The organism is Candidatus Thiodictyon syntrophicum, from assembly GCF_002813775.1.
GTDB lineage: Bacteria > Pseudomonadota > Gammaproteobacteria > Chromatiales > Chromatiaceae > Thiodictyon > Thiodictyon syntrophicum.
The window spans coordinates 4,295,641-4,410,983 of sequence record NZ_CP020370.1; the positions used below are offsets into that span (position 1 = coordinate 4,295,641).

The following is a 115,343-nucleotide window of genomic DNA, read 5'->3' on the forward strand; positions in this document are numbered from 1 at the left end:
AGCTTGCCGGCCTGCGCCTCCTCCACCAGCCGCACGATCTGGGCCAGCACCATGTCCGCGCCCACGCGGGTGGCACGGTAGCGGAAGGCCCCGGTCTGGTTCACCGTCGCACCCAGCACCACGTCCCCGGGGCCCTTGCGCACCGGCAACGGCTCGCCGCTGATCATGGATTCATCGACATAGCTCCCGCCCTCGGTCAAGGTCCCGTCCACCGGGATACGCTCGCCGGGCCGCACCGCCAACAGGTCCCCGGGGACCACCGCCGCGGCCGGGATCTCCGCCTCCCCGTCCGGGCGTACCACGCGGGCGGTCTGGGGTTGCAGGCGCACCAGACGGCGGATGGCCTCGGAGGTGCGACCCTTGGCAAGGGCCTCCAGGGTCCGCCCCAGCAGGATCAGGGTGACGATGACCGCCGCCGCCTCGAAATAGAGGTTGGCGGTACCGGCAGGGAAGGACCCGGGCAGCGTCAGCGCGGCGACCGAGTAGAGATAGGCGGCCAGGCTGCCGATCATCACCAGGGCGTTCATGCCGGGGGCCAGGTGCCGCAGTTCGGTCCAGCCGGCGCGCAGGAAGCGCCGCCCCGCCCACAGCAGGACCGGGGTCGCCAGGGCGAATTGCACCCAATCCCAGAGGGGCGCGGGCTGCGGCGCGTGCGGGGCCCAGCCGAGCCAAGGCCCAAGCCCATGCAGCAGCATGGGGCCCATGCTAAGGAGCAGCAGCGGGAGCGTGAAGACGGCGGCCACGCCGAGGTCGCGTTGCAACCCGGCGAGCGCCGCCGCCTGCCGCGACTGTAGGTTAGGGGCCGCGTCCCCATCCGACTCCGGGGCGGGGGCGATCGGCGCATAGCCCGCCGCGCGGATGGCCGCGACGATGCCCGCTGAACTCAGCGTGTCCGGGAGATACCGGACCGTCGCGGCCTCGGTGCTCAGATTGACGGTGGCGTCGATCACCCCCGGCAGGGCCCGGACGGCGCGCTCCACCCGCCCCACACAGGCCGCACAGGTCATGTCGGAGACCCCGATCGTGGCGGTTGCCGACACCGGTTCGTAACCGGCACCCCGGATGGCCTCAAGCAACCGCGGGACATCCACCCGGTCGCCCTGCACCACGGCCGTCTCCGCCGCCAGGTTGACCGCGGCGGCCGTGACCCCGGGCTCTCGGGCCAGCACCCGCTCCACCCGCGCTACGCAGGAGGCGCAGGTCATACCGTTGACGCCGAAACGGATTTCCTGGCTCATGTCAAACTCCTCGCGAGCTGCCGACGACCCGCGCCAGGTCGCCGTTGCGCCGCATTCGCGGCAAGACTGTTTTCCTAGTAAATCACTTTTCTCGGCTCAGTGGAGCGCCTAAAGTAGAGGCACCCTGATGACGACCCGGCCCCCCGAGGCCGGAACACCCCCGGGCGCAACCCAATGACCCCGATGACACGCTACACCTGGCCCGCGATGACGGCCCACTGGACGATCGCCGCCCTGATCCTGGTCGCCCTGCCGCTCGGCTGGTACATGCACGACCTGCCGCTCTCCCCCACCAAGCTGCGGCTCTTTTCCTATCACAAGTGGATCGGCGTGACCGTACTCCTGCTGTTCGTGCCGCGCCTGCTGATCCGGCTGCGGTATCCGCCGCCCGCGCCCTTGCCGGCCCCCGCCTGGCAGCGGCGCATGGCCGCCCTGACCCACGGCATACTCTATCTGCTGATGGCGGCCGTACCGCTGTCCGGCTGGCTGATGAGTTCGGCCAAGGGCTTCCCGGTGGTCTATCTGGGCGTGCTGCCCTTGCCGGACCTGGTGTCAAAGGACTCCGCGCTCGGCGATTGGTTGAAAGCGGCGCACGAGACCCTGAGCTTTGCCCTGCTGGGGCTGATCCTGCTGCATGTCGCCGCCGCCCTCAAGCACCAATTGATCGAGCGCGACGGGACCCTGTGGCGGATGTTGCCGTTGGGCAAGTTGAGGAGGGCGCAAGCCGGGAAGGCGCAGTTTCGCCGCAAGTGAACGCCAACAGACGCAAATGATCCATCACTCGCCGGGGCGGGACGCCCCGGCTCCCACTGCTGAGGACCACCAGATGCTTGCCTTACCACGAAACCGCCGCGCCGGCCTGGCATCCGCCCTGCCCGGCCTGCTGCTCGCCCTGGGCCTGGGCAGCGCCCAGGCCCTGGAGTTCAACCAGGTCCAGGCCGATCAGAGCAAGGTCAGCTTCGTCTCCCGGCAGATGGGCGTGCCGGTCGCGGGGACCTTCGCCAAGTTCAGCGGCACCCTCGCCTTCGACCCCGCCCAACCGACCCAGGCCCGCGCCCGCGTCGAGATCGATCTGGCCGGCATCGACGCCGGTTCACAGGAGGCAAACGACGAGGTCGTCGGCAAGCAATGGCTCAATGTAAAGGCCTTCCCGCGCGCCCAGTTCGTTGCGACCAGCGTCGAGGCACGCGGCGATAAAGGCTATACGGCCGCCGGCAAGCTCACGATCAAGGGCCAGACCCGGGAGGTCAGGGCCCCGTTCAGCTTCCGACAGGAGGGCAACACCGGCGTCTTTGACGGCGGCTTCGTCCTCAAGCGTCTGGACTTCGGGATCGGCGAGGGTCCGTGGTCCGATGTGAGCACGGTTGCCGACGAGATCGAGATAAAGTTCCACGTCGTCGCTACCGCGGCCAAGCAGTAAATCAAAAAAGAATATTCAGCCGCAAATGAACGCAAATAAGCGCAAATAAATCTGCTGGTTAGAATCGTCGCGGGCGTCACCCGCACGATGAACATGCAGTAAAGGCCAAGTCTCTGATTATTTGCGTCCATTTGCGTTCATTTGCGGCTAAACTGCATTTTCTGGGTATGCCCCGCCGCCGGGCGATTGACCCGATTATTCACAGATCCGCAAGCCCATCCAGAGCGCAACCACCATGAAAAAGATCGCCGCCGCCGTTGTCCTTGCCACCCTCTCGGCCGGCACCCTGGCCGCACCGGAGACCTATGTCATCGAGGGCAGCCACACCCTGCCGCGGTTCGAGTACAACCACCTGGGCTTCTCCACCCAGGTCAGCCGCTTTGACAAGACCAGCGGCAAGATCGTCATCGACTTCGCCGCCAAGACCGGTTCCGCCGATGTCGTCATCGACGCCACCTCCGTCAACACCGGCAGCGCGAAATTCGACGAACACATCCAGAACGAGGACTTCCTGGATACCGCGAAATACCCCACCATCACCTTCAAGGCCGATCGCTTCAAATTCCAGGGCGACCGGCCGGCGAAGGTCGAAGGCCAACTCACCATCAAGGGCGTGACCAAACCGGCCACCCTCACCGTCACCACCTTCCACTGCGGGCTCCACCCCATGGTCAAGAAGCAGGCCTGCGGCGCCAATGCCTTCACGAGCATCAAGCGCTCCGACTTCAACGCCGGCAAATATGCCCCCATGGTCAGCGATCAGGTGACCCTGACCATCCCCGTCGAGGCGATCAGGGAGTAGCCGCTCGCGACAGCGGCGCGCCGGCCCCGACCATCATTGCGGCCACCTCGTCGGGCGCTATCCGTCGCGGCCGGGGGGCCGCTCCTACGACGTAGGAGCGGCCCCCCGGCCGCGACGGGTTGCCTCCAAGGGTCCATCTCGGCGGTCTTTCAGCGCCAAGACAAGGTGTTTAACCGATCTTTGTTGACTTTTATCTGCTAAGCATCGGATAACAGGGCGATTGCCTGACTAAGGATGCAGTGGTAAAGTCTGGTTGTTCAAACTCTCGGAGGTTGACGACCGGGTAGGTTCAGGTGGTGCCGTCGACCAGGCGTCCGAAGAGTCCAGCGGGGAGGATCGTACGTGACGCAGACCTTATCCCACATCGATTTCGAGCGGCTGCTCAAACTCCGGCTGGCGGTCGCTCGCCACGGGGAGATGGACGCGGCCGGCTGGTGGAACACCAAGGGCATCCTCGGCCGCCATGGCGCGCTGGCGCTCAAGCGCGGCTTCCCGTCGACTCACCATTTTGCGCAGGCCCGGATCGCCTTCGCGGTCGCGCGCAGCCGTTGCCGGGAGATCTTTGATCCGCCGGGGTGCATGACGCTCTGGCATCTCCCGGCGGAGGTTGAAGATCAGTTTGAAGCGCACTGGCAGGACTGGTTGGACCAGGGAGAGCGCTGGGGCGCCTTCTTCGAGACGCTGGCGGCGGCGGGCGGGAAAGACCTTCTTGCGGAACTCGTCGAGTTTGGTCTCATCGATCAAAACCACCTCGACGCGGTCGCTAAGCTGCGCCGGTCGGCCGAGGGCAGGTCGGTCCCCTTATCCGGAACCTACCGGCCGAGCGACGAAGTCATCACGCTACTGGCGGCCGGCTTCGCCAGAGGCGAGCGCGGTAACCCGGCGATCCCCTATGCGCGGCTCGAGGACTGAGCATGGAGGCTCGCTCCAAGGTCTCTTCCTGCCTGGCCATCAAAGGATCCCTGATCGATGAGACCTATGCGGTGTTTCGCGGCTGGGACTACGCCGCCTCGAAAACCGACAATCTCAAACGCGCTCGCGACGAAAACACCATCGGCGCCAAGAGTGCCAATTGGGCGCAAAATGTGTCCTGGGCGGTCAGCCGCCGCTTCGATCCTGCGGGTCGCGACCGCCCGCTCGTGGAGCTTGCCAAATCGGGGTGTGACCGGGAGGTCTGGCAACCGCTGCTCCTCTACCACCTGACCCGCGACGAGGTGCTCGTCCGCGATTTCCTCGTCAACTGGCTCTACCCCCAGTTGCGCGCCGGTGCCTACCGTCTGCGTGCCGAGGACGTGCTCCCGTACCTGCACGCGCTGATTAAGCGTTCGGAGTTCGGGGTTCGGGGTTCGGGGTTCGGGGTTCAGCAGACCGAACTCCAAACTCCTGACGCCGAACTCCGAACCCTGAACCCCGACCCCCGACCCCCGAACCCCGAACCCGCCAACTGGAGCGAGTCTACGACACAACGCGTTGCCTCCGGCCTGTTGCGGCTCGCCGTCGACTTCGGGCTCCTCACGGGCACGCAGTCGAGGGAGTTTGCCTCCTACCACCTGCCGGAACAGAGCTTCCTCTACCTCCTGCACGCCATGACGGACCGCGAGGCGAACGCCCGGCGCGTCATCGACGCCGAGGACTGGCGCATGTACCTGATGGACGCCGCCGACGTGGAGCGCGAGCTGCTGCGCTTGCACCAGTTCCGCAAGCTGTACTACGAGGTCGCCGGAAGCCTCGCCCAAATCAAGCTGCCGGCGGCATCCGCGGCCGATTACGTGAGGGAGATCGGCTGATGCCCGACTGGCAGGAGCGCCTGACCCAGCAGCTCGAACCGGTGCTGAGGCAGCCGGACCCCCGGCAGCAGCTCAGTGCCTACCACGACATGCCCTATGCCATCTTCCACTATCCGCCGGGGGAAGAGTTTGGCGTCCGCCAGCAGATCTCGCTGTTGCGCACGCGGCTGGAACAGTTGGGCAAACGGGTCACGGTCATCTCGCTGGCCGAATGCCTCGACGCGGCCCTGGAAGCGGAAGGCATGGGGCCCGCGGCACTCATCGACGCCGAAAAATCGGTGGGCCTGGAGGTCACGGTCGACACCATCTTCCAGATCCTGAGCGAGTACCAACCCCTGGACGAGCTGGTCGCTCGCCGCATCCCCAGTGACGCCGACCCCCTGCGCGACCTAGTGTTCATCGTGCGCGCCGGTGCGCTCTTCCCCATGTACCGCACGTCCGCGCTGCTGGAACAGCTCAAGGGCAAGGTCCAGGTCCCCGCCGTCCTGTTCTACCCGGGCGAACTGGACGGCGCCGCGGGTCTGCGGTTCATGGGTGTGTTGGATGCCGAGCACAACTACCGGCCGAAGATTTTTTAGGGTTCGGGGTTCGGGGTTCGGGGTGCGGGGTTCGGTCTGCTGCCCCCTGAACCCTGAACCCTGAACCCTGAACCCTGAACCCTGAACCCTGAACCCTGAACCCTGAACCCTGAACCCTGAACCCTGAACCCTGAACCCTGAACCCTGAACCTGAACCCCGTTCACCGCGCCGATCAGTGATAACCTTTGGGTTGGTTGAATCTTGGGGGCATCTTGCCGTGACTGATCGTGGCCATCGGGGTCTGCGGGTTTGGCATCTGGCGATGGATTTGGCGGGCGCGGTATATCAGACCACGACCTCGTTTCCACGCGACGAGGTTTATGGCCTCGTTTCCCAGATGCGGCGTGCGGCGGTATCAATTCCCTCGAACATCGCCGAGGGCTATGGACGTGGCGGCAAGGATTATGCGCGCTTTGTGGCAATTGCCTACGGCTCGCTCCTGGAATTGGAGACCCAGACAGAGCTTGCCCGGCGCTTCGGTTTTCTGAACATCGATCAGGAAGGGCATATCCTGTCCGCGACGGCCGAAATCGGTCGGATGCTGAACGCCCTCCGAGCATCCTTGAGAAAGACCAACCCGGCACCTTGAACAGGGTGCGGGGTGCAGGGTGCAGGGTGCAGGGTGCGGGGTGCAGGGTGCAGGGTGCAGGGTGCAGGGTGCAGGGTTCAGCAGACCGGACCCTGAACCCGCACCCCGACCCCTGAACCCTGAACCCCGACCCCCGAACCCCGACCCCCGACCCCCGACCCCCGAACCCCGACCCCCGAACCCTGAACCCCGAACCCCGACCCCCGAACCCCGAACCCCGACCCCCGAACCCTGAACCCTGAACCCTGAACCCAGATGACCATCAAAGACCTCTTCGCCAACAACATCGACCGTCGTATCGAGGAGGTCATCAAGGTCGATCAGGCCGACGAGACGATCATCCGCGACGAGCTGGCCGAATACATCGTCACCGACTCGATCCGCGCGCATTTTCTGAAGATCTTCGACCACTACCTGACCACCTGGCAGAAGCCCAACGAAGGGATCGCCATCTGGACCTCCGGCTTCTTCGGCTCGGGCAAGTCCGGCTTCGCCAAGTACCTCGGTCTTGCGCTGGCCAACCGCGACATCCTCGGACAGGGCGCCGGGGACTTGCTCGCCCAGCGCTGCAAGGACACCAAGGCCCAGGTCCTGCTGACCAGCATCGCCGAGAAGATCCCCACCGAGGCGGTGATCTTCGACGTCTCCACCGACCGCGGTATCCGCACCGGCAACCAGAGCATCACCGAGATCATGTACCGGCTCTTCCTGCAGAGCCTGGGCTATGCACGGGATCTGGATTTGTCCGAGTTGGAGATCACCCTGGAGGACGAAGGCCGCCTCGACGCCTTCAAGGCCAACTACCGGGAGGTCTTCGACAAGGACTGGGACTACGAGAAGGGCAAGATCGCCACCGCCGTCCAACAGGCGAGCCGCGTCATGCACGTCATGGACCCGGCCACCTACACGACGGCCGACAGTTGGCGCGAATCGGCCATGAAACGCGCCGACATCACCCCCGGGGACCTGGCCGCGCGCTGCCTGGAACTGATGTCCCGCCGCCGGCCCGGCAAGAACCTCCTGTTCGTCATCGACGAGGTCGGCCAGTTCGTCGCCCGCGACGTGCAGAAGATGCTCGATCTCCAGGCGGTCGTGCAAAGCCTCGGGCGGGTCGGGCGCGGCAAACTATGGATACTCGTCACCTCCCAGGAAAAGCTGACCGAATTGGTGGGCGGCCTGGACGACCGCCGTGTCGAGCTGGCGCGCTTGATGGACCGCTTTCCGTCCGAGCTTCAGGTCCACCTGGAGCCTTCAGACATCTCGGAAGTCACCAGCAAGCGCGTACTCTCGAAGAACGCCGAGGCCGAAAAGACCCTGCGGGAGCGCTTCACCGACCACCGCGGCCGGCTGACTGACAATACCCGCCTCACCGCGGACATCACGCTGCCGGAACTGACGGCCGACGCCTTCATCGACCTCTACCCGCTGCTGCCCTACCAGATTGACCTCATCATCCAGATCGTCTCCGGCCTGCGGACCCAGGGTGGGGCGAGCAAGCACGTCGGCGGCGCCAATCGCACCATCATCAAGCTCGCCCAGCAATTGCTCATCCACCCGGACGTGGATCTGGCCAGCCAACCCATCGGCGCACTGGCACGCGTGGATCAGATCTACGACCTCGTCTCCGGCAACATCGGCAGCGAGATTCGCGCCAAGATCGCGGACATCGGCACCAAGATCGCCCACCCGTCCGCCCAACCGGTTGCCAAGGTGATCTGCCTGTTGCAGTACGTGCGTAGCGTTCACCGCACGGCCGAGAACATCGCCGCCGCGCTGCACCCGGCCATCGATGCCGATTCACGCCTGGCCGAGGTCCGACAGGCCCTGGATGCCCTGGAGAAGGGCCTGATGGTCCGCCGCGGCGACGATGGCTACCGGATTCCCTCGCCGGCCGAGGATGACTGGGAACGGCAACGCGCCGCGCTGGTCCCCAAGCCCGGCGACACCGCCCGCCTGCACGCCGAGGCCGTCACCGCCCTCTGGCAGCCGCAACCGTCCCACAACCTGCTGGACGTGAAGCCCTTCAAGGCGGGGCTCTACCTGGGTGAGCGCCTGGCGGTAGAAGGGGACATCCCGTTCCACTTGGCCCTGGCCGAGACCGGGGCTGAGTTCGACCAACAGGTAGAGGACTTCCGCCGTCGCAGCCAGACCGAGACCCAGGCCGTCTTCTGGGTCGCTGCCATCCATGAGGCCATCGACCGCGAGACCGTCGAACTCCATCGCTCCAAGGAGATCCTGTCCCGCAAGGAGCGGGGCGCCCAGACCAAGGACGAGTCCGCCCTGGTGGCGGAGGAGAAGATCCGCCAGCGTCGCCATCAGGACGAACTCCGGCGCCTCATCAAACAGTCCCTGCTCACCGGCACCATCTTCTTCCGCGGCAACGACCGCAGCCCGGACGAGAATGCCGGCGAGGTCTCCCGAACCGCCGCCAAGGTTCTCTCCCAGGCCCTGCCGGAGGTCTTCGACCGCTTCACGGAGGCCGCTGCACGGGTCACCAAGAATGACCTGGATTCCCTGCTGACCACCGAAAACCTGCGAGGACTGACACCCGTCTACTCGGACCTCGGACTGGTCCGGGACCAGGGCGGCAAGCCTGTCTTCGACGTGGAGACCGGGGTACTCGCGGAGGTCCTGGCCCGCATCGAGAACCGCACCAGCTACGGCGAGACCGCCAGCGGGCGCTGGCTGACCGACGAGTTTGCCAAGGAACCCTTCGGCTGGGAGTTCGACACCGTTCGGCTCCTGGTCATCGCGCTGTTGCGTGCCGGCAAGATCGAGTCGACCAGCAAGGGGCAGGTCATCGATTCCGCCCTGTCACTCGACGCGCGCACCACCTTCACCAACAACAACCTGTTCCGCCAGGCATCCTTTCGCCCGCGCACCACCGACTGCGAGTTCACGGACTACATCGAGGCCGGGGAGGCCTACAAGACCTGCTTCGGGAAAGAGATCCAGGAGTACGAGGAAAACCTCATCGCGGCGGCCATCCGCGAGACCACGGAGGGCTTCGAGGAAACGCTGCGGGAGGTCCTCGCCCAACTCGACAAGCATGAACTCCCCGGGGGCGAGGTGATTGCCGGGGCACTGAACAACAGCGTGGGCTTTCGCCGCCAGCGCGACTGCCAGACGCTCAAGGCCTTCACCGCCTGCCACCAGGCGCTGAAAGAGGCCATCAAGCGGGGGGCCGAACTCGCCAAGGCCCTGACGGAGCCCGCGCTTCACGACCTGGGCCGGGCGCGCAAGGCGCTCGATAGTCTCTGGCCCTTCCTGGAGCACGAGCCGGACTTGAGCGACGGCGACCGGGACCATGCCGAGCAGCTCAAAGACCTGCTGGCGCGGGAGTCCTTCTTCCGCGAGCTACCGGCCATCGATCAGCACGCCAAGGCCCTGGAGAACGCCCACCAGGCCCGCCTGCAACAGGCGCTCAACGCCCGGACTCAGGCTTACGCGGACGCCCTCCAACAACTGCGCGGCACCCCCGGCTGGGAGGAGGTCGGCGACGAGCAGCGCGACCGCATCGCTGAGCCGCTGGCGACATACACTGTCGCGAAGTCAGCCGCCGCGTCGATACCCCAGCTCCGAGCGGACCTCGACGCCTGCCCCGTCCGGCGCGACAAGGCCGTCGAAGACCTGATGCGTCTGCTCGACGGCAACCGGGTCGTCAAGATCAGCGCCGCCGGCTTCTTCTCCGGGGGAATCGAGAACGAGGAACAGCTTGATCAGGCGCTCGACGGTCTCAAGGAACAGTGCCTGGAGCTCATCGGCGCCGGCAAAAAGGTCTTAGTCCAATAGGCTTCGCCATGCTCGACTCGGACATCCCCACCGCCGAAGCGCTGACCGTCGAGTTCAAGAGCGACCAGAAGCGGCTGCCCGACAAGGATCTGGTGCTCGCGGCGGTCTGTCTGGCCAATACCGACGGCGGCGCCATCTACCTTGGCGTCGAGGATGACGGACAACCGACCGGGCTGCACCAGGACCACCATGATCTGAACGGGTTGGCCGCCTTGATCGCCAACCGCACGATTCCACCGCTGAGCGTTCGCACCGTCATGATGGAGTCCGCGGGACTGAAGATCGCGCGGATCGAGATTCCCCGCTCGACCCGATTGGTCGCCACCAGTGACGGCACGCTCCAGCGCCGGCGACTGTTGGCCGACGGTAAACCGCAGTGCGTGCCGTTTCTTCCGCACGAGTTCGCCTCGCGCGAATCCGATCTGCGGCTTTCGGATTACTCCGCGCTACCGGTCGCCGGCGCCGACCTCGACACGCTCGACCCCGCGGAGCGCCATCGGCTGCGCCAGGCCATCGAGCGTTACCGGGGTGACCGGTCCCTGCTCGGTCTCGACGATGCTGAACTCGACGGTGCGCTTGGGTTGACCCGAACCGAGTCCGGGCAGCGCGTCCCAACGGTCGCAGGTCTGCTGCTGATCGGCCGCGAATCGGCCATTCGGGCGCACCTACCCACCCACGAGGCGGCATTCCAGGTCCTGGACGGAACCGAGGTGCGCGTCAATGACTTCTACCGCTGGCCTTTGGTGCGGCTGTTCGAGCGCGTCGAGGAACAGTTTCTGGCGCGGGTCAGCGAGCGCGAACTCCAGGTCGGCCTGTTCCGGGTGCCGGTGCCGAACGTGGAACCGCGCGCCTTCCGCGAAGCCCTCGTCAATGCCCTGACGCATCGTGACTACAGTCGTCTGGGCGCGGTGCAGACCCGCTGGCAAACCGAGACCCTGTCGATCAGCAGCCCCGGCGGCTTTGTCGAGGGCGTCTCCCTGGACAATCTACTGGTGGTCGAACCCCGCCCCCGCAATCCGCTGCTGGCCGATGCCTTCAAGCGCATCGGGCTGGCCGAACGTACCGGCCGCGGCGTCGACCTGATTTACCAGGGCCTCCTGCGCTACGGACGCCCGCCGCCAAGTTACCTGCGTAGCGACCCATCGAGCGTCAGCGTCGACCTCAACTGCGCCGAGGCGGACCTCAACTTCCTGAAGCTCGTCTTGGAGCAGGAAAACCAGCTCGGTACAGGGCTCCCAATCGAGAGCTTGCTGGTTCTAGCGGAACTGCGCCATGCGCGCCGTCTCGATACACCTGAGACCGCCAAGCTGCTGCAACGCGACAGCGCTTATGGGCGCGCGGTCTTGGAGCGACTCGTCGAAGCGGGCCTCCTGCAGGCCCATGGGGTACGCAAAGGGCGGACCTACACCCTGAGCGCAGCCGTCTACCGTCAACTGGGTAGCCCCCTTGACTACGTTCGCCAAGCGGGGTTCGATCCCCTCCAGCAGGAGGAGATGGTCAAACGCTACGTCCGCGAACACGGCAACATCCGACGCAGTGATGTGATACGACTGTGTGGCCTCAGTCCTCAGCAGGCGACGCGCCTACTTAAGAGATTAAATAATAATGGTTTTTTGGAGCCGCATGGCGAGGGCAAAGGCACCCTCTACGCCCGTGGTCGGAATTTATGATCGCGAGCGAAAAATTTACGCTCGCGAGCGTATTTTTGCGCATCACGATTCACGTATTTGTTTTTACTAGCGTATTTACGATTCAGCCTGGAGCCGGAAAGTTCGGAGTTCGGAGTTTGGGGTGCGGGACTCCAGGTGGGGCCTTTGTCTTGAGGGTGATGACCGCTCGGAGCACACTGGGGCACCGGGAGCAAACCGGAATTTGGAGCGAAGTTTTCTGGCATGACAACGCGTGTTGAAGGCATTTGTGAACACGGTCAGGTGCGCCTGCGGGGCTGCTGCCGGGGGTGGCGTGCGGGCGGATCGCGGTGACCGTTCTCCCGGATACCCCGCCCCCATGGTCATCGCGAGCGCTCCCTCCCGCGGTGCATCCGCCGACGGCAACGGCGCCAGACGAAGCGACGACGGCGACGCCAGTCGCACCATTGACCGGTGATGCCGTAGTCGACCAGTACCAGCCGCGCACTGAGCTTGGCCACGAACTCCTCGAATTGCGGCGTGCCTATATCCTGGGCGGAGGCAAACTGCTGAGCTGGGATGAACTCGATGAAGAAATGCGTGCACGTCGTGGCCATGTTTCGCGTCGGCAAGAGCCCGATGCGATCACTGCGGGCGACGACGACATGATCGCCCACCTGGATGGGGTGTCTCACCTGCCGGACCCTGCGCCATGATGCTCTCGTGCGTGGAACGGCATAGGCCGCCGCGAATATGAGCGCGCGTATCTTTTTCACGCGCGCGTTTATTTATACGCATCCTTTAACAAGAACAATGTCTTAGCGAAACTCTACCGCCCAAGTCTCAAGTCACCCGAACCCCGAACCCCGAACCCCGAACCCCGAACTCCGAACTCCCAAAACATGGACAAAGACACCCGCAACCGCATCCAACGCGCCACCCAGGCCGCGCGCGGACTGCTTGAACAGGATTTCGAGGACCAGTTGGCGGGTGTGTTCGACATCCGGCTGGACGGCACTATCGCGGGCGAGCCAGGGAGTCATCTGGACGCGGCGCAACGGATTGTGAGGATCAAGCTGATCGCCGCGGTCGAGCACTGGGTGTCGTCAGTCGTCGGTCGTCAGTCTTCGGCCGACGACCGACGACCGACGACCGACGACTACGCCGAAGCGGTTGCGAGTTACCGGCGGGAGGCGGCGTTCACGACCCTGAACCGGTTCGTGGCGCTCAAGATGCTGGAGGCCCGTGGGCTGGTGCAGGAGTGCATCTCGCGAGGCGAGCAGTCGTCGGGGTTCAAGGAGTTCTGCGGGCTTGCGCCGGGGCTGGTTCAGCTTCCGGACCGCGGCTACCGGCTCTACATCGAGAGTCTGTTCGACGAGATCGGTCGCGAGGTGCGAGTGCTGTTCGACCGGCGCGACCCGGCGAGCTTGCTGTGGCCCGCGCGTGCGACCCTCTTCGGCTCTCAGCAGCCGGGCTTGCTGGAGATCCTCAACGACCCCGAACTGGCCGGCGTCTGGGAGCAGGACGAGACCATCGGCTGGGTCTATCAGTATTTCAACGGCGACGACGAGCGCCGGCAGATGCGCGCTGAGAGTCAGGCGCCGCGCAACAGCCGCGAGCTGGCTGTCCGTAATCAGTTCTTCACCCCGCTCTATGTCGTCCAGTTCCTCACGGATAACAGCCTCGGCCGCATCTGGTACGAAATGCGCGAGGGCGACACCCGCCTCCAGAACCTCGACTATCTGGTGCGAAAGGGGGCGTCGGTCGTCGGTCGTCGGTCATCGGCGAAAGACTCTCCGGCTGACGACCGGCGACTGACGACTGACGACTCTCCGACCGACGACGCAGCCCCTACCCGCACCAAAAAAGACCCGCGGGATCTCAGGATTCTGGACCCCGCGTGCGGCTCCGGGCACTTCCTGCTTTATGCCTTCACCCTGTTGCTAACGATCTACCAGGAGGCCTGGGAGGACCCGGATGCTCCCGCCGCCGAGGTCACTGGCCGCACCCTGCGCGACGACTATCCGGACCGGGACGCCATGCACCGGGCACTGCCCGGCCTCGTCCTGCGCCACAACCTGTACGGCATCGACATTGACCCCCGCGCCGCCCAGATCGCCGCCCTGGCCCTGTGGCTGCGCGCCCAGCGGGGCTATCTGGAGCTAGGTGTCCCACGCGGGGAGCGCCCGCCCATCCAGCGCACCAACATCGTCGTCGCCGAGCCCATGCCAGGCGAGCCCGAGCTGCGGCGGGAGCTGCTGACGACCCTGGACCCGGACCTGGCCCGGCTGATCGAGCAAGTCTTCCAGCGGATGGAACTGGCGGGGGAGGTCGGCTCCCTGCTGCGCATTGAGGAGGACATCCGCACCGCCGTGCGGGAGGTCTACGGCGAGCAGGGACCCCTGTTCCGCGCCCTGGACGAGGCGCGCTGGCAGCAGGCGGAGGCGGCCGTCCTGCACGCCCTGCGACACTATGCCGAGCAGTCGGTCAACGGCCAGGCCTATCGGCGTCGCCTGTTCAGCGAGGACGCCGCCCGCGGTTTCGGATTCATCGACCTCTGCGGGTTGCGCTTCGACGTCACCCTGATGAATCCGCCCTTCGGCGCCCCCTGCGCCCGCGCCGGTCCCTACCTCGCGAGCGCCTATCCCCGTTCCAAGGGCGACCTGCTCGCCGCCTGCGTCGAGCGTGGGGTACAGTGGCTGCACCCCGCCGGTATCCTGGGTGCCATCACCTCCCGCACCCCGCTGTTTCTGACCAGCTACCGGCACTGGCGCCAGGGCGTGCTGCTCGGCGAGGCCAGACCCACGGTGCTGGCGGATCTGGGCCACGGGGTCATGGACGCGGCGATGGTCGAGGCCGCGGCCTATTGTCTGATCAAACAGTGAAACGGATGGGTACGGCCATGCTGACAAGCATCGAAGGTATTTACGAGAACGGCCAGGTGCGGCTGCTGGAGCCGCTGCCCGGCGTGGCGCGGGCGCGGGTGGTGGTGACCCTGCTGCCCGAACCACCGGCACCACTGCCGCCGCCCGCGCCAGACACTAGCGATCAAACCGGGAGCCTGGCCCCGGACGGGGCCGCAGTGGCGCTCAGTGCGTTGGGGCGCGATCTACTGGCCATACGCCAACGCGCCCTGGCATGCGGGTTGGCACTCGCCCCCGTGGACGCCATCCTGGAGGAGGTCAGGCAAGGGCGCGCGGAGGCCGGCGATGACCACGACCTACGTTGACGCCAACGCCCTGATCGTCGCCTATCGCGGCGACCAACCGGCGGCCCAGGTGGCCCTCGCCCTCCTGGGCGATCCGGTCCGGCGCTTCGTCGCCAGCCCCTATCTGCGGCTGGAGACCCTGCGCAAACCGCTGTTCTACCGGCGTGAAGACGAGATCACCTTCATGGAACGGTACTTCGCCACGGTCAGCCTGTGGATCCCCACCAGTGACCAACTGGTCGCGCGGGCGCTGAGCCTTGCGGCCCACTGGGACCTGGGGGCGATGGACGCCTTGCACGCCGCCGCCGCATTGCAGGCCGGGGCCGAGGTCTTCGTGACCATGGAGCGTCCCACCAAGCCCTTGTTCCTGGTTCCGGGACTCAACGCCGTCTCACTTCACCCCCAGGAGTCCCCTCTGTGAGCCTGTTCCTGCGACTGCTGGAGGACGACGACAAGGCCCTGGCCCTGCGGACCGCCCTGCGCGCCGTCGCCGCCGGCGAGCCCGATCCGCGGGTGTTCGAGGCCGATCCCGATGCCTTCGCGCTGGTGCCTGGGGCGCCGTTTGCGTATTGGATTAGCCCGAGTGCCCAAAGCGCATTCAGTCGCCTTCCGAATTTCGAGGGGGAACGACGGACCGCCAAGTGCGGAGCTGGGACGCTGGATGATTTTCGCTTCCTGCGATTGGACTGGGAAGTGCCGGTTTCAGTCGCCGAGTGGGTCTCATTTGCGAAAGGAGGAGCCTTCGGACGTTATTATGCGGACTTGTATCTGCGCCTCGCTTGGGCCAATGCAGGCAGAGAGATCCAATGTTTTGTTGAAGCCAAGGTCGGCAGCGCTACCCGGAAGATCCAAGCCCAACCCTGGTACTTCCGCCCCGGCCTCACCTGGCCGCGGAGAACCAACGGGCTGAGCTTCCGTGCCATGCCGGCAGGCTGCATCTTCGCCGACAAAGGCCCAGCCGCCTTCGTCGACGGCGACGACCCCGAGTCCCTGCTCGCGCTCTGTGCCCTGGTCAACTCGGCGCCCTTCGGCGCCTTGGTCGCGCTTCAATTGGCGAGAACCGAGCTCGCCCAATCCTATGAGGTCGGCCTGATCCAGCAGACCCCGGTCCCCCCGCTGACGACCGACGACGGACGACCGACGACCCACGCCCAAACCCTGTCCACCCTGGCCCACCGCGCCTGGTCCCTAAAACACGCCCTAGACACCGCCACCGAGACCTCCCACGCCTTCCGGCTGCCGGCCCTGCTCCAGGTTCCCGGCGAGGACCTGGCCGCCCGCGCCGCGGCCTGGTCCGCTCGGGTGCAGGCCACGGAGGCGGCGCTTGCCGACATCCAGGCGGACATCGACGACTGCTGCTTCGCGCTCTACGGGATCGACGGTGAGGATCGGCGGCGGATCGAGGTCGGCCCCGGCGGTACGCCCGATGCGGCGCCCACCGACCCAGGCGAGGATGGGGGCGAGGACGACGAGGGTCCCGGCGCGGTCGCCGACCCGGCCCCGCTGACCGCCTTGCTGGTCTCCTGGGCCCTCGGTGTCGCCTGCGGACGCTTCGACCTGCGGCTCGCGACCGGCCAGCGCGCCGCGCCCGCTGCGCCGGGACCCTTCGACCCCCTGCCAGTCTGCCCGCCCGGCCAATTGCAAAACGCCCAGGCTCTGCCGGCAGGAGCCGATGACCTGCCCGCCGCGTATCCCGTCGACATCCCTTGGGATGGCATCCTGGTGGACGATCCGGGGCATGAGCGCGATCTTGCCGCGCGTAGCCGCGCTGTCTTCGATATCGTCTTCGCCGATGGCGCGGACGGCGCCTGGCGCGAGGCCGCCGAGATACTCGCAGGCCGAGGGAATGATCTCCGGGCCTGGTTCGCGCGGTCATTCTTCGCGGACCACATCAAGCGCTGCTCGAAGAGCCGCCGCAAGGCCCCGATCTACTGGCAGCTCGCCACCCCCTCGGCGGGCTACTCGGTCTGGCTCAATTACCATCGCTTCACTCGGGACACCCTGTACAAGGTCCTCAACGACTCTATGACCCCCAAGCTCCAACACGAGGAGCGCAAGCTGATGGGGCTGGTCCAGGGCGCCGGTGGCACCCCGACCGCCAACCAGCGCAAGGAGATCGCCGAGCAGGAACGCTTTGTCGAGGAACTCCGAACCTTCCGAGAAGAGGTCGGTCTGGTTGCCCCATTGTGGAATCCGGACCTCAACGACGGCGTCATTATCAACTTCGCGCCCCTGTGGCGCCTGGTTCCCCAGCACCGAGCCTGGCAGAAGGAGTGCAAGGACTGCTGGGGCAGACTCACGGTCGGCGACTACGACTGGGCGCACCTGGCGATGCATCTCTGGCCCGAGCGGGTCGTCCCTAAGTGCGCCATGGACCGCAGCCTCGCCATCGCCCACGGGCTGGAAGCGGTCTTCTGGGAAGAGTCGTCGGTCGTCAGTCGTCGGTCGTCGGCGCAAGACTCTCTTGCTGACGACCGAAGACTGACGACTGACGACGTACCACCCGGGAAGTGGCTGCCCCTCACGGTTGCGCAGGCAGAGGTCGACCGCCTCATCGCGGAACGCACCTCCGCCGCGGTCAAGGACGCACTGACCAGCCTGCTGGAGGCCCCCGCGCCGGCCACTGGCAGTGGCGGTGGCCGCAAGTCGTCGGGACGGGGCCCGGTTCGGCGCGTTCCTACTGCCCCGAAGACAGATAATGCCGGCGCCGGCTCCGGACCTGCAACGGGTTCCGCTGCCCCTGATCCGGTCATGCTGGACGCCGTCAAGCAGGCCATCGCCGCGGCCCAGGGTGCGACCAGCAAGTCCGAGGTCCTCGCCGCCACCGGCCTCACCGACGCCCAGTGGAATGCCGCCATCAACGCCTTGCTCGCCGCGGGCACAGTCACCAAGACCGGCGCCGGCCGTGGCACACGCTACCAACTCTCAGCCCCCGACTGACGACCCAAACCGGAGCCCCGACCATGACCCATCAGATGATCATCGACTACGACGACGACGTGCTGGCCAATGTCGCGCTCTCGCCTGCCGAGTTTGCCGAGGAGGCGCGTCTCCTGCTTGCGGCCAAGCTCTACGAGCAGGGCAAGTTGTCTTCCGGGCAGGCCGCGAAGCTGTGCGGCAAGGGTCGCGTCGATTTCTTGTTTTCGCTCGCACGGGTTGGCGTGCCGATGAGCAATCTACGGCCGGACGATGCCGAACTGGAAATCGACTTTACCCTCCATGGATAAGCGCATCGTCATCAATACGGGGCCGCTGATCGCGCTGATGCGCATGAAGGCCCTGGAGATCCCGGGCAAGCTGGACCTCACCTTCATTACGCCGGAGGAGGTCCGTCGTGAGCTCGATGATGGGGCTAGCGTGGGCTATCCCCCCGTCCGCCCGGTCTGGCTCTCCTACCAGCGGTTGCAGTCGCCGCTGCCTACCCTGGTGACCTCAGTACTGGATGCAGGTGAGGCGGCAGTCATTCAGCTCGCGATCGACGAAGGCATCGCACAGGTCTGCATCGATGAATTGAAAGGGCGACGCATGGCGCGCGCGGTTGGTCTCAAAGTCACCGGAGCCCTTGGACTCTTGGGCAAAGCAAAACGGGAAGGGATCATTTCAGAGGTGAGGCCGTACCTCGACCGCGCCCTTCAGACGGGTATCCGCTATCACCCGGACCTGGTGCAGCGCTTCCTGGAAGCCTTGGGCGAGTGATCCTTTCCCGAACTCCGAACTCCGAACTCCGAACCCCGAACTCCGAACCCAGAGTCCCCGATGAACCTAGCCTTCGACATCGATCCCAGCGTTCTGGCCAGCGTCCGCCGAGACCCCGAGGAATTCGTTCGCGAGCTGCGCTTGGCGGCGGCGGTGAAGTGGTACGAACTGGAACGTGTCAGTCAGGGCCGTGCCGCGGAGATCGCCGGCGTTTCCCGCGCCGAGTTCATCGATACCCTCGGCAAATACGGCGTGACACCGTTCCAGCAGACCGGGGAGGAGATAGTGGCCGACCTGGATGCGCTGAAACGCGTTTGCGGTCGCGACGTTGCAGGCTGCGCGTGATGGGCGCGTTGAATCGCCGGCGATGCTGGTGCAGGCACTGCGTGATGTTGGTCTGCGCCTTGATGAGCAAGCGGTCGCCCATGCCTTTCACGCCATCTTGGGTGAGCCCTGGTCATGACCCCGAAGCCTAAACTGAAACTCCGAACTCCGAACTCCAAACTCCCCACACTCACGGACGATCCGATGACCGGGGACTATCAGCCGCGCACCGAAATCGGTCGATTGGCGCTAGCTGCCCGCAAGGCGTACATTGCGGGCGGGGGCGAATTGCTAAATGCGGATGAGATTAGCGCCGAGGTCCGCCGCCGTCGCGGTGGTTTGGCTGATGAGTAAACGGCGTACTGCCATATGGGAGCATTCATCGTGATCAGCGATCGGCTCGAACTAGCTGGAGCGGAGTCGGACCTGGTTCCGGTTGGTGACAGCGTGCCACCTAGAACCGCGTTGTGGGCTCGTCTGAACGCCTTGCGCGACCAAGCCGCTCAGGAAGGTGAACGGCCTGCGCCCATGTCCTGGGACCAAATTCTCGGGGAAGTGCAGCAGCGCCGTGGCGAACAGGACCGTTGACTCCGAACTCTGAACCCCGAACTCCTAACTCCGAACCCCAAACTCCGATCTGGCCAACATCGACAACCAGTAGGTTCGATTCTCATGCTCCAATACCTGCAATTTCAGGACGTCGGTCCCGCTCCACACATGGAAATCGCATTCCAGGAGCGCATGAATTTCCTGGTGGGCGATAACGGATTGGGGAAGACATTCCTGCTGGACGCGGCCTGGTGGGCCTTGACCCGGACCTGGGCGCGGCAAAAGCTCATGCCCCATCGCCCCCCCACCAAGCCGCAGATCACCTTCCGCTACACGAAGAAGAGTGGGGGGCCTTACGCGTATACGAGCAGGTTCGATCGAGAATCGGAACACTGGCCCCGTGCCCGGGGGCGCCCGTCGATCCCGGGATTGGTGCTCTACGCCCAAGTCGATGGGGGCTTTTCGGTGTGGGACGAGGCGCGCAACTACTGGAAGGGTGAGAACCCCGACCGGCAGACCGCCTATCTGTTTTCCCCGCAATCGGTTTGGGACGGGTTGCCGCTTAACGAGCCGGTCAAGTACTGCAATGGCCTGATCGCAGACTGGGCAAGCTGGCAGCTTGAAAACGGTAAGGCATTCGAGCAGTTGCAAAGCGTCCTAGGGGCGCTTTCCCCCGGGGACGAGGAGCCGTTAGAGTCCGGCGCCTTGGTCAAGGTCTCTCTGGGCGACGCGCGCAAACACCCCTGCATCAAGATGCCCTATGGCTTGCAGGTCCCGCTGATCCATGCCTCGGCGGGAATACGTCGCATCGTGTCCCTCGGCTATCTGCTGGTTTGGGCCTGGCAGGAACACCTCGCCTCGGCTGAGCTTCAGGGGATTACGCCCGCTCGGGAGATCGTTTTTTTGATCGACGAAGTCGAGGCCCATTTGCATCCCCAGTGGCAGCGCCGCATCGTCCCCGCACTTCTGGATGTCATGGAGGCCCTCACTGGAGAGCACACGATCCCGGTTCAGTTGATCACAGCAACGCATTCGCCTTTGGTGCTGGCATCGTCGGAGCCACGCTTCGACGATCGCAGGGATGCAATCTGGGAGCTTGATCTGACCCACGGCGAGGTGCAGCTCCGAGCCTTCCCATGGAGTCGCCAGGGCGATGCCAATGCGTGGTTGACTTCGTCAGCCTTCGACTTGAAGGAGCCCAGGTCCTTGGAGGCGGAACTGGCAATTACTCAGGCACTGGCGTTGCTGCGACAGGAGTCCCCGTCTCTCGCGGATATCGATAAGGTCGACGCAGCGTTGCGCGAAGTGTTAAGTGACATCGACCGGTTTTGGGTCCGCTGGTCCCGCTATCGGGAATCGCAGAAGGGGCACGCCAGTTGATCAGGGTTACGCCGGCCCCTGAGCCACCCGATTTCGATGCAAAGGTACGTCAACCCGGATTGCGTGCCATTGCCGAGATGACGGGGCAGATGCCAACCTATCCGCGCAAGTCGGGAAAGGCATTCAAGCCACGAACCCGCAAGGAAGTCCAGTCCGACGGCACCAGTATTGCCGTCCGGATCGACCGTCCGGAAGACCTGCCGCCGTCTGAGATCGAACCCTACTGGACCGCGGCGATTGATGATCTGATGCAAGCCTACGACGAAGTCTGTGCCTACTCGTGCTTTCGCATTCACCCGGTGACGGGCGCTGGCTCGGTCGATCACATGGCGCCGAAGTCGCGCGCCTGGAATCGCGTCTATGAGTGGGATAACTATCGCCTAGCCGCTGCGCGATTGAACGCGCGCAAGAACGCTTTCGGGGACGTGCTCGATCCGTTCGAGGTGCAAAACGGCTGGTTCGAGTTAGAACTCGTGGGATTCCAGGTTCTTCCGGCGCATGGGCTGACGCAGGATATTCACGAACAGGTCCAGAACACGATCGATAGGCTCGGGCTGAACGACTTCCGATCTTACCGCGAGGAGGACGCCGTGTGCTATTGGGAGGAACAGGTTTCATTTGCCCGGTTGATTAAGGAGTCGCCATTCGTCGCGCTGGAACTACGCCGTCAAGGACGGTTGCTCGCTGGAGACGTCTGATGCACGCTTTCTACGACTATCTCTGCGAGCACCTGGACGATCTGCTGCGCAAGCACTCGGTGGTCGTCTTCTACGATCCGCGCAGTGAGTTCAGGCCCTTTTTTGACCGGGAGTTGGAGCCGTTTGACGGCGATCCGCTGCCGCGGGTGACGATTGGTTCCAGTTCCGCCTTGCTCGCTCGCTACCAGGGCAGCTTCTTCGGCCTGCGTGCGGCAGTCGAGCCGATCGTGGCGGCCGACCAGCCGGAACCGCTGCTCCTGTATCTGCCGGGCATAGCCAAGGACCGCCTGGGCTCGGTGCTGATGGAACTGGAGCGGGCGGGGACCTGCTACGAGCCGCGCCTCAGGGGGCTTGCGCTGCACATGCTGCGCAGGCGGTTCACCGATGGGCAGATCGACGAGATGCTCCGGCCGGCGACCCTGACCTACGACGACATTGTCGCCTTCATGGGTCAGGGCGGACAGGTGACCTCGGTGCTGCACACCCTGTTCAGCGGTGTCCAAGGCGAGGTGCTGCTGACCCAGTGGCTGGCGTCTGACGCCAAGGATGCAGTGCTGGTCGAGAAGGAGGCGGTTCCCGAGTTGCTCAAGCTGATCAAGGTCCGCTTGGGACTGGATCTCCCGGCGGACACGACCCTCTCCCAGGCGCGGGAGAAGACCTGCCGCTATGTTCTGGTCAATGAGTTCCGTGCCGACCTCTCTTGTGCCCCGCCCCCGTCGGTCGGAATGGTACCGGGTCCATCGACCAAGGAGCACGCCGAGCGTGTTCGCGATGTGGCGGAGGGCCTGCGGCAGCGCTATCCGCACGCGTACCTGGGCCTGGCGGATACCGTGGAGCAGCAGTTGGGGCTCGCGGGGGCCGGCGTACCGGCCGCTCATCTGGGGTGCATCGACACCTTCCGGTTCGAGGAGGGGCGGCTGCTCGCCCACGCCACGCAACTGATTGCCGGGAAGGACTTCGACGCGGCCTTGGGTATCGTCACCGCGCGCGGCCGCAGCTTCTGGGTCGATCGTGATCTGCGCCGCCAGGCCCAGTGGGAGGCGTGCCGGCTGATGGCGGAGCTCGGGCTTGGGCTTGAGCGGGTCCGCGTGGCACTGGGCAAGATGGCAAATGATCCCGCCAAGTGGCTCACCGCCTATACGGCCGAAGACGGTTGGCATCGCGCCGACAGCCTGCAGCGACGGCTGGAGGCCTGGGTCGCCAGGATGGACGACGAGCCGGAAGCGGAGCAGGCCCTGGCGGTCATCCGCAAGGAGCATGAATACCTGCTGCGGACGATGGCGGATGGATTCGCCAAGGCGTTCGCCGCATCCGCCTGGACGGTGCCCGGCGCGCTTCACCAGACCCGCATCTTCCCGGAGGTAGTGCAGGCCATGGGCGGGCGCGTTGCCTATTTCCTCGTCGATGCCATGCGCTACGAGATGGGAGTGGACCTGGCGTGCCAGATCGAAGGTGCCAAAGACCTGAGGGTCCAGGCGGCCGTTGCGGCGCTGCCATCGATCACCCCCGTCGGCATGGCAGCGCTGCTGCCTGGGGCCTCGGCCAGCTTCGACCTGATCGACGCGAAGGGCAAGCTGGCGGTGCGCATCGATGGCACGGAGATGGCCGTTCTCAACGAACGGTTGAAATTCCTCAAGGCCAAGGTGCCGGATGTGGTGGAGATGACCCTGGGCAGGCTGCTCGGCAGCTCCCCGGCAAGGATCCGCAATAAGATCGGCAGCGCCTCGCTGGTCGTGATCCGCTCCCAGGAGATCGATTTCGCCGGCGAGACCGACAGCGACCTGCTCGCCCGGCAGGTGATGGACACCGTCATCGGCAACCTCGCACGGGCGGTGCGCAAACTCGCCGCCGCCGGTATCGAGCACTTCGTCATCACCGCCGACCACGGTCACCAGTTCGCCATCCGTAAGGACGATGACATGAAGACGGACAGCCCCGGGGGCGTCACCCTGGACCTGCACCGCCGCTGCTGGATCGGGCACGGGGGCAGCACACCGGCCGGGACCGTGCGGGTCGCCGGGGCTGAGTTGGGTTACCACACGGATCTCGACTATGTCTTTCCGACCGGGCTCGGGGTGTTCAAGGCGGGCGGCAGCCTGAGCTTCCACCACGGTGGATTCAGCCTGCAGGAGTTGGCGATCCCGGTCGTCAGTCTGCGCATGACAGCCGGCACGCCGGCGAAGATTCCCTGCGTGCAGGTCCGGATCGACGGCTGTCCAGCGGCGGTGACCAACCGTACCTTCGGGCTCAAGGTGGGCGATCTGCTCGCGACTGAGCAGCTCGTTCTGCGGGTCGTGCTGATGGCCGGCGCAGAAGAGGTGGGTCACATGGGGATGGCGGTCGGCGGGGAACTCGACCGCGGTAAAGGCACGCTGACACTGGCGCCGGGGACCGAGGCGAGCCTGGGCATGATGTTGACCAACGATACCTGCCAGTCCCTGCGGGTGGTGGTGCTGGATGCGCACACAGACAGCGTGCTGGCCGAGTCAGAGGATTTGCCGGTGAAGCTGGGGATTTAGGGTGCGGGGTGCAGGGTGCAGGGTGCAGGGTGCGGGGTGCAGGGTGCAGCAGAACCAGTCACCGGACCCTGACCCCTGAACCCCGAACCCTGAACCCCGAACCCCGAACCCCGAACCCCGAACCCTGAACCCTGAACCCTGAACCCTGAACCCCGAACCCTGAACCCTGAACCCTGAACCCTGAACCCCGAACCCCGAACCCTGAACCCCGAACCCTGAACCCCGAACCCCGAACCCCGAACCCCAAACCCCGAACCCCGAACCCCGAACCCCGAACCCCGAACCCCGAACCCCGAACCCCGAACCCTCATGACTGACTCCCCCCCTCCCGCAACCCCCTCGACGACAAGGTCAACCGGGTATTCGCCGGCAAGGTGGTCCGCAAGGACCTGGTCCGTAAGGTCAAGGTCGGCGCCAACGTCCCGGTCTTCGTCCTGGAGTACCTGCTCGGCAAATACTGCGCCTCGTCCGACGAGATGGCGATCCAGATGGGGCTGCAGGTCGTCAATGACACCCTGGCTGACAACTACATTCGCCCGGACGAAAGCACGAAGGCCCAGAGTAAGGTAAAGGAGAACGGTCGCCACACCTTCATCGACAAGGTCAAGGTCCGCCTGGTGGACTCCCAATACTGGGCGGAGGTCACCAACTTCGGGCACACCTATGTGCACATCCCCGACCGCTACGTGCGGGACTTCGACCGGCTCCTGACCGGCGGCATCTGGGCGCAGGTGGACATGCGCTTCGAGTACGACGAGGATACCAAGGGCAAGAATCCATTCTGGATCGACAAGCTCACGCCCATCCAGCTCGCGAGCTTCGACCTGGAGGAATTCCGTCGGCTGCGCGCCGAATTCAGCACCGATGAGTGGCTGGACCTCATCATGCGCAGCATGGGGTACGAGCCGACGGTGATGGAACGGCGGGTCAAGCTCCTGTTCCTCTGCCGGCTGATCCCGCTGTGCGAGCGCAACTACAACCTGGTGGAGCTGGGTCCGCGCGGCACCGGCAAGAGTTATGCGGTGCAGGAGCTTTCGCCCTACGCGGCCCTGCTCACCGGCCCGACGACGGTGGCGAATCTGTTCGGCCACATGAACGGCAAGCAGAAAGGGATGCTGATGATCTGGGACGTGGTCGGTTTCGACGAGGTGGCCGACCTGCAAAAGATGCCCAAGGAGGTCATCACGACGCTCAAGACCTTCTGCGAGTCCGGCCAGTTCCAGCGCGGCCAGGAGGCCATGGCGGGGTATGCCAGTATCGCCATGTTTGGCAACACCCAGCAGCCGATCGACGTGATGGTCCAGACGGGACACCTGTTCGCGCCCATGCCGGATGTGATCCGCGACGACATGGCCTTCATCGACCGGCTGCATTTCTACCTGCCGGGCTGGGAAGTGCCGAAGATGCGCAACGAGCACTTCACCGACCACTACGGGTTCGTCATCGACTACCTGGCCGAGGCCCTGCGGGAGCTGCGCAAGCACAACTTCACCGAGATCATCGACCACTATTTCTCGCTGGGCGCCCACCTGAACGCCCGTGACCGTAAAGCCGTCCGTCGCACCGTGTCTGGTCTGGTAAAGATCCTGCACCCCCATGGACAGGTTTCTCAGGAGGACCTTGCCGAGCTGTTGGAGCTGGCATTGGAAGGACGGCGCCGGGTGAAGGAGCAGCTCAAGAAAATGGGCTCCTTCGAGTACTACCAGACCTCCTTCAGCTATCTGGTCAACGACACCGGTGAGGAGACCTTTGTCGGTGTGCCTGAGCAAGGCGGTCGGGGCCTTATCTCAGCAGACCCGCTGCCGCCCGGTACCGTCTATGCCGCCGCCGTGAGCGGTGACGGGACCGTTGGTCTCTACCGCGTCGAGGTCACATTATCGTCCGGCACCGGTAAGCTCAAGCTCGCCGGTGGTGTGAGCGGGGCGATGAAAGAGTCCGTGAGCCGAGCCTTCAGTTACCTGTCCGCGAACAAGACCGCCTTCGGTGTGCCGCGGGAGCTCGATACCTCGGATTTCCATGTCGAGGTCATCGACCTGCTCGGCAACAAGGTCGAGGCCGAGATTGGCGTCGCCTTCTTCGTCGCCGCCTACTCGGCGCTTCGCAAGTCGCCGTCTCAGCCCGCGCTGCTGGTGCTGGGTGACCTGAGCATCCAGGGCAACATCAAGCCCGTGCGCTCCCTCACCGAGCCCCTCCAGGTCGCCATGGACAACGGCGGCAAGCGGGCGCTGATCCCGATCGAGAACAAGCGGCAGTTCCTGGACGTGAACCCGGACGTGCTGGAGCAGGTCGACCCGGTGTTTTTCGGCGATATGCGCCAGGCGGCGTTCAAGGCACTTGGCTTGACCTGATCGAGTGCCCCCTCCTAATCGGGAAGAGAGACGCTCGGCGAGGCAGTCAATGCAAACATTTGCGAATTCACTGTCGCAGGTCCGCGACGGTGCGGAGCCCCAACCGCTTGAGGATGTCGTGCCTCACCACCGACTCGCGCATGGTAGATCCTCAAGTGTGTTGGTGTGCCGCTCGCCTTGCCGGCGGTCTGGATGCGCTTGGAGCCGCCACCGAGCCAGGATGGCTGCGGTGTCGCACCCTGCGCCTGACAGCACGCGAATCAGTCAGTCCCCTTGGGCGTCTGGTAGAGGAAGGCATAAATCGTCGCCGCCATCTGTTGATAGCCCTCGGCATTTGGGTGGATGTTGTCGGCACACAGCTCCGGTCGGCTCAAGATCTCCGAAAATACCTTTTCGACGAGCGGCACACCGTCTTCCAGGGCCAACTCCCGATAGATCGGCGCGTCGTTCTTGGCGCCGGACAGGATCCCAAGCAGCGAGACTTGCGGCACCGCCACGAGCACCGCTTGCGCGCCGCTCTGCCTCACGGACTGGACGATGCGGCGTATATCGTCTTTGACGGCGGCTTGTGGTCGCCGTCGCAGGAAGTCGTTGCCGCCGATTTCGATGACGACCAGGGCCGGTTGGTACTGGGTCAGCACCGCTTCGATGCGATCCCTGGCGTGCTCGGCCGTATCGCCGGGGACCCCGGCATTGACGACCGTCCAGCCGCTGAGCTCGGCCAGCCGACCGGGCCAATCCTCCCCCGAAGCAGCGCCGGTGCCAAACGTGACGCTGTCGCCGAACGCAACCACGGTCGCCCTTGGCGGGATGGGCGTCGGCGTCGGCATCCGGTCGCAGGCATTCAGCAACCAGGCGCAGAGCAGGACGGCAAACAACGCTCGCAGGCGCATCAGTCGCCCTCCTTCGACACGTCCAGCGGCTCAATGAGGTCGCGGCCGCCGCCTGGAAATCGGGGACGTACCTTGGGATTCGATGCGAGGAAGCCAATAACCTGGCTACTCGAAGGAAAAGATCGTCTTCCAGTCGTCCTTCATGCTGACGACCACCCAGCCCTGCTTCTTCGCCTGGTCGTACAGCGCCTGGGGGAAGGTGCCGATCTTGGTAGCGGGCAGCCCTTGCGCCGGGCCATAGGCGTACTCCCGCCGCGCGTCGTCGTGCAGTACGATCATCGACAAACGCGCACCCTCGCCGGCCTTGGTGTATTCAAGCATCTGAGCATCGCCCCCGGAGTTGCCGAAGGCGGCCCGCGGACGCCGGCCGATCATCAAATGAATCGCCTCCGGCTTGCCGGGCCCGTCGTCGTGCAGGAGCAGCTTCGGCTCCTTGATGAGCACCGGCTCGCCATCCTTCGCATAGCCGTACTTGGTCGCCCCCGCGGACCCGACCACCTGCGCGGGCGGGATGCCGTAAGTGCCATCACTGTAGGCCCGGACGAAGTCCTGACCACCGCCGGTGACGATGTAGGTCTGGTAGCCGCTGCTACGCAGAAACCGCAACACCTCCTGCATGGGCAGATAGGTCAGCTCGGTGTAGGGGCGTTTCCACCGCGGGTCGCGGGCCGCGCTGATCCAACGCTTCACGTCGGCATTGAACGCCTCGACCGACATGCCGGTCAGGGTCGCTGCCGCAATCTTCGCCAGGTCCTTCTCATCGAGCGTCGCGATGGCCGCCCGGTCGCCCGCCAGGAACCTCATCACGGTCTTGAACGGCTCCTCCTGGGCAAGCGCCGGGTTCGCCTCGACGAGTGCCGGAACCCGCTCCAGAGAGTACATCATCTGGGTGTAGACTGGATGCGAGACCCACAGGGTGCCGTCCTGGTCGAAGGTGGCGATACGCTCCGACGGCGGCACGAAGGTCGGGCTCGCCGGGTCGGTGGTCGCCTGCACGAAGGAAAGGATGGCCTGCTTGGCCGGCCCCTCGTTCCAGGAAGGCAATGGATCGGCCTGGGCGCGCACGCCGGTGCCGAGGGTAAAGAGCACCCCCAGGGCGAGGATGCGGGCAGCCGTTAAGAGACGACGAATGAGCGTCATGATGGCCTCTTGCTCCTAATCGATGAGACTGCGGTTTGTGAACCGCCCCTTAACCGCCGCCGAGCCCCGTCGGCACCTTGCCCTGCAGGTCCTTCAGCAGCGGCGCCGGGTTCTGCGGATGCTGCAGGTCGGGAACGATGTCGTTCGAGGCGCCGCCCGGGAACCGCTCGATGCTCGGGTACTTCATGATCGACTGATTGAAGTCCATGATCACCGGAAACACGAGCGCCCCGACCCAGCCGTTGTCCTGCCCCGCGTAACGCCCCGGCGAGGAGGTCATCACGCGCGTCGCGGCCGCGCCGTTGAAGATCATGTCGTACTTCTCGTAGGGGTCCATCGTGAGGTTATAGAGGCCGCCGATGGCGCCCAGGTTCGCCTCCACCCCGAGCCAGGAGTCCTTGGCCGTGAAGAGATACTTCCAGGCGATGTTCACCCAGGGTTCCTTGGGGTCCCCGCCGATGTCGGCCCGCACGCCCTGGAAGGTCTCCCCGTCGATATAGACCCAAGAGGTACGCGCCGAGTGCGGCGCCTTGCCCAGCACATAGGCGCTGTTGTCGATGCTGTCGAAGTAGATCCCCTTGCCGTCGTTGCCGACCCAGTCGTGGGGCGGGGGGGTGAGCCCGACCATGCCCGCCAGGGTCGCCCAGGCATCGATGTGTGACATCATCCCGCTATATTGGACGCCGGCCTGGACGTGTCCCGGCCACCACAGGAGGCCCGGCACGCGCCAACCGCCCTCGAAGGCCGTCCCCTTGGAACCGCGGAACGGCGTGGTCCCGGCATCCGGATAGGCATCCTGCCAGGCGCCGTTGTCGGCGGTGACGATAACGATGGTGTCGGGCGCGTGGGTGCGGATGGCATCCATGATCCGCCCGATGTCGGCGTCGAGCTCCATGAGCGAATCGGAGTAGTTGCCCAGGTGCGAGCGACCCCGGAAGGCCGGCGCGGGGTTGGTCGGGTTGTGCATCTTGATGAAGTTCACGTTCATGAAGAAGGGCTTGCCGTCCTTGGCGTGCTTCTCGATGTAGGCCACGGCCGAATCGGTCTGGCGGATATCGAAGGTCGCGAGCGCCGCGTAGTCGATCGTGCCCACCTTGGTGGCGGGCTGCCCCGCGACCCCTTCCCACTCACCCAGATTCACGCTCCCGTCATAGGCTTTCGCGAAGTCCGGATTGAACGAGGGAAACCAGGGGTGGAACCAACTCGAGGTATCGTTGTAGGCGTAGACGCCGGCATAGTAGGCGGCGAAGTGCTTCATCTCGTCGAAGCCGTGCTCGATCGGATAGGACTCCGGGATGTCACCCATATGCCACTTGCCGGAGAAATAGGTCGAGTAGCCGTTCTTCCGGAAGAACTCGGCAATCGTCGGGGTCTCCTTGCGCAGATAGTTCCGGTCCCCCGGGGCGACCACGATGGAGAGGGCCGAGCGGATGGGAATACGCCCGGTCATGAACGACGCGCGGCCGGCGGTGCAACTCGCCTGTCCGTACCAATTCGTAAAGACCGCCCCCTCCTTGGCGATCCGATCGACGCTCGGTGTCGGGTGACCCAGGGCGGCGCCCCCGCCCGAGTAGGCGCCGAAGTCTGACCAACCGGTATCGTCGGTCATGAGCATGACGATGTTCGGCCTCTGGCCGGCGGCCAGCGCCGGGGCGCTCGCCAGCACAAGGATGATCGCAGCGATTTGCAGAGAAAAGGGTCGGGGCATGGCAGGTCCCTCGGGTCGGAAACAGTTTGAACCAGTCTCACGGGCTTGGAAGGCCCCGGAAGGGTCCTCGATCCAAGCGGGGGCGCATCAGTATTCGACCATCTTCGCGCTTCGTCAAGACCGGCCGGGCCTCGTCGGCGGTCAGGAAGGCGTCACGCCGACCATCTTGAAGGCGCGTTGCGCGCCGCCGACCTGATTGCCGCTGGCCGCGCCCTGCTACCCCAGGAACTCCTCCAGCACCGCGAACTGCTCGGGCGTATTGAGCGCCGGGGCATGGCCGCAGCCGGGGATGGTGACCAGGCGCGCCTTGGGGCCGCGCCCCGTCATTTCCTCGGCGACGTGCGGCTCGACCAGGTCCGAGACCTCGCCGCGCAGGGCCAGGACCGGACAGGTGATGGCATCGAAGATGGCCCACATATCGAAGTCCGCGGCCTGCTCGGCGAACACCCGCATCACCGCCGGGTCATAGTGCGAGGAGATGCGCCCGTTTTCACGCCGCCGCATCGAGGTCTCGGCCAGCAGGCGCCATTCGTCGTCGCTCAGGCGGCCGAAAGGGGCATAGACGGCGCGCAAAAAGGTCTCGAATTCGATCATTGTGGCGAATTCGGGGACCAGGGTGACATAGGCCAGGATGCGGTCGATGGCCACCTGATTGAGCCGCGGGGCAATGTCATTGAGCACCAGCCGCTCGATGCGCGGCGCGGTTTCCGGGGTGCCGGCCAGGGCCATGCCGATCAGACCGCCCATGGAGGTACCGACCCAGCGGCACGCGGCGATGCCCAGCCGGTCCAGCAGCTCGAGCGCATGCCCGCAATAGGCCGGGATGGTGTAATCCTCGGCCGGCGCCGCCGACCAGCTCGACAGGCCCCGGCCGATGGTGTCGGGGCACAGCACATGGAAGCGGTCGGCGAAGCGGCGCGCCAGCGTATCGAAGTCCCGACCGGTGCGGGCCACCCCGTGCCACAGCACCAGGGCGGGGGCGGCGGGGTCGCCCCAGGCGGTCAGATGGACCTCGTGGCCGACGATGGGGAGATAGGACGAGCGCGGGGAAGTCATCGGTATCGATCTCCTAAGTTGTTACTCATGTCCCAACCTTCGCGTAACGGCACGGTGCCAGGTTAGCCAACGTTTTCTCCAGTTCAGGAACCAATGGCAGCAGATGCGAAAGCTCGTTGGATCGCGCGTCGAGCACCGCCACCGAAACCGGCAGCGTTTTGAGATTCTGCTGAGAGGCAAGGTTCTTGTCAGCGGTCAGGAAGACGTCGAACTGCTGGGCGGCGAGCCCCAACAGCTTCCCGTTCTTAACTCCTCCCCAGCCCATTTCGACTACAGTCCAGACCTCGTGGTCAGGAAGATAGCGCCGCAGGCGGCGGGGCAGCGACTCGTCAAGCAGCAACCGCGTCGGCGAACAGTCGGGCGCGTGCCGACTCCAGAACCGCTATGGCCGTTTCCCGACTGACGGACGGGAAATCCTCCAAAAAATCTTCCAGAGAAGACCGACCTTCAAGGTAGTCAAAGAGGTTCTGCACGGGGACTCGAGTACCTGTGAAACACAGGGCTCCGCTCATAATCTCAGGATCACGGTTGATCAAGGCTGGCTTCATTGAAACCTCCAACGCTTGCGCAAAATCAGGATCAGGCTCTCCATGGCGGCCCCCCCGTCGTCGCCGGGAGCGGATGGCAAGCCGCGCCGGGGCAGGCGATGGACGCCCCGGGCGCGCCGGCCACGCTGCCCGAGGGCCAGCACGACGCCCGACGGACCGATCCTATCGAACGCGCCCGGCCGGGCGGCAGAGCGACACCAGACAGCGCCGACTGACGCGTCCCCCGCGCTTCACCAGAAGGCTCCGACCGCGGAGGGGTCCAGGTACCCCGGTTCCTCCTCGATCACATAGACTTCCTGGACATTGCCTCCGAGCAGCATGTCCGCCGGGGAGGTGCCGTAGCCGGCGTAGACCCGCCAGCCCGTGCGCTTCTTGTCACGGTAGTCGAAGTTGACGAAGACGCCATCGAAGGTCCGGTTCGCTAGGGCCCCGCTGGCGGCCGGGAGCAGCGAGCCGCGCGGGACCTGCTTCCAACCGTACTTGGCGCCGGTCCAGTTCCAATAGCGCTTCTCCAAATCCACGGCATAGATGTAATAGTTGCCGCTCTTTCCCAGATCGGCGGCAGCGACCGAGACCGTGACCGAGATGTTGGCAGGCCAGGGAAGGGGACGGTGCGGGTAGATGACCCGCGGTGCCGTGAGCTTGGCCGAGACATCGACCCCCTGGGTATAGCGGGAGGACTTGGCGGGCAGGACATCGGCCGGGATCGAGGGGCCGACCACGCCGCCGGCGATCCCGGTGAAGTCGACCTTGGCGAACTCGATCCGCTGCAGGGTCTGATAATGGAGCCCCTTGAAATAGATCACTCTGTTTGTGTGGTCGCGCACCAGGGTGACGCCGGTCTCCTGGTACACGCCGAACATGGGCACACCCGGCATCAGCGGATCGTTGTCGACGCCGTGGCCCAAGTCCACGTTGTTGATCGCGTGCAGGGCTTGGGGGACGGCCCCGACCTGGTTGTACAGGTCGACCTCGCCACCATCGACGACCTCACCCAGGAACTGACGGATCTTGGCCAGGCGAACGAAACGGCTGGGTGAGTCGAATCCCCCGGGGGTACCGGCCATGGCCCCGTCGCCGGCACCCTCGGCGGAATCCTTGTTGCGGATACCCGAATAGAGGGCGAGATTCGTGAGCTGGTCGGGATAGACGGGGTCGTTGGCGAGGACGCCGACAGAGTCCACCTGCGACCCAATATGGAGATGCATGGTGGGCTTGCCGCTGCCGGCCGTGGGATACCATTCGGCGATCAGCGAGTGACCGAAGCGATCGTGCACCACCAGGTGCATGGGCAACTTGAAGAGGGGCACCCAACCGCTGGTGACATTGGTCCCGACAATCCAAGCCTTGTTCGCATCGAGCGCATCCGCCACATCCTCCACCTTCGCGAATTGCCCCAGGACCCAGGCCACCAGGTCCAGATAGTGCAGATCGTCCGCCTGAGCGGCCCGATTGTCCCCCGTGCGGTCGACGAACTGCCCGACCTCCAGCCAGAGCAAGGCGGCCGAGAGGCCCTCCTCGTTCATCCCGTCATTGTAGACGCGCTGGTGAATGGCGAAGGTCCCTTCCTGCACCCGGAAATCCATGCCGATGAACCCGTACTGGTTGGTCCACTGACGGCCCGGGACTCCGGAGAAGTCGAAGGAGCGCCAGGTGACGCCCCGGGTGACCCGGGACAGTTGGCTCTGCCAGTAGTCCATGCCCGGAAAATCCATGGTCCGGGCCGAGACGACCTGTTTGTTCAGGGTCTTGGCAGGGTCCAGGATGATATCGGAACAGGCGTTGGCCGGCAGGGCGGCCACCGCGAGGCCGGCGCCGAACAACGGCGCTGCGAGCAGTGATACAAGGCGTTGCATGTGCGTGTGTCTCCGTTCGTTGGCGGACAGATGCCGTCGCCGCTTGCGCAGGCCGCTCGGCCGAGGGTCACTCGCCGCACGCGGCCCGCGGCGGGCCGGACCGGCTGCCCGCGGGACCGGTCCCGGGTCGATCGTCTTAGGGGGATCAGAGGCCGCGACGGCGCAGCCGCGCCCGCGACGGTACCCCCGCCAATCCGGACACCAGGCCGGCCGCGATGAGCGCCCAGACCGGGGGCTCAGGCGCCTCGGCGATACCCCAGGTGTCCAAGCCGCTGGTAAGGGTATCCCCCTCGTGTGCGGCCAGGGTGATGCTGAAGACGCCGGACGCTGTCAACTCCCGCGTGCCGATGTCCGGGTCCGCGTAGGCGCTGAGGCTGATGGATTGCGCACCGCCGGTGCCCGGATCGACGACTCCCAGCAGGTCATCGATGACCCAGTTCACATCGACCCGCGCCTGGATGCCGAGCGGATCTGCAGCCGCCGTGAGTACGGCTTGGATTGCGTAGGAGAAACTGAAGGTCACCTGATCGTTGGTATCGTTGGTCAGGAAGATCAACCCGTTGGTCAGCATCCGCGCATCGGCATAGCCGTCCCCGGCCCAGCCGTCGACCGAGTGCCCCTGGCTTAGCGGTTGGCTGAATGGCATCTCGATGGGCTCCGGGGCAGGATCGGGGTTGAGCACCGATTCCGCACTGACGGTCGCGCCGCGGCCAAAGCTGAAGGCGCGCACATCGCCGACGGCCGTCGCGTACAAGACGCTGACCCCGGTCGGCAGCGTCTGCCCGCCGCCAACGCCGGTGAGGGTCAGATTCGTCAATGCGGTGCCGCCGAACTGGGCGAAGGCGTGGACCGGGCCCGGGAGCAGGGCGGCGAGCAGGAGGCCGGCGAGCGCGGTGGAAACGGATCTGTGCATCTCTGGTGGCCTCCGAACCTGGCGTAGGTCTCGGCTTGGTGAATTTAGAGTCAATCTAAGCAGGGCGGCGCGCGGTCTGTTGTGACGAGACGCAATGAATGCGTCGACAACCGCGATGCGACCGACGCGGCCGCGCGGAACGCGCACCGCGGCGCATATCGTTTCAGGCAGCCGTGCCCCTGGCCCGAGCCGGATTGTGACACAAAGATGGGGCGCAATCCTTGACGCGGATTAAAAAAACGGCGGCGCGGGCGCCCGGCTTCGCAGGCGATCCTGGGACTGGGAACGAGAAGGCCGGCGCGCCATCCGACCGCCGGACCGACCAGGCTTGAGCCCTGCCTTCCTAACCAAGACGGATCGCCTTGGACTTTGGCTCGGTGGGCTGCGCAAATACCGGACAACGTTGACGGGGCGCGTGGGGGCGCAGAACCGGGGCTGCGCCCCCCCGCGGGGGCTAGCGCGGACCGTCCGTGGCGAGGGTGGGATGGGCGTGTGGCTCGGCACCAGGACGCGCCCGCAGATCGGCCCCCCGCAACGATTCCCAGGTCACATAGAGCGTCGGCACGAAGATCAGGGTAAGCAGTGAACCGACCAGGAGCCCGCCCATGATGGCAAAGGCCATGGGCCCCCAGAAGACCGTCGGGGCAATGGGGATGAGTCCGAGCACGGTGGACATGGCGGTCAGCATGATGGGGCGAAAACGCGAACTGCTGGCCTCGACCACGGCGTCCCAGATGGGCATGCCGGCGGCCCGGTCCTGCTCGATCTGGGTGATCAGGATCACCGAGTTCTTGGCGATCATGCCGACCAGGGCCAGGACGCCCAGGATGGCGACGAAGCCCAATGGCTTGTTCGCCAGGAGCAGTGCCGCGACCACGCCGATCAAGCCCAGGGGCACCACGCTGATGACCATGATCAGGAGCGGGAAGCTGCGCAGTTGGAACATGAGAACGGTGAGCATGATGAGGATCATCAACGGGACCACCGCCATCACCGACGCCTGCGACTGGGCACTCTCCTCCACCGTGCCGCCCAATTCGATCGTATAGCCCACCGGCAGCCCGGCGGTCAGGTCCGCGATCTTGGGGGCGAGCGCCTCGACCACCGTATCGGGCAGCACGCCCTGGCTTACGTCGGCCTGCACGGTGAGGGTTGGCACCCGGTCGCGCCGCCAGATGAGCGGGAAGTCCTGGCCGAAGTCAAAGCTCGCGATCTGATTGAGCGGGATGCTGCGGCCATCGGGCAGCGCGACCGGCAGCGTCTGGAGGCTGGCGAACGAGAGGCGCTGGCCCTCCTGCTCGCGCATGACCACGTCGATCAGGAAGATGTCGTCGCGCACCTGGGTGACGGTGGTGCCGGAGATGTTGGTATTGAGCACCGCGGCGATGGCCTGTGAGCTGAGGCCCACCCGCCGCGCCTGGTCCTGGTCGATGCGGATATAGAGTTGGCGGGCCGGCTCCATCCAGTCGAAATTGACATCCCGGGTGGCGGGCTCGGCGGCCACGATCCCGGCGAGTTGGAGCGCGATCTCGCGCAGTTGCACCGGGTCCGGACCGATCACCCGGTATTGGACGGGCCACCCCACCGGCGGCCCCAATTCCAGCGGCGCGACCCGCCCGACCGCGGCCGGGAACTCCTCTTTCAGCACTGTCTCCAGCTTGGTCTGCAGCCGCTCACGCGCGGCCACGTCCTTGGCGACGATGACCACCTGGGCAAAGAAGGGCTGCGCCAGTTGCACATCGAGCGGCAGATAGAAGCGCACCGCCCCCTGCCCCACATAGGTGCTCCAGTGGTCGACGTCCGCATCCTTGCCCAGGATGGCGTCCAGGCGCTCGGCCGCACGCTGGGAGGCGTGGATGGAGGCGTTCTGCGGCAGGGTCAGATTCACCAGCAGGTCGGGCCGGTCCGAACTCGGGAAGAACTGCCGGGGCACCAGGCGCATCCCATAGATGGACACGGCGAAGAGCGCGATGGTCACGAGGATGGTCAGCCAGCGCACCCGCATGGCCCCATTCAGGAAGGCGCGATAGCCGCGCATGACCGGACCCGGGCGTTGCGGCTCGGCGCCGCCCTTGGGCGGGACCAGCAGGGCCATGCCCAGGAGCGGTGCGAAGACGACCGCGACCAGCCAGGAGACCACCAGCGCGATGGCGACCACCGCGAAGATGGAGAAGGTGTATTCACCCGCCGTGCTCTGGGCGAAGCCGATGGGGATGAAGCCGGCGATGGTGACCAGGGTACCGGTCAGCATGGCGAAGGCGAGTGTCCGATAGGCGAAGGTCGCGGCGGTGAACTTGTCCTCCCCCAGGGCGAGCCGCCGGGTCATGGCGTCCACCGTGGTCATGGCGTCGTCCACCAGCAGCGCCAGGGCGATGATCAGGGCGCCCAGTGAGATCCGGTGCAGGTCGATATGCACCAGGCCCATGATGGCGAACACCAGGGCCAGGGTCAGCGGAATCGACAGGGCCACCACGGTCCCGGCGCGCACCCCCAGGCTCAGGAAGCTCACCGCCAGGATGATGCCGATCGCCTGCCACAGCGAGGTGGTGAAGTCGTTGATCGCCTCATCGACCGTGACCGGCTGGTCGGCCACCCGCGTCACCTCGATGCCGATCGGCAGGTTGGCGACGATGCCCCGCATCGCCTTGGCGATGTTCGCCCCGAGCGCCAGGATGTCCCCGCCCTCGCGCATCACGACGGCGAGCCCGAGCGCCGGCTGGCCGTCGACCCGGAACATGGGCTGGGGCGGATCGGCATAGCCGCGGCGCACGGAGGCGATGTCGCCCAGGCGCAGCATCCGCTCGCCGATGGCGAAGTTGACGGCCAACAGGTCCGCCTCGGAGCGGAAGGCCCCGGAGACCCGCAGCGACATGGCCTCGTCCCCGGTCTGGATGACCCCGGTGGGGCGGACCACATTCTGGGCCTGGAGCGCGGCCGTCAACGCGGCCGGGTCGAAGCCCATGCCGGCGAGCTTGGCCATGTCGAATTCGACGAAGATCCGCTCGTCCTGGGCGCCGAGCACGTCGACCTTGGCGACGTCCTGCACCCGCAGCAGTTGGGAACGTACGTCCTCCACATAGTCGCGCAGTTCCCGATGGCTGAAGCCGTCCGCGGTAAAGCCGTAGATGATGCCGAAGGTGTCGCCGAACTCGTCGTTGAAGCCGGGGCCGATGATCCCGGGCGGCAGGGTGTGGCGCATATCGGCCACCTTCTTGCGCACCTGATACCAGGTGTCCGGGACCTCAGAGGGCGAGGTGCTGCCCTTGAGATCCACGAAGATGGTCGTGGTCCCGGCATTGGTGAAGCTGCGCAGGTGGTCGAGGTTGGGGACCTCCTGCAGGGTCCGCTCCAGGCGCTCGGTGACCTGGTCGAGCGTGTCCTCCAGGGTCGCCCCCGGCCAGGCGGCGCGCACCACCATGGTCCTGAAGGTGAAGGCCGGGTCCTCCGCACGGCCCAGGCTGAAGAAGGCCCCCACCCCCGCGGCGACCGCCACGATCATCACAAAGACCATCAGCGAGCGGTTGCTGATGGCCCAGCCGGACAGATTGAAGCCGCTCATGGTCTGGCCCCGGCCCGCGCCGCCGGCCTGGTCGCGGCCGGCGGCGCCGGCGCGGGCTCGGACACCGGCTGGACCTCGGCCTTGATCTCGACGGGAACCTCGGGCAGGGGCTTATCCTGGGCCGCCGGCGCCATCACACCCCCCTGCCCCAGCAGCCGCACCTCCTGCCCGGGCCGCAGTGTCTGGACCCCGGCGGTGACCACCAGTTCGCCGACATCCAGTCCCTGGGCGACCAGCACCCGGTCCAGTTCGTAGCGCGCCACGTCGACGTTGCGCAGCGCCACCCGGTTGTCCGCGGGATTCAAGACCCACACGGCCGGCTGGCCCTGGGAGGCGGTCAGCGCCGCGGCCGGGATGGCGATGCCGCTGCTGCCGCCCAGATGGACCGAGCCGGTGACGGTGGAGCCGAGCCGCATGGCGTCCGGCGGGCTCGCCAGGCCCACCCGGACCCGGAAGGTGCGGGTCACCGGGTCCGCCTGGGGCGAGACCTCGCGCACCCGGCCGGTCGCCTGGACCCTGGGGTCGGAACTCAAGACCACCGCCACCGGGTCGTCCGCGGCGGCCGTGTCCTTGACCCGCGCCGGCACGTCGAACACGGCGTCGCGTCCGCCCTGCCGCGCCAGTTGCACGACCATGCGCCCGGCCGCGACCACCTCCCCGGGCTCGGCCCCGCGGGCGGTGACGGTCCCCGGGCCGTCCGCCACCAGGTTGGTGTAGGACAGATTGTTCTCGGCCGTGGCGACCTGCGCCCTGACCGCGTCGACCTGGGCCTGGGCCGCCGTGCGCGCCTCCACCGCGCGGTCGAACTGGACCCGCGGGACGAAGCCCCGGGGCATCAGCGGCTCGTAGCGTGCCACCGTGTTGCGCGCCTCCGTCAGGCGCGCCATGGCGCTCGCCAGGTTGGCGCGGGCGGCATTGAGCGCGTTGCGTGCGTCGGCCGCATCGAGCCGCGCCACCACCTGGCCGGCGCGCACCCGATCGCCGACATTCACCGAGCGCTCGATCAGTTGCCCACTGACCCGAAAGGCCAGATTGGCCTCGTTCTGGGCCTGGATGTTGCCGGTGAGGGTGACGGTCTCGCCCCCGGGGAGTTCCTCCACCGTGACCACGCGCACCGGGCGGATCGGCTCGGGGACCGCCTGCGACTCCTCAGGCGGCCGACAGGCGCAGAGCAGGACGGCAAGGACCAAGGCGCCGGGCACGGACACCCGGACCCGCGAGGTCGCGCGCACCGGGGCGGCGCGCCTGGAGAGGACTGATGGTTCCAAGAGAACACCTCCGACGCTTGATCTGCGCGCCGATGCTGAGCCGAAAAGGGGCATTTTATCAGCGATTGCGAACTTGGCCCCGCCCGGTGTTCGCTCCGCGTTGCCGTAAAGGTCGCACAGCGACTGGGAGCGCCGCACCCCAGTGCGGCGAGAGCTCTCAGACGCCCGCGGCGTCGCGTGCCGCCGATGGACCGGGCCGCACTGGGGTGCGGCGCTCCCAGTCGGTCGGCCTGGCCGCCGACCGACCCGCCTCAATGGCCGGAACGATGATCGAGGCCCGTCGCGGCCTCGATCATACCTGCGGCCATGCGCCCTTGCGGCAACCCGTCGCGGCCGGGGGGCCGCTCCTACGTCGTAGGAGCGGCCCCCCGGCCGCGACGGGCATCACCCTGAAGGTAGCTGGAATAATGACCATCGCCTGGGGCGCCCTAACGGCTACTCAGAGGCGGCCGACCGGGGTCAATAGAGCGGCAATAACCAAGGCACCAACAGAACGCTCACGACCATGACGATCAGGGTCAAAGGCAACCCGATGCGGATGAAGTCGGCAAAGCTGTAATTGCCGGCAGTAGCCACCAGGGTATTGACCGGTGAGATGGGGGTCATGAAGGCGCAGGAGGCGGCCAGGGCGATGATCATGGCAAAGGGATAGGGCGAGGCGTTCAGCGCGTCCGCCATCGCCAACCCGATGGGGATCAACAGGACGGCATTGGCGGTATTGACGATGAAGAGCCCGAGCACCACCGTGAGCCCAAAGAGCAGGGCCAGGATGGCATAGGGACCGGCGCCCCCGGCCAGGCCGACCAGGGCCTGGGCCGCCAGGTCCACGCCCCCGGTGCGGTCCAGGGCCAGGGCAAAGGGCAGCATGCCCACGATCATGATCAGGCCCTTCCATTGAATCGCCCGATAGGCCTGGTCGAGGTCGATACAGCGAAAGAGCCCCATGAGCAGCCCGCCGATCAGGGCCGCCTGGACGTTCGGGACCAGGCCGGTTGCCATCAGGATGATCACCACCCCGAGCGTGAAGAGCGCGTAGGGGGCCTTGCGTGCCGCCGGCAGCACCTCGTCGAACTCCTTGGGGAGATTCAGCACCACCAAGTCCTGGCCATTGCTGCGCAGACCCCGGATCACCTTCCAGGGGCCGGCGAGCAACAGGGTATCGCCGACCTTGAGTTGGGTCTCGCGCACGCCATGGGGGGCGATCGCCTGCCGACCCCGGCGCACCCCCACCAATGACAGTTCCGATTGCGCCAGCAACTCGGCCTCTGCGACCGTCTTGCCGACGAAGGCCGCGCCGTCCGGGAGCATGACCTCAACCAGGCCGACCTCTTGAGACTGGTCGGCAAAGTAGAATCCGGTCCGGGGCAGCAGTTCGACGGCATAGCGTTCACAGAGGTCCGGCACGTCGGTAACCTCGGTATCGACATCGAGCAGCAGCACATCGCCCGCCTGGAGACGGGTTTCGGGGGTGCGGGACAGGAGCCGCCTCGCCCGCCCGCGGCCCCGCTCGATCAGGATGATCCGTGCGCCGATCTTGCTCCGCAGGTCCTGCACGCCGAGTGCCTTACCCAGGAGCGGTGACTGGGGCTTGACCCGCACCCGGTATTCCCGCTCTGCGAGTTGATAGCGCTCCACCCAGTGCCGCAGGCTGGGGCGGCGCGTCACCTGGACCCCGGCGTCGGCGCTCGCCGTCAGCCAGCGCCGGGCGCCGAGCATATACAGGACACCGAGCAGGAGGATGGGCAGTCCGAAGGGGGTAAAGGAGAAGAAATTGAAGCCCGCGCCCCCGGCGCGCGTCAGCTCATAGTTGATGACCAGATTGGACGAGGTGGCGACCAGGGTCATGGTCCCGCTGATCAGGGCGGCATAGGCCATCGGCATCATGAGCTGACTCGGGGCGATGCCGGTCCGACTGGCGATGCGCAACACCACCGGGATGAAGATGGCGACCACCCCGGTGGAACTCATGACCGAGCCCAGTACGCCGACCGCCACCATCAGCAGCGTCAGCAGCAGCCAGGCGCGGGTGCCGCCCCAGACGATGAGCCGATCGCCCACGCGTCGGGCCACCCCGGTCCGCGCCAGGGCCTCGCCGACCACAAACATAGCGCCGATCAGCACGATGTTGGGGTTGCTGAACCCCGCGATCGCCTCGTTCATAGTGATCACGCCGGTGAACGGCAGCGCCACGATCATGATGAGTGCCACCGCATCCACCCGCGGCCGGTTGAGCGCAAACATCAGGATCGCGGCGCCCAGCAGGAGCAGGACACGCAGCAGGTCTGGATTCATGTGGCCTCCGGGGCGCGGGCTGGGCGTGACTGCGGAGCCTTGAGCGTCGTTCCGGCCACTGGAGGTCGAGGCTTCAGCCGGTCCGGCGTGCAGGCACCATTGATTTCTCGTGGACAGGTCGGCAACCGCCACCGGCTAACGCACCACGGCCTTCTCCAACTCTACCACCAGGAAGACGGCGCCGCCGATGCCGACCGGCAACAGCCGGTCGCGCGCGGCCAGGGGCGCCGGGCGCGAAACCGGGGGCAGACCACGGAGTCCCTGAATTCGTGCCGATAAATCAGGGCCTTTCCCCGGTTACCGCGGGAAACCGTGGTCCGTTTTCGGTTTCTCCTGGTTACTCCGCGGGGTATGCTTCACACGAAGGTCAAGATGCCGATCTACGCACAGTATGGGGTTCCCTACGCCTGGCTGCTCGATCCGGTTGCCCACATCCTGGAAGCCTACGCCTTGGAAGGCGGTGCCTGGCGGGAGATCGGACGCTTCGCCGGCGCTGCACCGGTGTCGGTCGCGCCTTTTGCAGCGGTGACGATCAGACTTGATGACCTGTGGGCACCGACCGAGTAGCGATCGGGCTTGGGGCGGACCGATGTAGCCCCGGGAGCACCAGCCGGTTTCCGCTGGGGCCCCGAAAACGCTTCGGACAGGGCAAATGCCAGCCCGCCCCGGCGATTGATGCCTCAGACTCGCCGGCCGCCGGCGCGTTGCGAGTGCTCTCGTCTGCGCTTGCCGACGGGGCTGCATCAGGCCCACGAAATGGGTATCCTTGTAACACCGGACCCCGCGGGCCAAACCCCTATGGCGACGCACGACCCTTCCTATAAGCTGTTGTTCTCCCATCGCAAGATGGTTTCCGACCTGCTCCGCGGCTTCGTGCACGAGGAGTGGGCGGAGCGACTGGATTTCAACACATTGGAGCGTGTGCGCGAGGTCGGCATCAGCCAGAACCTCCGCCAGCGCATCGACGATGTCATCTGGCGTCTGCGGATCATCGAGGACGGACGGGCGCGCTGGCTCTATGTCTACATCCTGTTGGAGTTTCAGTCCACCGTCGACCGCATCATGGCCGCTCGGCTCCTCACCTACATCGGCCTCCTCTACGAGGACCTGCACCGGTCGAAAGAGATCGGGCCGGATGACCCGCTCCCGCCGGTGCTCCCGATCGTGCTCTACAACGGCGCCGAGCCTTGGACCGCCAAGACCGACCTGGCGGACCTGATCGACCCGAGCCTGCCGCCGCAACTGCGCCGCTGGCAGCCCCAACTGCGCTATCTTCTCCTGGAAGAACGCCGCTACCCCGAGACCGACCTCGCGCGTCTTCCCAACGTCGTCGCCGCCTTGTTCCGCCTGGAGAATGCCCAGGCGCCGGAGAACATCCAGCGGGTCATCGCATGCCTGGTCGAATGGCTGGCCGGGGCGGAGAATGCGAGCCTGCGCCGTGCCTTCGTCGTCTGGCTCAAGCGCGTGTTGCTTCCGGCGCGCGTCCCGGGCGTCGAGATACCGAATTTCAGCGAGCTACAGGAGATTCATGACATGCTGGCCGAACGCGTCAAGACTTGGACCCAGGAATGGAAGGATGAGGGCTTGCGGGAAGGCAGGCGGGAAGGCCGGCAGGAGGGCGAAACTAAGGTGCTGCGCCGACAACTCACTCGCCGCTTCGGCCCCCTGCCGTCATGGGCTGAGGAGCGCCTGGGTCAAGCCGGCGAGGCCGAGCTTGAGGAGTGGGCTGACCGCGTGCTGGAGTGCCGGAGCCTGAAGGAGGTCTTTGGCGGGTCGGATTGAGCGGGTGGGCGATCGGGTGAGGGGAGCTAACGACGAGCTTTTTTCGTGGTATGTGCCCTATTTTTCCCAGGATGGCGAACCATGCCCTCAGGCCCTTTTTGTGGCGCGGAATATTTCAGTGTCTCCTTAAGTGTGGTAGACGCATACTGACTCTTTGCTCGGATTTACTAATGGTGTCCCCATGCTTCGCGTTCTAATAATTTTCTCTGATCCGCCTAGCCCTGATCGAAAAAGACTCCGTTTGGACAAGGAAGACAGAACTATTTCAGATATTGCTAGGCGATTCTCCGCCAGCGTTGCCCTCGAAAAACAGCAAGCGTCACGGATTGAAGATATTCACACTCTTCTTATCGAAAAGACTTACGACGTTATACAGTTTTCTGGGCATGGGGACCCGCGCGGTTTATATTTGGAAAAATCCGACCTGGAAAGCGATGGAGATCTCGTTAGCTCCAAGAGACTACAAAGCCTGATGTCTATTCCAGAGTTCCCCCCACGCTTGGTTGTATTGCTGTCGTGCTATTCAAATGAAAGTTTGATTCAACTGTCGCAGACCGCGCCCTTTGTAATATCGGCTGTAGACAACGTGGATGACGCATGCTGCGTGGAATTTGTCGGCGCGTTCTACGAGCGTCTTTTTGCTGGCTTCTCCATCAAGAACTCATTTCAGCATTCGCTGTATGTTATGAAGGCGAAAGGCATCCCCTGCGAATCATTCCGGCTAGATAGGCGCGTGCTTCTCCATAAGGATGGCCGCCAAATGGTGGAGACTTTTCCAGATCCGCACAGAGATAGTATTTGGGTGGATTTGTCGCAAGTATCCCACCTATTGAATAAACTTGGATACCCAGAAGAAGAGATACTACATTTGATTTCAAAAAAACTCAGTATTCATAGATGGATATTTGACATTCCTCGCGAGCGGTGCATTATTCCTATCGGTCGCCTACTATTTGGAGAATTTGCATGGGAAGATCCGCACGACTTAGTATTTTGCACGCGAATCATGAAACTCAAGGCGGACGTTTCGGCGAAACACTGGGAGGTTTGGCACAGGCTCTTGGTCGCCTACAACGACCTCGCGTCTAGTGAATATAGAGCCGTCCCGAACCCAGCCGGGGAGGAATCTCGAGCAACCCTAAATCGCGCCGTTAATTTGTTCGCTCACTATAATAAGCGCTACATATTGCCAGCGAGAGAAGATGTTGCTGCATTGGGGTTTGCTGACTGTCTACCGTATATCGAATTCGTGATTACTCATTGCGAACAGGCCGTTGATCAGTTTTCGCTGGAAAGATATCCGCAAGTAGTTAAGGCATTAGAAGAGGCATTGACAAACTTTCATGAGCTTGTTGACGGCTTGTTGCCGCCAGAGGCTGTCAAAATTGTCGATTGACCGATTGGAGGCTGCGATGGAATTTGAAGAATATTTGGTAAATCACTCAATTCGAGATTTTTCCCTGTACGCACCAAGCCGCCTTGAGTTTCTTAAGAGAGCCCTGAATCCGTGAACTAATACGGTGCCGTACTCAGGCACACGGCTATCAAAGGGGTTGGAGTCGAGATTTGTGGCGCAGAACTGCGCTAGCGGTCGCGACAAGGTCGCCGGTGCGGCAATTTTGAGCTGGGGAGACGCATGTCAGGGGCCGACCGCATACGCCAGCCAATAGGGTGGGTCCACCGTGCGCATAGCACGGCGGCGAGCGGACCGCACTGCATTCGTCGCAGGGATCAGGGACCGGCCAATTGGGCGTACAAGCGACGGAAGACAGGGACGATCCGGCAACCATAGCCGAAGGCCAGTTTGAGGCGGCGGCCGGTGACGATCAGGCGGGCGGCAACGTACATCAGTTCCTGCATCACGGTGCGCAGGCGTCGCCGCTTCGCCGGGTGGCGGGGCGGGGCATCCGGCCCAAAGAGACCGGTCTGGCCGATCCAGCGCAGGACGTTGTAGGCGAATGCGGCACAGGCCAATACCAGTGCGTTGGTCACAAACTTTCCTGAGGGGAGTCGCTCAATGTCCAGGTCGGTCTTAAATTCGCTGTGGAATTGTTCGGAGGTGGCATGGTCGGCATAGAGCGCAATGATGGTTTCTTCATCGAATTCCAGGCTGCTCCACCAGCCTTCGATTTCAATGTCGGGAATCAGGAGGTGCTGACCATGCTTGTCGATGGTGCGCTCGATAACGCGCATGACGCGGCGCAGAGGGTACTCGTACCCGTCCAAAAAGCGGGTGTCGCGCACCTCGAACAGGGCCACGCGCTTACCCGGGCGCGGCGTGCTCCAGTCGCCGTACTCCTCGGCGTAAGTCAGCCACTGCGTTGGACTTTCTTGGCGCGGGTTCCACTTGATCAGGTAGTGCACCGGGGCGGCGTCCGGGTGCGCCTCATTGTGCGCAATGACCGTGGCGATGTTGTCGAGCGCGTCATTGCCGCTGTCCAGGCGCAGCAGCAACGGCAGCGCGGTCAGTCGGCGGGCCCGCGTCAGCACCCGCTCCAGCAACGCGGGGGTGTCCTTCTGGCAGTGCTGGCTACCCGCCCGCAACTCCCACTCCAAACAGTACCCCTCTTGGCCAAGATAGGCCGCCATTGGGGCGAACCCGTCGTCACCCTTGTAGGTGCGCGAGACACCCTCTTTCTTGGTCTTGGCGTTGTTCAGCGGGGTGACATCCGCATCCAGCGCGACCAGCCCATTGGCCAGCGGCGTAATCGGTGCCGCGATACGCTGCAGAAACGCGATGGATGCATCGAGTATCGGCGCCATGAACACCGCCGCGTGGGCATCAAGGCGCTGGCGCAACGTGACGGCCGAGGGAACCTGGTCGACACCCAACGCCTCAGCGAAATACGGGTCCTGCCGGAACGCCGTGATCGCTTCAAAGTCGCTCTTGCCCAAACACAGCAGCCCGATGTAGCTAGTCAGGATCTTCACATGCGGTATGGCATCGCTCCGGGCCGGCGCCGCTGCGGTCGCATCTTTCGCTAGGTCGGTGTGCTGACTAATCGCCATCCCGATCAGTCCCAATCCCGCGTGGGAAGTAAAATCAGCCTCGGATTTCGCAATGATGAGCCGTCGCACCATGTCACCTGCGGAGTGAGTCTCAAGAATGCGCCATTTTAACTCTATCTCGCTGAAATTCCAACAGATCAACGATTCCGCGGCTCATTTAGATCACTGGCCGAGGAGAGCGGTAATGATTTTAATGCGTAACACCAAATACACTGTTGAAGACGGCAAGATCCTTGCCAGTCGAATAATTGCTGCTCACCGGACAAGCACGTTCTTTATCGGCGGCCTTTATTTACCCCATATGGTCTGCGAGCCTGAGTACCCGGGGGTTGATCAAGCAGGATGGTTTGTATGGAGAAATGAAGACCGGATTCAGTCGCTCGAACAGGGGTGCGAACTATGTCTCCTCATACTCGGCTCTACTCAGTTTGTTGAAGAACTGACGCGTATCGGTGTCGCTCTGGCTGGTCAGACGAACGTAGTCAATTCGCTAATTCTTGCGGAAAGTGAGAGGTGCTTCCGCAAGCAGCTTTGCAGCGTGGTTCGAAAAATTCATGGGCGGGCGTCGTCCGATGATGAAGGCGTTTCCGCCGATCCTACCCAAGAGTACACGGCAGACGGCTGGTTATTTACAACCGTTACTCTACCTAACAAGCTCGGCTTACACGCTCGGGCTAGTGCGAAGCTCGTATCTCTCGCTCAGCAGTTCTCTTGCGAGATACGTTTTTCGAGGCGCGGACAGGTGGCCAACGGAAAGAGAATTGTAGACGTAATGATGTTGGCCGCTAGTAGGGGTACCAGTTTAGAGATCTGCGCTAGGGGGGATGACGCGGAAGAAGCCATTAGAGAACTAACGGCAATGATCCAGCGTGGTTTTTGCGAAGACGGGATCTGCACTAAGGTATTTGCGAAATGTGATTGTCAGCCAGGGGCAAGATTGTTTATTAGAGGAAGCGTAGCCCCGTTGAGTTGGCACAGAGGAATGGTAATGTATCCGAGTTGTCCTTATGAAAACGAAGTGCGGTGGACCTGGGATACAGATGAAATTCCCGCGGGCGTCGAGATTGAATTTAAACTTCTTATTAATGATGAAGAGTGGGAAGATAGCAACCTGGGCCCAGAGTCAAATCATCGGATCAAGTCTAAATCCACGATTAATGTGGTTCCTCGATTTAGCTAGTGCCTGGAAGGGAACTAGGAAGCAAACTCTGCGTCAGGAGCCAATTAAGGACAGACCACGATATTCTGTTTCAGCAACTTACCGCCTGCTAAGGAAAACACCTCATTGGGAAAATGAGGAGAAAGCCCTAAGATCCGTATTGAATGGCACGGCTGATGCGAATATTGCATTCAAGGATCTGTGCAATTTGCTCAAGCGGCTTGGGTTTGTTGAGCGCATCCGCGAAGACATTTCATATTCACGAGATTAGAGATTGAAGAAATCCTGAATCTGCAACCGCTTGGTTCAAAAGCCAAAGCCTATCAGGTCAAGCAAGTTCGCGGAAGATTAAGGGAAGATAAGGGGCCAGACTCAAATGGCACTGTCTTAAGCCCAACCAACCGAGAAAAACGAAAATCGTTCATCCGGTCGTTGTCTCTCGGTCAGCTATAACATTAGCGGCCATGACTAAGAGGGCCTAAACGCAACTTGTGACCACGATCAGCATCTTTCGCGAGCTGATTCGCTCAAAGAACTACCTCGTCTCACATCCCGCAGCAGATGAACTCGAAGACGATGACCTGACAATCCTTGACCTGGAAAGCATCGTCCTCACTGGCCGGATTGTCGAACGACAACATGACGGAGAAACAGATGAAACGAAGCACGTCGTCAACGGAAGAAGCATCGCAGACTATGAAGCGAAAGCTGTCGTCAAGATCGGCTTCAGTGGCGAACTCATCTTCATCACAGTCTACGTCATCTGAGAATTGCGCTTACTGCGGAAGTTTAAATCTCCATCGCCGCCTCGTGACGCGGAGTTTTGGAAAAGGTGACAAGTTACTTGTTATTGAAGGCATTCCATCGATTTCTTGCGGCAGTTGCGGGGAGTCATATTTTACCGCAGCGACCATGCATGAGATCGAGCGGGTGAAGGCGCATCGTAAGGCGTTAGCAGTTACTCGCCCAATTCCGGTAGCGACCTTTGCGTAAAAAGCGGAAATTGGGCGGCACAATACCGGACAACAGGGGACAGTGCGGCCTGGGAGTTCCGGGGACAGTTTACTTATTTGATACGCTGCCGCAGACGCAATTGAGTAAACCTAAAATCCACAGATGAACACAGATGAACACAGATTTTCTTCAAATTGTCATGCGCTTATCGCTACTGTCACAATCACCCGCAAGGTAAGCCCCAGACCAAGCGTAAGCCAATGAATAATCTGTGCTCATCTGTGTTCATCTGTGGACGGCTGCTCTTTCTAAGGTAAACTGTCCCCGGAACTGGCGCTAGACGAACGGCGCCACCCGCAGGGGCAACCGGTCGCACAGGAGGTCGAACAGCGCCGGCGGCACGATGCAGCCCGACCGCTCGTATTGGTCGGCAGGGTGATCGAGCATCACCGAATAGTAAGCGGAGTGATTCGGCGATACCGCCCGGGTACGCACATAGGTGCCGCGGACCTCGACGACCACGACCTGGAAATAGATGCCCTCCAGGGCGTCCACATAGAAGGCGGTAGCGCCCGGACGCGGCTGCCAGTCCCGGTAGGCGGGGACGACGAAGCCCGCCAGGAGCCGCGCCGTGTCTTGGTCGAGCCGTTCCAGGCGCCGCGCCAGTTCCTCGATCTGCTGCCGCAACTCTGTCGCCTGCCGGCGATTGCTCCCCAGGCGCTCGAAACGCTCCTGGTCCTGCATCGTGGGTGGTCCGTCAGTCGTTGCCATCGCGTGCTGTGGTCTTTGCCATTGATGATTGCATATCCGGACCGCGACCCTCGTGCCGAGGCGATCGGGTAACCGTTTAGCCCCCCCTGGGTGCTGGGTGCCAAGGAGTCCCGGCGGGTCGCGGCGGCCTTGATCATAAATCCGGCCATCAGCCCTTGCGGCGGCCCGTCGCGGCCGGGAACCGCTCCGACGCCGTAGGAGCGACCCCGGCTGCGACGCGTGCCAGCCGCGGCCGGGCCGCAATTATGATCACGGCCGGTCGCGGCGATCGGTCAGATGGCAGGTAAGGGCAACGGCGGGGCCTGAAGCCCTTGGCGGCGCTGGCGGACTACCTCGGCCAGATACGGCCAGGGCGAGACGGCGCGTTTGCGACAGGTCTCGATGACGCTGGCCAGGTGGGCGAAGGCGCGGGTGCCCTGCGCGGTGCGGGTCCCCATGCCGATGCGGCGGGCGATGACCCAGTGGCGCAGGGCGCGCTCGGCTTCGTTGTTGGTCAACGGCAACTCCGGATGGTCGAGTACCACCCAGAAGGTGTCCCAGTCGTTGAACAACTCGCGCGCCAGCGCGCGCATCTTCTCATGCGGCGCATCGACCTGACGCAGGCACTCGTCGAGCAGGGCGTTGAGCATCCGCGCATGCCGTGCGCGCAACACCCCGACGGGGGGCGGGGCGCCGCGGGCGTCGTAAACGGCGGCCATCACCGTCGCGATGACCGTCAGGATCTCGCTGCCAAAGCGCTGGGCCGCCGGTTCCAAGCCATCTTCCAGCGCCTGGGCCTTGCGGATCAGGTGGGCCAGGCAGCGCAGCCGTTGGTCCAGGTCGCGATAGGCCCAGAAGCCGTCGCTCATCAACCAGCCGTTGAAGGTCTCGCCGAGCACCTGGCGCACGACCTCCACCGAGCGCTTGCCAACGACGAACAGCGTGGCGGTGGCACAGGTGAACACCCACAGCCACCGCAGCCGACCATGCTCCTTCCAACTGGTTTCATCGGCATAGCGCAGTTCGACATTGCGCACCGCCGCGTAGAGTTCCGCCTCGACCACCGGGGCCACCGCCCGTCCGGCTTCGTGAAGGCACTGGTTGATGGTCGCGCTCGACAACTCCAGACCCAGCCAATCGGACAGAAACTCACGGACCCGCGCCCGCGACAACCGCATGCGCTGGCTCAAGGCGCAGATGAAGGACACTAGCAACGGTCCGGCCAAATGCCACTCGGTCAGGGCCACCGTCCACTCGACCTCGCCCGCCGCGCGCCCCGGCTGCGCCTGCGTCCAGTGGCCGCAATCGCAGCAGCATTCAAAATAGATGTGCTTGGTCTGGCGCAGGAGCAGTCCGGTCGCGCCGGCACCGGGCTGGATCAGCTCGATTTCGTAGCGGGCGTTGTGTGCCCGCGCCACATGAGCATCCGTCAACGCCTGGCCGCACCCCGCACAGCAGGTTGGCCGGTGAGGCTGCTCGGCGTCCACCGGCAGGTGCTGGGTGCGGCTGTGCCCCGGGCTGCCCGGGCGCCGACCGGGGGGCTGGCCGGTGACCGTCCGGTGCGAGCCCTGACGGCGCGGCCGGGGCGCCGCCGGCCCCGCCGGCTCAGCGTCGCCGGGGGTGTCTGCCGCAGCGGCCCCGTCCTGCGACCCCGCGGGGACGTCGGGCTGGCCAGCGGGCGTGTCCTGACCGCCCGTGCCCTCCCACGGCAGCCGCGTGCTCGGTGGCCGCGAACTGTTGGAGGGGTTCTGCCCCAGCCGCTCGCGCGCCGCCTTCAGGTCCGCCAGCGCCTTGCCCAACAGCACCCGCGCCTGCGCCGACGTGAGCGTCTGCAGGTAGGCGTCGTCGAATTGTCTGAGGTCGTGATCGCTCAGGTGCATGGCGGGGGCGTGGCGGCGCTGGCGCACTCTCGTATAGAAGCTTGGGCCATAGTTTGCCAGGACCGTCGAGCTTTGTCGCGTAGGCTTATGATCGTCGGCGAGGCATTCATCCGACTCCCGGCCATCCCGCTGGCCGCGCGGTCGCTGGTCCGCACAGCGGACCCTACGGGCGCGCAGCCTCCCCGTAGGGTCCGCTGTGCGGACCGGGCGTGGCTGGCCGAAACTACGTCACGCCGTCCGCGAGGGGGCTAAGAACAGGGGGGGCTAAACGGTTACGGCGATCGGTCAGTCCCTGCATTCCGGGGACCATTTACCTATTCCAAACTCTGCGGCAGACGTAATTGAGTAAACTGTCCCGGGAACTGGCACCCGCATCCGGCTGAAGCCTCGACCTCCGGTTGCCGGGTACCGAACCCGTCCCGCTACCGAGGATTATCCCGCCTGATCCACCCCCCGGGCAAGCGCCCGACCTCGGCGGGCAATTCGCCCGCCTAGCAGCGGCACTGGCCGTGGCTGAGCAGGCTCTGGTCGTGGGCGAGACACAGTTCACCAGTGCGGCCCGGTCTGGGGGCGCCGCACCCCAATGCGGCGCGATCTCGCGGATAACCTCGGCGGTGCGGGTTGACCAGAGGCCGCGCCGCACTGGGGTGCGGCGCTCCCAGTCGCCGTTGCGGCTTAAGATGAACTCCGGATGACTTTGTATCCGCAAAAGAAACCGGAGGTCGAGGCTTCAGCCGGATGCGGCGCCGCTGCCCGCTGAAGCGTCGGCCTCCGGTGGCGGACGGACCGCTCCGGCGGCAACGATGAGCAAGCCCACCGCGGGCGCCACGGCGCCGGTTCTCAGGCACTAGGCCGCGGCCCTCCCGGGGTCGCCACCCACCGCACCACGGCCTTCTCCAACTCGACCACCAGGAAGATGGCGACGCCGATGCCGACCGGCAGCAGCCAGTCGCGCGGGGCCAGGGGCGCGGTGTGGAACCAGCGATTCAGGAAGGGGGCATAGACGAACAGGAGTTGCAACAGGACCAGTACGCCGACGGCCAGCCAGACCACGCGGTTGGTGAACCACAGACCGACCCGCAGGCTGGAGGCGTGCAGGAACCGGCTGTTGAACAGGAAGAACAACTGCCCGAACGCAAGCGTATTGACGGCCATGGTCTGAGCCGCGGCCACCGAATAGCCGCGCCCCTCCTCGAAGAGAAAGACGGCGGTGGTGGCGACGCCGATCAGCACCGAGACGAGCGCGATGCGCCAGATGAAATACCAGCCCAGGATGGGCGCACCCGGGCGCCGCGGCGGTCGGCTCATGACCCCGGGTTCGGCGGGCTCGAAGGCAAGGGCCAGGGACAGGGTCACGGCGGTCACCATATTGACCCAGAGGATCTGCACCGGGGCCAGCGGCAGGGTGAAGCCGAACAGGATCGCGGCCAGGATGACCAGGGCCTGGGCGCCGTTGGTCGGCAGCAGGAACAGGATCGACTTCTGCAGGTTGTCGTAGATGGTGCGGCCTTCCTCGATCGCGCGTTCGATCGAGGCGAAGTTGTCGTCCGCCAGCACGATCTCGGCCGCCTCCTTGGTCGCCTCGGTGCCCTTGATGCCCATGGCGATGCCGACATCGGCACGCTTGAGCGCGGGGGCGTCGTTGACCCCATCGCCGGTCATCGCCACCACCTCGCCATTGGCCTGCAGGGCCTGGACCAGCCGCAGCTTATGCTCGGGGCTGGTGCGGGCGAAGATGGCGTAGTCGGCGACGATGGTCTGCAGTTGTGCGTCGCTGGCGGCCTCCAGTTCGGCCCCGGTGACGGCGCGATCGTCCGTGGTGATGCCCATCTCGCGGCCGATGGCACTGGCGGTGCCGGCGTGGTCGCCGGTGATCATCTTCACCGCGATGCCGGCCTGGCGGCAGGCGGCGATGGCCGTGATCGCCTCGGGTCGCGGCGGATCGATGATGCCGACCAGACCCAGCAACACCATCCCCTGCGCCACATCGGCGACGCCCAGGTCGTCCTGGTCCGCCTCGACCTCGCGGCTCGCGGCGGCCAGCACCCGCAGCCCCTGGGCGCTGAGTCGGTCGATCCAGTCCTCCCAGAAGGCGCGGTCCAGCGGCTTCACGGACCCGTCGGCACCGCGTTGGCCGGCGCAGCGATCGAGCAGCCGGTCGGGCGCGCCCTTCATCAGGATGCGCCGCCCGCCCCCGGGCAGGCGGTTCAGCGTGGCCATGAACTTCAGATCGGAGTCGAAGGGCACGACCGCCAGGCGCGGGTAGTCCGCGGCGGCGAAGTCGGCTTTATGGGCCAGGGTGCGCAGTGCGCCCTCGGTCGGCTCGCCGATGACCCGCCAGTGACCGTCCTCCTCGGCGATCTCGGCGTCGTTGCAGACCGCCATGACCTCGATCAAGGCCCGCAGGTCCGGGTGGGCCGCGACCGCGATCGGCTGACCGTGGAGCGACAGGTGCCCTTCCGGGGCATAGCCGATCCCGGCCGCGTCGTACTGGTCCACCGGGGTGACGACATGGCGGGCCGTCATCTCGTTGCGGGTGAGGGTGCCGGTCTTGTCCGAGCACACCACGGTGACCGACCCCAGGGTCTCGACCGCCGGGAGTTTGCGGGTGATGGCGTTGCGTCGCACCATCTCCTGGACGCCGAGCGCGAGCGTAATGGTCATGATCGCCGGCAGTCCCTCCGGGATGGCGGCCACGGCGAACCCGATGGTCGCCATCATCAGCTCCTCGACCCCGAAGCTGTGCAGGAACCAGCCGATCAGGACCATCGCCACCGCCATCCCCAGGATGATCACCGAGAGCACCCGGCCGAAGGCGGTCATCTGCCGGGTCAGCGGGGTGTCCAGGGTCTCCACCTCCGCGATCATCCGGTTGATCCGGCCCAACTCGGTATGGGGTCCGGTGGCGGTCACCACCCCGGTGCCCTGCCCGGCCGCCACCAGCGTGCCCGAGTAGGCCATACCGTGCCGATCGCCGATGCCGGCCGCGTCGTCCACCGGCTCGCTGCCCTTGGTGCTCGGCACCGACTCGCCGGTGAGGGCCGATTCCTCGATGCGCAGATTGACCACCTCGAGCAGGCGCAGGTCCGCCGGCACCCGGTCGCCGGCGCGCAGGCGCACGATGTCGCCGGGCACCAGGTCGGCCGACTCGACCTCCACCCAGTGCCCGCCGCGGCGGCTGTGGGCGTGCAGCGAGAGCATCTTGCGGATGCCCTCCAGAGCGTCCTCCGCCCTACCCTCCTGAATGAACCCGATGATGGCGTTGATGACCACGACCGCGAGGATCACCCAGGTGTCGATCCAGTAACCCTTGAGCGCCGTCGCGGCGGCGGCGGCGATCAGGATATAGATCAAAATATCGTTAAAATGCTTCAGGAACCGCTTGATCGGCCCGTCCTTCGGCGGGCTCGGGAGCCGATTCGGACCGACGGCCGCGAGCCGCTTGGCCGCCTCGGCGGTACTCAGGCCGTCCACCGTGCTGTGCAGGGCGTGCAGGACCGCGTCGCCCTGCAGGGCGAAGGGGTCGCCGAGGTCGAAGGCACCGGGGGCCGCGACCGCCCGCGCGGGCTCACCGTCGACCAGAAAGTCGAAGCGATACAATAGCACCAGGCAGACGGCGACACCGCCCAGAAACCAGTCCGGCCCGATCAGCCAGAGCACGAACGGGATCGCCAGCAAAAAGCCGCGGGTACCGAGGTGGTAGTGGCCGCCGGCACGATTGAGGGTGTCGGCAACCTGGTCGACACCGGAGCCGGTGAAGTGCTCCGGTGCCAGGTTGATCAGAAAGCCGGTGTGGTTGTAATAGCGCAGCGCCAGGGCGAAATGCAGGAAGGCGCCGGCGAAGATGGCCGCGAGCACCAGCAGTTTGAAGCGCACCAGGTCCGGACCGCTCGGCGCCAGGCTCAGCGACTGCGACAGGCCGCCCAGGTCGAGCCGGTCGAAGGCCACCCCGACGACACCGAGCGCGATCACGATGGCGGTGGAGGCGAAAAGGGTCGCGGACATCACCCAATTGCGCAGGGTCTGGACGGCCAGGATATCCCGGTCGCCGGCGCGCACCGTCGCGACCCAGGCCCGGCGCAGCCGGTTGGAGCGACCGCGATAGGTCCGCTCCGGCTCCAGGCGAAAGACGCGCCGCAGATACAGGTGGTAGGCGATCAGCAGCGTGAGGCCCAGGCCATCGACGGCCCAGGCCAGGGCCAGCCGATCGAGCCCGGCGAGCAGGGTGGCGAATTGCATCGGTTTCTCCTTATCAATCCCGCCGGATTGACGGTTGGCGCAACGATAGTCTCAGCGGACACTGATCCGCCTGGTGCAACACCGCAGAAGTCGTGAAGCCATCGCCGATCGTTGTCGTTAACGACGATCAAGGCCGCCCCTGCGTTCCCGACTGCCCGCAATGGTTCTACGATTCCTGCGTGCCGGTACTAGGTTGGGCCAAGCTATCCCCTTGCCAAGCGGGTTGCAAGAGCCTTTCCCGATAGGTAAAGTCAGGCGGAATACACCGTCATGCGATCGGTTTTACGCCACATGTCAATAGCAAATGAGAGGTTATGTGATGAAGATTCCACTGTTCGCGCTCGCCGGGATGCTCGTCGCCGCGCCGGCCTTTGCCTGGCGTGATGTGACGCCGCAGGAACGCACGTCAATCGAGACTGCCCTCACCGCCCAGGGTTGCTCCGGTGGCGAGATGAAGTTCGATGATGACGACAAGACCTTCGAGATCGACGACGCCCGCTGCAACGGCAGAAAGACCGACATCTACCTCAATCAAGCCTTCCAGGTGGTCAGGATGACGCCGGACCGCTAGCGAATCCCTTTCCGACCCGGAAAATATGGCGTGGATGGCGGGCCGGAACCGCGACGGCCCCTGATCGCTTCGTCGCGCGGACGCTCAGGTAAGGCCGCGATCTGTAGGGTCCGCTGTGCGGACCGGCGCCCCCACAGATCGCGAGGTGGCCGGGCCCAGGATCAAGGCCCGACGCACGAGGTCCCTCAGTCATCCGAGCCGCGAGCGTCCGGCTCCGCTGCCGAGGCTTCCGCAAGCTCCTCGGTAATCGCCGGCCCCATCAGGATCGCGAGCGGGCGGGTATGGGGGCTCGCATCGAGCGCGATGATCAGGGCCGTGGTCAGCGGTACGGCCAGGAACATGCCGACGGTGCCGAACAGCCAGCCCCAGACCAGCAGGGCGATGAAGACCGCCAGCGTCGAGATGCCGAGCCCCTTACCCATGATCCGCGGCTCGATGACATTGCCGATCGCGGTGTTGATCACCAGGTATCCGGCCGCGACCATCAGTGCCGTGGCCAGGTCGACCTGCACCAGTGCCAGCAGGACCGGCGGGATCATCATCAGGATGTTGCCGACGACCGGCAGGAAGTTCAGAAAGAAGGCCAGCACCGCCCACAGGATGGCGAAGTCGATCCCGAAAAACCACAGCATGAGCCAGACACAGACGGCGGTGGCGAGGCTGGTCAGGGCCTTGATCTGCATGTAGCGATTGATGTTGTCCAACATCCGCTGGAGGCGTTCTTCACCGTCCGGCGTGATGTGAAAGGCCGCCTTCAGCTTGGGCATCATGGTCGGCACTTCGAGCAGGATGAAGATGACGGTGAGCAGCACCAGGAGCCCGGTCGCGAAGACGCTGCCGGCGCTGGACAACATTCGCGGGACCAGGGCCGTGAGTCTGGCCGGGTCCATCAGGTCCGTCGCCGCCGCGGCCGGGTTGTCGACGCCGGTTCCCGCCATCAGGCCGCCGAAGTGCTCGGCCAGTGCCGTGAAGCGTTCCTGATAGCCCGGCAGGCTGTCCTTGAAGCCCTCGAGCGACCCGGTCGTCACCAGCGCCAACAGGCTGCCGACATCGAGCAGCACAAACGCGATCACGAACAGGGCGCCCCACTTCGGCACGCCTTTGCGGCGCATCCAGGCGAGCGCCGGGGTGGCGACGATCGCGATGAAGATGGCGAGCAGGAGCGGCGTCAGCAGCGGCGCCGCGGTCTTCATCAAGGTCACGACGAGCGCGACGGCCCCGGCGATGATCAGGCCGCGGGCGGGCGCACTGAAGGTGGATAGGACATTCATGGTCGAACTCCCCGGGTCAAATTTAAGCGGCCTTAGGGAACTGGCCGGCCGCCTGGGTGGTACGGAACATCAGGAGCCAACAACCGATCCGCCCCAGGCGGGTGAAGGTCTTGGCCAGACCCTCGATCTTCGCGACGTGGAGACCCTCAACGATTTGCTGCAACAAACTCATGACTGACACCTCGGCCGCGTGATGCGGTCCGTCTGGGGGAGTGATCGAAGCGGAGCCGGGAGGCCCGGCCGCGGATTCAGCGACCGGCCTCGGCGGAGATAGGGTCAAAAGAAAGGCAATAAAGCGACCTGCCAAGACTGCTGCAGGAGTACGGGTCTGATCAGGATAGGTGCGGACGAGTCGGCGCTCAGGTAATAGGACATGAACACAGAAGACCTCGGTTAGGGCAGCTTCGCCCTGCTCGGCTCGCACTGCGCCCTTGCAGAGCACCTTCCTTCGATGCTAAGTTCCCTGCTTCCAGAGCCGTCGTGCCCGTGCAGTTGGATTTCCTATCCCTTCCCTTATCCCTATGTCGCATCTGTTCGCACGTCTGCGCATTCGTGCGCTCGGCGTCGCGGCTCGCCTCGCGCCGGCGCCGACGCCGTTCATGCTGACGGGGCCGGGCTCATCGATCGAGCTCGCCCGATTGATCGCCGACCGCGGCGCTCGGTCCGTCCTCGTCGTGACCGACCAGGTGCTCGTGGAGCTCAAGGTCGTCGCCCCGGTGTTGAACGCGTTGAAGGCGGCCGGCCTCGCGGTGACGGTGTTCTCGGAGGTCGAGCCCGATCCGACCATCGCCATCGTCATGGCAGGGATCGAGCAGCTCCGGGCGTCGGGGGCGACAGCGGTGCTTGCGGTCGGTGGCGGCTCGCCGATCGACGCCGCGAAGGCCATGATCGCATGTCACGCGAGCGGTCGTCGTCCGCAGGACCTTGATGGCTACTTCAAGGTCCGCGCCCCCGTCGTGCCGTTCTTCGCGATTCCGACGACGGCGGGCAGCGGCTCGGAGGTGACGGTCGTTTCCGTCGTCTCCGATCCGGGGGCCGGGCGGAAATTCGCCATCGTCGACAACAAGCTCGTGCCGGCGGCGATTGCGCTCGATCCGAACCTCATGGTCGGCCTTCCGCCGCAGGTGACCGCGGCCACGGGCATGGACGCGCTCACGCATGCGATCGAGTCCTACCTCTCGACGCTCGCAACACCGAAGACGCGAGCCCTGTCCGTGGCCGCGACGCGCGCGATCTTTCGCGATCTGCCCCGGGCTTGCGAGGACGGTCGCGACATCGCCGCCCGGCAGAGCCTTGCGGTCGCGTCCTGCCTCGCCGGTCTCGCCTTCACCAAAGCGAGCGTCGGCTATGTCCACGCGATTGCCCACCAACTCGGTCCGCTCTATCACCTCCCGCACGGGTACCTGAACGCGATCTTGCTCCCGTACGTGCTCGACTTCTACGTGGATGGCGCCGCCTCGCGGATGTCGGAGTTCGCGCGTGCCTGCGGGCTCGGGCGGGACGGCGAAGACCCCCGGTCGCTCGCGACGAGTCTCATCGCCGCCATCCGACGGCTGAACGCGTCCATCGGCATCCCTACAGCGATCGAGCAGATCGCCGACGCCGACGTCCCCGCCATCGTGCAGCGTGCGCTGGCGGAGGCGCACGGGACCTACCCGGTGCCGATATACCTGTCGGCCGCCGACTGCGCGACCATCGTGCGGCGCGCGGCTGGCCGAGTCATGGTCGCGGCGACGGAACATCGCTCACGCGCGATCGGAGCAAGTCCCGAGAAGAAAGAGATCTAAGCCATGGAATCGTCTGCGCTCACCCTTGCCCAGTGCCTCGAACTGCAACGCGCCGCCCACCGGGCCAATCCGTACCCTGACCTTGAGCAGCGCAAGGGCGACCTCGCGGCGCTGCACAGGTTCCTCAAAGAGAACGAGGCGGCGATCATCGAGGCCATCGACGCCGACTTCGGCGTGCGACCGGCAACCGAGACACGCCTGAGCGAGCTCTTCCCGGTGCGCCAAGGCATCCGCGACACCATCGGGCATATCGCCAAATGGATGCGTCCGCAGCGCCGAGCGGTCGACCACCTCGCCTTCCCCGGCGCAAGTAACCGCGTCGTTCCCCAGCCTCTCGGGGTGGTGGGCGTGATGGTTCCCTGGAACTTCCCGATCTTTCTCTCGTTCGGTCCGCTCGTCGACATCCTTGCCGCCGGCAATCACGCCATGGTGAAGATGTCGGATCGATCCGTACACCTCGCGCGCCTCCTGATCGAGGTCTTCCCGCGCTACTTGCCGACCGGGAAGGTCGCGTTTTTCGAAGACCTTGGACGCGGCCCGGAGTTTTCGAAACTTCCGTTCGACCACCTGCTTTTCACCGGCTCGAGCGGCGTCGGGCGCGCTGTCATGGCGTCTGCGGCGGCGAACCTTTGTCCGGTTACCCTGGAGCTGGGCGGCAAGGCCCCGGCGGTGGTCGCGCCCGACTTTCCGCTCGCGACGGCCGCCGAGCGCATCCTCTGGGCCAAGTGCATGAACGCCGGCCAGGTGTGCGTGAACGTGGACTACCTGTTCCTGCCCGAAGCCAGCATCGAGGCATTCGTCGCGCATGCCAGGCGGCTCGTCGCCGAGCGCTTTCCCGACCTGAACGGCCCGGACTACACCACGATCATCGATCAGCCGGCCTTTGATCGGCTGGTCGCGACGCTCGAGGACGCCAAGGCGCGCGGGGCGACCGTCATCAACCTGGCGCCGGACCAGCAGCCCGATGCCAGTCGCCGCAAGCTCGCCCCGCACATTGTGCTCGGGGTGAGCGACGAGATGACGATCATGAAGGAGGAGATCTTCGGGCCGCTCCTGCCGGTCAAGCCGTACCGCGAGGCCGAAGAGGTCATCGCTTACGTCAACGCTCACGACCGCCCGCTCGCGTTCTATCCGTTCACCAACGACAAGCGACTCGCCGAGCGGTACATCACCGAGGTTCTCTCGGGCAGCGTCGGCGTCAATGAGGCCATCGTGCAGGTGGGGCAACACGACCTGCCGTTCGGCGGCGTCGGCGCGAGCGGCATGGGGCACTACCATGGCTATGAGGGCTTCCTGACCTTCTCGAAGCTCCGGCCGGTCTTTCGCCAGGCGCGCATCTCGTCGATCCAGGCGGTGCTGCAGCCGCCCTACGGAAGGCTCGCGAAGTTTGCCTTGGACTGGATGTTCCGATTGCGAGGCTAGGCGCTGGGGGGGCGGCTCCATCTAATGGTGGAGACCGTCGTCAGCCAACGGGTCAGCGGCGAGGTCTTGCCGCAACTGTCGGCGTCAGGGCCTCACGATGCAGTCGTTGGGCAGATCCATCCTGTGACATTAACCAGCGATCGGTAGTCAGCCTCAAGATGCCTGGTGAAGATGGGCTCGTGGTGCGCAATGCGGTTGCGCAGGGTCCTCTTGGCTTGATCGATCCGATCGAGCGCCCCGGCATCCATGCCGCAGGCAGGGTTATCGAACCAAGCCAATCCGTAGACACCGGTAAGCTGGCCATGCATGGCGTTGCGTAAAGCAACTTCGAGGCCCTGTAGGGGTCCGTAGAAGGCCGCGCTGACAGCCGTGTTCCAAGTGTAGAGCCGGACGGCTTGCTCGCGGTCCCCGCCTGCCGCGTTGACGTATGTCGCTAATCTTTGTCGGGAAAGAGAAGTCTCGAGCGCATCGAGCACGCCTCCTTCAAGGCCGAAAATCTTGACACTTGTGGGCTGCGCCATATACTCTTTACCCGTAATCCCCGGACCCGCCTCTGCTTCGGCATGCAACCGGGGCTCAGCTTTTTTTGGATGCCTGATTTTACAGGCTTTCGCCCGACCACGGCCCTGTCCGAGCGACATCCTGTCGCCAAGATCTACCCCCGGCTCCAGGAATCATCGTAGATCTGAACGTCCGCGGGTCGCGGACGCACCAACCCGGCATCCCCGACTCGGAGCATTTCTCCGATGCACTCCTGGCCGCGCAATCACCCAGTTGAGCGTGCACGGATGTATTAACCGTCATCCGTGCACGCGATCCTCACTTTGTCGGCGGCATTCGATCACCCTGGCCCGGCGGATCGGCGAGAAGCTCCCTCTGGCACTCGCCATCGGAAAAGAAGCTGTCTACCGGGAGAACTAGCGGAGCACCGACCTCGCAGATTGCTCAGGGATAGCGATTTCGTAGTACGCCCCCTATTTCCCTGACCGCAGACGCCAAGGACGAGACCGCATCGACGTTCTACTTTCACCACGGGTTCATCCCCCTGCCCGACTTGCCGATGACGCTGTTTCTGCCATTGGCGACGGTATCACCTTAGCTCGGCGCTCTCTCGCGTCGCTCGCTATTCCGCCGAAATATCCGTGGTGCGTCCCCTATTTCCTCGAGGCCATCTCCGACGCCAAGACCACGTAAACTTGCGGAAATCCACCGCGGACGCCCCGGACAAAGCCGATGCACCAACGCCCCGAGCCCCCCCCACTGCGACTGAGATCCGTTCAGGTTCGCAATTTCAAGGCGATCGCCAACAGCGGTTACGTCCGGCTTGGCCCAGTCACCGTCTTCGTGGGCCACAACGGGAGTGGAAAATCCAGTCTCATTGAGGCATTGGAGACCTACCAATCGATCGTGCTGGACGGCTTGGACACGGCCATGCAGCGCTGGCTGGGTATCGAGCACGTTCGCCACTTCGCAGCATCTCAGGACGAGCCGAAAGGGCAGTCGCGAGCGCTGATGTCGTTCGATCTCAATCTCGGGCCTGACGTGTTTGCGCCGAAGACGGGTACCTCTCTGCATATGGAGATCGAAAGCGACCCGGATGCGAGCCAGATCCGGATCTCCGAGGAGACCGCGAGACATGCCAACGGCAAGCTTTTCGACCGCTCCGGCGTGCGGGACCCCGGACGGTCGATTCTGACGTTCCCTGGAACCCAGGGACTCGAGAAGATCGCCAACCACATCCGCGACTGGCAGTTTCTCAGCCTTCAACCGGAAAGGATGGGGCTTCCCGTGCCTCAGCGGCGCACGCCAGGGCGGGTCCGGCTAGCGAGGGACGGCAGCAATATCGCGGATTTTCTGCTCGATATTCAGCGTCGCGATCCGAGTGCGCTGGAGGGGATCGTTCAGGCGATCGGCTACGTCCTGCCCTACGCCTCGGACCTGCAGCCGCTGTTGACCTCGGAGATCGAGCGCAAGGCATACATCCAGCTATCCGAAGCCGGACACCCGGTTCCGGGCTGGATGCTCTCCACCGGCACATTGCGGGTCCTTGCGCTGCTCGCCCTCCTTCGCCATCCCGAGCCACCCCCGCTGATTCTCATCGAGGAGATCGAGAACGGACTGGATCCGCGCAGTATCCATATGCTGGTGGAAGAGATCCGGTCTGCGACCTTGGATGGCGCGACCCAGGTCGTGCTCACCACCCATTCGCCTTACCTTCTGGACTTGTTCGAGCTCCGGCATCTGGTACTGGTCGCTCGCGACTCCAAGGGCGAACCGAGGTTTCATCGTCCCTCGGATGACGCGTCCCTGCGCGAGTGGTCGCAGGAGTTTGCGCCAGGACGCCTCTACACCATGGGGTCGCTGCACGAGGCGGTGAAGTGACCGCCCCCTCGCTTGGCCTGATCCTCGAATGCGGTCCCCAGGGCGCCGACAAACAGGTCTGCGAATACCTGATCGAGCGTATCAGGCCCGGGATGCGAGTGCGCAGCGAAACACTGGATAACAAAGCGAACCTCTTGCGAGACTCCGGAAAGGTCGCGGCCAGATTGCTCAAGGACGGGTGCGAGTGCGTGCTGATCGTTTGGGACTTGCGCCCAGCCTGGCCGGATCGAACCGACAAACCTTGTCGGCACACCGAGCGTATCGAGCTCCTGAGCCTGCTGGCGGAGGCCGGCGTACCCGAGGATGCGCCGGTGTATCTGGTCTGTGTCGAGCAGGAGTTGGAAAGCTGGCTGCTTGCCAACGAAAGAGCGCTGAGCGCCTTCTTGTCTACCCCCGCTCATCCGTTCCCGGTACAGCGAGTCAGGAACCCGGATCGACATCCGCAACCGAAGGCCGAGGTCAAAGGGCTATTCAAACAGGCCAGAGGTTGGCTCTATAACGACACTGTTCACGCCATCCAGGTCCTGAAGAAAGTCCAGTTGGATTTTGGGCGCTTGCGGTGCTCCGAGAGCTTTTGCCGGTTTGAGAAGATGGTGTTGGCCTGTCGCGGTCGCTGATACGGCGGCGATCGAGTAGACCTTCAAGAGTAGGAAAAGAGGCCAAGCTTGATCTATTAAATCCTCATCCGCCCGACGGATTCAGTTGAGCTTGGCCCCTTATTCATTCCAAGGGTCTGTCCCCGATCGGCTTTGTCCCTGATTGACTTCTGATCGGCTCATTTCGCCCACTTATCCCTGGTACGCCCCTATTTTCCCATGGCACTCCTTGTTACTCCGGATATTCTTCTTAATCAGCTGCGAAGGGATTCCTTAGCTATTGCGAGTAGCTTTGACTCTTTATGTGGAGGCGATTTAGATGAAATAAGATCACTACTTGCCAAGGGTATGAAAATAGTTCTAAAAGCACTTCATGATCCGGATGTGATCGAAAATGAGTTGCGCTGTTGGTCCGTCGAAATCTTGATAAATATCGCGAACTCGTTATCTGCCGCAGCTTATGTCTTAAGGGCAGGGCAATCGCATCACGCTACACTAATATTCGGAGAATCTGATACACGTGTTTTTGGCTTGGCATCCGGTGCTTCAAAAAGCAGCTTCGTCAAGTAGCGTTCATCCCAACCGGCCTTCAAGCGTTTGTTCTTGATGCCGAGCTTGGTGTTGTCGTTCTTCAGCCGCGTCAGCGCGATGTGGCGCAGTACGGCCAGGTTCTCGCGGGCGCCCGGTTCGCGCACGCGGCAGTCATCCTCGCGGAAGGCCACATCGAGACTCCAATGCAGATCGTTCTCCACGCCCCAGTGATCACGCACGGCACGGGCGAAGCGGGCCACGTCGGTGGCGATACTGCCGATGTAGAAGCGAGTTTCGCGGGTGATCTTGCCAGCGACTTCGCGCTGCGACTCGACCATGCCGATCATGTTCATGCCCTTCCACAGGGCGCTGCGCGGTACGCCGGAGAGATCACCCAAGGTCCGGTAGCGGCGGGTCTCCACCCGTCCATGGCCATGCTCGTGGGTTTCGTGCATCTGCGTGTCGACCCCCGCGTAATCCCGCGCGTCGGCATCGATAAACGCCTCCTCGACTTCGGTGGCCAGCGTGCCCTGGTTGCCCTTGAGCGCCAGCACGTAGTCGGCCCCCTGCTCGATGATCTGCTCGGCGATCTTGGTCTGACAGCCCATTGCATCAATGGTGACGATGCAGCCTTGGAGACGCAGCAACGCCAGCAACTGCGGGATCGCCGTGATCTCGTTGGACTTCGCGTCGGTGGCGACTTGCCCAAGGACGACGCGGTTGGCCGTCGCCCACGCGCTGACCACGTGCAGCGCGGCCAGACCCTTGGCCCGATCGTGGGAGCGGCGCAGCGTCTTGCCGTCGATGGCGATGATCTCGCCGGGGATCACTTCACGAATCGACGCCACCCAAGCGCGAAAGCACGTCTCGAATGCTTCCGGCGCCAGCAACCCGAACACCCGCCCGAACGTGTCGTGGGCCGGGATGCCCTTGGGCAACTCCAGAAACTGCGCAAACCACGGCCGTTTCGTGCGTCCGAACTGCGCGATGGCCACCCAGCCGTCCGCGCCGCAGAGCGTTGCCGCAATGGCGATGACGATCATGTCGATCAGGTTGTGGTGGCGCTTGATCGGGCAGCGCGGGTCTTCCAGCGCGGAAAAATGCCCGGCCAGCGACCGATCCAGGGTTGTTTCGCACATCGTCGCCACTCCACAAGACAGAAAAGTCAGTGGATTGTCACGTGATCCTCGTGTTTCGTCTAACAGTAATTGCTAATTATCTGATGCGATTGCCCTGGTCTTAAGGGCGGGCTACTGCTCACCCCAGGGGTTGTTCTTCGCAATGCGGTTGAAGCCATGGCGGTTACTCTTCACGGATTGCAACGCCCATCCGACCTGGGGAACATTAAAAGCGGAACATTTAATACGCCGTCAGCGGCCTTGATCATAAATCCGGCCAAGACCTAGCGTAGGGCTTGGTTAACCCCCACTGGAGAGCGGCAGGACCCGCGAAATTGTGTACCCTTGGAAGTGCAAACAAACCGAGGGAGAAGCACGATGTTCGAAGGTCCTGCCGGGATCGACTTTAGCGCAGACATCGGGTCGACGCCATCGGGCGTGGTCCGGCGGTCGGCCGGCGGTGGGTCGTGAAGCACCGCTCGCGCCTGGAGCGAGCCGAACAGCGCGGGGCGGCCGTGGCCCGCTTGGCGACGGGGCAGCCGCAACGCCACGTCGCCGCCGAACTGGGCGTGGCGCGCAGCACCTTGCAGGACTGGTGCAAGCCGACCCCGGTCGGCGCGGCCCCGGCGGTGTTGGCAGCCTTCGTGGCGACCCCTGAGGGCGTGCAGTGGCTGCACCAAGTGGTGGTGGCGGCGCACTTCGTCATCACGCTGCACGGCGGTGCCGGGGTGCGGATGGTGTGTGAATTCTTGAAGTTGAGTGGGTTGTCGGCGTTCGTCGGCGCGAGCTATGGCACCCACCAGGCCCTCAATGCGGCCTTGGAGGAGATGGTGGTCGCCGTGGCGCGTGAGCAACGGGCGGCGTTGGCGGTGGGCATGCCGCACCGCGCGATCACGGCGTGCGAGGATGAGACCTTTCATCCGCAGATTTTGTTGGTCATGTTGGAGCCGGTGTCGAACTTTCTGCTGCGCGAACAGTACGCCGCCGATCGCACGGCGGCCGTGTCCTTCCGGCAAGGCTGCATGAATGCCGAGCGCGGTTCCGGTAGCGTGGGAGCCCCGCGTCATTGGCGAACCCAAGGCCCGCCGTTGTCGCTGTTGGCGGAGCGGGCGAGCCGCCAGTAGCAAGCTGGGATGACGTCTGCCTGCCCGTGCGCGCCCACGCCCCAGCGCGGTGACGGGTCGGGACCTTGGGCGGTGTGGGGAGGAGGCCCGCACGGGCGGCACGGGGCCGCCGCGGGATCAGTCCGGCGCGGGTTCGGCGGCCAGGCGCGCCAGCGCCGTGGTGTAATTCCAGGGCATCCAGGCCGGCGGGTCGAGTGCCACCGCGGCGGGATGGCGCTGCAGCGCGACCAGGTAATCAAACGGCGCCACTTGGTGCAGTTCCGCGGTATGGATCAGACTCATGAACAGATCGCCGACCTTGGCGCCGTTCAAGGTGCGATAAAACAGCGAATTGTTGCGATGCAGGATGGCCTTCTTGAGCGCCCGCTCGCAGATGTTGTTGCTCAGCGGGGCGCCGGGTACGCGCAGAAACAGGGTCATTTTTTGCCAATGATTCTGCATGTAGCGGATCGCCTGACCGAGCCCCGAGTTGGGCTCCACGGCGTGCGTCTCCAACTGCGTGGCCATCCAGTCGTGGAGCGCCTGCATCCGCGGGCCGCTTTCCTGTTGGTGCAGGAGTAAGCGCGCGTGCGGGTCGAGTCCCTGGTGCTGGGCCTGGTGGTCAGTGTGGAACACGGGACGCAGGGTTTCCAGCACGAAGGCGACCTCGTCGGGAAAGGCGTCATGGACCTCGACGAACTTGCGGCGCCCATGGGGAATACAGGACGCGGCCTGCGTGGGATGATCCCCCGGGGTGTTGCGCGCCAGGGCGTCGGACATCTGGATCGGGGGCACGGGGTCGTGGCGCCGGTTGAGGACCTCGGCGAGGTGCTCCCCGGCATGACAAGGTCCGGTTTTGAACAGGGCGATCGGGCCATTGACGGTCTCGGCGACGACGCCGCTGGTGAACACCCCGGTGCGCTCGGCGTTAGCTCCCGGGGGCAGCGCCTCGGCCCGCGCCTCGGCGGTGAATTTCAGGATGCGCATGGTGGTGTCGTCGTTATAGAGCACCGTGCCCTGCGCCGCCTGCTGGGCCAGCTCCTCCACCGCGGGGGCGAGGCACGGCGCGGCCGCCGCGACCACATCCCATTGGGTAGTGGCCGGCAGGGGGATGGCCAGCGCCTGCTCCAGGCGTTGGATGCGATGAAACGGCAGCCCGCAGCCGTATTTCAGCAAGGCGATCATGGCGGCGGCGGTCGCGTCGTATTTCGCCGCGCCCACGCCCGCGGGGGGGTCGGCCGTAAACACCGTGCCGCACAGCCCACAGCGCAGCCGCTCCAGGGTGTAGACCTGCGCCTGCAGGGGCGCCACGCCGGTGACGCGCACCAGGACGGCGGGCTCCTGGCGTTGGACATAGACCCGGCCGGTGCAACCGGGCTCGGGACAGGGGTCGCCCTGCTTCAAGGTGGCGTGGGCAACCGGGATGCGCGGGGCGCGGGGATACTTGTCGGCCCCGTTGCGGCCGTGGCCAGTGCGTGTCTTTTGGTGGGGCGGCAGCGTGGCATCGCCGTCGCTGGCGCCCGGCGCCGCCGGGTCGGCGTCGGCCGGCGGCGCCGGGGCATCGCGCGGCGCTGGCTGGTCCTTGCCCAGGACCGTGTCCGTGGTCTCGGTGCGGGGTCCGAAAATCAGCCGACGCACCCGCTCCAGGGTGGTGGTCGTGGTCTCCAGTTCCTCGGTCAGGCGCGCCAAGGTGTCGACCGCCGCCTTGAGGGTGGCGTGGTCATCCACCGGCAGCGCTTGGGTACGGGTGCGCTCGACAATGGCATCGAGTCGCGCGATGGGGACCGACACCCGCGGGGTGCGCGGGTTCTTACGCCAGCTCATGCCGCGACTGGCCGGTGGTGCAGGAGCGTCGTGTTCATACACGGCGTTATACCGCATCGTACACCGCCACGTCACGCCCCCGGCGTCAACGCCCGCCACACCGGCGCCCCCGCCGCGGCGCGCCAATCCCCACCGGCGAGCAATACCGCCAGTTCCTGGGGGGCCAGCACCTGCCCCGGCGGGCCGCTCGGCCAGTGCCGAAAGCGGCCTTCGGACAGGCGCTTCTGACACAGCCAGAAACCCTGGCCGTCGTAGACCAGGAGCTTGATCGCGGTACCGCGGCGGTTGCGGAAGACGAAGAGTGCTCCACTCATGGGCTCGTCCGCCAACACCTGGCGCACCCGCCGGGCAAGACCATCAATGCCTTGGCGAAAGTCCGCCGGGTCCGTCGCGACCAAGACCCGCAACTGCGGGGTCAGGGCAAGCACGGCGCCGCCTCCCACAGGCGACACGCCACCGTCGCGACCTCGCCGGTCGCCGCCCCGGTCCACTCGATGCGCAACGAACGACCACGGGCGTCGGACAGGGTCAGCACGCAGCCCGGCCCCGACGGTGGTAAGCCCAGCATCATTTCCACAAAGGCCGGCGGCGCCGTGGTGGGCACCGGCAGGGGCGCTGTCCGCGCCGTCAGCCGCCGCTTCAAACCGGCGTAGTCCAGTCGCAGCGTCGTGGCGACCTTGCTTACCCCATGGCGGGCGGCCAGTTCAACCGCCCGCGACCACAGTTCCGCGGGAATGCGCGCGCCCTGGGACGTGGTGTTGCGCCAGTGGGCAAAGGCCGCGGCCGTCTGTGCCAGATCGGCCGCGGCGGCAAGTGACAGTGACATCGTGGAGCCTCCGGATCACCAAAAACGGGGCTCCTACGCTACCGGGCTAGGGACGGGATTTCATGCAGCCTTACCGGAAGGACACCGGCGGCCACCTGGACGCAGGCGTTGCGCGCGGGTCTGGACGGCTTGAACGTGACCGTGATCCAGGGCACCAGCGACGAGGCCACAGCGTTGCGCCGCCATATCCAGACGGATTGTGCGGCCCATCATTCCCCGGACCTGTTTCATGTGCAACAGGAGGTGTCCAAGGGCACCAGCCTACACTTGGTCCGCCACGTGAAACAGGCGGGCGCCAGCGTCGCGGCCGCCCAGACGTCGCTGGACGCTGAGCGGGCGACCGCGCAGGCCTATGACGCCCAATCCCCGCGTCCGCGCGGGCGCCCACCGGCGTTCGCGCCCCGCATTGAAGCCGCCCTGGCGGTCGTGGTGCAGGCCGAAGCCGATCAGGTACAGGCGCAAGCGCGTCAGGCCGAGGCCCGTGAACTGGTGCGTGAGTTGGGGACCCTCTATCACCCCTATGAGTTGGAGCAGGGACAGGCGCAGCCCGTGGCGCGCATCGCGCAACGCTTTGCCGACGTGTGGACGCGGCTGCAACAGCTGGCCGACGCGGCCGATCTGCCAACGCGCGCCCGTGAGCGCCTGGCCAAGGCGCAGCGCCTGACGATTCAGTTCCTTGCCACCATTACCTTTTTCTTTGCGACCGTGCAGGCCAAGGTCGAGGCGCTGAATCTGCCGCCCGCCGTGGAACTGGCGTTGCTCACGCAGCTGATTCCGGCGCTCTACCTCGAGCGCGTCGCCAATCGCAGCACGCTCGCTGAACCGCGCCACCGTCTGCACGCCCTGAGCCGGCAGTTGCTCGAACCGCTGCGCCAACGCGATCATCCGCTCCAGGCCCTCCCAGAGGCCGAGCGCGCGCGCCTCGAACAGGTGGCCGGTGACTGCGCCGACCTGTTCCAGCGCAGCAGTTCCAGCGTGGAGGGGCGCAACGGCCAACTGTCCCTACATCACCATGGCCGACATCGCCTGAGCGACCGCAAGCTCGAGGCACTGACCGCCGTACATAACTTCCACCTCCGTCGCCCCGACGGGACCACTGCCGCTGAGCGCTTCTTCGGCCGGGCCCACGAAACGCTGTTCGCGCAGGTGCTCCAGCGCATGCCGTTGCCCCCGCCGCCAGCGCGCCGACGACCGCGCCCGCCCAAGCCGCCCGCGCTCCTGCCGGTAGCGGCGTAACGGGGGTGGCCGGAACGATGATCAAGGCCTGGCAGACCACGATTTCTTGAATTTCCCCAAGAAAAACAGGAAACCGCGGTCATGTCGCAGGTATTCCTCAGAACACTACCGAACACTATCGTGGCAAGTCCCCTATTTTCTCTTCATAGTCTGGCGAATTTAAGTAAATTGTCCCCAAGGATGCGCGGTATCCGGAGGCGTGAGGGAGACGCTGATCAATTCAAAAATCGCCGGAGTAGACTCAACGCAAACAATGCCTTGCCAGCCCGCTGACGCTCGAATTCGGAATTAATCAGCGCTTCCTTAGACTGGGGTTTCGCGAAAATAAGCGACCAAGCCTTCCTCAAAGCTCAACAGCATCATGGGCATCCTGAGCGCCGTGTAAATTTGGCTTCTTGTGGCCAAGATGAATTGTTGATCCTGACATATTAAGAACCAGTTCCGCTTCATGAACGAACTTGCTTCTCGTGTCATAGAGAAATTGTGCTAGTTTCTTTATATCTTGGATTGGCTCGTTGTCAATTCTGATCGACTTGCAGAGTTCTTCCTGCCTGTTCGGGGAGAGTCTTGAGAAGAAGTTGACGCATCGTCGTATAGACCCACAGGTGGCTTTGTATTTCGCGTGCAGATCATTCAGCTCGCCGTAATCATTTATGGGAAACGAGATATTCGCTTTGTTGCCGAGCCAGGCGTGAAAGTCCTCGTGCGTCTCATCCGAAAGAGATTCAATGAGCGCAAACAGACCAACTATTTTGTACGAATTAGTTAGGTAGTCGATAATGGGGTTGCAATCGGGTGCCGTAACCACCCAGTCGCCGTACTTAATCAAGACATAGTAGAATGCCGCTGTCCGAAGGAACAGGTTCTTACGTTTTTGGCCTCCGATATTTTGATAGAAAACCTCAACGGCGGCGCCGGACGAAAACTGGTCTGCGACTGCTGCCTTAGCGATCGGCAGGTAAGCGTCTTCATTCGCTAGGTATCGATTTTCTGCAGCCATGCCTAGCTCGTTGAGACCTAAAGCCCGCGATGTGTGAGGCAAACCCTTATTTGGCTTTCCAGAAAGCACCTCGTCCATCGCCTTTTGTTCTTCATAATTATCGCAGTCTTCTTTGTCGTCAGGGTTGCAGAGTGCAGGGTCGTAATCCATTTCAATAATCTCTTATTGGCAGCCAGTTTGACGAAGAAGCGCCTGCGCGTTCATGACACGGTCGGCGCCGCCAATGAAAAGGGTCGACCAGAGATTGGCCGCATATATGCGTGCTATCCAAACACGTTCACGGATTCCTTGCCGAATATTCTGATTTAGAGATTCAAGGAGCTTTTCGGAATTATGGTCAGTGGCGGCTAGTCTTTTCAGACATCCTCAAGTTGTTCTCAAAAAATGCAGAGGTTGGTTGTAGCCTTTTGTCAATATCAATGTCAATGTAGCAATGGGTACGGTCGAGATCTTGAGCGATGGGGCTGCAATCGTTTCATTTGCGCAACCTTAGGACGAGCAAATATAGGGCGGAGATCAAAAAAATCACTTTGTTAATTCTACTTTGTCACCTTAATTCGGTGGCGCTGAGTGCAAGGATACGGATATTTCGACCAATCCAGCATAAGGCGTTATAAATCATATATTTGCAATTAATGCAGCGAGTCGAGCGCCAGATTCTATTTTGAATAGGGGATATTTTCCCCGTCGATAATATTAATATAATCAAAGCGTTGGACAAGGTGACAAAGTAGAATTAACCTGAAACCAGAGGTCGGGGTCTGTCGCCATCCAAGCAGCGTCGCCCATCAGGGCGGCAGGAAGAAGTCCGTACACAAGTAGAGATGAAACCCAAGAGCGAACTTTATCCTGTGACGTCGACTGATTTCGGACAGGGGTCGGGCGGGGAGTCGTTACCGGTACCGGCGGCGCGGGTTTGACCGTCGGCCGCGGCTGGACCGGCTGCGACCGGGGCTCGACGGGCGGCTGGTGCGGCCGGACCTTCCCAACCGCCGGCCTCGCCTTTGCGCTTGCTGCACGCCGACAGAGGTGGCATTCCCCGCCCTCCGGGTAACGCCAATGTCGCCCGCTCGCACAGCGCTCCAGGCGCACGCGAGCACGGTCGAGCGCGTCTATCCATTCGCTCGGCATGGGCCGCGCCGCCGATGCACTGTGGCCGGAGACGAAGCACCGGACGAAGAGGGCGGCCAATCTGGGGGCGAGGCTATCGAGCGCACGCGCCGCCGGGGCTTGCGGAAATGCGCGTTGGCCGACCAGGGGAAGATGCCGCTCTTGATGCACCACTCATCGACCTTGCCGTAGGAGCGTTGCAGGTCGGTCGGTACCCCGGCGAAGGGGTGGCGTCCGTCCATCAGCAGCTTAAAGACCAGGACAGCGAGCCCGAAACGGTCGTGCTCGGGGCTGCGGTCAATCCGGTCGAAACGCTGGCCGTGCAGTTCTGGCGGGGTGTATTCCGGCATGCCGACGGTGCAGCGGTGGACGACCGGGCCGGCACGGACCTGGTAGGAGTCGGTATCGACCAGGGTCACCAGTCCTTGCGCGTTGACCAGGATGTTGCGCTCGTTGATGTCGCCCATGACATAGCCCTTGGCGTGCAGGGCGTTGAGGGCGATGCACAGGTTCTTGGCGACCTGATGCCGGGCGCGCCAATCGAGATCGAGCGCCCCACGAGGGGGAAGAAGATAGGCGTTGAACAGCGCGTGCCCGCCGTGGATGCGCGGCATGACAAAACCGGCGAAGCGCCTGCCCTCGTTCAAGCCGGCAAGCGGCCAAGCGATGGATGGGTGCTTGAATTCGCTGAGCCGCATCTCGTCGCGCGGCGGGTCGGCGAGCATGGCACGGAGCTTGGCGAAGCGTTCGGCGCTCGCCTGGCCTGGCAGGTAGAGCTTGGCGAGCAGGTCGGGTCGGCCGCGGCTCTCGACAATGACCCTCGCCGCCCCGGGCAAGCTCCCGATTCGTCTCATAGACCGAGCCGTCTGAACCGCGTAGCGTCGGCATGGGTCAGGCCCGCTCGGCGAGCCCCGCCGCGAGCAGGGTCTTGTCGTCGCCGGTACGAGCGCAGACCCGCTCGGAATCGAGGAAGGCGGCGAGTCGCGCGCTGGTCGCGTCGGAGTCGAAGGGGTCGGCGAGGGCTTGCAGGAAAGGCGCGAAAAAGGGCGCGAATGGGCTGCCGCTCGCGAGGTTCAGCGCAAGCGACTGCAATCCGTCGCTGAACAGAACCAACGACTGGACCGGCGCCGGCCAGACCCGGATTTGAACCCGATCGAGCGCGTCCGCTGCGGTGAGCGGAACCGTTTCGTTGGCATATTCGCAACGCTGGGGGAGGCTTAAGGTCTCCAACCGTCCGTCCGGCCAACTGCCGACCGCCGCGCCGTCGCCGATCTGTCCGACCGCGGTCCAGCCGGGAGCGGCGGCGGCGAGGATCAAGGTCGTCGCGAGGTCGCGCAACGGGGCGTCCCCGGCGGCGGCTTCGAGCGCGACGCGGGCAGCGGCGAAGGCGGCACGCACCGTCTCGGCGACCGCGGTCTCTCCGGTCGGCGGCGGGTCGGCGGCAAGCGCCCATTTCAGCGCATCCAGCGCGGCGTCGACCGCGCACCGGGCACCGGTCTCGGCCCGGGCAGCGGAGCCCAGGCCGTCGGCGACCGCGCACAGGATGCCGGCATCGCCCGGGAGGCTGCGCCAGCCATGGGCGTCCTGGCAGGGCAGAGCGGTGCGGCGGTGGCTACTGCCGCACACCGACGCGCCGTAGGCCCGCCAGGTCATGCCCCGGTGCCGGTGCTGGCCCAGCCGATCGGTGTCTGGAGCGGTACGTCGGCACCCGGCTCGGCGCGCGACACGCTTTGCATGCTGGCCGACAGCCATTGGAACATCTCGCGGAACTTGAGCCCCTGGAGCAGAAGCGGCGCGCGCGCCGGGTTGATCTGCCCGAGTATGTCGAGGTTCGCCGCGCCGACGCCGACCGCGAAAAAGGAGACCTTGCGGCCGGACTCGGCCGACTGGACCCGCCGCGCGGCCTCTTGCCAGCGATTGCCGTCGGTGGGCTCGCCGTCGGTGACGAGGAAGATCCAGGGGCGGAAATAGGGCGCGCCGTTGGCCTTATAGGTCTGCTTGCGGGACTCGATGAGGTCCAGCGCCAAGTCGATGGCGCTGCCCATGGGGGTATCCCCGGCGGTGCCCAGGACCGGCGGGGAAAAGCGGTCGGCGGTAACGAAATCCGCGGCCAGCTCGGCGCGACCGCCGAAGCTCACGATGGCGATCTCGACTCGCACCCGGGCCAACTCGTCCTGGGTCAGTTCCTCGGCGAAGGAAACCAGGCCCGCGTTCAGCGCCGCGATGCGCTCGCCGGCCATGGAGCCTGAGGTATCGAGCAGCAGAACGCAGGGGCAGCGGGGCTCAGGGTTGCTGTCGTCGAATTCGGCGGCGTCGAACAATTCGGTGGCCATCGTTGGCTCCTTGAGGCTCAAGCGGTCGCGACGGAAGGGATTCGGGGACGGCGGACGGGATCGACAAGACCTTCCGGTGATTTGATCGAGGTGGACGCTATCGGCTCAACAGCCGCAGGGCGGGAAAAAAGGTCGGTCGGCTGACCGCCTTGAATACTGAATGATCGGGGAATTTTTCTCAATCCTGTCGTTGTTGCGATGCAGGTGTGTGCGTCGACAACGCTCGCCCGGTCTCCCACTTCACATAAACGATCTTGTCGGCCACGCCACATCGAAGACCCTGCGGTCGATCTCGCTGGGCGCGAGCGGCGCCAGGACCTCGGTCCTCGATGTCCCCCGCAGCTCGCCGCGGCGCGGTGGACCGACGACTGGATCGCCGGTCGCCTGCGCGACACCGACTCTGTGACGATGAGGCACCCGGGCCCCGCAAGCGCGGGCAAGGGGGCACCGGCAGGCCGCTTGCGCGCGAGCGGTGAGCGGCTCGAGGTGCGGATGGACTGAGGCCGCCGGGGTGGTCCGCCGGATCGAGGCGGCTTCGCCGCCCTGCAGGTGCCCGCGCCGGCGCCCACTGCGCTACAATGTATCTCATCTCGCTGAGCAGAGGACCCCATGACGACCACATCCATGATCCACGTGCGGATCGACGAGCAGGTCAAGGCCCAGGCGAACGCGACGCTGGCAGCGATGGGCCTGACCATGTCCGATGCCGTTCGCGTATTCCTGACGCGCGTCGCCGCCGAACAGCGGCTTCCCTTCGCCCTGGAGGCGCCGAACGCCGAGACCCGCGCGGCGATGGCCGAGGCCGATACGATCGCCCGTCAGCACCACGCCCGTTTCACCACCGCGGCCGTTCTGTTCGATGACCTCGACAAGGCCAGCCGCGAGTAAGCGTGCGGTGCCGCCGCGTGCGGCGGACTATATGAAGTCGTTCCTCAAGGACTGGCAGCGACTGTCGCGATCCGGGCGGTTCGACATGCGGAGGCTGAAGGAAGCGAAATTTGAAGCCCTGGCCCAACGCGAGAGCCGCAGATTTCGCCTGGGACAACCGAAAACGATCAATCGGTGGCCGAATTTGGGGCCCGGCCCCGAAAGTCCGACAGCCTGCTAGCGCCGGCGGTCGCTCGATGTTCGGACATGACGCCGGTTGCGTCCGCAGCGTCCGTGCAACAGCGCAGCGCCGCCTTGGCAGCCTGGGAGTTGCCGCAACCGGCCATCAGGACGCGGCCCCATCGGGGCGGCCGATGGGGCGCGCAGGTCAATGGTTGCGGCCGCTGCCCGCCTCTTCCAGATCGCGCATCACGGCGTCAAGATTGAACGAGGCCGGCTTCTGCCGCGGCGGGAACTTCACGAAGTTCTCGATTTGGCTGGCGACCACGGCCTGCATCATGTAGACGACGTAGGTATGTGAAATGAACCAGTCCCAATAGCTGTTCGAGTTCTCGTCGGCACGCTCGAATGGGTCGCGCCGCAGGTTGAACAGCTTCGGCGCGCGCAGCTTCACGAAAGGTTCGATCCAGCACGCCAGTTGCTTGGCGCGCTGCTCCATCAGCACCACCTTCCAATCCTGCATCCGAATCGCCAGGATGTCGCCGTCGTCGCTGATGTAGAAGAAGAAATTTCGCGGGCTCTCCTGCACCTCGCCCTTGAGATAGGGCAGCATGTTGAAACCGTCGAGGTGGACCTTGTAGGTCTTCTCGCCGACGGTGTGGCCGTTGAGCAGCTTCTCCTTGATGTCCGGCTCACCGGCGGCGGCGAGGAAGGTCGCCAGCCAGTCCTGGTGGGTGACGATGCCGTTGAGCACCGTGCCGGCCTTGAACTGGCTGGGCCAGCGCACGAAGCACGGCACCCGCCAGCCGCCCTCCCAGTTGGTGTTCTTCTCGGAGCGGAACGGCGTGATGCCGGCATCCGGCCAGGTGTTGAAGTGTACGCCGTTGTCGGTGGAATACATGACGATGGTGTCCTCGGCAATGCCCAGCGCATCGAGCTTGTCCAGCATCATGCCGACGTTCTCGTCGTGCGCCACCATCACGTCGTTGTAGTCGCCCTGGCCGCTCTTGCCCTTGTGCTTTTCGGCGCAGTGGGTGCGGAAGTGCATCGCCGTGGTGTTGTACCAGAGGAAGAAGGGCGTGCCCGCCTGGTGCGTCTCGTCGATGAAACGCAGCGCGCGCTCGGTCACCTCGTCGTCGATGGTCTCCATGCGTTTCCTGGTCAGCGGGCCGGTGTCGACGACCGTCTGCCCGCCCTTACCGTCGGCCTTGCAGTGCAGCACACCGCGCGGCCCGAACTTCTTCTTGAACTCAGGGTTCTTTGGGTAGTCCGGGTCCTCGGGCTCTTCCTCGGCGTTCAGGTGGTACAGGTTGCCGAAGAACTCGTCGAAGCCGTGCATCGTCGGCAGGTGTTCGTCGCGGTCGCCGAAGTGGTTCTTGCCGAACTGGCCGGTGGCGTAGCCCAGCGGCTTGAGCAACTCGGCAATGGTCGGGTCTTCGGCTTGCAGGCCGTTGGTGCCGCCGGGCATGCCCACCTTGGTCAGCCCGGTGCGGATCGGGTTCTGGCCGGTCATGAACGCGGCGCGTCCCGCGGTGCAACTTTGCTGCGCGTAGTAGTCGGTGAAGGCCACGCCTTCATTGGCCACACGGTCGATGTTGGGCGTACGGTAGCCCATCTGGCCGCGGCTGTTGTAGCTGATGTTCCACCAGCCCACGTCGTCGCCCCAGAGGATCAGGATGTTCGGTTTCTTAGCAGCCATGGTCTCTTCCGGTTAGTGATGACACAAACTCCGGATCGCTTCGAAGCAACCCGGTTCTGGAAACAACGCGCCCTCACGGCGTCGTCAGGTCGCGACTGACCCCGCTGAAGGGCGAGTTTGGCGCTTTGTCGCCGTGGCAGAAGCGGAATTTCTTGCCGCTGCCGCACGGGCAAGGCCGATAAGCGCCTTGCCTTGCATCCTGCTCGGCAACCCACGCCATCACGTCGGCGGGAGGGCGGTTCTGCCGCAGCAGTTGCACCATGACGTTGAAGGTCGGCCCGGTGTGGGTGAAGAAGCGCTCAAGCCCTGGGCACAGGTAGTTCTGGCCGGGTTCCCCGTCGCGGGACAGCGCGAACCGGTCCTTGGGGCAGCCGCCATTGCACCAGTTGCGAACCTTGCAGTCCCGGCACTGTGCCGTCAGCGTATCGCGCTTGTCCTGGCCGAACTTGCGTTGCTCGGGCGAGGCCACCAGCTCAAGCAGGTGCGTCTGGTGGATGTTGCCGAGCTTGTACTTTGGCTCGACGAAGTGATCGCAGGAATAGAGATCGCCGTTGTGCTCCAGTGCCGGGCCATAGCCGCAGGTGGGCGCGTGGATACACAACAGATGGCGGCCGAAGAATGCCTCCAGCGTGACGTCGAAGAGCTGCACGTAGACTTGGCCCACGTCATTGCGCACCCACTCCTCGAAGATGTCGATGAGGAATCGGCCGTAGTGTTCAGCGCCCACCGTACGATCAGTCACCAGATTGCCGGTTTGCGTATAGAGCAGGCGCTTCGTGCCGGCCTGCTCGGTCCAGCCCTGGTTGGCGATGCGGATGGTTTGCTCGGTGGCGCGCTCGATGATCGGGATGAACTGCACCCACTTCGCACCCAGTTCGTCGCGGAAGAAGCGATAGACCGTGCGGCCGTGCTGCTGATTGGCGGCGTTCACGGTGCACAGGATGTTGAAGTCGACCTCGTGCTTGCGCAAGTACCGCCAGCCGCGCATCACCAGGTCGAAGGTGCCCTGGCGGCGGCGGTCGACGCGGTAGGTGTCGTGCAGCTCGCGCGGGCCGTCGACGCTTAAGCCCACCAGGAAGTGGTGCTGCTTGAAGAACAGGCACCAGTCGTCGTCGAGCAGCAGGCCGTTGGTCTGGAAGGTGTGCTGCACCGCCTGGCCGGGCCGGCGGTAGTGTTCGACCAGCTTGACCGCGCGGCGAAAAAAGTCGAGCTTCATCAGCGTGGGCTCGCCGCCCTGCCACGCCACGGTGACCTGCGGCGTGCGGTGCGACTCGAGCAACTGCCGCAGATAGGCCTCGAGCGTGGCCTCGGACATGCGGTGTTTGTCGTTCGGGTACAGCGATTCCTTGGACAGGAAGAAGCAATAGGTGCAATCGATGTTGCAGGTGGAGCCGCTGGGCTTGGCCAATAGATGGAAGCCCGGCGGGGCGTGCGCGGGCAGCGGCGGGGGCGTCACGCTGGGGGCATCTACGGCAGGCACTGTTGTTTTCCCTAAAATCGTTGGGGGTCGCATGGCTTGCTAAGCCTTGCCCGGCGCGGCGACCAAATCGGCCGCGAGATGGCTGCGATCAGGCTTCAGGTGGCGGGCCGCCGCCCGAAGCCGCTCCATGCGCGTCATCTTCGTCATAGGTCCAAGTATCTTCGCCAAATCACCGGATATCGCTTGAAGACCCATCGCCGACCCACCGGCGCGCGATTCGCGTGACCAGGCCGCGCACCACCAGGTAGGGCACAAAGGCGAGCAAGAGCGCAATCATCACCACCTCAGCGGGACGGAAGGTCTCGAATTCGATGAATTGGTAGATCGTGTCCATGGCGAAGCCCAGGAGAATGATACGTGCCGTGGCGATCAGTGCCTCATCCAGCCGACCGCCGCGCTGCGCCGGATCGGTGAGGACGGTCCAAAGAAAAGGAGAGCGCCCGGTGCGGGCGTCGTTCACGCCATCGCGCAGCGCGGCAATCGTCGCCATGATGGGCTGGAGGACGAAGCGAAAGACCATCGGCCCACCCGGACGATCGAGCAGGTTCTGCCAGACGCGCGTGCGAACTTCGTCCGAGAAGCCGCACAACGCGAGGCCGACGATGACCGAAGCGATCGACAGCGCGACCACCAGTCGAGCCAGAAAGACCTGTGCATTCGATGGTGTCTTGTCCATTGCCCAAGCCCCCCTCTGTGTTACAGGCTTATGATCGACCGAAAACAAAGGCCGCCCGTGGGGGCGGACGGGCGGGGTGTCTTTGCCGGCACCGCACGCCAGGCCGCTACTCGGCAACCGTCGGCGAGGCGTCGGCTTTATGACCGTAACGCGACGCGCGAGGCCCCTCAGTTATCCGTTCCGGCCGTGTCCGGCTCCGCTGCCAAGGCTTCCGCGGGCTCCTCGCTGATCGCCGGCCCCATGAGGATCGCGAGCGGGCGGGTATGCGGGCTCGCATCGAGCGCGATGATCAGGGCCGTGGTCAGCGGCACGGCCAGGAACATGCCGACGGTGCCGAACAGCCAGCCCCAGACCAGCAGGGCGATGAAGACCGCCAGCGTCGAGATGCCGAGCCCCTTGCCCATGATCCGCGGCTCGATGACATTGCCGATCGCGGTGTTGATCACAAGGTATCCGGCCGCGACCATCAGTGCCGTGCTCAGGTCGACCTGCACCAGTGCCAGCAGGACCGGCGGGATCATCATCACGATATTGCCGACCACCGGCAGGAAGTTCAGAAAGAAGGCCAGCACCGCCCACAGGATGGCGAAGTCGATCCCGAAAAACCACAGCAGGAGCCAGACACAGACGGCGGTGGCGAGGCTGGTCAGGGCCTTGATCTGCATGTAGCGATTGATGTTGTCCAGCATCCGCTGCAGGCGCGCCTCGCCGTCCGGCGTGATATGAAAGGCCGCCTTCAGCTTGGGCATCATGGTCGGCACTTCGAGCAGGATGAAGATGACGGTGAGCAGCACCAGGAGCCCGGTCGCGAAGACGCTGCCGGCGCTGGACAACATCCGCGGCACCAGGGCCTTGAGCTTGGCCGGGTCCATCAGGTCAGTCGCCGCCGCGGCCGGGTTGTCGACCCCGGTCCCCGCCATCATGCCGCCGAAGTGCTCGGCCAGTGCCGCGAAGCGTTCCTGATAGCCCGGCAGGCTGTCCTTGAAGCCCTCGAGCGACCCGGTCGTCATCAGCGCGAGCAGGCTGCCGACATCGAGCAGCACAAACGCGATCACGAACAGGGCGCCCCATTTCGGCACGCCTTTGCGGCGCATCCAGGCGAGCGCCGGGGTGGCGACGATTGCGATGAAGATGGCGAGCAGGAGCGGCGTCAGCAGCGGCGCCGCGGTCTTCATCAAGGTCACGACGAGCGCGACGGCCCCGGCGATGATCAGGCCGCGGGCGGGCGCAGAGAAGGTGGCTAAGACATTCATGGTGGCGATGGCTCCTGCACTGGGTTGAGGATGGGTACGGCCGAGTCTGCGCGCCGCGACTCGGCGGCCAGGCGGCTAGGCGAGCGCCTTTTGCTTGAGCCGGTCGAACTCGCCCTGGCTGATGGTGCCGACATCGAGCAAGGCCTTGGCATCGCCGATTTGCTCGGCGGGGGACTTTGCCGCGACCTCCCGAATGTAGGCCTCGGTATCCGACCTGGCCCGTTGCAGCGCCGCCTGTTGCCGGTGCGCCATGCCGCGGCCGCGGGCGAGGACGTAGCCGAGTGCCGTCAGGAACGGCAGGAACACGAGGCCGATCAGCCACAGGACCTTGTAGCCCCCGGCCAGCTCGGGGTCGCGAAACAGGTCGAAAACAATATGAAAGAGAATGATCAAATAGGCAACGAACAGGAAGGTCGATGCCATCAGATAGAGAATGTCCCAGAAATTCGTCATTGAAACGGCCCTCATGGATGCAGTGAGTCAGTGAACCGGCGGCCACGGGGGCCGCCGGTCCTTGTGTCAACGCCGACCCGGCCGCCGCCGACCGGGGTCGGGGCAGCAGGCCAAGGGCGCCGAGTCAGGCTAAGCGGCCTTGGGGAATTGGCCGGCCGCTTGGGTGGTACGGAACATCAGCCAGAGACCCAACACCAGGGCGATCACCTCGGCGGCGAGCATCTGCACCAGGGCCAACAGGCTCACCAGATCGACCGCGGAGACCCAACTGGAGGCCCCGCCGCCCGCTGTCTGGATGGTCGCGATCCCCGCCTGGGGGGCGGCGAGGAAGTAAAAGAGGAGCTGCCCCACTTCCAGCAGCATCACCACCATGGAGAACAGGATGCCCAGGCTGCTCGCGACCAGGCCGGTCCACACGGTCGCGAGCACCGTCGACTCGGTCGGACGCGTTTGCGGATCGGCAATCCGCCGGCCCAGACCGGGGTAACGATAGAACCAGACGATCGTAAACAGGAGCACCAGCATATTTGCCAGGCTCAGCAGCCCGACGATCGGCAGGCCGCTGCGCGGGCCTGAGATGCTGCCTGAAAACACAAAGACATAGAACATGACGACCAGGGGGACAGAGCCCAGCACCACCTGGAGCCAAAAACCGATCCGCCCCAGGCGGGTAAAGGTCTTGGCCAGACCCTCGATCTTCGCGACGTGGAGACCCTCAACGAATTGCTGCAATAAACTCATGACTGACACCTCGGCCGCGTGGTGCGGTCCGTCTGGGGGAGTGATCGAAGCGGAGCCGGGAGGCCCAGCCGCGGATTCAGCGACCGGCCTCGGCGAAGATTGTGTCAAGAGAAAGGAAAAAAAGCGAACTGCCGGTACCACGAAGCCGAGCGTCCGATCACGATCCGCCGCCGCTCGCGCAAGCGCGAGGTGGTGCCCAAAAGGTGATGCTCAAATGGAAGCGGCGGCCGCGTTTCGCGGCACCAGTCGCGGCCCGACCCGTCCGCAGCACGCGACACCAAGGCCGCTTGCGAGATCGCGCCGCACTGGGGTGCGGCGCTCCCAGTGGCCGGGGCAATCATCAGGGCCGTTTTGCTAAGCGCGGCGTATCATTAGACAGCCTTGATCATGACTCCGGCCACGCGCCCTTGCGGCAACCCGTCGTGGCCTGGGGGCCGCTCCTACGGCGTAGGAGCGGCCCCCAGGCCGCGACCGATGCCACCCCTCGAGGTGACCGGAGTGATGACCAAGGCCCATTAGAGCGTCGGCGCTTGAGTTGGAACGCCAGGGCCTTGCGCATGGGAGTGCCCCGCGTCGTCCGGGCCGGCGCTGCTGTTTCCTGATGCATGCGAGTGACACCGTGAAAGGTCCCATCAAATCCGCCCCCGCGGCACTGAGACTCGCAGGACTCCTCCTGTGCCTCCTCCTCGCCGCCTGCCAATCCGTGCCGCCGACGAGCGGCCCGACGCTGTGCGCCCGTCTGGATGAGTCAGTGCGGGTGCTCGCCTCGCCCCAGAGCAGCGCGCGGCAGCGCGCCCAGGCGGGGGCCGACTATCGCGCGCTGGCGGCGGACCACCTGCCGGAACTGCTGCAGGACGCCGCCCGGCCCGACCCCCTCGGGGGGTTGCTCCGCCAAGACCAGCCCGGCGTCTACGCACCCGCCGGCTTCGCCGACATCGCGCCCGTCGGGCGTCCCCGCGTGACGCAGCCCGGTCTGCACCGCGCCGGACTGGGGCTCCCGAGCATCGGCCGGGTCTTCCCCGGGGGCGCCAATGCCCCGTCTGCCGGCTATCAGGTCCCGGTCACCCTGCTGGCCCTGCCGACCGGCACGGCGCCCGGGTCCTGCGGCGCGGCACTCGTCGACCCCGAGCGCGTGAGCCGCGTGCCCGGCAAGCACGGCGCGGTGCCGGTCGCGATGGACCTGGAGGCCCCGCTGGACGCCACCCGGGCGATCGGCCTGCGGCGCGGTGAGGGTCTGACCAACCTGCTGCGCTCCGACCGCTTTCGCGGGCGGCCCCGGATCGTCTTCCTGCAGCCCTTCGACCCGGACAAGACCCCGGTGGTCCTGATCCACGGCCTGATGTCGACCCCGCGGATGTGGGCGCCCCTGGTCAAGCCCCTGCTGGCGGACCCGCGCATCCGTGCCCGTTTCCAGTTCTGGTTCTTCTACTACCCCACCAGCCAGCCGGTGCCCCTGTCCGCACTGCAACTGCGCGAGGCACTGGACGACACCACGCGCACGCACGGCCCCCACCGGCCGCTGGTCCTGATCGGCCACAGCATGGGCGGCATCCTCGCCCGCGCCCAGGTGTCGCGGATCGACCTGGCCCAGGCGAAGACCATCAGCCCGCAACTCGCCTCCTTCCCCGCCGACAACCCGGTCCGACGCGCCCTGGTCTTCGCCCCGCGCACCGACGTGAGCCGCGCGGTCTTCATGTTCACGCCCCATCGGGGCAGCGCGCTCGCCGTCACCAGCCTGGGCGCCTGGGGCATCCGGCTGATTCGCTTCCCCGAGTGGTTGCTCAGCGAGTTTGCCCACTACGCCCATCTGGTGCCGGACACCATCGCCGGACGCCTGCCGACCAGCATCCATGGCCTGTCGCCGCAGTCCCGGTTTCTGCGCCTGCTCGATCAGACCCGGCCCAAGGTCCCGTCCCACTCGATCATCGGCGACCGCGGGCGCGGCCCCCTGGCGACCAGTTCCGACGGCGTGGTCCCCTACCGCAGCGCGCACCTGGAGTTTGCCGAGTCCGAGGTCATAGTCCCCACCGGGCACAGCGGCTTCGCCCACCCCTTGGCGGTCGCGGAATTGCGGCGCATCCTGCGTGCGCAGGCCGCAGCGACGCCCCACCCACCCACACGCGAGGTAACGACACCATGACCGGAAACACCAGCGACGAGGGCATCATCACCGTCCTGCTCGAGCGCCTGACCACCCAGCGCCTACCCCGGGTCCTCGACCTCCACGCCAGGGTCGAGCGCGGCGAGCGGCTCAGCGACTATGACATCGGCTTCCTGTCCCAGGTCATGGAGGACGCCGAGCGGGCCAAGCCCCTGTGCGACCGCAACCCGCAGTTGGCCGAAATCTGCACCAAGATGGTCAGCCTTTACGGCGCCATCACCTCGCGGGCCTTGGCGAATGAGGGTGGTGACGCGGATCGGTAGGGCGCCGCACCCGCCAGCGCGCGCCCACTGGGAGCGCCGCATCCCAGTGCGGCGAAACGCCGCGGACGACCGCCGCCTTGCGCGTCGCGGACAGGCCGCGCCCCATTGGGGTGCGGCGCTCCCAGGAAGGCTCAGCGTTCTCGTTCCCACGCGCCGCGTGGGTCTCGGACGCTGAGGATCAGAAGGTCGAGAACTTGAAGTTCATGAAGCCCATGATCTGTTCCACCTCGCGCGAGACCTCCTCGACGATGCGCCCGACCTCGCCGCCGAACAATTTCCCCATCACCAGGCCGTTGCTCATTGCGATCAGGACCTCGCCCCGGCTGTTCTCGTAGACGGCGATCCCTTTCGGCATCATGGCGGCGAGCTGTTTGCGGTCATCGGCCTTGAGCATGTCCGAAGCGTAGCGTCCGCTACAGTATTTGATGATGGCCATGCGCCCGATGGGTGCGCCGCCATGCGCTGTGACCTCGGCGTTCTGGTCGTAGACCTCCACGAGATGCCAGTTGGGGCTGGCCGCGATGCGTTCGCGGATCACGCGCACGGTCTTCTCGAAGTCGTAGGGGCTGTGCGCCTCCTTGATCAGCAGGCGGGGCGCGGCCAGATTGACGCTGACGCCGGTGAACAGGATGCCCAGCAGAAAACCGAAGACCAGCAGGATTACGGTGGTTGGCGCTTTCATTCTTCTCATGCCTCTGGTACGCAAATTGCGCCACGGCGAACTTGCTTTAGGGTTTCGACGGAGACGATCCCGATCACGACGACGGTGATCGTCAAGAGCAGAATGGAGACGACCGCATAGAACGGCTCGCGCGTGGCCTGATAGGCCGCCAGCGAGGCGATCGTGATTGCATCGAGCGGGAAGGTAAAGGCCCACCAGGAGACGAAAAACTTGAGCCGCCAGAAGCTGTTCGCCATTAAGAACACCAGGATGGTGAAGAAGTAGCCGATGAAGAGCAAGGCCAGTGCGATGACATCGACATTCTGCGTGATGCGCAGATAGGAAATGAAGCCCACCGCCGGCGGGGCGATGAGAATAAAGAGGGTCGGCACGAACTTATCGGGAAGCTGATGATGAAAGATGATGCGGTACAGGACGATCGCAAAGAGGATGACCCAGAAAAACAGGCCAACGACGAAAAAGAACATCGCCACCTGGTTCCCGACGATGTCCACGCCGACGATCGGGATGATGATGTTACCGACGATCGGGATGAACCAGGCGGGATTGGCGTGCTGGATCTCGAAGTTGTGCCTGATCCAGTAGCTGAAGATGAAAAAGGTCAGGCCCGCCTGCAGCCCGGCGCCCAGGAACCAGAGCGGCACGGCCAGCACCGGGAGATAGCTGTAATAGCCAATGCTCAGGATCAGCAGCGAGATGGAGACGGTGGGAAAGAAATGCATCCGCACCGGATGGAAAAAATCCGCGGCGACGACCTCGGGATACCGCATCCACTTGCGCCCATAGAAATAGACCAGCACGCCGAAGAGGCCGGTCGAGAAAATCAGGGGCGCGCGAAACCACAGCGGCGAACCGCCGAACAGGTGATAGGCCTTTTCCAGGGCGATGGCCAGCCCGCTCAACCCCATGACGATGGCGAAGAGCGTGATGGGAAGGTGTTTAAAGCGCGCCTCCGCGTCATTGTCGTTCCCGCCGCCCGGGCCGGCGCCGGATCGGGCAGAACTGGATTCAGCCGTGGTGGTTGCATTAGGCATCTGCGGATCGGTCCCCCGAAGGTTGGGCATGAATCAGTGTAGCGATCGGAGCCCTGACCCCGCATTGAAAAACGTCAGACATCGCCGCGGATCGCCGCATGTCCAACCCGACCTACCCGCCGGGAGCCCCCCGGGAGCGCCGCACCCCATTGAGACTGCACAAGAATTCGCCGCGGTCGCGGCGAAGCCGCGGGCCGGAGCGTCGGCAACTTGCCGGCCCGCCGCCCCAAGCCGGCGAATCGGAGCCGCGCGTGGCGCATAACCCATTCTCGTTCCCAGGCTACGTGTGGGTCTCGTTCCCACGCTCCGCGTGGGAATGCCGGGCGGGCGCTCCGCCTCCGGTCTTGGCAATGGACGCGGAGCGCCCGCACTTGCTCCCACGCTGGAGCGTGGGAGCCAGAAGGGCCTTGATCATCAATGCGGCCGGCGGCGATCGGTCCGCACAGCGGACCCTACGGTAAGCCCGCGTTCCGTACGATCACGCGCGCGCGTCGCGGACTCGCTACAGCGTTCCCGCCTCCAGGAAGCTTTAATACCCGGTCCGATTGAAAATGATGTGGTCCAGCAGTTCGATGCCGAGGATGGCGCCGGCGGCCTTGAGTTGCGCGGTAACGGCAGTATCGCCCGGTGACGGTTCAAGCCCGCCGCTCGGGTGATTGTGGGCGACGATGACCGCGGACGCGCGGTCGGCGAGTGCATCGGCGAAGACCTCGCGCGGATGCACGGGACTGCGGTCGATCAGCCCGATCGACACCACCCGGATATTCAGGATCTCATTCGCGCCGTTGATGCTCGCACAGAGGAAATGCTCCTGCTTGCGGTCGGCATACTGGTGGATGTGCGGCAACAGGTCGGCCGGGGTTTCGATCCTGGAACCCTCCGGTTTGATGCGCCGCCGGGCGAACTCGATGGCCGCGAGGATCAGGGTCGCCTTGGCATCACCCACACCCGCGAACTGCTGCAAGTCCTCTGCCCTTACGTCCAGTCCCTTCTGGTCGATGAGCCGCGCCAGCTTGGCGGCCAGCGCCATCACGTCCAGGCCCGGCGTGCCCTGGCCGAGGAGCACGGCGAGTAGTTCCTGGTCACTCAATGCCCTGGCCCCCTTGCGTAGCAGTTTCTCGCGTGGACGCTCGGCCGGCGGGATCTCGTGGATGGTCTTGCCCATGGCCTCAGGCCGCCAGGGACAAATGGGTCTGAATGACCGTCATCGCCATGATATCGAAGATACCGCCGGTGTCGGTGTACTTTTGGTCGGTGAGTTCTTCGTAACGTCCGTGGGCGTTGTAGGCCGACTGGATCTCGCCGTTAACCTGACCGCGATAGGCGCCTTCGAGATAGATGACATTCCCGCGGTGCGCCTGGACCGTGGTGCGGATCACCGGGTCGGCGATTTTTTCCTCCGTCACCTGTTTGATATAGAGCGCCTCCTCGTCCGTGATATCGAAGGTCGCGCGGATCTGCGCAATCACGTCCTGCACCGATACCTTGACCGGCACCGGGCCTGCACCACCCGCCCCTTTGCCCGACTTCAGCCTGACCGGCCCGCCGCTGGTCGTCACACCCTGATACTGCACCGCCGCCTTGGTGACCAGGGTGGCGCGAATCTGTTTCATCAGTTCCGAGACGGCCCCCGCCTTCACGAGTTGCGGGCCGACATACTCGGCAAAGGTGGCGAACTCACCCACCGCCGCCGGATAGCTGAAAAAGCAGGTGAGGAAATGGAAGTTCTTCACGAAGCGGGCCAGCAGGGCGACGAACGCCTTGCGCCCCTCCCACTCGGTGAGCCTCGCCTGGAAGCGGGTACGAAGGGAATTCACCTGGAATTGCACCTGCGCATCGGTCCCGCGCTCGATCAGGCTCAGCAGGTCGCCCGCGTCCTTCTGGGTGAAGACCCCCGCCGCGAGGATCTCAGCGTGCAGAATGAGGCAGGTTTGCTGATCCGGCTCCTGCGGCTCGAACGGCGTGCCGGTCCGATAACTGGCGAACACCGTCAGGATTTGCCTGGCGTTGTTGGTAAAATCCACGACCACCACGTCCCGCTTGCCCGGATGGCAGCGGTTCAGTCGCGAGACCGTCTGCACCGCGGTGCGCCCCAGCACCGGCTTGTCGAGGAACATGCCGGCGAGCAGCGGCTGATCGAAACCGGTCTGGAACTTGCTCGCCACCACCATGAGCCGGTAGTCGTCACCCTCGAAGCGGTCCTCGATCAGCTCACCCGTCTGCAACCCATTCACCGCGTGCTCGCTGATGGCCGCGTTCGTCTCCGGGTGGACGAAGTCAGAGAAGGCATAGAGCACCTGGTAGCCGGCGCCGCGCTCCTTGAGCTTCTCTTTGATGATAGTGAAATACCGCAGCCCCGCCACCCTTGAGGCGGTGACGATCATCGCCTTGGCGCGTCCGCCGATGAGCGGCGCCACGTCCTTCTCGAAGAGGCGCAGCATCACCTCCGCCTTGTATTGGATCAGCCCGTCGTCCTGAAAGGCCAGGTTCTGCAGCGCCTTCAACACCACGCCCTTGGGGTAGAGCCGCTCCTCGTCCGGCGGCACCACGGGGCAATGCAGGTGATAGAGCGTCTTGTAGGAGATGATGCCGGCGGCCACGTCCACGATGTAGCCCTCGGCGATGGCCTCCGCCTCGGTGTAGCGGTCGAAGGGCTTGCCGAACATGGAGACGGTCGCCGGTGCCGGCGTGGCGGTGAAGGCGACGAACAACTGATTGCAGTCGTGCTCGCGGATCACCCGGGCAATCCGCTCCTCGGGGTCCTCCTCGGGCGCCTCGCCGTCCGGCGCCCCCGGCGTGCGGAACGGCAGGCGGATGGCCGCGCCCAGTTGGCCCTCCTGCGAGCGGTGCGCCTCGTCGATCAGAAAGGCGACCCGCAGCGTCTTCAATGCCGGGTTGTTCTGGATCTCATCCAAGACCCAGGCAAACTTCTGCTGGGTGGTGACGATGATGGATTTACGCTCCTTGAGGAAGCGCGGCAGGTCATCGGCCTTCCGCACGATGCCCACCACCGCCTGCAGGTGGGTGAACTTGTCCATGTCCTCGCGGATATTCGTATCGAGCGACTTGCGGTCCGTGAGGATGAAGGTGATATCCACCAACTTCTCGTTGGTGCCGGCCTTGAACAGGCTGTGCAGCCGGTCGGCCAGCCAGCAGATGGAGACCGTCTTGCCGCCGCCGGCCGAATGCTCAGCCAGATACTTCTTGCCGATATCGCCGGTCGCGGCGAAGTGGGCGCCGATGTCCTGCGCCACCCGCCGCACCAGACGGCTTTGGTGATAGCGCGGGAAGATGGTGCAGGCCGGCCGCGCCGGCCTGTCGTCCTCGGCTTCCCGCTCGGGGACGCGGATGAGGGAGAACGAAAGCGCCTCCAGCAGGTGCTCCTGCGACAGGACCTCGCGGTAGAGGTACGCGACCGGATACTCGTCGGCATCCGTCGGCGTATTGGTCAGCCCCATGTTGTGCCAGCGGAAGTTCTCTTCCTTGCGCGGGTCGGTGGCGGCCATCACGTCGCTGGTGTCGGCAGCGAGATAGAGGAAGGGATGCCGGAAGATCCTGTGACTGTGGTCGCGCTTGGTGAACTGGGCTACCGCGTCATGCACGTTCTCATTGCGCTCATGCTTCAGCTCCAGCGCGACAATGGGCAGGCCGTTGAGGTAGATGACGAAATCGATTTCCTGGGTCGCGTCGCCGAAATAGAAGTGCGGGCGGAAGCTGATGCGGCTCTTGGCGTACTGGTCGGCGGCGGCGCTCGCCGCGGAGCGCGGCTTCGGATAGTAGAGGTGGAAATCCAGGCCGCGCACCTTGAGGCCCTGGCGGAAGAGCAACCACAGCGGCCGGTGCTTAGGGTGTTCAATATCTCACCTATATCGCAAATTAAATTCATGCAGTTTTCGTGTTTGACACAAAATCAATGAGAGCACGCCGACGCCGGGCCAGCATCGACGCACCGAGGTGCGTTGTCGCCCACTGCTCGACATCAATAGTACGCACCGATTCCATCGCCTCCTGAATCAACGGAGTCGCCAGGTCGGCGATGAAGGCAGGAATCGCAAGCACCAGCTTACCGATCTCCTTGAGCGGCCCCCTGGTGGTGAAGCATTTGTATTTCCCGAAGACCGATTCGATGATATCGGAGGAGGCCAGCCAGACACTATCAGTCGGGATCTTGGCGGATTCCAATGCGACCTTCGCGAGAATCTGTTGGGTAAAGGCCGCCGCCCGTGGGGTGAGCGTTGACGGCGGTGGCAGCGTGGCCTGGAGTGATTCTTGGGAGCCCTGCTGAAGACCCGTGGATTTGAGATGCGACTGAATCAGCTTGGATTGCGCCATCATTTGCGCGTAATCCACCAGGTCATCCCGGTAGGACAGTAGCCAGGCAAAGCCGTCAAGGAAGCGACTGTACCCGGCGTCCGCTTGCTGCCAGAACACATCGTCGAGCGTATCACTCTCGAGGTCTGAGTGTGTCTGCAGTGCCTGGCAAAAAGCCGCCCGGTCGGGATAGCGAATGCCGACGATGGCCCGCAATGGGTGCGCCCGGGCGGCGCCGAACCGCGCGCACAGGTGCTCCCATGCCGGCCACTTCAGGACGTATTGCGCGCGGATCGCGCTGAAGTCGCCGCGATCATGGTAGGCGAGGACGCGTTGTGCCCACCGCACATGGACATCCAGATTCATAAAACGCGCCTTGATGCGCTGCCGAGGCGGCAGCAAGAAGGCGAGATCGGTCTGCTGCAAGGACGACCACGCGCGGCGACAGTGCGCCAGCAAGGACTCCCAGCGCGCATCTCGGCCCATCTCGGCCTTGAGCCGCGTCGCAATAAGATGCGATATATCATAAGTATAGACGCAGGCAGTGGCGTGCTCCTGAAACAAGGCGATGCCCTTGTGCAGGTCGCTGCCGTGGTCGGCAACGATCTGGACTGGTGGACCGGTGCGTTGCGCAACGCGCCTGAGCACTTGTGCGACCCACGCTCCCGTGCTGTGTGTTGTGATCTCCACGGCCAGCACCTGCATGGCGCCGTGACACGGGCTGTAACCGCTCTGGGCCAGTGCACTCACCGGAATACCCAGGATGACGAGGCACTTGGACGCCCCCAAGGCGATCGTATGGTCGGCGACGTAGATCCAATCCGTGCGCCATTGCGGTTGGCGATTGAGAATCGCGAGACCGCAGCGATAGACCCAGTTGAGCACGGTGGTGTGGGCTGGCGCCGCCACCGGGAGTGACGCGCCGAACAGATTCAATACCCGCGCCACCCCGCGGCTGCCGAGCCCCGCGTGCAGATACAGCCGCATGGTTAACTGCATGACCATGACCGAATAGTGATGGCCGACCGGCGGGGACAGCGCAAGGTGTGGTGGCTCATCCGCTGGTTCGTCATCCGCCGGCGCCGCGGCCTCTTCGGCTCCCGTTCGCGCACGCTCCGCCTTTAGCGCACGCGCCTTCCACTGCGCGCGGCTGTGCTCCAGATCCCGAATCTTGACCTCCGCGGCCCGCAGGCGCTGCTGCCGCTCCAACGCTTTCGCCTTCCAGGCATCACGTGATCGCTGGAACAGGTTGGCCAGACGGCTCGCTGGGCTCTTGAATGCATTCATCACGTCGTGCGTGCTCCGGCAAGGCGGTCAGATCACCGCGCCAGTAGACTGATCAAGCGTTCGTCGTTTGTCAACGGCTTGGCATGAGAAAGTGGCGCACGCGTCATCGTACTCCCCCAAGCACAGAACCGACCGCCGGGCCTTCCAGGCAACACGCTTCTTGCATCGACTTTTCGGCGCCTTTTTAGGTCAGATTGAACACCCTAGCCGGTGCTCCAGTTCCTTGCGCAGCGCCTTGAAGACCTCCTCCCGCGCGTCCGTGCCGTAATCATCCGTTAGCTTTTTGAGTTGGTCGGCCTGGGTGGCTTCGAGGAAGGCCCAGAGCTCGGCCTCGGCGATGAAGTGCTCGGTGTCCGTGATGTCCGACTGGTCCAGCACGGCATAGCGGTGCTCGCGGACCAGGTAATCGGCGATGTGCTGCTGAAAGGTCAGCTCCGGAGGCTTCCTCTTTCTAGCCATGGGCTTGGACCCGGTTGAGGTCGGCGTCCGTGATCCGCCGCTGGCCGGTGAAGCATTCGTGGATGAGGGACTTGCGGTAGGCGGTTAGGGTGGCGATTTGGGTTTCGATGCCGGTGACAATACGCTTTACCTCACCGAGATTTTTCTTCAGGTAGGAGCAGATCGCCTCTTGTTCCGCCAGACAGGGTAACGGGATTGGAAACTCCCCAACCTTGGTCGCGTTCGTGGACGCCAGATTGGTTGTCTTCTTGCCCGTCGCCTCGAAGTAATCGCGCCCATAGCCCGAGGCGGTGAGATACGCGAGGAACATCGGCTTCAATTTATGCGGGAAACAGCGCACTGCGAAGATGTGGTTTTGGTGCAGACATCCCGGAATCTCTCCGTTCCATACATGGCCCCGGCCAAGTTTATCCAGGTCACCGCCTTCCGTCATCAAGACATCACCGGCGCGAAGCTCCACACCCGAGGTCACACTGGCTGGAAGTTCGATTACGGAAACGTCGTTCAAGTCAAGATATCCATCCTGAACGTTCCCGACACGCAAGTATGGCCGCTCAATCAGCGGACCTTCGTATTGCTTGCCAAGGGTGAGGCCGCCCTGAATTGCAGCGATACGTTTGAGGCACACGAGTTTCCATCCGCTGGGAACCTGTGCCATCCAGGCGTTGCCGGTTGGTTCCAGCCCGACACCCTCGAAGATGCCTCGTGTCACCGCCCGTTGGATGATGGATTTGCGAAGAGCGTTGAGGGTTTCGAATTGGCGGCACTTGGCGGCGACCGCCGCGTCAATCGCCGCGCAACTCGCATCCAGATAGGCGGCGATACGCTGTTGCTCCGGCAGCGGCGGAAGCGAAACGATGAAGCACTGAAAATCCTTGTCGTCAACGGCTGGATAACCGACGCCTTTCGCGGTCGCCTCGAAGTATTGCCGTGCGCCGTCCGCCAGGAGTGAATAATAAGCAAATTTCGGTAAGAGCTTGTGCGCAACCGGTTGAACGACATTGAAGCCAGTGGAACAAACTAAGTCGCCCGGTGCATTTGCGATGAACGCGACCGCTTGCAGATTTGGCCTGACGGATGAAATCGTCGTGCACCCTTCACGTAAACGCCGCCGTGCCCGCGAGGGCGCATCCTCATAGCGAAGTCGTTAGATGGCCGACGGATCGACGATGCCGTGGTAATTCACATTCGAGATTTCGAGATAATCAAACTCGTAGTCCGCGTCCGTGTCGGCAGGTAACGAAGCCATATTGACAGCCGACACATCCTTGAGTCGATCGAAGATCCAGTCTTTGGGTACCGCGTTCACTTGCTGCCCTCCATTTCCACCCGTACCACGTCAGCGAGTTGTTTGGCAGTGGGCAACTTGCCATCCAATTCGCCCGGCAGCTTCGACTGCAATTCATAGACAGCGACACCGATGGGATTGCCCTTAGTACGCAGTGCATACTCGACCTCCACATCGTCCTTTTCCGCGCAGAGGATGATCCCGATCGAGGGCTGATCCCCAGGGCCGCGCTCCTTGTCGTTGAGCAGGTTGAGGTAGAAATCCATCTTCCCCGCGTGCTCCGGCTCAAAGGCGCCGACCTTGAGATCGAAGGCGACGAGCGATTTGAGGAAGCGATGGTAGAACAGCAAGTCGATGAAATACTCTTTCGTGCCCAGTGCGATGCGGTGTTGGCGCCCGATGAAGCAGAAGCCGTAACCGAGTTCGAGGAGGAAGGATTGCAGTCGGGAGATGAGGCGGTCCTCGAGTTCGCGCTCCTTCACGACGCGGCGCAGGCCAAGGAAATCGAGGCTGTAGGAACTCTTGAGCATCTCATCGGCCTGTTCCGCGAAGTGTTCCGGTAGGGCGAGCTCGAAATTGTGGGTCTTCTTCTCGGTCACTGCGCGCTCGAAGGCGCTGGCCTTGATCTGATTGAGCAGCACATTGCGCGACCACCCGAAGCGGGCGGTGGCGCGCAGATACCAAAGGCGGGCGGCGGGGGCCTTGACCTTCTTGACGATCTCGACGTGGTGGCCCCAGGGGACCGCGGGCAGAACTTCTTGAACAAGCTGTTCAAGAACTTCGGACGGCTGGAGCGGCACGCCGGAGCGGTCGCTCGGCAACCTGTTTGGAGTCGGCTGTCCGGGACCCACGCGCGTCGCTTCCGCAGTTTCTTGCACAAGCTGTTCAAGAAATCCAGCGGCAGAATATTCCGAATAGAACTGGCGCATCAGCCACAGATTATTGGCCGAGAAGCCTCTGATCCCGGGGAAGGCCCGCCGCAGATCCGCGGCGACCACTTCAACGACTGAGTCGCCCCAGCCGTGCGTCCTCTGCTTCTCCACGATCCCCCGGCCGATGTCCCAATAGAGCAGGATGGCGTTATGGGTCACGGCACGCGCGGCGGAAATGCGGGCACCGATGACCCGGGCCTTCAGTTCCTCGACAAACTGACGGTAGTCGGCGCTGATGGCTAGGGTAGTGGCGGCAGACTCTTTCATCGGGCAAGTCCCTCCAACATTTTCTCAGCCTCCTTCTCCAGCCGCCAGAACTCGGCCAGCAGGTCCTGCGCGGGCCTGGGCGGCTGATAGCGGTAGAAATATTTGTTCGGCAGGATCTCGTAGCCGAGGATGGGCTTGCCGTCCTTCCTCGTCTCCTCCCAGCGGATGATCGGCTTGGCGATCTCGCGCGTGAGAAAGGCGGCGATGTCCTCGCCGTGCGGGATGTATTCGTCGTCCTGCACATAGTGCCGGTGGGTCCACTCTACGGCCAGGGTCTCGTCGGCGCCGGCCAGGGCCTCCTTGAGCTTCCTGGCGGCGTTGTCCTTGGGCGTGACGGTGAACGCGACCGTCTTCTCCTCGCCCTGCACCTTCAACTGCACGCGAAAGCTCAGGTCGCTGGCGTGGAACTCCTGTTCCTTCTTGAGGTTCGCGGCACTGAAGGTCTTCAGGTAAGGCTCGGTGAGGACGGCCGGCTGGTCCCGCTCATCGGTCTGCCAGAAGACGACACTGACCTTATGATAGGCGAAGGCCTCGCGCGCGAAGACCTTGACCTGCTCATCGGCATAGCCCTCGGCCCAGCCGTCGCGATAGCGCGTCTCGATCCAGGCGCGGTGGGCATCCGTGATGCGGTTGCGTTTGTTGCCGAATGACTTGGGCTCCTTCTCGCACTGGCCGCGGGCGTCGATCAGCATCACGCGCCCCTGGTGGCTGGCCGGCTTGTCGTTGCGCAGCAGCCAGACGTAGGTGAAGATCCCCGTGTTGTAGAAGAGTTGGTCGGGCAGCATGACGATCGCGTCGAGCCAGTCGTGCTCCAGGATCCAGCGGCGGATATCACTCTCCCCGCTGCCGCAGTCGCCATTGGACAGCGGCGAGCCATTGAAGATGATCGCGATGCGGCTGCCGCCCTGCGCGACGGGCGCCATCTTGGCCAGCATGGTTTGCAGAAAGAGCAGGGCGCCGTCGTTCACACGCGGCATCCCGGCCTTATAGCGGGTCCGCTCCAACCTGCGGGCCTCCTTCTCATAACCGTCCTTCCCGCCCCAGGTAACGCCGAAGGGCGGATTGCTCAGCATCCGGTGGAAGCGCCACTTGGTCTCCGGCCACTGGTCGCCCGGCTCCCTGCTGTAGGGGTCGTCCGGGATCAGCGAGTTGCCGAGGCGGACCGTTGCCTGCCGGTCGTTCTTGATGAGCAGGTCGGCCTGGCAGACGGCGTAGTTGGTGGGTGAGAGTTCCTGCCCGTGAACGGTGACGAATTGCTCGACCCGTGCCCTTTCATCCGGCGTCGCGGCGCGCTCCAACAGGTGCTCCTTCGCCACCGACAACATACCGCCCGTTCCGCTGGCGGGGTCGTAGATCGAGAGGTGCCGGTCCGGGATGGGGATATCGAGCAACTCGACCATCAGGCGGATGACCTCGCGCGGCGTGAAGTGCTCCCCGGCCTCGTCACCGCTCTGCTCCGAGAAGCGCCGCAGCAGTTCCTCGTAGATGTAGCCCATCTCTAGCCCGGAGAGTTCGCCGGGGCCCAGCGCAAGTTCCTTGTACTGGTTGAGGATCGGCGCCAACCGGTTGTACTTCACCATCAGGCCGATGGTGGCGCGATAATTGAAGTGCTCGATGATATCCTCGACGTTACGCGAGAAGCCGTTGATGTAGGCACGGAAGTTGTCCTCCAGCAGCGCGTGATCCTCCTCGTAGACCGAGCGTAGCGTCCAGTCGGTGCGATTGGAGAACGGGCATTGCTGGGGGTTCAGTTCCAACCCCTTGACCCACTTGGCAACCTCTTTCTCGGTCAGGGTGGGGCGATTCTTCAGCACCTCGGCGGCCTTCTGCGCCCGCCAGTCGATCAGCACGCACTCCAGCCGGCGGATGACGATGATGGGCAGGATGACGCTCTGGTATTCGTAGGATCTGAACTTGCCGCGCAGGCGCTCGGCGGATTTCCAGATGTCGGAGGCGAGATTGTCGAGCTTGGGTTTGTTGAGAGACAGGGTCATGTGGATCGGGAATCAGTGACGGATAACGACGGATCGGACGACTATCCCAAAAAGAGTATTTGGCCGCAAATGAACGCAAATAAGCGCAAATAAGCCCGCTGGTTTAGCATCATCACCGTCGTCACCCGGACGGCGAACATGCAGAAAAGGCCAAGTCTCTGATTATTTGCGTCCATTTGCGTTCATTTGCGGCTAAACCGCTTTTTGTGGACCATCGGCCGGACTGATGATCTAAGGCCCGCATTGACCTGCCTGGCACGGCCGTGAGGCAAACAGATTCAGGCCCAGTTGTTCGGATAGGAATCGAGCCGTCAGTTGGCCCTTTATGCTGTTGCCGGCGGCATCGAGCAGGGGTGCGAAGGTCGCCAGGCCGCCCTTGCCGGGGGCGACCGTGATCAGTCCGCCGCTCACCCCGCTCTTGCCGGGCAACCCGGTGTCATAGAGCCAGTCGCCGGAATGCTCATAGAGCCCGGCGGTGACCATGACGGCGAGGATGCGGCGGCAGAGGTCGGGCGCGATCACCGGCTCGCCGGTCACCGGGTTCACCCCGCCGTTGGCCAAGGTGGCCGCCATGACGGCCAGATCGCGGGTGGTCACGCGCAACGAGCACTGCCGGGTATAGATGTCCGTGGCCTCGACCGGGTCGGAATAGATCCGATCGTAGCTCTGCAACAGCTTGGCGATGCCCGTGTTACGCTGGTTGGCGGCGGCCTCCGATTGGTAGACCGCGTCATCGATCAGCAGCGCCCGCCCGGCGAAGCGCGACAAGCCGTCCTGAATGAACTGCCACTGGGCCTCGGCCGTCGCGCCGGGCGCCAGGCTGGTGGTCGCGATGGCGCCGGCATTCACCATGGGATTGGTCATCCCGTCGTCGCCGCGCTCCACGGCGATGACCGAGTTGAATGGCAGACCGGTACTGTTGACACCCAGGCGCTGCCGTGCCTCTTCATCGCCGATGGCCTGACAGATCAGGGCGAAGACGAAGGGCTTGGAGATGCTCTGAAGCGTGAACCCGTAGTCTGCATCGCCGGCCGTGAAGCAGTTGCCGGAGACCCCGGCGAGACAAATCCCAAAGAGCTGGCCCGGGACCTGCGCGAGCGCCGGGATATAATCGGCGACCCGCCCCTCGTCATTCGACTTGAAGCGGGCCTGAGCCGCGGCTACCAGGCGCGCGACCTCGGCGGGGGCGGCCAGGCGGCCGGTGGAGATACAGTCAGACATTGGCATAAGGTAAAGCGTCAAAGATAACTCAGATACAATCGTTGTCGTTGTCGTTGTCGTAATCGGAGAATCGCTGCAATTGGGGGTGCAAGAGAATCCGGGGCGCCACGATTACGACAACGACAACGACGCCAACAGCATTCCTTGATGGACTGTGGCTAGGACTGGGGATTACCCGGTTCCCAACTGAAGCGCGGGAGCGCGAAGAAGGCTTGGGACAGGCTCTCGTCCCAACTCCGGCTGAGTGCCGCCAGATCCGGCGATCCCGCCGGCAGCTTGAGCAGATGGGAGGGCGCGAGCTGATCGCGCGGACAGATCGCCACCTCGAACGGCGGCCCGACCGACAGATTGGAGCGCGCGGTCCCGACCAGCGAAACCAGACAGATGCGCGCCCCATCGGCGAGCGAGAGCCCCGGGTGGACGATACGATCCAGCGCGGGCTTTCCGTACTTGCTCTCGCCGATCTGCAGATAGGGTGTCTCGGGCGTGGCGGCGATGGCATTGCCCTGGGGATAGATCAGGAACAACCCGTGGGCCTGACCCGCAATCTGGCCGCCCAGGATAAAGCTCGCCTCGGCACTGACACCCGCCTGACGCAGGGCCGGACCGTGCTCGTTTTGCACCGCCTGACTCACCTGGCCGATGTAGGTCGCCGCCTCGAAGAGATAATTGACATTGAGGAGCGTCACCAGGGGCGCCTGTTGGAAGGGACTGGGCCGGGGATTGATGGCCTGATCCAGATCCCGGCCGATACGGTCCAGGACCTCCCGCGTGGTCGCCAGGCTCCCGGCGACCATCAGCACGAACAGCCGGTCGGGCGCGGGCTGCAAGACGTGCAGCTTGCTGTAGGTCGAGATGTAGTCGACCCCCGCGTTGGTGCGGGAGTCGGCCGCCATCACCATGCCCTCGTCGAGCAGGAGTCCCACACAATAGGTCATTTCAGATAGGTCCTCTTTAGGTTTTTTAGGTGGTCGTTACCGGCAGTCGTCCAGCCTGGCCGCCGTCGCAGGTCTTGATCATCGCTCCGGCCAGTGGCGGCTCGTCCAGAAACCGGAGGTCGAGGCTTTTGCCGGTGGCGGCTCCCGAGATATCCATGGGAAATCAGTGGCGCCTTCACGCCGGAGCGGCTGACGGCCGTGACGGCTCGTCCGTCACCCCGGAACCTGAAAATTCCTTGTGGGAGCGGACTGCGGCCGCGATGCTTCACCGCGGCGAACGCCGACGCCGCGTTCCCCGCGCGGCCCGTTGCGGCTGAGACAGCTCCCACAGCGTCGCTGCGCGACTCTTTCGGTAAGCCTCGACCTCCAGTGGCCGGTAGGACGATCAAGGCCTCGTCGCGCACCAGGTGCCAACTACCGGCCGTGGTCATCATTCCGGCCACCGGGCTCACCGCGAGGCCGCTGGTCCGCACAGCGGACCCTACGGAGCGCGGGCTTACCGTAGGGTCCGCTGTGCGGACCGAGCGCCGCTGGCCGGAGTCATGATCAAGGCCCAACTACCGGTGCCCGCGTAGTATAGCGCCCGGGGCCGCGCCCCTGGGACCCCGGACACCCCCTGCCGATCATCCCGCAAACCAGGTATCCTGGCTCCCACGCAACCCAGGCAACATTGCCGCCGTGCCGCCGGGCGGACCCCGGCGCCATTCGCCCATCCTCATCAGGAGTTCTCATGGAGTTTCAAGACGGCGTTCTGCGCATCGCATCATTCCTCGCCGTGACCATCGGCATCATTGTGCTGTTCATCGGCAAACGCCTGAACGACAAGGTGGGGATCCTGCGCGAGTTCAGCATACCGGAACCGGTCACCGGCGGCCTGCTGTTCTCCGTCCTGTTCGGGGTGTTCTATTTCGCCTCCGGGGTCGCGGTGACGTTCGACCTGCAGGCGCGCGACATCCTGCTCGTCTATTTCTTCACCACCATCGGCATCAATGCCAGCGCGCGCGACCTGCTCGCCGGCGGCCGGCCGCTCTTGATCCTGCTGACCGTCACCATCGCCTTCATGTTTGCGCAGAACTTCACCGGCATCGGGGTGGCGGCCCTGTTTGGCCTGCCGGCGGCGGTCGGGATCACCGGCGGGACCGTGTCACTGATCGGCGGCCACGGGACCACGATCGCCTGGGCGCCCTTAATCGCCGCCCAATACGGCATCAGCAACGCGATGGAGATCGGTATCGCCAGCGCCACCCTGGGCCTGATCCTGGCCAGCGTCATGGGCGGCCCGATCGCCAAGTTCCTGATCAAACGCCACGGGCTGACGCCCGCCCCACAATTGGTCGAGGAGGTCCAGGACATCGGCCTGTCCGAGACCCAGAAAAAGACCGGCCTCGATCACCTGGACTTTCTGGGTGCCATCCTGGCGATCCACATCTGTGTCATCGTGGGGTTCCTGCTCAATGGCGTCGTCGCCGACCTGGGGCTCAAACTGCCGCTCTTTGTCACCTGCCTCTTCGCCGGCATCCTCATCACCAATCTGACCCCGAAGAACCTGCCGACCCTGAGCGGGATGCCCTGGCCCACCCGGACCCCGGCGATTGCCCTGATCGCCGATGTGGCCCTCGGCACCTTTCTGGCGATGTCCCTGATGAGCATGCAGCTCTGGACCCTGATCGACCTGGCCTGGCCCGTCCTCACCATCCTGGCCGCCCAATTCGTACTGGCGGTGACCGTCACGCTCTTCATCCTGTTCCCGGTCATGGGCCGCGACTATGACGCGGCAGTCGTCTGCGCCGGCTTCGGCGGCGTCTCGCTCGGCTCGACCCCGACGGCCATGGCGAATATGGCGGCGGTGGCCCAATGCTTCGGCCCCTCCCACCGCGCCTTCATCATCGTACCCCTGGTCTCCGCCTTCTTCATCGACCTGGTGAATGCGCTGGTGATTCCTTTTTTCCTGCGGACCTTTTAGATCGCCGTCGCGGCCGGGGGGCCGCTCCTACGCCGTAGGAGCGGCCCCCCGGCCGCGACGGGTTACCGCAAGGGCGCCTGGCCGGAGTACGGTCTGGATCGCACCCTCCGCGCAGTGACACTGAGCTTCGCCCCGGGGATAATGCCGACCAGACAGCCCTAAGGCACCTTGGCCCCGACCCGCGGAGAAGGCCGCCCGGCGTCGGTTCAGGGCTCAAGGCATCCCATCGCAGACCAAACCCTTAAAGGACCCACCCGCGATGACCAACGACCTGAGGTCTCCTGACAGCACCCGCGGCACCACCCTCGCCCACGCCCGCTGGGCCGACCCAATCTGTGTCGCCGAGAAATACCGCACCCGTAAGATAACGTCGTCTGGTCGTTCGTTCATCCAGCCCTGCCCGAGGTGCTTGAAGTGATTCCTAACATCCACGGCTGGCCCGCCGATAAGGTTCGGGCACTGCAACAGGCCGCCGCCGCGGCCTTGGGGCGGACTGAAGGTCGAGTTCCTATTGCAAGCGGCATAGGTGCCGGTCGATCTTCACTGGTAGCGCGGACACTGAGGCAAAGGTGAGCCTCGATATGGGGCGTTTTCTCCGTCGCGCCGCCAGCGCTTCGGGAGACGAGAATTCGGGAGTCGAAAAATGGTGCGAACGCGCCCTTGGCCGGACTGGTGGGAGTGGGATATCGACCTCACGCCTCACCTGCTCAAGCGTATGGAGGACCGGGATTTCAGCGAGGTCGACCTCCGGGAGATGCTGCAACGCGCCAAAGCGTACCGGAAAGACGTGGTGGAAGAACGCTGGGTCATCCTGACCCGCCACCGCCTGCAACGCTGGGAGGTCATCGTCGAGCCGGATCCGATCGAGCGACTGCTTGTTGTGATTACAGCGTATCCAATCTCAGGGTGAATTACATGAAATGGCCCTATCTCGAAGTGACCTTTCGCCACGGCCGCCCCTTGGCGGCCTATCTGTATCTGTCCCGCTCTCCCGGCGACCGCAGCCGGCGCACGGCAAAGGCCGGGGTTGGAATGATCGTCGATTATACGGAAGCGGGAAAGCCGATCGGTATTGAAATAACGGCGCCGGCAAAGGTCACGATCGCGGACCTCAACGCAGTCCTCGCGAGTATCGATGCGCCCGCACTGGCCGCCGAGGACATTGCCCCGCTGCGGGCGGCCTGATGCGGGCAGGCAACCCCAAGCCGGACGGGTGAATAAGCGCGGCGACGGTGTGGGAGCGGCTTCAGCCGCGGCGAGGCGCGGCAGCGTGCGAGGTCAGGTCGCGGCTGAAGCCGCTCCCACCGGGTCCCGGCCTGACTTTCACGGTAAAGCCTCGAACGCCAGTCCCGTAGGGTCCGCTGTGCGGACCAAACGCCGCCGACCCGCAAAGGTTGACCAAGACCCCGCTACGCCCAAAGTCCGAGCCGCCAGGCCAAGCATCAGGGAAATCCGACCAAACCGCCCCGCCCGACCGTCACCAACTCGAACGAGGACGCCGGCACCAGCCCGAGCACCAAGGCGCCCAAAGCGAGCGCCAGCACCGCCAGCTCCTGATAGCGCCGCGGGCGCTTGAGCAGCGTCGGCGGCGCCCGGAAGCCCACGAGCGCATTGAACAGCACCCACAGCAGATAAGCGCCCGTCAGCACCCCGCCGACCTGCAGCGCGAACGCCGACCACCATTGCCCGGTCGCATCCGCCGCCGCCGTGAGCAGGGTCTTGGCGACATAGCCGCCGCTCGGCTGCAACCCCGCGAGCGACAGCCCGGCCAGGGCGAAGGCGAAGACCGTAAGCGGCAGGGCACGCGCGCTGCCGCCGAGTTCGCGGATGCGGTCGTGACCCAGGGCCACCGCGATCAGGCCGGCGGCCATGAACATGGCGGCCTTGGCCAGCGCGTGGGAGACCAGTTGCAGCATCCCGCCGGTCAGCGCACCGGCGGCCTGGGCCGCGCCCCCGGCCGGCAGTGCGGCGGCGCCGAGCGCCAGCGGGAAGACCAGGAACAGATAGCCGATCTGGGCCACCGTGGAGTAGGCGACCAGCATCTTGAGCCGGACCTGCCGCAGGGCCTGGACGCCGCCGAACAGGATCGCCGCCACCCCCAGACCGGCGAGGACCGGCGCTGCCGGCTGGGTCACGCCGGCGGGCAGGCAATCGAACCAGAGCCGCAGGATGACGAAGAAGGACGCCTTCACGACCAGCGCCGAGAGCACCGCGCTGCCCGCGGCCGGCGCGCCCGCATGGGCCGGCGGCAGCCAGACCTGCAGCGGGAAGAGTGCCGTCTTGGCGAGCAGCCCCAGGGTCATCAGGACGGCGGCGGCGAGCACGGCCGGCGGGACCGGGTCCGCACCCGCCAGGTGCCGCGCCAGCAGGCCGATATCGAGCGTGCCATAGGTACCGTAGAACAGGGCCGCGGCGAGCACGAAGAGGACGGCGCCGAAGAGGGCAAAGAGCAGATAGCGCAGGGCCGCGGCCAGGGTCTCCGGGCGTCCGCTCAGACACACGAGGGGCACCGCGGAGAAGCTCACCAACTCCAGGGCGACATAGAGGCTGAAGAGATCCTGACCCAGAAAGACCCCGTTCAACCCCGTCCAGACCCCGAGCAGCAGGGTCCAGAAGACGAGCGGCGAGCGGGTCTCCCGGCTCCCGGCGGGGACCTTGAAGTCCGCCCGCGCAAAGAGGCCCACGGCGCACAGGACCACCGCGGTGGTGAGCAGCAGGGTGGCCGAGAGCCCGTCCGCGCGCAGGGCCACGCCCAGCGGCGGCGCCCAGCCCCCCAGGTGATACGCGATGGGCACGCCGCCGTGTTGCACGGCGGCGGCGATGGCGACCGCGACCCCGAGCCCCAGCGGCAAGGTCAGCAGGGCGATACGCCCGGCCCACCGACCGCCCAGGGCAAAGGCCGGCAGGAGCGCCAGGGCCGGCAGCGCCAGCGCGAGCACCAGCAGGTCGCCCCCGTGCGCCGCCGCGAGGGCAGCCAGGTCCGACAGGATCACGGCGGTCTGCATCAGCGATCCCCCGTCGGGGCGGGCGGCGGCGCGGGGGTATCCAGCGTAGTCTGACCGGTCGCCTGCGCCAGCCGCAACAGGAGCGCGACCGCGAGGACCGTGGCCGCGAAGGCGACCACCAGCCCGGTGATGACGATGGCCTGGGGAACCGGATCGGCGGTGGGGCCGGCCCCCGCAACCACCAGACCGCCGCGCCGCGCGATGACCCCAAACAACAGAAAGACCCCGCTGCCCATCACATTGAAGGCGATGATCTTGCGCAGCACGCCGCGATGACAGATGAGCCCGTACAGGCCGAGCCCCACCAGGGCGGCGGCGCAGACCCCGAAGATGGTCGTCGCACTCATGCTTGGCCCCCCGGGCCGGGTTCGGACGCAGGCGGACCTGCCAGCAGCAGCCCCAGGGCCGCAGCGATCGACAGGGTGAGCGCGGCCTCAATGACCAGGATCAGCGGCTTGGCCCAGTCCGCCGGGTACCCCAGGAAGGCGTCCGCCCACCAGATCCCGGCAAGCCCGATGGCAAAGAAGAGTGCCGGCCCGACCACCAGGACCAGGCGCAGCCGGCGCCCGTCCACCCGCGGTGCCGCGGCGAGCCCGGCGACCAGGACGATGGCCCACATGGCAGCCAGGACGGCGCCGCCCTGGAAGGCCCCGCCGGGGTGATTGGCCCCGGTCCAGAACAGATGAATACCCACCAGGATGCCCACCGGGGGCAGGAGTTGCGCCAGCAGGACCAGGGCCGCCCCCGGCTCCCGGGTCCGCAGTGCCCCCGGCCGCCCGCCCCAGGCGCCATCCGCGGCCAGGGACCAGAGTCCGATCAGGGCCAGCACCAGGACCACCGCCTCCAGCAGGGTGTCGATGGCACGATAGGCGATCAGCACGCCGGTGACCGGATTGCCGAGCCCGGTCGTCGGCAGCGCCTGCGCCGCCGCGGCGGCGAGCGACGGGGCGGGTTCGGGCAGTTGCAGCACGACGGCGGCCAGCACGGCCGTCAACCCGGCACACAGGACGCCGACGACCACCCGCAGCGCCACCCGCCCAACCCGGCCGGACGCGGGGGCGGGGGCGTCCGGCGGCAGGCACGCGACGGCCCGCAGCAGCAGCAGGCCCATGAGTCCGCTGCCCAGCGCGGCCTCGGTCAGGGCCACGTCCACGGCGGCCAGACGCACCCAGATCAGGGCGACCAGGAGCCCATAGGCGACGAAGCCGACCACCGCGGCGTAGGTCCCCCGCACGGCGATGGTCCAGACGGCCAGGCCCAGGATGAGCAGGGCAAGAAAACTGTCGGCGACCAGTCCCAGGCTCATGCTCATGGCGTCGACTCCCCGGCGCCGGACACCGGCGGCGGCCGCACGGCGCCGCCCAGCACCTGCCCGACCGTCGCCCCGGCCAGCAGCGCGAGCAGCCAGACCGCGATCAGCTTGAGCGCGCCCAGCGGCCAGTCCACCTGGGGCAGCAGCCCCAGCACCACCAGACCCAGGCCCAGGTTGTCCGCCTTGGTCAGGGCGTGCAGGCGCGTCAGGGTATCGGGAAAGCGCAGCAGCCCCAGGGTGCCGGCGAGGAAGAAGACGGCGCCCAGGAACACGCAAACGATGGTGAAAACGCTCAGCGCGAGGCTCATGCCTGGTCCCCCCGCGGCAGCGGGTCCGGGTCCCTGACCGGCTTCGGCTGGTGCTGCGGCCGGGCGACCCCGGTCACGAAGGCGACCGAAGCGAAGGCCGCCAGCAGGGCCAGCATCAGGGCCAGATCGCCGACCGCGCCCAGCCCGCTCGCCACCCCCAGCAACAGCAGCACCGCCACCCCGCCGGTGCCGAGCAACTGGGCCGCCAGCATCCGGTCGGCGTCGTTCGGGCCGCGCAGGATGCGGATCAGGCCCAGGGCCACGGTCCCCAGCACGAACAGGGCGGCGCCCAGCAGAAACTCAGTCATCGGTCTCGTCCTCGCCATAGGCCTCGATCATGAGCGCCTGGTCCCGGGCCAGACCCGCGGCCACCGGCTGGCGCAGATCGAGACAGTGATAGACCAGGGCCGCGCGCCCGTCGGCCGTCAGCCCGGCCCCGACCGGCAAGGTGCCCGGCACCAGGCTGGTGAAGGCCCCGAAGAGTGCGCGCCCCGGCCCTTGCGGAATCCGCACCGGAAAGACCAGATAGCCCGGTTGCAGCGATAGGCGCGGGGCGAAGGCGCGCCGCGCCACATCGATCCCGGCGACGATGGACTGCCACAGGAAGCGCCAGAGGAGCCGGCCCAGGGCACCGTAGCGCACCCGCCCCGGCGCCGACGGCAGCAGGCGCAGGCTCACCCAGGCCGCCGCGGCGGCGGACGCGAGGCCCACCAGAAGATCGGCGGCCAGGTCGGCGCCGGTGCCGAAATGGGTGAGCAGGAGCCAGCAGCCGAAGAAGGCGGTACCCCGAACCAGCGCAGAAGCGGTCATTTTCGTTTAACCTTATCCACTGTTTCAGCCAAAAAAGAGCGACTATGATACGCCGACTACTCGCCGCGACCCGCTACATCGTCCTGCTCCCCATCATCGGCACCTTCATTGCCGCGGTCGGGCTCATGATCTACGAGACGCTCGCCCTGGTCACGACCCTGCTCGACCTCATTCATAAGGGCACCATCTCCCCCAAGGATGCCAAGACCCTGGCCGTGGGGCTCATTGAGGTGGTCGATATCTTTCTGATCGGCATCGCCATCTACATGATCAGCATCAGTCTCTACGCCCTGTTCATCGACGATACCCTGCCCTTTCCGCGCTGGTTAACGGTCGCGGACCTGGAGGCGGTCAAGGCCAACCTGGTCAGTGTCGTCATCGCCGTGCTGGCGGTCCTGTTCCTGCGCGAGGCGGTGGCCTGGGACGGGGAGCAGAACATCCTTGCCTTCGGCTCCGCACTTGCCCTGATCATCGCCGCGCTCAGCCTCTACCTGGGGGTAAAGGCCAAGCACAAGGAGTAGCTCAAAACGACCCGAACAGGGTCCCCAACACGATAACCCCCACCAACGCGACGATGGCCCCGACGATGGCGACCATCACCATATCGAAATAGCTCTCCTTGTGAGTCGCGCCGCAGACCGCCAACAGGGTGACCACGGCGCCGTTGTGCGGCAGGCTGTCCAGGGTGCCGGCGCCGATCACCGCCACCCGGTGCATCAGGGCCGGGTCGATGCCCAGTTCCGCGGCGAGCTGCATATAGGTCGAGCCGAGCGCCTCCAGGGCGATGGTGAGACCGCCCGAGGCGGAACCGGTGAGGGCCGCCAGCACATTGGTGGAGACCGCCAGCGACACCAGGGGTCCACCCTCGATCCCCAGCACCCAGGTGCGCACCATCTCGAAGGCCGGCAGGGCCGCGACCACGGTGCCGAAGCCGACCAGGCAGGCGACGCTCACCACCGGCAGGACCGAGGCATTGAGGCCCGCATCCACACTTTCGCGCAGCCGCGGCAGACGCTTCCAGTTGAGCGCGCGCAGGACCAGGATGGCGCTCGCGAGCGCCACGATCACCGACCAGATCCCGCTGACCGCCGCCGGGGATGAATTGCCCCACTGATCCAGGGCCAGGTAGCTCAGATCCAGGTTGGGCAGGATCAGGAGACTCATCGCCAGATTGACCGCGATCACCACCAGGAGCGGCAGGAAGGCGACGAAGGCCGAGGGCGGCCGCGGGGTGACCTCACCCTGGTGGATCTCCGCCGGATCGAAGGTGCCGGCGACCGTGGCGCGCCCGCGCACCAGCGGGTCCTCGGCCGCCTCGTCCGCGGTGCGGTCGGGGACCAGGCCCAGGGTGCCGCCGTAACCGATGCCGGCGCGCCGCGCACGCCGCTCGACCAGGCCCAGCCACCAGAGCCCGAACAGGAGTATGATCGCCGCCGCGATCAGGCCCAGACCGGGGGCGGCGAAGGGCGTGGTGCCGAAGAAGGGCATGGGGATCGCGTTCTGCACCGCGGGCGTACCCGGGAGCGCGGTCATCGTGAAGGTCGAGGTCCCGAGCGCGATCGCCGCCGGCATCAGGGTGCGGGGGATGTTGGCATCCCGGAACAGTGATTGGGCCATCGGTACCAATACGAAAAAGGCGACGAAGAGACTGACCCCGCCATAGGTCACCAGGGCCCCGGCCAGCACCACCGCCAGGATGGCGCGGCGCGGCCCCAGGCTATCGCCGATAAAGCGCGCGACGGATTGGACCGAGCCGCTGTCCTCCATCAGCTTGCCGAACAGTGCGCCCAGCAGAAAGATCGGGAAGAACTGCGCCACAAAGGCGGCCGTGCCGACCATGAAGGTCTGGGTCCAGTGCGCCAGGGGCGACTCGCCCGCGAACAGGGCCGCGACCATGGCCGCGGCCGGCGCCAGCAGCAGCACGCTCCAGCCGCGGTAGGCAAACCCGATGAGGAGGGCGAGCCCGAGCAGAATACCGATCAGGCCCATGGCTCAGACCCCTTCCAGCAGGTAATCCAGGTCAAAGGTGGCGTGGTGTCCCACGGCCTCACCGTGCTCTGCGAGGAAGCCCTCGGCGCAGCGCCGGCCCTCGTCGCGCAACATGCACAGGAAGGCCCATTCGGCATTGAGCTTGGAGGAATAGCCCAGATCGATCATGGCCGGGCTCGCAATCCGGTGCAGGCGCATGGAGGCCCAGAGCGCACCCTCGCTCTGGCCCGGGTCGGCCACCTTGCGCAGCAGCGCGATCATGCGCAGTTCCTTCAGCAGCGGTGCGTTGAAGGCGATCTCATTCTCGCGGTTGAGGATATCGCGGGCCGAGCGCGGGGTGCCGGGGCGCTCGACCGGATTGATCTGGATCAGGATGGTATCGTCGGCGCTCGATTCACGCACCAGCGGGGAGATGGTGGGATTACCGGAGAAGCCGCCGTCCCAATAGGCCTCGCCGTCGATCTCGATGGCCTGAAACATCATGGGCAGACAGGCCGAGGCGAGCAGCGCATCGGCGGTGAGATCGGCATTGCGAAAGACCCGCGGGCGACCGGTGCGCACATTGGTGGCAGTGACAAACACCTTGACCGGCGACGTGGCCAGACGGGCGAAGTCGATGGACTTGGCCAGGATGTCCTGGAGCGGATTGAATCCGCCGGGATTCAGATCATAGGGGGAGAACAGCCGCGCGGCCAAATCCATGGCGACGAACATCGGGGAGTTGTCCATGGTCCACTGGCCCATCAGGATATCGAGCGGGCTGCGGCGCAGCGGACTCATCAGGGCCCCGTCGGAGACCCGCTTCCAGAAGCGCTCCAGCGCGACCCGGGCGCCCTCCGGCCCGCCCTCGGCATAGCCGTCGCTCAAGACCGCCGCGTTCATGGCCCCGGCCGAGGTGCCGGAGAGCCCGTCGATCAGCAGCCAGGGCTCTTGCAGGAGCCGGTCCAGCACCCCCCAGGCGAAGGCCCCATGGGCGCCGCCGCCCTGCAGGGCAAAGTCCACCGACACCGGTTCGCGGTGCTTGCCGGAGACGGGTTCAGTGAGTGGTGTGGAAGTGGTCATCGATCCCCCTGTGATGAGTGACAAAACCCTGGTCGGCGAACGTGCCCACCGCATCCTGGGTCCCGAAACCGGGAACCCACCGCCCTGGGCGCCCATCTATTTTGCCAGAAAAGCACAGATCGGGCCTTCCGGAAGCGACACGTCAGGATGCCCGGGCCCGGGTTGGTAGCCAGGATGGTCCAGTTCTTCGGGCGGCCCCGAGTACACCGCCCCTGTCCCCCGCCGGCCGGACGGACGCCCCGGGGCGCCGCGCCGCTGCGAGCGTCCCGGCAAGAGCGACATCGGCAGATCGCGAACCCCAAGCCGACGGAGTCCGGCCGCCCGTGTCTCGGTACCCGCTCGAGGTAGACTGGCGCGACGATCTCGAATCATTCGGCGGATGCCGCCCGCTCCTGGACGCCTGGGACCGCTTGGCCGACATCGCCGACTCAGGACCATGGGGGCCTACCTGTGCTGACACATCTGCAAGTCCAGGGCTTCAAGGCCTGGCGCGACACCGGCCCCATGCGGCTGGCCCCGCTGACCGTGATCTTCGGTGCCAACAGTTCCGGTAAGTCAAGCCTTGGTCATTTGTTGCTCGCACTCAAGCAGACAGCGCTGCTCGCGGACCGTAAGCGCGCCTTGCACCTCGGCAATGAAAACTCGCTCATCGACCTCGGTACCTTTGCCGATTGTATCTATCGTCACGAAATTGGAAGGCCATTGACCTTTCTATTGCGTTGGCAACTGCCGAGACCACTGACCGTCCGGGACGCGCTCGACTGGCAGCGGAGTTTTTCCGGCGATGAGCTGCAGCTTGCGTCGACCCTGACTGCCGACAAGGCGGGCCAACCACAAACGACGGCCTTTACCTACCGACTCTTCGATAAGGGAGAGGAACGTCTGCGCGCTGAGCACACGCGCACCGGATCGGCAGTCACGCTGCAGTGCATACCCCTTGATCTCGTCCATGCTCCAGGCCGCAAGTGGCCCCTGGAGCCGCCGGAGAAATTCTACCGGTTCGCTGACCGTACCTTATCGCGCTATCAGAATGCCGACTTTCTGGCCGAGTTCGCCTTGGAAACCGAGCGCTTACTACAGCATGTGTTTTATCTCGGCCCCTTGCGCAGTCACCCGAAGCGGGTCTATCAGTGGTCCGGCGACACCCCACCGGACGTTGGGCCTCAGGGCGAGTACGCCATCGCGGCCTTGTTGGCCGCCACGGAAGACGGCAGAAAACTGAACCGCGGACGTCGGCAAAAGTTGCACGGCTTTTCCGCCTTTATTGCCGCCTGGCTCAAGGACCTCGGGGTCATCAATAAGGTTTCGATCAAACCCCTCGCCAAAGGACGCAAGGAGTATGAGGTACTGATCCGCACCCATCCCGGGGCCCCTGAGGTCAAGCTCACCGATGTCGGCTTCGGCATCTCGCAGGTCCTGCCCGCGCTAGTGCAGGCATTCTATGCACCATGCGATTCGGTCATCTGGATGGAGCAGCCCGAGATTCACCTCCATCCCATGGTACAGGCCAATCTCGCGGACGCCTTTATCAGTGCGATACAGGCCTATGAGGGAGGCAAGCCGCGGCATGTCCAACTCATTATCGAGAGCCATTCTGAGCATTTCCTGACGCGGCTCCAGCGCCGCGTAGCGGAGGGCGTCATCAGCCCCGCTGACTTGGCAATCTATTTCGTCAACCGCCGCTCGAACGGCGCCGAGATCGAGCCGCTGCACCTGAACTACTATGGCGAGATAGATAATTGGCCGGAGAATTTCTTCGGCGACGAGATGGCGGACATTGCCGCCCGCACCATGGCGGCGATGCAGCGCAGGGCAGCGCAACGCCAAGGAGGCGGGGAGTGACGCCCACCGTAATCGACACAAATGTCCTGCTCGTGGCCAACGCCCGACATCCGGAGGTCTCGCCCGAATGCGTGATGGCCTGCGTCGAGCGACTGACGGAGATCCAAAAACAGGGCGTAGTGGTAGTGGACGACGCCTGGCGTATCGTCGGCGAATATCGTCACAAGACGAGCCCCAACCAACCTAAAGGGGTCGGCGATGTATTTCTGAAGTGGTTGATGCAGAATCTAAGCAATCAGCAACGCGTTCACCTGGTGGCGCTGACCGAGACTACGCCGGATTGCTTCCGGGAATTCCCTGCCCCCGCGCTGGAAGCCGCATTTGATCCCCCCGATCGCAAGTTTGCCGCGGTGTCCCATGCGCATCCGGATAAACATAAGCCCCCAGTGTTGCAAGCAGCCGACTGCAAATGGCTAGACTGGTGGCCTGAGTTGCACGCGGCGGGAGTTCATGTTGAGTTTGTTTGTCGGGATGATGTCCGCCGATTTTATCGCGGCAAGTTCCCCGACAGGAAGCCACCCGAACTGCCTGACTAAAGTCATGACAGATTTCTTTCGCTTTCCCCATACGCCCCACATCGCCTGGCTGGGTGAAGGTCTGCCGCGCGACGACAAGCTGCTGACGCCCCGCGAGGCGGATGAACTGCTAGCCGCCGAGTTGGTGGTGGAAGAAAAGCTCGACGGGGCCAACCTGGGGCTGTCGCTGGGTCCTGACGGCGAGGTGCGCGCCCAGAACCGGGGCCAGTATCTGCTTGCGCCCCTGACCGGCCAGTTTTCCCGTCTCACCCCCTGGCTGGCGGCCCATCGTTACGCGCTCGCCGATACGCTTGACAGCCATCTGATGCTCTTCGGCGAATGGTGTGCTGCCCGGCATTCGCTGGATTACGCGACCCTCCCGGATTGGTTTCTGCTGTTCGATGTCTATGATCGGGAACGACGGCGGTTCTGGAGCAGCCCCCGCCGCAATCAGCTGGCGGTGTCCCTGGGGCTGGCCCCGGTGCCGGAGATCGCGCACGGACGTTTTACCCTGACCGGGCTCAGAACACTGCTCGCTACCCGCCCCAGCCGCTACCGCCAAGGGCCGCTTGAAGGCATCGTGATCCGGCGGGAATCGGCCGACTGTTGCGAGGCCCGTGCCAAGCTGGTACAGGCGGATTTTACGCAGTCCATCGGCGATCATTGGCGGCGCCGCGCAATTGAATGGAACCAACTGGGACGGCCACTCACCGGCGCTCAGTGAAGCCATACCAACCTTCTTTCAGTCAATCCCGCAAGAATGCTGCACCCATGATGAAACGCCTCGCCCTGCTGATCCCGCTCGCCGCCCTGATCCTGGCCTTCTTTGCCCTGGGTCTGCACCACCACCTGACGCTCGAGGCCTTCCATGCGAGCCACGACCGCTTCGACGCCTGGTATGCGCAACAGCCGCTGCTGGTCATCGGCGGCTATGTCGCGGTCTTCGCGGTGATCACCCTGTTCCTGCCCATCGCGGCACTCATGACCGTGATCGGCGGCGCCCTGTTCGGGTTCTGGAAGGGGGTCCTGATCGCGTCCTTCGCCGCCGCGCTGGGCGGTACCCTCGCCTTCTGGCTGTCGCGCTTCGTCCTGCACGATACCGTGCAGCGCCACTTCGGCGAGCGGCTGGCGGCCGTCAATGCCGGCGTTGCCAAGGATGGGGCCTTCTATCTCTTCTCGATGCGCCTGGTGCCGGTCATCCCCTTCTTCATGATCAATATGGTGATGGGCCTGACGCCGATGCGGACCCTCACCTTCTATTGGGTGACTCAACTCGGGATGCTGGCCGGCATCCTGGTCTATGTCACCGCCGGCACCCAGTTGGCCGAGGTGGAACACCTCTCGGACATCTTATCGCCGGGATTGATCGGCTCACTCGTCCTCTTGGGCCTCTTCCCGCTCCTGGCCAAGAAGGCCCTGGGGCTCATCCGCCGCCGCCTGGGTCCCGCCGCCTGAGTCGCGCCCAGCGCAGCGCAGCGAAGCGCCCGCTTGCAGTCGGGAACCAGAGTAACCCAAAGACATAGACAGGATTAACAGGATTTTTCAGGATTTACAGTATCTGTAATAGACGCTTGGCTCAGTCTGAAATCCTGTTAATGCTGCGAAATCCGGTTAATCCTGTCCAATTTCCTGCCGCTTGCGCCATCATCAGAGTGGTATCCGGCCCGGTGCGTTCATCGGTCAGGAGCACGAGGCGCTCCTGCCAGGTCGGCAGTCGGTCGGTGAACCTCGCGACCTGACTTTCACGGTAAACTGCCGCCCTTGAGATTCAACCCCTCGGAGAGAACAATGCGTGTCCTGATCACGGGCGGTGCCGGCTATATCGGCAGCCACACCTGCGTGGAGATGTTGGCCGCCGGCCACGAGTTGGTCGTGGTGGACAACCTCTGCAACAGCAAGGAGGAGTCCCTGCGGCGGGTGCGTGAGATCGCCGGGCGCGGGTTCGACTTCGTGCGGGCGGATCTGCGCGACCGCACCGCCCTGGATGCGATCTTCAGCGCCCAGCCGATCGACGCGGTGATCCACTTCGCCGGGCTCAAGGCCGTCGGTGAGTCGGTCCAGATGCCCCTGGAATACTACGACAACAACATCGGCGGGACCCTGACCCTGTGCCGGGCGATGGCGGCGGCGGGGGTCAAGGCGATCGTCTTCAGCTCCTCCGCCACCGTCTACGGGGACCCGGCCTCGGTGCCGATCCGCGAACAGTTCCCACTCTCCGCCACCAACCCCTATGGCCGCTCCAAGCTCTTCATCGAGGAGATCCTGCGCGACCTGCAGGTCTCGGACCCGGCCTGGAGTTGCATCCTGCTGCGCTACTTCAACCCGGTGGGCGCCCACCCCAGCGGGCGCATCGGCGAGGACCCCAACGGCATCCCCAATAACCTCATGCCCTATGTCGCCCAGGTCGCGGTCGGCAAGCACCCGCGGCTGCGGGTCTTCGGCAACGACTACCCCACCCCCGACGGCACCGGGGTGCGGGACTATATCCATGTGGTGGACCTGGCGCGCGGCCACGTCGCGGCCCTCGACAAGCTCACGCAGCACCCGGGGGCGCTGGTCTACAACCTGGGCACCGGGCGCGGTTACAGCGTGCTGGAGATGGTCGCCGCCTTCGAGCAGGCAAGCGGTCGGCCGGTCCCCTATGAGATCGTCGCGCGCCGCCCGGGCGACATCGCCACCTGCTACGCCGACCCGGCCAAGGCCCGGGAAGAACTCGGCTGGCAGACCCAATTCGGCCTCGAGGCGATGGTCACCGACGCCTGGCGTTGGCAGTCGCAGAACCCCGACGGCTTCGGGTGAGACGCAAGACCGCCGGTCCCGTAGGGTCCGCTGTGCGGACCTAATTCATTAAAACTCGCGTAGTTTTCAAAACGATCATCAAAACCAAAGCCAGCAGGGCTCAAAGTCCCCCGACCGGGGCTAAGCAAGTCCGCCCCATGCTTCCTGGGTCCAGCCGACCGACGCTCAGAGTCAGAACGGTGCCGACGGTCGGGTGAGTCCGTCGAGCGCCTGTTGAATCGCTACCCACGGGGTCCAATGTGCTGTATTATTTATTGCGTTCTTCTAAATCAGTAAGTTGCCGCTGGTTTGCAAATCAACATCTAGTATGGACACGCGGCGGAAATACTACATCTTGTGCCTACTGGTCTTACACCATGACAAAACAACTCAAGCACTTCCTTAAGGGCATGGGGAGTGTCGTGGACTTAGCGCCTCAGTCACGCGCAAGACGCTTTATACCGGAAGACTCAGACGCTGATCGGCTCCGCGGCGACTTAGAGCGAATCGGACACGACATGAAGCGTGCCCTGAAAACGCAATGCCGGGACGATGGCAAGACCCCCCCGCCACCAGGACGCCTAATCGCCCTGGCGATAGGACGGCGGCGCAGAACGGCGAACGCCGTTTAGAGCAGCGCACTGAAATCTTCTCAGGGCCGCTTCCGCCGCCCGCAATCCTTCGGCAGTACGACGAAATCCAACCGGGCTTCGCTGAGCGGCTACTGCGCCTGACCGAAGACGAAGCCAACCACCGCCGACAAGTGACGGCACGGGCTCAGCGCTATGAACTCTTTGAGACGACCCTGGGGCAGGTCTTTGGCTTACTGGTAGCGCTGGCAGCCCTTGGGGCCACGGTCTGGCTTGGGGTCCTTGGCCTTGAAGCCGCAGCATCTATCGT

At 64.7% G+C, this 115,343-nt stretch carries 102 protein-coding genes and 1 pseudogene (2 of these 103 only partly in view); 48 read left to right on the plus strand and 55 right to left on the minus strand.

The window, feature by feature from the left end; translation table 11 throughout:
• Window positions 1-1,238, minus strand: the 5' portion of a protein-coding gene (locus tag THSYN_RS18015; protein WP_100920346.1) for a heavy metal translocating P-type ATPase. The gene continues 1,222 nt to the left of window position 1, outside the view; 1,238 of the gene's 2,460 nt are visible here — the first part of the coding sequence; its start codon is at window positions 1,236-1,238; its stop codon lies beyond the left edge, outside the window.
• A gap of 174 nt (window positions 1,239-1,412) precedes the next feature.
• On the opposite strand from THSYN_RS18015, the gene THSYN_RS18020 reads away from it, so the two are divergent.
• The 22 genes from THSYN_RS18020 (at window position 1,413) to brxL (ending at window position 26,557) form a co-directional block, all read left to right on the plus strand.
• Window positions 1,413-1,991 (plus strand): cytochrome b, encoded by a 579-nt coding sequence (locus THSYN_RS18020; RefSeq protein ID WP_100920347.1) that lies wholly within the window; start codon window positions 1,413-1,415, stop codon window positions 1,989-1,991.
• A 73-nt stretch (window positions 1,992-2,064) separates the two neighbouring features.
• On the plus strand, window positions 2,065-2,658 hold the full coding sequence (locus tag THSYN_RS18025; protein WP_100920348.1) for a YceI family protein: 594 nt from the start codon (window positions 2,065-2,067) through the stop codon (window positions 2,656-2,658).
• A 235-nt stretch (window positions 2,659-2,893) separates the two neighbouring features.
• Window positions 2,894-3,460: a YceI family protein gene (locus tag THSYN_RS18030; protein WP_100920349.1), complete on the plus strand. Its 567-nt coding sequence runs from the start codon at window positions 2,894-2,896 to the stop codon at window positions 3,458-3,460.
• 342 nt (window positions 3,461-3,802) lie between these two features.
• Window positions 3,803-4,372, plus strand: a complete 570-nt coding sequence (locus THSYN_RS18040; protein WP_100920350.1) for a BrxE family protein — start codon at window positions 3,803-3,805, stop codon at window positions 4,370-4,372.
• Window positions 4,373-4,374: 2 nt separating this feature from the next.
• Window positions 4,375-5,247 (plus strand): BrxA family protein, encoded by an 873-nt coding sequence (locus THSYN_RS18045; protein ID WP_100920351.1) that lies wholly within the window; start codon window positions 4,375-4,377, stop codon window positions 5,245-5,247.
• Entirely contained in the window at window positions 5,247-5,825 is a 579-nt protein-coding gene (locus THSYN_RS18050) for a BREX protein BrxB domain-containing protein (protein ID WP_100920352.1), read from the plus strand. Before THSYN_RS18045 ends, THSYN_RS18050 begins: the two co-directional genes overlap by 1 nt.
• Before the next feature lie 218 nt (window positions 5,826-6,043).
• On the plus strand, window positions 6,044-6,415 hold the full coding sequence (locus THSYN_RS18055; RefSeq protein ID WP_236848604.1) for a four helix bundle protein: 372 nt from the start codon (window positions 6,044-6,046) through the stop codon (window positions 6,413-6,415).
• 255 nt (window positions 6,416-6,670) lie between these two features.
• Entirely contained in the window at window positions 6,671-10,207 is a 3,537-nt protein-coding gene (gene brxC, locus THSYN_RS18060; protein ID WP_100920354.1) for a BREX system P-loop protein BrxC, read from the plus strand.
• A gap of 8 nt (window positions 10,208-10,215) precedes the next feature.
• On the plus strand, window positions 10,216-11,877 hold the full coding sequence (locus tag THSYN_RS18065) for a DNA glycosylase AlkZ-like family protein (RefSeq protein WP_100920355.1): 1,662 nt from the start codon (window positions 10,216-10,218) through the stop codon (window positions 11,875-11,877).
• A gap of 425 nt (window positions 11,878-12,302) precedes the next feature.
• Window positions 12,303-12,551 (plus strand): hypothetical protein, encoded by a 249-nt coding sequence (locus tag THSYN_RS34060; RefSeq protein WP_157817762.1) that lies wholly within the window; start codon window positions 12,303-12,305, stop codon window positions 12,549-12,551.
• A 186-nt stretch (window positions 12,552-12,737) separates the two neighbouring features.
• Window positions 12,738-14,720, plus strand: coding sequence for an Eco57I restriction-modification methylase domain-containing protein (locus THSYN_RS18075; RefSeq protein WP_100920357.1), 1,983 nt, complete (start codon window positions 12,738-12,740; stop codon window positions 14,718-14,720).
• A 17-nt stretch (window positions 14,721-14,737) separates the two neighbouring features.
• Window positions 14,738-15,064: a hypothetical protein gene (locus THSYN_RS18080; protein ID WP_157817763.1), complete on the plus strand. Its 327-nt coding sequence runs from the start codon at window positions 14,738-14,740 to the stop codon at window positions 15,062-15,064.
• On the plus strand, window positions 15,045-15,464 hold the full coding sequence (locus THSYN_RS18085; protein ID WP_100920359.1) for a PIN domain-containing protein: 420 nt from the start codon (window positions 15,045-15,047) through the stop codon (window positions 15,462-15,464). The genes THSYN_RS18080 and THSYN_RS18085 overlap by 20 nt, the downstream gene beginning before the upstream one ends.
• Complete coding sequence (locus THSYN_RS18090; RefSeq protein ID WP_100920360.1) at window positions 15,461-17,983, plus strand: BREX-1 system adenine-specific DNA-methyltransferase PglX; 2,523 nt, start codon at window positions 15,461-15,463, stop codon at window positions 17,981-17,983. The genes THSYN_RS18085 and THSYN_RS18090 overlap by 4 nt, the downstream gene beginning before the upstream one ends.
• 23 nt (window positions 17,984-18,006) lie before the next feature.
• Window positions 18,007-18,270 (plus strand): UPF0175 family protein, encoded by a 264-nt coding sequence (locus tag THSYN_RS18095; protein ID WP_100920361.1) that lies wholly within the window; start codon window positions 18,007-18,009, stop codon window positions 18,268-18,270.
• Entirely contained in the window at window positions 18,263-18,739 is a 477-nt protein-coding gene (locus THSYN_RS18100) for a PIN domain-containing protein (protein WP_157817764.1), read from the plus strand. Before THSYN_RS18095 ends, THSYN_RS18100 begins: the two co-directional genes overlap by 8 nt.
• Window positions 18,740-18,799: 60 nt before the next feature.
• Window positions 18,800-19,084: a UPF0175 family protein gene (locus tag THSYN_RS18105; RefSeq protein ID WP_100920363.1), complete on the plus strand. Its 285-nt coding sequence runs from the start codon at window positions 18,800-18,802 to the stop codon at window positions 19,082-19,084.
• Between the two features lie 114 nt (window positions 19,085-19,198).
• The gene (locus THSYN_RS18110) at window positions 19,199-19,417 is read left to right on the plus strand and encodes a hypothetical protein (protein WP_100920364.1); all 219 of its coding nucleotides are present in this window, start codon (window positions 19,199-19,201) and stop codon (window positions 19,415-19,417) included.
• 318 nt (window positions 19,418-19,735) lie between these two features.
• Window positions 19,736-20,992, plus strand: a complete 1,257-nt coding sequence (locus tag THSYN_RS18120) for an AAA family ATPase (protein ID WP_100920365.1) — start codon at window positions 19,736-19,738, stop codon at window positions 20,990-20,992.
• Window positions 20,993-21,081: 89 nt separating this feature from the next.
• Entirely contained in the window at window positions 21,082-21,690 is a 609-nt protein-coding gene (locus THSYN_RS18125) for a hypothetical protein (protein WP_216644569.1), read from the plus strand.
• Window positions 21,690-24,209 (plus strand): PglZ domain-containing protein, encoded by a 2,520-nt coding sequence (locus tag THSYN_RS18130; RefSeq protein WP_100920367.1) that lies wholly within the window; start codon window positions 21,690-21,692, stop codon window positions 24,207-24,209. Before THSYN_RS18125 ends, THSYN_RS18130 begins: the two co-directional genes overlap by 1 nt.
• A 374-nt stretch (window positions 24,210-24,583) precedes the next feature.
• Complete coding sequence (gene brxL, locus THSYN_RS18135; protein ID WP_100920368.1) at window positions 24,584-26,557, plus strand: protease Lon-related BREX system protein BrxL; 1,974 nt, start codon at window positions 24,584-24,586, stop codon at window positions 26,555-26,557.
• Window positions 26,558-26,817: 260 nt separating this feature from the next.
• Here the strand turns inward: brxL and THSYN_RS18140 are convergent, their stop codons facing one another.
• The 11 genes from THSYN_RS18140 to THSYN_RS18190 form a co-directional block, all read right to left on the minus strand.
• A complete protein-coding gene (locus THSYN_RS18140; RefSeq protein ID WP_100920369.1) occupies window positions 26,818-27,450 on the minus strand; it encodes a GDSL-type esterase/lipase family protein in 633 nt (210 codons plus the stop codon).
• A gap of 105 nt (window positions 27,451-27,555) precedes the next feature.
• Complete coding sequence (locus THSYN_RS18145; RefSeq protein WP_100920370.1) at window positions 27,556-28,590, minus strand: HAD family hydrolase; 1,035 nt, start codon at window positions 28,588-28,590, stop codon at window positions 27,556-27,558.
• Between the two features lie 49 nt (window positions 28,591-28,639).
• A complete protein-coding gene (locus tag THSYN_RS18150) occupies window positions 28,640-30,298 on the minus strand; it encodes an arylsulfatase (RefSeq protein WP_100920371.1) in 1,659 nt (552 codons plus the stop codon).
• Window positions 30,299-30,514: 216 nt separating this feature from the next.
• Window positions 30,515-31,354, minus strand: a complete 840-nt coding sequence (locus THSYN_RS18155) for an alpha/beta fold hydrolase (RefSeq protein WP_100920372.1) — start codon at window positions 31,352-31,354, stop codon at window positions 30,515-30,517.
• Between the two features lie 25 nt (window positions 31,355-31,379).
• Window positions 31,380-31,694, minus strand: coding sequence for a hypothetical protein (locus tag THSYN_RS18160; protein WP_100920373.1), 315 nt, complete (start codon window positions 31,692-31,694; stop codon window positions 31,380-31,382).
• Window positions 31,684-31,902, minus strand: coding sequence for a DUF433 domain-containing protein (locus tag THSYN_RS18165; RefSeq protein WP_100920374.1), 219 nt, complete (start codon window positions 31,900-31,902; stop codon window positions 31,684-31,686). The genes THSYN_RS18160 and THSYN_RS18165 overlap by 11 nt, the downstream gene beginning before the upstream one ends.
• A gap of 230 nt (window positions 31,903-32,132) precedes the next feature.
• Window positions 32,133-33,758 carry a linear amide C-N hydrolase gene (locus tag THSYN_RS18170; RefSeq protein WP_100920375.1) on the minus strand — a complete coding sequence of 542 codons (1,626 nt, stop codon included), beginning with the start codon at window positions 33,756-33,758 and terminating at the stop codon, window positions 32,133-32,135.
• 145 nt (window positions 33,759-33,903) lie between these two features.
• On the minus strand, window positions 33,904-34,671 hold the full coding sequence (locus THSYN_RS18175) for a hypothetical protein (protein ID WP_100920376.1): 768 nt from the start codon (window positions 34,669-34,671) through the stop codon (window positions 33,904-33,906).
• 454 nt (window positions 34,672-35,125) lie between these two features.
• Complete coding sequence (locus THSYN_RS18180) at window positions 35,126-38,230, minus strand: efflux RND transporter permease subunit (protein ID WP_100920377.1); 3,105 nt, start codon at window positions 38,228-38,230, stop codon at window positions 35,126-35,128.
• On the minus strand, window positions 38,227-39,498 hold the full coding sequence (locus THSYN_RS18185) for an efflux RND transporter periplasmic adaptor subunit (RefSeq protein WP_236848605.1): 1,272 nt from the start codon (window positions 39,496-39,498) through the stop codon (window positions 38,227-38,229). Before THSYN_RS18185 ends, THSYN_RS18180 begins: the two co-directional genes overlap by 4 nt.
• 459 nt (window positions 39,499-39,957) lie before the next feature.
• Complete coding sequence (locus THSYN_RS18190) at window positions 39,958-41,790, minus strand: SLC13 family permease (protein WP_100920379.1); 1,833 nt, start codon at window positions 41,788-41,790, stop codon at window positions 39,958-39,960.
• 372 nt (window positions 41,791-42,162) lie between these two features.
• Between THSYN_RS18190 and THSYN_RS18195 the strand changes: the two genes are divergently transcribed.
• The 3 genes from THSYN_RS18195 (at window position 42,163) to THSYN_RS34065 (ending at window position 44,968) form a co-directional block, all read left to right on the plus strand.
• On the plus strand, window positions 42,163-42,357 hold the full coding sequence (locus THSYN_RS18195; protein WP_335582460.1) for a hypothetical protein: 195 nt from the start codon (window positions 42,163-42,165) through the stop codon (window positions 42,355-42,357).
• A gap of 231 nt (window positions 42,358-42,588) precedes the next feature.
• Window positions 42,589-43,572 (plus strand): Rpn family recombination-promoting nuclease/putative transposase, encoded by a 984-nt coding sequence (locus THSYN_RS18200; protein ID WP_100920380.1) that lies wholly within the window; start codon window positions 42,589-42,591, stop codon window positions 43,570-43,572.
• Between the two features lie 241 nt (window positions 43,573-43,813).
• Complete coding sequence (locus THSYN_RS34065) at window positions 43,814-44,968, plus strand: CHAT domain-containing protein (RefSeq protein WP_157817765.1); 1,155 nt, start codon at window positions 43,814-43,816, stop codon at window positions 44,966-44,968.
• 335 nt (window positions 44,969-45,303) lie between these two features.
• On the opposite strand, the gene THSYN_RS18205 is transcribed toward THSYN_RS34065, so the two are convergent.
• Window positions 45,304-46,650 carry an IS1380 family transposase gene (locus tag THSYN_RS18205; RefSeq protein WP_100922257.1) on the minus strand — a complete coding sequence of 449 codons (1,347 nt, stop codon included), beginning with the start codon at window positions 46,648-46,650 and terminating at the stop codon, window positions 45,304-45,306.
• A 28-nt stretch (window positions 46,651-46,678) separates the two neighbouring features.
• Here THSYN_RS18205 and THSYN_RS37350 point away from each other — a divergent pair, with 28 nt between their 5' ends.
• The 3 genes from THSYN_RS37350 to THSYN_RS37355 all read left to right on the plus strand — a co-directional run bounded on the left by THSYN_RS37350 (window position 46,679) and on the right by THSYN_RS37355 (window position 48,733).
• The gene (locus THSYN_RS37350) at window positions 46,679-47,761 is read left to right on the plus strand and encodes an HPr family phosphocarrier protein (RefSeq protein WP_418219889.1); all 1,083 of its coding nucleotides are present in this window, start codon (window positions 46,679-46,681) and stop codon (window positions 47,759-47,761) included.
• Between the two features lie 470 nt (window positions 47,762-48,231).
• Complete coding sequence (locus THSYN_RS34955) at window positions 48,232-48,507, plus strand: DUF4258 domain-containing protein (RefSeq protein ID WP_172965207.1); 276 nt, start codon at window positions 48,232-48,234, stop codon at window positions 48,505-48,507.
• On the plus strand, window positions 48,437-48,733 hold the full coding sequence (locus THSYN_RS37355; RefSeq protein WP_100922485.1) for a type II toxin-antitoxin system MqsA family antitoxin: 297 nt from the start codon (window positions 48,437-48,439) through the stop codon (window positions 48,731-48,733). The genes THSYN_RS34955 and THSYN_RS37355 overlap by 71 nt, the downstream gene beginning before the upstream one ends.
• A gap of 297 nt (window positions 48,734-49,030) precedes the next feature.
• Here the strand turns inward: THSYN_RS37355 and THSYN_RS18225 are convergent, their stop codons facing one another.
• From THSYN_RS18225 to THSYN_RS18235, 3 genes are all read right to left on the minus strand, one after another.
• Window positions 49,031-49,465 carry a hypothetical protein gene (locus tag THSYN_RS18225; RefSeq protein WP_157817766.1) on the minus strand — a complete coding sequence of 145 codons (435 nt, stop codon included), beginning with the start codon at window positions 49,463-49,465 and terminating at the stop codon, window positions 49,031-49,033.
• Between the two features lie 272 nt (window positions 49,466-49,737).
• Window positions 49,738-51,324, minus strand: coding sequence for an IS66 family transposase (gene tnpC / locus THSYN_RS18230; protein WP_100918359.1), 1,587 nt, complete (start codon window positions 51,322-51,324; stop codon window positions 49,738-49,740).
• Between the two features lie 840 nt (window positions 51,325-52,164).
• Window positions 52,165-55,563: an HAD-IC family P-type ATPase gene (locus THSYN_RS18235; protein WP_100920382.1), complete on the minus strand. Its 3,399-nt coding sequence runs from the start codon at window positions 55,561-55,563 to the stop codon at window positions 52,165-52,167.
• Between the two features lie 319 nt (window positions 55,564-55,882).
• On the opposite strand from THSYN_RS18235, the gene THSYN_RS18240 reads away from it, so the two are divergent.
• Window positions 55,883-56,134 carry a PepSY domain-containing protein gene (locus THSYN_RS18240; RefSeq protein ID WP_216644571.1) on the plus strand — a complete coding sequence of 84 codons (252 nt, stop codon included), beginning with the start codon at window positions 55,883-55,885 and terminating at the stop codon, window positions 56,132-56,134.
• A gap of 185 nt (window positions 56,135-56,319) precedes the next feature.
• On the opposite strand, the gene THSYN_RS18245 is transcribed toward THSYN_RS18240, so the two are convergent.
• Both THSYN_RS18245 and THSYN_RS34070 read right to left on the minus strand, forming a co-directional pair.
• The gene (locus tag THSYN_RS18245; protein WP_100920384.1) at window positions 56,320-57,405 is read right to left on the minus strand and encodes an AI-2E family transporter; all 1,086 of its coding nucleotides are present in this window, start codon (window positions 57,403-57,405) and stop codon (window positions 56,320-56,322) included.
• Window positions 57,406-57,427: 22 nt separating this feature from the next.
• Complete coding sequence (locus THSYN_RS34070) at window positions 57,428-57,577, minus strand: hypothetical protein (RefSeq protein ID WP_157817767.1); 150 nt, start codon at window positions 57,575-57,577, stop codon at window positions 57,428-57,430.
• 349 nt (window positions 57,578-57,926) lie between these two features.
• On the opposite strand from THSYN_RS34070, the gene THSYN_RS18250 reads away from it, so the two are divergent.
• Together THSYN_RS18250 and THSYN_RS18255 are read left to right on the plus strand one after the other, a co-directional pair.
• On the plus strand, window positions 57,927-59,192 hold the full coding sequence (locus THSYN_RS18250; protein WP_100920385.1) for an iron-containing alcohol dehydrogenase: 1,266 nt from the start codon (window positions 57,927-57,929) through the stop codon (window positions 59,190-59,192).
• Between the two features lie 3 nt (window positions 59,193-59,195).
• A complete protein-coding gene (locus THSYN_RS18255; protein WP_100920386.1) occupies window positions 59,196-60,614 on the plus strand; it encodes a coniferyl aldehyde dehydrogenase in 1,419 nt (472 codons plus the stop codon).
• 92 nt (window positions 60,615-60,706) lie between these two features.
• Here the strand turns inward: THSYN_RS18255 and THSYN_RS18260 are convergent, their stop codons facing one another.
• Complete coding sequence (locus THSYN_RS18260; protein WP_216644572.1) at window positions 60,707-61,183, minus strand: hypothetical protein; 477 nt, start codon at window positions 61,181-61,183, stop codon at window positions 60,707-60,709.
• A 664-nt stretch (window positions 61,184-61,847) separates the two neighbouring features.
• Here THSYN_RS18260 and THSYN_RS18270 point away from each other — a divergent pair.
• Together THSYN_RS18270 and THSYN_RS18275 are read left to right on the plus strand one after the other, a co-directional pair.
• Window positions 61,848-62,996, plus strand: coding sequence for an AAA family ATPase (locus THSYN_RS18270; protein ID WP_100920387.1), 1,149 nt, complete (start codon window positions 61,848-61,850; stop codon window positions 62,994-62,996).
• A complete protein-coding gene (locus tag THSYN_RS18275) occupies window positions 62,993-63,613 on the plus strand; it encodes a DUF4276 family protein (protein ID WP_100920388.1) in 621 nt (206 codons plus the stop codon). Before THSYN_RS18270 ends, THSYN_RS18275 begins: the two co-directional genes overlap by 4 nt.
• A gap of 464 nt (window positions 63,614-64,077) precedes the next feature.
• On the opposite strand, the gene THSYN_RS18280 is transcribed toward THSYN_RS18275, so the two are convergent.
• Window positions 64,078-65,262 carry an ISAs1 family transposase gene (locus THSYN_RS18280; RefSeq protein WP_100917659.1) on the minus strand — a complete coding sequence of 395 codons (1,185 nt, stop codon included), beginning with the start codon at window positions 65,260-65,262 and terminating at the stop codon, window positions 64,078-64,080.
• A gap of 446 nt (window positions 65,263-65,708) precedes the next feature.
• On the opposite strand from THSYN_RS18280, the gene THSYN_RS18285 reads away from it, so the two are divergent.
• On the plus strand, window positions 65,709-66,365 hold the full coding sequence (locus THSYN_RS18285) for a helix-turn-helix domain-containing protein (protein ID WP_100920389.1): 657 nt from the start codon (window positions 65,709-65,711) through the stop codon (window positions 66,363-66,365).
• A gap of 117 nt (window positions 66,366-66,482) precedes the next feature.
• On the opposite strand, the gene tnpC (THSYN_RS18290) is transcribed toward THSYN_RS18285, so the two are convergent.
• From tnpC (THSYN_RS18290) to THSYN_RS18300, 3 genes are all read right to left on the minus strand, one after another.
• Window positions 66,483-68,168: an IS66 family transposase gene (tnpC, locus tag THSYN_RS18290; protein WP_157817556.1), complete on the minus strand. Its 1,686-nt coding sequence runs from the start codon at window positions 68,166-68,168 to the stop codon at window positions 66,483-66,485.
• 71 nt (window positions 68,169-68,239) lie between these two features.
• A complete protein-coding gene (gene tnpB, locus THSYN_RS18295) occupies window positions 68,240-68,596 on the minus strand; it encodes an IS66 family insertion sequence element accessory protein TnpB (protein ID WP_100918902.1) in 357 nt (118 codons plus the stop codon).
• A complete protein-coding gene (locus tag THSYN_RS18300) occupies window positions 68,584-68,994 on the minus strand; it encodes a hypothetical protein (RefSeq protein ID WP_100918957.1) in 411 nt (136 codons plus the stop codon). Before THSYN_RS18300 ends, tnpB begins: the two co-directional genes overlap by 13 nt.
• A 108-nt stretch (window positions 68,995-69,102) precedes the next feature.
• Here THSYN_RS18300 and THSYN_RS18305 point away from each other — a divergent pair, with 108 nt between their 5' ends.
• Window positions 69,103-70,230: a DUF6399 domain-containing protein gene (locus tag THSYN_RS18305; RefSeq protein WP_216644573.1), complete on the plus strand. Its 1,128-nt coding sequence runs from the start codon at window positions 69,103-69,105 to the stop codon at window positions 70,228-70,230.
• A 343-nt stretch (window positions 70,231-70,573) separates the two neighbouring features.
• Here THSYN_RS18305 and THSYN_RS34075 read toward each other — a convergent pair whose 3' ends face one another.
• The 4 genes from THSYN_RS34075 to THSYN_RS18320 form a co-directional block, all read right to left on the minus strand.
• Window positions 70,574-71,380 carry a hypothetical protein gene (locus THSYN_RS34075; protein ID WP_157817768.1) on the minus strand — a complete coding sequence of 269 codons (807 nt, stop codon included), beginning with the start codon at window positions 71,378-71,380 and terminating at the stop codon, window positions 70,574-70,576.
• A gap of 962 nt (window positions 71,381-72,342) precedes the next feature.
• Window positions 72,343-73,176: a protein kinase domain-containing protein gene (locus tag THSYN_RS18310; protein ID WP_157817769.1), complete on the minus strand. Its 834-nt coding sequence runs from the start codon at window positions 73,174-73,176 to the stop codon at window positions 72,343-72,345.
• Window positions 73,177-73,231: 55 nt separating this feature from the next.
• Window positions 73,232-73,993, minus strand: a complete 762-nt coding sequence (locus THSYN_RS18315; protein ID WP_157817770.1) for a PP2C family serine/threonine-protein phosphatase — start codon at window positions 73,991-73,993, stop codon at window positions 73,232-73,234.
• Window positions 73,990-74,673, minus strand: coding sequence for a vWA domain-containing protein (locus tag THSYN_RS18320; RefSeq protein ID WP_100920392.1), 684 nt, complete (start codon window positions 74,671-74,673; stop codon window positions 73,990-73,992). The genes THSYN_RS18315 and THSYN_RS18320 overlap by 4 nt, the downstream gene beginning before the upstream one ends.
• 609 nt (window positions 74,674-75,282) lie before the next feature.
• Here THSYN_RS18320 and THSYN_RS18325 point away from each other — a divergent pair.
• Window positions 75,283-75,561: a type II toxin-antitoxin system RelB/DinJ family antitoxin gene (locus tag THSYN_RS18325; RefSeq protein ID WP_100920393.1), complete on the plus strand. Its 279-nt coding sequence runs from the start codon at window positions 75,283-75,285 to the stop codon at window positions 75,559-75,561.
• A gap of 367 nt (window positions 75,562-75,928) precedes the next feature.
• Here the strand turns inward: THSYN_RS18325 and THSYN_RS18335 are convergent, their stop codons facing one another.
• The 6 genes from THSYN_RS18335 to THSYN_RS18360 form a co-directional block, all read right to left on the minus strand.
• Window positions 75,929-77,419 (minus strand): arylsulfatase, encoded by a 1,491-nt coding sequence (locus tag THSYN_RS18335; protein WP_100920394.1) that lies wholly within the window; start codon window positions 77,417-77,419, stop codon window positions 75,929-75,931.
• Window positions 77,420-77,492: 73 nt separating this feature from the next.
• Window positions 77,493-78,875, minus strand: coding sequence for an anaerobic sulfatase maturase (locus THSYN_RS18340; protein ID WP_216644574.1), 1,383 nt, complete (start codon window positions 78,873-78,875; stop codon window positions 77,493-77,495).
• 193 nt (window positions 78,876-79,068) lie between these two features.
• Window positions 79,069-79,575, minus strand: a complete 507-nt coding sequence (locus tag THSYN_RS18345) for a hypothetical protein (RefSeq protein WP_100920396.1) — start codon at window positions 79,573-79,575, stop codon at window positions 79,069-79,071.
• Between the two features lie 167 nt (window positions 79,576-79,742).
• The gene (locus THSYN_RS18350) at window positions 79,743-80,828 is read right to left on the minus strand and encodes an AI-2E family transporter (RefSeq protein ID WP_100920397.1); all 1,086 of its coding nucleotides are present in this window, start codon (window positions 80,826-80,828) and stop codon (window positions 79,743-79,745) included.
• A 75-nt stretch (window positions 80,829-80,903) separates the two neighbouring features.
• The gene (locus THSYN_RS18355) at window positions 80,904-81,281 is read right to left on the minus strand and encodes a PLDc N-terminal domain-containing protein (protein WP_100920398.1); all 378 of its coding nucleotides are present in this window, start codon (window positions 81,279-81,281) and stop codon (window positions 80,904-80,906) included.
• A 129-nt stretch (window positions 81,282-81,410) separates the two neighbouring features.
• Window positions 81,411-82,022, minus strand: coding sequence for a DUF3611 family protein (locus THSYN_RS18360; RefSeq protein WP_100920399.1), 612 nt, complete (start codon window positions 82,020-82,022; stop codon window positions 81,411-81,413).
• Between the two features lie 619 nt (window positions 82,023-82,641).
• Here THSYN_RS18360 and THSYN_RS18365 point away from each other — a divergent pair.
• Window positions 82,642-84,162: an esterase/lipase family protein gene (locus THSYN_RS18365; RefSeq protein WP_236848606.1), complete on the plus strand. Its 1,521-nt coding sequence runs from the start codon at window positions 82,642-82,644 to the stop codon at window positions 84,160-84,162.
• Window positions 84,159-84,446 carry a hypothetical protein gene (locus tag THSYN_RS18370; protein WP_100920401.1) on the plus strand — a complete coding sequence of 96 codons (288 nt, stop codon included), beginning with the start codon at window positions 84,159-84,161 and terminating at the stop codon, window positions 84,444-84,446. The genes THSYN_RS18365 and THSYN_RS18370 overlap by 4 nt, the downstream gene beginning before the upstream one ends.
• A gap of 178 nt (window positions 84,447-84,624) precedes the next feature.
• Here the strand turns inward: THSYN_RS18370 and THSYN_RS18375 are convergent, their stop codons facing one another.
• The 13 genes from THSYN_RS18375 to THSYN_RS36725 all read right to left on the minus strand — a co-directional run bounded on the left by THSYN_RS18375 (window position 84,625) and on the right by THSYN_RS36725 (window position 99,016).
• Window positions 84,625-85,128 (minus strand): DUF302 domain-containing protein, encoded by a 504-nt coding sequence (locus tag THSYN_RS18375; RefSeq protein WP_157817771.1) that lies wholly within the window; start codon window positions 85,126-85,128, stop codon window positions 84,625-84,627.
• A gap of 5 nt (window positions 85,129-85,133) precedes the next feature.
• Window positions 85,134-86,162 carry an SLAC1 anion channel family protein gene (locus tag THSYN_RS18380; RefSeq protein ID WP_100922486.1) on the minus strand — a complete coding sequence of 343 codons (1,029 nt, stop codon included), beginning with the start codon at window positions 86,160-86,162 and terminating at the stop codon, window positions 85,134-85,136.
• Window positions 86,163-86,691: 529 nt separating this feature from the next.
• The gene (gene radC / locus THSYN_RS18385; RefSeq protein WP_100920403.1) at window positions 86,692-87,327 is read right to left on the minus strand and encodes a RadC family protein; all 636 of its coding nucleotides are present in this window, start codon (window positions 87,325-87,327) and stop codon (window positions 86,692-86,694) included.
• Between the two features lie 4 nt (window positions 87,328-87,331).
• Window positions 87,332-89,989, minus strand: a complete 2,658-nt coding sequence (locus THSYN_RS18390; protein WP_236848607.1) for a DEAD/DEAH box helicase family protein — start codon at window positions 89,987-89,989, stop codon at window positions 87,332-87,334.
• Between the two features lie 55 nt (window positions 89,990-90,044).
• Window positions 90,045-91,760, minus strand: coding sequence for a hypothetical protein (locus THSYN_RS18395; protein ID WP_100919993.1), 1,716 nt, complete (start codon window positions 91,758-91,760; stop codon window positions 90,045-90,047).
• Window positions 91,761-91,949: 189 nt separating this feature from the next.
• A complete protein-coding gene (locus tag THSYN_RS18400; RefSeq protein ID WP_100920404.1) occupies window positions 91,950-92,219 on the minus strand; it encodes a hypothetical protein in 270 nt (89 codons plus the stop codon).
• On the minus strand, window positions 92,212-93,303 hold the full coding sequence (locus THSYN_RS37360) for a restriction endonuclease subunit S (protein WP_418219943.1): 1,092 nt from the start codon (window positions 93,301-93,303) through the stop codon (window positions 92,212-92,214). Before THSYN_RS37360 ends, THSYN_RS18400 begins: the two co-directional genes overlap by 8 nt.
• Window positions 93,304-93,366: 63 nt before the next feature.
• Window positions 93,367-93,528, minus strand: coding sequence for a hypothetical protein (locus THSYN_RS34080; protein ID WP_157817772.1), 162 nt, complete (start codon window positions 93,526-93,528; stop codon window positions 93,367-93,369).
• Entirely contained in the window at window positions 93,525-94,706 is a 1,182-nt protein-coding gene (locus tag THSYN_RS18415; RefSeq protein WP_100920406.1) for a PDDEXK nuclease domain-containing protein, read from the minus strand. Before THSYN_RS18415 ends, THSYN_RS34080 begins: the two co-directional genes overlap by 4 nt.
• Window positions 94,703-96,700: a type I restriction-modification system subunit M gene (locus THSYN_RS18420; RefSeq protein ID WP_100920407.1), complete on the minus strand. Its 1,998-nt coding sequence runs from the start codon at window positions 96,698-96,700 to the stop codon at window positions 94,703-94,705. Before THSYN_RS18420 ends, THSYN_RS18415 begins: the two co-directional genes overlap by 4 nt.
• A gap of 231 nt (window positions 96,701-96,931) precedes the next feature.
• Entirely contained in the window at window positions 96,932-97,927 is a 996-nt protein-coding gene (gene glsA / locus THSYN_RS18425) for a glutaminase A (RefSeq protein WP_100920408.1), read from the minus strand.
• 152 nt (window positions 97,928-98,079) lie between these two features.
• Window positions 98,080-98,859, minus strand: a complete 780-nt coding sequence (locus THSYN_RS18430) for a proteasome-type protease (protein ID WP_100920409.1) — start codon at window positions 98,857-98,859, stop codon at window positions 98,080-98,082.
• Window positions 98,860-98,884: 25 nt separating this feature from the next.
• Window positions 98,885-99,016 (minus strand): hypothetical protein, encoded by a 132-nt coding sequence (locus tag THSYN_RS36725; protein WP_257791191.1) that lies wholly within the window; start codon window positions 99,014-99,016, stop codon window positions 98,885-98,887.
• Between the two features lie 573 nt (window positions 99,017-99,589).
• On the opposite strand from THSYN_RS36725, the gene gltS reads away from it, so the two are divergent.
• From gltS to THSYN_RS18450, 3 genes are all read left to right on the plus strand, one after another.
• Complete coding sequence (gene gltS / locus THSYN_RS18435) at window positions 99,590-100,822, plus strand: sodium/glutamate symporter (RefSeq protein WP_100920410.1); 1,233 nt, start codon at window positions 99,590-99,592, stop codon at window positions 100,820-100,822.
• Between the two features lie 643 nt (window positions 100,823-101,465).
• Entirely contained in the window at window positions 101,466-101,732 is a 267-nt protein-coding gene (locus tag THSYN_RS18445; protein ID WP_100920412.1) for a DUF4258 domain-containing protein, read from the plus strand.
• 5 nt (window positions 101,733-101,737) lie between these two features.
• The gene (locus THSYN_RS18450) at window positions 101,738-102,007 is read left to right on the plus strand and encodes a DUF2283 domain-containing protein (protein WP_100920413.1); all 270 of its coding nucleotides are present in this window, start codon (window positions 101,738-101,740) and stop codon (window positions 102,005-102,007) included.
• Window positions 102,008-102,264: 257 nt separating this feature from the next.
• Here THSYN_RS18450 and THSYN_RS18455 read toward each other — a convergent pair whose 3' ends face one another.
• From THSYN_RS18455 to THSYN_RS18480, 6 genes are read right to left on the minus strand one after another with little or no spacing between them, the layout of a single operon-like run.
• On the minus strand, window positions 102,265-103,827 hold the full coding sequence (locus THSYN_RS18455; protein ID WP_100920414.1) for a complex I subunit 5 family protein: 1,563 nt from the start codon (window positions 103,825-103,827) through the stop codon (window positions 102,265-102,267).
• Entirely contained in the window at window positions 103,827-104,174 is a 348-nt protein-coding gene (locus tag THSYN_RS18460; RefSeq protein ID WP_100920415.1) for an NADH-quinone oxidoreductase subunit K, read from the minus strand. Before THSYN_RS18460 ends, THSYN_RS18455 begins: the two co-directional genes overlap by 1 nt.
• Window positions 104,171-105,139 carry a Na(+)/H(+) antiporter subunit B gene (locus tag THSYN_RS18465; RefSeq protein ID WP_236848609.1) on the minus strand — a complete coding sequence of 323 codons (969 nt, stop codon included), beginning with the start codon at window positions 105,137-105,139 and terminating at the stop codon, window positions 104,171-104,173. Before THSYN_RS18465 ends, THSYN_RS18460 begins: the two co-directional genes overlap by 4 nt.
• Window positions 105,136-105,447, minus strand: a complete 312-nt coding sequence (locus tag THSYN_RS18470; protein WP_100920416.1) for a monovalent cation/H(+) antiporter subunit G — start codon at window positions 105,445-105,447, stop codon at window positions 105,136-105,138. Before THSYN_RS18470 ends, THSYN_RS18465 begins: the two co-directional genes overlap by 4 nt.
• A complete protein-coding gene (locus tag THSYN_RS18475; RefSeq protein WP_100920417.1) occupies window positions 105,444-105,755 on the minus strand; it encodes an MrpF/PhaF family protein in 312 nt (103 codons plus the stop codon). Before THSYN_RS18475 ends, THSYN_RS18470 begins: the two co-directional genes overlap by 4 nt.
• Window positions 105,748-106,257 (minus strand): Na+/H+ antiporter subunit E, encoded by a 510-nt coding sequence (locus tag THSYN_RS18480; protein ID WP_100920418.1) that lies wholly within the window; start codon window positions 106,255-106,257, stop codon window positions 105,748-105,750. The genes THSYN_RS18475 and THSYN_RS18480 overlap by 8 nt, the downstream gene beginning before the upstream one ends.
• Before the next feature lie 44 nt (window positions 106,258-106,301).
• Here THSYN_RS18480 and THSYN_RS18485 point away from each other — a divergent pair, with 44 nt between their 5' ends.
• Window positions 106,302-106,778, plus strand: a complete 477-nt coding sequence (locus THSYN_RS18485; RefSeq protein WP_100920419.1) for a YqhA family protein — start codon at window positions 106,302-106,304, stop codon at window positions 106,776-106,778.
• 1 nt (window position 106,779) lies between these two features.
• Here THSYN_RS18485 and THSYN_RS18490 read toward each other — a convergent pair whose 3' ends face one another.
• Window positions 106,780-108,246 (minus strand): GntP family permease, encoded by a 1,467-nt coding sequence (locus THSYN_RS18490; RefSeq protein WP_100920420.1) that lies wholly within the window; start codon window positions 108,244-108,246, stop codon window positions 106,780-106,782.
• Between the two features lie 3 nt (window positions 108,247-108,249).
• On the minus strand, window positions 108,250-109,308 hold the full coding sequence (locus tag THSYN_RS18495) for a patatin-like phospholipase family protein (protein WP_100920421.1): 1,059 nt from the start codon (window positions 109,306-109,308) through the stop codon (window positions 108,250-108,252).
• A 504-nt stretch (window positions 109,309-109,812) separates the two neighbouring features.
• Between THSYN_RS18495 and THSYN_RS18500 the strand changes: the two genes are divergently transcribed.
• The 6 genes and pseudogenes from THSYN_RS18500 to THSYN_RS37365 all read left to right on the plus strand — a co-directional run.
• Window positions 109,813-111,150, plus strand: coding sequence for an AAA family ATPase (locus tag THSYN_RS18500; RefSeq protein ID WP_236848610.1), 1,338 nt, complete (start codon window positions 109,813-109,815; stop codon window positions 111,148-111,150).
• Window positions 111,147-111,686, plus strand: a complete 540-nt coding sequence (locus THSYN_RS18505) for a hypothetical protein (protein ID WP_100920423.1) — start codon at window positions 111,147-111,149, stop codon at window positions 111,684-111,686. Before THSYN_RS18500 ends, THSYN_RS18505 begins: the two co-directional genes overlap by 4 nt.
• A gap of 4 nt (window positions 111,687-111,690) precedes the next feature.
• Complete coding sequence (locus tag THSYN_RS18510; protein WP_100920424.1) at window positions 111,691-112,389, plus strand: RNA ligase family protein; 699 nt, start codon at window positions 111,691-111,693, stop codon at window positions 112,387-112,389.
• Window positions 112,390-112,436: 47 nt separating this feature from the next.
• Window positions 112,437-113,120: a TVP38/TMEM64 family protein gene (locus THSYN_RS18515; RefSeq protein WP_236848611.1), complete on the plus strand. Its 684-nt coding sequence runs from the start codon at window positions 112,437-112,439 to the stop codon at window positions 113,118-113,120.
• A 333-nt stretch (window positions 113,121-113,453) separates the two neighbouring features.
• The gene (gene galE, locus THSYN_RS18520; RefSeq protein WP_100920425.1) at window positions 113,454-114,464 is read left to right on the plus strand and encodes a UDP-glucose 4-epimerase GalE; all 1,011 of its coding nucleotides are present in this window, start codon (window positions 113,454-113,456) and stop codon (window positions 114,462-114,464) included.
• 520 nt (window positions 114,465-114,984) lie between these two features.
• Window positions 114,985-115,197 (plus strand): annotated as a pseudogene (locus THSYN_RS37365) (DUF2335 domain-containing protein); the annotation flags it as partial.
• 69 nt (window positions 115,198-115,266) lie between these two features.
• Here THSYN_RS37365 and THSYN_RS36040 read toward each other — a convergent pair.
• Window positions 115,267-115,343: the final stretch of a hypothetical protein gene (locus tag THSYN_RS36040; RefSeq protein WP_236848612.1), read on the minus strand. Its footprint extends 397 nt past the window's final position; the window shows 77 of its 474 coding nt (coding positions 398-474); its start codon lies beyond the right edge, outside the window; the stop codon is at window positions 115,267-115,269.

Coding starts and splice junctions, on each gene's coding strand:
- THSYN_RS18415 (WP_100920406.1), bottom strand. CDS start 94,706: ATGAAAGAGTCTGCCGCCACTACCCTAGCCATCAGCGCCGACTACCGT.
- THSYN_RS18170 (WP_100920375.1), bottom strand. CDS start 33,758: ATGCAACGCCTTGTATCACTGCTCGCAGCGCCGTTGTTCGGCGCCGGC.
- THSYN_RS18145 (WP_100920370.1), bottom strand. CDS start 28,590: ATGACGCTCATTCGTCGTCTCTTAACGGCTGCCCGCATCCTCGCCCTG.
- THSYN_RS18200 (WP_100920380.1), top strand. CDS start 42,589: ATGGCGACGCACGACCCTTCCTATAAGCTGTTGTTCTCCCATCGCAAG.
- THSYN_RS37355 (WP_100922485.1), top strand. CDS start 48,437: ATGAAGCGAAAGCTGTCGTCAAGATCGGCTTCAGTGGCGAACTCATCT.
- THSYN_RS18240 (WP_216644571.1), top strand. CDS start 55,883: ATGAAGATTCCACTGTTCGCGCTCGCCGGGATGCTCGTCGCCGCGCCG.
- THSYN_RS18280 (WP_100917659.1), bottom strand. CDS start 65,262: ATGTGCGAAACAACCCTGGATCGGTCGCTGGCCGGGCATTTTTCCGCG.
- THSYN_RS18190 (WP_100920379.1), bottom strand. CDS start 41,790: ATGAATCCAGACCTGCTGCGTGTCCTGCTCCTGCTGGGCGCCGCGATC.
- THSYN_RS18345 (WP_100920396.1), bottom strand. CDS start 79,575: ATGGACAAGACACCATCGAATGCACAGGTCTTTCTGGCTCGACTGGTG.
- THSYN_RS18315 (WP_157817770.1), bottom strand. CDS start 73,993: ATGACCTGGCGGGCCTACGGCGCGTCGGTGTGCGGCAGTAGCCACCGC.
- THSYN_RS18455 (WP_100920414.1), bottom strand. CDS start 103,827: ATGCAGACCGCCGTGATCCTGTCGGACCTGGCTGCCCTCGCGGCGGCG.
- THSYN_RS18420 (WP_100920407.1), bottom strand. CDS start 96,700: ATGACCCTGTCTCTCAACAAACCCAAGCTCGACAATCTCGCCTCCGAC.
- THSYN_RS18490 (WP_100920420.1), bottom strand. CDS start 108,246: ATGGGCCTGATCGGTATTCTGCTCGGGCTCGCCCTCCTCATCGGGTTT.
- galE (WP_100920425.1), top strand. CDS start 113,454: ATGCGTGTCCTGATCACGGGCGGTGCCGGCTATATCGGCAGCCACACC.
- THSYN_RS18470 (WP_100920416.1), bottom strand. CDS start 105,447: ATGAGCCTCGCGCTGAGCGTTTTCACCATCGTTTGCGTGTTCCTGGGC.
- tnpC (WP_157817556.1), bottom strand. CDS start 68,168: ATGAGCTGGCGTAAGAACCCGCGCACCCCGCGGGTGTCGGTCCCCATC.
- THSYN_RS18375 (WP_157817771.1), bottom strand. CDS start 85,128: ATGAAAGCGCCAACCACCGTAATCCTGCTGGTCTTCGGTTTTCTGCTG.
- THSYN_RS18140 (WP_100920369.1), bottom strand. CDS start 27,450: ATGCGCCTGCGAGCGTTGTTTGCCGTCCTGCTCTGCGCCTGGTTGCTG.
- glsA (WP_100920408.1), bottom strand. CDS start 97,927: ATGCCAATGTCTGACTGTATCTCCACCGGCCGCCTGGCCGCCCCCGCC.
- THSYN_RS18480 (WP_100920418.1), bottom strand. CDS start 106,257: ATGACCGCTTCTGCGCTGGTTCGGGGTACCGCCTTCTTCGGCTGCTGG.
- THSYN_RS18225 (WP_157817766.1), bottom strand. CDS start 49,465: ATGGCAACGACTGACGGACCACCCACGATGCAGGACCAGGAGCGTTTC.
- THSYN_RS18380 (WP_100922486.1), bottom strand. CDS start 86,162: ATGCCTAATGCAACCACCACGGCTGAATCCAGTTCTGCCCGATCCGGC.
- THSYN_RS37350 (WP_418219889.1), top strand. CDS start 46,679: ATGCGCCATTTTAACTCTATCTCGCTGAAATTCCAACAGATCAACGAT.
- THSYN_RS18325 (WP_100920393.1), top strand. CDS start 75,283: ATGACGACCACATCCATGATCCACGTGCGGATCGACGAGCAGGTCAAG.
- THSYN_RS18300 (WP_100918957.1), bottom strand. CDS start 68,994: ATGTCACTGTCACTTGCCGCCGCGGCCGATCTGGCACAGACGGCCGCG.
- THSYN_RS36725 (WP_257791191.1), bottom strand. CDS start 99,016: ATGGATATCTCGGGAGCCGCCACCGGCAAAAGCCTCGACCTCCGGTTT.
- THSYN_RS18155 (WP_100920372.1), bottom strand. CDS start 31,354: ATGACTTCCCCGCGCTCGTCCTATCTCCCCATCGTCGGCCACGAGGTC.
- THSYN_RS18370 (WP_100920401.1), top strand. CDS start 84,159: ATGACCGGAAACACCAGCGACGAGGGCATCATCACCGTCCTGCTCGAG.
- THSYN_RS18350 (WP_100920397.1), bottom strand. CDS start 80,828: ATGAATGTCTTAGCCACCTTCTCTGCGCCCGCCCGCGGCCTGATCATC.
- THSYN_RS34070 (WP_157817767.1), bottom strand. CDS start 57,577: ATGAGTTTGTTGCAGCAAATCGTTGAGGGTCTCCACGTCGCGAAGATC.
- THSYN_RS18445 (WP_100920412.1), top strand. CDS start 101,466: ATGGTGCGAACGCGCCCTTGGCCGGACTGGTGGGAGTGGGATATCGAC.
- brxC (WP_100920354.1), top strand. CDS start 6,671: ATGACCATCAAAGACCTCTTCGCCAACAACATCGACCGTCGTATCGAG.
- THSYN_RS18355 (WP_100920398.1), bottom strand. CDS start 81,281: ATGACGAATTTCTGGGACATTCTCTATCTGATGGCATCGACCTTCCTG.
- THSYN_RS18045 (WP_100920351.1), top strand. CDS start 4,375: ATGGAGGCTCGCTCCAAGGTCTCTTCCTGCCTGGCCATCAAAGGATCC.
- radC (WP_100920403.1), bottom strand. CDS start 87,327: ATGGGCAAGACCATCCACGAGATCCCGCCGGCCGAGCGTCCACGCGAG.
- THSYN_RS18165 (WP_100920374.1), bottom strand. CDS start 31,902: ATGAAGCCAGCCTTGATCAACCGTGATCCTGAGATTATGAGCGGAGCC.
- THSYN_RS18100 (WP_157817764.1), top strand. CDS start 18,263: ATGGATAAGCGCATCGTCATCAATACGGGGCCGCTGATCGCGCTGATG.
- THSYN_RS18500 (WP_236848610.1), top strand. CDS start 109,813: ATGCGGCTGGCCCCGCTGACCGTGATCTTCGGTGCCAACAGTTCCGGT.
- THSYN_RS18515 (WP_236848611.1), top strand. CDS start 112,437: ATGATGAAACGCCTCGCCCTGCTGATCCCGCTCGCCGCCCTGATCCTG.
- THSYN_RS18065 (WP_100920355.1), top strand. CDS start 10,216: ATGCTCGACTCGGACATCCCCACCGCCGAAGCGCTGACCGTCGAGTTC.
- THSYN_RS18395 (WP_100919993.1), bottom strand. CDS start 91,760: ATGAATGCATTCAAGAGCCCAGCGAGCCGTCTGGCCAACCTGTTCCAG.
- THSYN_RS18460 (WP_100920415.1), bottom strand. CDS start 104,174: ATGAGTGCGACGACCATCTTCGGGGTCTGCGCCGCCGCCCTGGTGGGG.
- THSYN_RS18245 (WP_100920384.1), bottom strand. CDS start 57,405: ATGAATGTCCTATCCACCTTCAGTGCGCCCGCCCGCGGCCTGATCATC.
- THSYN_RS18465 (WP_236848609.1), bottom strand. CDS start 105,139: ATGAGCATGAGCCTGGGACTGGTCGCCGACAGTTTTCTTGCCCTGCTC.
- THSYN_RS18130 (WP_100920367.1), top strand. CDS start 21,690: ATGCACGCTTTCTACGACTATCTCTGCGAGCACCTGGACGATCTGCTG.
- THSYN_RS18085 (WP_100920359.1), top strand. CDS start 15,045: ATGACCACGACCTACGTTGACGCCAACGCCCTGATCGTCGCCTATCGC.
- THSYN_RS18125 (WP_216644569.1), top strand. CDS start 21,082: ATGCCAACCTATCCGCGCAAGTCGGGAAAGGCATTCAAGCCACGAACC.
- THSYN_RS18110 (WP_100920364.1), top strand. CDS start 19,199: ATGACCCCGAAGCCTAAACTGAAACTCCGAACTCCGAACTCCAAACTC.
- THSYN_RS18360 (WP_100920399.1), bottom strand. CDS start 82,022: ATGAGTTTATTGCAGCAATTCGTTGAGGGTCTCCACGTCGCGAAGATC.
- tnpC (WP_100918359.1), bottom strand. CDS start 51,324: ATGCACCTGAGCGATCACGACCTCAGACAATTCGACGACGCCTACCTG.
- THSYN_RS18235 (WP_100920382.1), bottom strand. CDS start 55,563: ATGCAATTCGCCACCCTGCTCGCCGGGCTCGATCGGCTGGCCCTGGCC.
- THSYN_RS18475 (WP_100920417.1), bottom strand. CDS start 105,755: ATGACTGAGTTTCTGCTGGGCGCCGCCCTGTTCGTGCTGGGGACCGTG.
- THSYN_RS18105 (WP_100920363.1), top strand. CDS start 18,800: ATGAACCTAGCCTTCGACATCGATCCCAGCGTTCTGGCCAGCGTCCGC.
- THSYN_RS18030 (WP_100920349.1), top strand. CDS start 2,894: ATGAAAAAGATCGCCGCCGCCGTTGTCCTTGCCACCCTCTCGGCCGGC.
- THSYN_RS18075 (WP_100920357.1), top strand. CDS start 12,738: ATGGACAAAGACACCCGCAACCGCATCCAACGCGCCACCCAGGCCGCG.
- THSYN_RS18250 (WP_100920385.1), top strand. CDS start 57,927: ATGTCGCATCTGTTCGCACGTCTGCGCATTCGTGCGCTCGGCGTCGCG.
- THSYN_RS18150 (WP_100920371.1), bottom strand. CDS start 30,298: ATGCCCCGACCCTTTTCTCTGCAAATCGCTGCGATCATCCTTGTGCTG.
- THSYN_RS18270 (WP_100920387.1), top strand. CDS start 61,848: ATGCACCAACGCCCCGAGCCCCCCCCACTGCGACTGAGATCCGTTCAG.
- THSYN_RS18510 (WP_100920424.1), top strand. CDS start 111,691: ATGACAGATTTCTTTCGCTTTCCCCATACGCCCCACATCGCCTGGCTG.
- THSYN_RS18430 (WP_100920409.1), bottom strand. CDS start 98,859: ATGACCTATTGTGTGGGACTCCTGCTCGACGAGGGCATGGTGATGGCG.
- THSYN_RS18095 (WP_100920361.1), top strand. CDS start 18,007: ATGACCCATCAGATGATCATCGACTACGACGACGACGTGCTGGCCAAT.
- THSYN_RS18320 (WP_100920392.1), bottom strand. CDS start 74,673: ATGGCCACCGAATTGTTCGACGCCGCCGAATTCGACGACAGCAACCCT.
- THSYN_RS18080 (WP_157817763.1), top strand. CDS start 14,738: ATGCTGACAAGCATCGAAGGTATTTACGAGAACGGCCAGGTGCGGCTG.
- THSYN_RS18180 (WP_100920377.1), bottom strand. CDS start 38,230: ATGAGCGGCTTCAATCTGTCCGGCTGGGCCATCAGCAACCGCTCGCTG.
- THSYN_RS18400 (WP_100920404.1), bottom strand. CDS start 92,219: ATGGCTAGAAAGAGGAAGCCTCCGGAGCTGACCTTTCAGCAGCACATC.
- THSYN_RS18050 (WP_100920352.1), top strand. CDS start 5,247: ATGCCCGACTGGCAGGAGCGCCTGACCCAGCAGCTCGAACCGGTGCTG.
- THSYN_RS18020 (WP_100920347.1), top strand. CDS start 1,413: ATGACCCCGATGACACGCTACACCTGGCCCGCGATGACGGCCCACTGG.
- THSYN_RS18450 (WP_100920413.1), top strand. CDS start 101,738: ATGAAATGGCCCTATCTCGAAGTGACCTTTCGCCACGGCCGCCCCTTG.
- THSYN_RS18335 (WP_100920394.1), bottom strand. CDS start 77,419: ATGGCTGCTAAGAAACCGAACATCCTGATCCTCTGGGGCGACGACGTG.
- THSYN_RS18120 (WP_100920365.1), top strand. CDS start 19,736: ATGCTCCAATACCTGCAATTTCAGGACGTCGGTCCCGCTCCACACATG.
- THSYN_RS18025 (WP_100920348.1), top strand. CDS start 2,065: ATGCTTGCCTTACCACGAAACCGCCGCGCCGGCCTGGCATCCGCCCTG.
- THSYN_RS18255 (WP_100920386.1), top strand. CDS start 59,196: ATGGAATCGTCTGCGCTCACCCTTGCCCAGTGCCTCGAACTGCAACGC.
- THSYN_RS18495 (WP_100920421.1), bottom strand. CDS start 109,308: ATGACCACTTCCACACCACTCACTGAACCCGTCTCCGGCAAGCACCGC.
- gltS (WP_100920410.1), top strand. CDS start 99,590: ATGGAGTTTCAAGACGGCGTTCTGCGCATCGCATCATTCCTCGCCGTG.
- THSYN_RS18175 (WP_100920376.1), bottom strand. CDS start 34,671: ATGCACAGATCCGTTTCCACCGCGCTCGCCGGCCTCCTGCTCGCCGCC.
- THSYN_RS18485 (WP_100920419.1), top strand. CDS start 106,302: ATGATACGCCGACTACTCGCCGCGACCCGCTACATCGTCCTGCTCCCC.
- THSYN_RS18195 (WP_335582460.1), top strand. CDS start 42,163: ATGCCGATCTACGCACAGTATGGGGTTCCCTACGCCTGGCTGCTCGAT.
- THSYN_RS34075 (WP_157817768.1), bottom strand. CDS start 71,380: ATGGATTACGACCCTGCACTCTGCAACCCTGACGACAAAGAAGACTGC.